This window comes from Cellulophaga sp. 20_2_10, assembly GCF_023476645.1.
In the GTDB taxonomy this organism is placed as follows: Bacteria; Bacteroidota; Bacteroidia; order Flavobacteriales; family Flavobacteriaceae; genus Cellulophaga.
In genome coordinates this window covers 115,344-230,686 of sequence record NZ_JAMCOJ010000004.1, presented here as the reverse complement: position 1 = coordinate 230,686, position 115,343 = coordinate 115,344, and the positions used below count along the sequence as shown (strand labels likewise).

Sequence of the window (115,343 nt, the reverse complement as noted above, 5' to 3'; positions counted from 1 at the left end):
CCTAAAGCATCTTCAGTTTGGTTTAACTGCATAAAAGAATCACCAATACCACCTTTTGCTAAAGCTCCTAAAGTAACATTATCTGTACTAAAGTCTTCTAAATGGTTAATTGCTTCTTTATAATTCTTTAAATTTAAGTAAGCCATACCTGCAGAGTAACTAGCTAAATTAGCTGTTGATGTACCACTGTAATTTTCAATAATACCTAAAAACCCGTATTTACCTTCAGAACCATTTAACGATAAAGTTAATAATGAATCTTTATTTGCTGATGGATTATTTAATGCCTGATCTAAATATTGTTGTGGGTAATAAATTTCATTATTAGCTTGTGCAGTTTTTGGGTTTTGAACAAAATTAACGTAAGCCAAATAACCTAAAACTCCAATAGCAATAACACCAATAACACCTAGAATAGCTTTTTGGTTGTTTGCAACCCACTCTTCAGATTTAGATGCCCCTTCTTCTAAAGTATTAAATACTTCAGCCGTTGTACTATCCTGTTCTTGGATTTCTACTTCTTCTTCTTTAGTCTTTGGTTTGTATCCTCGCTTCTTATATGTAGCCATAGTTGATTTTATTGATCGCGCAAAAATAAAGTTTTTATTGAAATTTAAAACCTTATTTATTCGTTATTTTTCAATAATTTGCGAGTTCTCTTATTTTTTTCAAATAAAACTTGCCAAAAACAGAATGCTTTTAAAGAAATTATCTCTTGTAAACTATAAAAATTTTGACTCTAAAGAATTTGAATTCGATGCAAAAATAAACTGCTTTGTTGGCAGCAATGGCATAGGAAAAACAAATATTTTGGATGCTATTTATCACTTGTCTTTTGGCAAAAGTTACTTTAATCCCATTGCATCACAAAACATAAAACACGGAGAAGATTTTTTTGTTGTAGACGGCCTTTTTTTTAAGGAAGAAAGAGAAGAAAAGATTATTTGCAGCCTAAAAAAAGGTGCTAAAAAAGTAATAAAGCGAAATGGAAAGGCATATGACAAGTTTTCTGATCATATTGGCTTCTTACCTTTGGTTATTATTTCTCCTGCAGATAGAGATTTAATATTAGAAGGTAGTGACACGCGAAGAAAATTTGTAGACGGCGTAATATCGCAATCTAACAAAGTTTATTTACAGACTCTTTTAAAATACAATAAAACACTATTACAGCGCAACTCACTTTTAAAATATTTTGCCGTAAACCATACATTTGATAAAACTACCCTTAGTGTTTACAATGAGCAATTACAAGAATTTGGAACTATAATACACAAAGAACGTGTTGCTTTTTTAGACTCATTTATCCCTATTTTTAAAGAACAATATGCTGCAATTTCTGGTGGTAAAGAAAATGTTACTATAAACTACAATAGCAAACTGTTAGAAAAAGATTTATTACAGTTGTTTGATGAAAACTTAGATAAAGATAGAGCTTTACAATACACTACTGTAGGTACACACAAAGACGACCTATCTTTTGAAATAGATGAATACCCTATTAAAAAATTTGGTAGTCAAGGGCAACAAAAATCCTTTTTAATAGCACTAAAATTAGCTCAATTTAACTTTATAAAGGAACAAGCAAAAACAACTCCAATTCTATTATTAGATGATATTTTTGATAAACTGGACGAAAACAGGGTATCACAAATTGTAACTTTAGTAGATGATGATAATTTTGGACAGATTTTTATAAGCGACACACACGCAGACAGAACAGAAGGTGTTGTAAAAAACATACACCAGAGCTACAAAATTTTTAAGCTATAAACGCATTGCGTTAAATCATTTAAATAAAATCTCGCAGAAAGTAAAATGAAGCATAAAAGAACTCTTTTTTTATGCCTAAATTTGTAGCCCCTAAATTATTTTTACCAAAATAAAATTACAAAAAGATGAAAAAAATAGCTCTTTTAGGTGCTCTACTATTATTTATAGGATGTAACAAAAAAATAGTAAAAAAAGAAGATATACAGTTGCTTAATGGCTATTGGGAAATTAACAAAGTTTATTTTTCTGATGGTAGTAGCAAAGAATACAAGGCTAGCCCAATGGTAGATTTTTTTAAGATTGATAGCCTAAAAGGATTTAGAACAAAAGTACAGCCAAAAATAGGAGGTACTTTTAATTCAAATAAAGATTCAGATAAGGTAGTTATAACTGAAAAAGAAGGTACATTTACCATACATTATACAAACGACCTCACAGAAAGAGAAGAAGAAATTCTAAACCTTAGTAAAGACTCTTTTAGCGTTAAAGATAACGAACAAATTACGTATGTATACATACGTTACCAACCTATAGAATTATAAAAATAATGGCGAAGCGCAAAAAAGAGAACCTGTTATTAGGAGACCTTTTACAAGATTTTATAAAAGAAAACAAGTTAGACCGTGGCATAAATGGTGTAGACGCACGTGCTGCATGGAAAAATTTAATGGGTCCTGGCGTAAACAACTACACCACTTCTGTAGAGTTACGTGCTACCACCCTATTCGTATCTTTAAGTTCTTCTGTTTTAAGAGAAGAATTAAGTCACGGAAATTCTAAAATTATTAAAATGATAAATGAAGATTTAGGTAAAGAGGTTGTAAAAAAGCTAGTTTTACGTTAACTAAATTTTAGTTTAGAGCATAAAAAAACCATCAAGTTTTACTTGATGGTTTTTTATTTTTTATCCGTTTTGAGATCTAGAAAATTTCTCTTCCAGAAAAATGGAAAGCTCCTTCAATAGCAGCATTCTCATCACTATCAGATCCGTGAACTGCATTTTCTCCTATAGAAGTTGCATATAATTTACGAATAGTACCTTCAGCAGCGTCAGCTGGGTTAGTAGCACCAATAAGAGCTCTAAAATCCTCAACAGCGTTGTCTTTTTCTAAGATAGCAGCAACAATAGGACCTCTAGTCATAAATTCTACTAACTCTCCAAAAAATGGACGCTCGTTATGTACAGCATAAAATGCTTCTGCATCTCTTTTGCTTAACTGCGTATATTTCATTGCTACAATTTTAAAACCTGCAGATGTAATTTTTTCTAAAATACCTCCAATGTGACCGTTCTCTACACCGTCTGGCTTAATCATTGTAAAAGTTCTGTTTGTAATCATCTTCTTTTTAATTTTTTGCAAAAATAATGCTTTTAATACAACACGCAACAAATTAACCCAAAAGCTTGTAAAGCTATCGTTAATAGATTGTTACATTTACAGCTATAAGCTAATTAATACTTTTGTCTTAATTGTTCTAATACTTTACCATTATCACCAATCATTTTAAAATTAACTATTTTAGTTTTAAAATTAAAATCTAATACTCCAAAGCTTTTTACAAAAATTACTTCTCCTACTCTATAGGGGTTTTCTTCTCCAGAAAAACCAGTGTATGTATGTGTTAATCCACTACTAGTAAAGTCTATTAATGGATATTCTATACCATTAACATTATCTACAGAGAACTCAGATATATGTCTGTCTCCTGATAAGATCATAGCTCCTTTTGCTTTAGATTCTTTTAATAACCTTTTAAGTTTATCTACTTCATGCGGAAAATTACCCCAACCTTCAAAACCGTGTTTATTAGACAAATATTGCACACTACTTACTAGAATATTAAAGTCTGCATCAGAATTAGTTAACTCTTCTGTTAACCACTTCCACTGCTGCTCTCCCAAAATTGTTCCTTCTCCATATACATTTGGCTGCACACGTCTTTCTTTAGTTGTAGATGGGGTTAAAGCTGTTCTAAAATAACGTGTATCCAATACTAAAACCTTAATTTTTCCTTCAGGTAAGCTATAATTGTGAACTGCATAAACACCTTCTCTTGTTCTTCGTGGGCTATCTTTTGCGACTCCCATAAAGTCTAAAAACTCTTGTTCACTTTCTTTCTTTGCTTTAAACTCTACACCTCCATCATTTAAACCATAATCATGATCGTCCCAAGTACCAATTACAGGTACTGTTTGTCTTAATGTTTTATATCCAGGAACATTATTCTGTGCTTCGTAAACACCTCTTAATTCTTCCATGTCATCTGTATCTGCATAGATATTATCTCCTCCCCAGATCCAGATATTAGGATTCGTTGCTAAAACATCATCCCATAAAGGGTTTACCTCATCATGCTTGTTGCAAGACCCAAAAGCAATAGTAAAATCCGACTCACTTACTGCTACTGGTTTCTGTTCTACAACATCACTTGTTTTACAAGCACTTACTATTACTAGCAACCCTAGTATAAAAATATTCTTCTCCAAAATTTCTTTTTTATAATATTACAGAACAATTTTAAGACTATTTTTTTACATGTTAAAGCATTATAACATCTATTAACCATAACAGAAACCCATACTATTATAAATAGCTACTCTCTATTTTTGAACATTTACTAAAAACACTATCTTTGGTGGTTATGAATAAAGAAGACATTAAAGCAACTAAGTCTTTACTTAGCACGCCTCAAAAAATAGTTATTATACCACACAAAAATCCTGATGGAGATGCAATTGGTTCTACACTAGGACTATGGCATTACCTAAAAAATATAGGTCAGGATGTTATTGTAATTGCTCCTAATAATTTTCCTAAGTTTTTAAAATGGATGCCAGGACAAGAAGAAATTGTCATTTTTGAAGACGATAAAGAACGTGCTCAAAAATACATTACGGATGCTAGCTTAATTTTCACTTTAGATTTTAATCATTTATCTCGAGTAGGTTTTATGCAAGAAAGCCTAGAAGCAGCAGAAGGTACGTTTATTATGATAGATCATCACCAAGCACCGGCAGACTATGCAAAAGTTACATACTCAGATGTTAGTATGAGCTCTACTTGCGAAATGGTATACAATTTTATTGAAGCTATAGATAGTACTTCTAAAATTACCAGTGACATTGCAAACTGTTTGTACACCGGTATTATGACAGATACGGGCTCTTTTAAATACTCTTCTACAACAAGCAGAACGCACCGCGTAGTTGCAGATTTAATAGACAAAGGAGCAGAAAATTTGGACATACACAACAAAGTGTTTGACACCAATTCTCCTAGCCGATTACATATATTAGGTTGTGCCTTAAAGAATATGGTTATTCTAGAAGATTACCATACGGCCTACATCACATTAAGTCAAGAAGAATTAGATCAAAATAACTTTAAAAAAGGAGATACAGAGGGTATTGTTAATTACGGACTTACGTTAGACAATATTATATTTGCTGTTATATTTATTGAAAATAAAGACGAAGGAATTATAAAAATATCATTCAGATCTCAAGGCGATTTTTCTGTAAATGAATTTGCAAGAGCTCATTTTGAAGGTGGCGGTCACGATAATGCTGCTGGTGGTAAAAGCGATTTTTCATTACAGGAAACAACAACTAAATTTGTTGGTTTACTAGATAGTTATAAAGACAAATTAAAAGGATGAAAAAATTAATATACATAGTACTCGTTTTAAGTATTATTAGTTGTGAAGGACCAGAAGCTAGAAGACCAATTAAAGTAAAAACTGGCAGCTACATAAAAGAGTCTATAAAACGCAACAAAGAGCTATTAGCCAATGAGGAAATGCAAATACAACGTATTATAAAAAAAGATACTGTACACAATTATAGTAGTGGTAAAAACGGTTCTTGGTTTTTTTACAATACAAAAAATGATCAAGAAACGTATGTAATACAACCAGACGACTTAGTGACCATGAAATATAGTATACTAAGCCTTACCAACGACACTATTTATAGTTCTAAAGATATTGGCACTGTTACTTATAAAGTAGATAAACAAGATTTATTTTTAGGTTTACGCAGTAGCGTTAAACTTTTAAAAGAAAATGAAACGGCTACGTTTTTATACCCATCTTCTTTAGGATATGGATACCATGGAGACGATAATAAAATAGGAACCAATGTACCTTTAAAAGCAGTAATATCTATAGTAAAGGTGGAAAAGAAAAAAGATAGTATTCTAAATTAAAAATCAATTAAAAAAGTAGAAATGAAAAAAAGTTTTTTAATCTTATTAATGACCATTACTGCAATGGTAAGTTGTAAATCTGGACAATTTGCAGATTTAGATGATGGTTTATATGCCGATATAAAAACCAACAAGGGAGATATGTTGGTAAAATTAGAATACACCTTAGCACCAGTAACAGTTGCTAACTTTGTTTCTCTTGCTGAGGGTAAAAGTCCTTTTGTTAGTGATGAGTATAAAGGAAAAAAATATTACGATGGTATTATTTTTCATAGAGTAATGAAAGATTTTATGATACAAGGTGGTGACCCAACAGGCACAGGTATGGGTAGTCCGGGTTATAAATTTAAAGATGAATTCACAGATTCTTTACGTCATACAAAAAAAGGAATCTTATCTATGGCTAATTCAGGCCCTAAAACAAACGGAAGTCAGTTTTTTATAACTCACGCTCCTACTCCTTTTCTTGATGGTTTAGATCAATTTGGAAATTTAAAAAATTGCGATAACCCAAGAATTGGTTGTCATACTGTTTTTGGAGAAGTCATAAGAGGTATAGAGGTTGTAGACTCTATTGCTGCTGTAAAAGTAGCTGCTAAAAACAGACCTTTAGAAGATGTTATTATCACTACAATAGAAATTGTAAGAAAAGGAAAAGAAGCTAAAAAGTTTGATGCTATTAAAGTGATGACAGCTTATTTTGATGAAGAAAAAGAAGAAGAAAAAAAACAAATAGCTTTAGCTGAAGAAGCTAAAAAAACTGAAGCTGCTTTTGCTGCTGAAACTGCAGAACAAATTAAAAAAGCAGAAACTTTACCATCTGGATTGAAAGTACTAGTACTTAATGAAGGTACTGGTGAAAAACCAAGAATAGGTCAAAAGGTACTGGTTAACTATGCTGGTTGGTTAAGTAATGGTACTTTATTTGATACATCATTAGAAGGTATTGCTACGAAATTTGGGAAGTATGATATTATTTATAAAATGCACGGCAACAACTTAAGTCCTTCTCCTATGGATTACAGCCCAGAAGCTAGATTAGCTGCTGGTTTTAAAGAGGGTTTATTACGCATGAAGGTTGGCGATAAAGTTCGTTTATTTATACCGCCACATTTAGGATACGGTGAGCTAGGTGCTGGACCAATACCTCCAAATTCAGATTTAATTTTTGATGTAGAAATTACTGGCATTCAATAATGGAGCATTTACTTGACAAAAAATCACCATTAAATTAAAGGATCGCATTTGGCGGTTCTTTTAATTTGTAGTACATTTACTACAAATTAATTCTCCCCAAGTAAACCTTTAATTTAATAAAAAACACTATGAAAACAATTGCATTAAAAACAGTATTACTAACATTTTTACTATCCTTTTTGTCCTGTGACAATTCATCTAACGATCTTTTAGATGCTATTAATGATGAAAAGGGAGAAACACAAGAAGAAAGTACAGACGATGAAGAAACCAACAACGGCACTGCTAAAACCGTTGTAGATGCCTACGGACAATTAAGTGTTAGCGGGAGTAAAATTGTAGACAAAAATAACAACCCTATACAATTACGAGGTATGTCTTTATTTTGGAGTCAATGGATGCCACAATACTATACAACCGGTACCGTTTCTTGGCTAAAGAAAGACTGGAACGCTACTATTGTTAGAGCAGCTATGGCGGTAGAAGATAACGACGGTTATCTTAGTAATCCTGAAAGGGAAAAAGCTAAAGTATTTACAGTAATAGATGCAGCCATAGAACAAGGTATTTATGTTATTGTAGATTGGCATAGTCACCACGCCGAAGATCATTTAAACGAGGCTAAAAAATTCTTTGCCGAGGTTGCTCAAAAATATGGTGACAAACCAAATATTATATATGAAATATATAATGAACCTCTAGAGGGAGCTTCTTGGAATACTGTTTTAAAACCTTATCATGAAGCGGTTATAAAAGAAATTAGAAAGTACGATTCTGACAATATTATTGTTTGCGGTACAAGGTCTTGGTCTCAAAAAGTAGACGAAGTTATAGGTAATGCAATAGACGATAAAAATGTTGCCTACACCCTACACTATTATGCTGCTAGTCATAAGCAATATCTTAGAGATGCCGCAAAAAATGCAATAAATAACGATCTTGCTATTTTTGTAACTGAATACGGATCTACTGAATATACGGGAGATGGTTATGTGGACACCGAAGAAACTAAAACTTGGTGGAAATTTCTAGATGATAATAAAATATCATGGTGCAACTGGTCTGTAGCAGACAAGAACGAAAAATCTGCTGCATTAACTCCTGGAGCTAGTGGCGATGGTAATTGGAGCTTAGACCAGCTAACTGAATCTGGAAAATTAGTCCGTACAGAAATGAAAGAGAAGAATCCTAAATTCTAAAAATAAAAAAATAAAATTTACTAAAAAGCCCCATTTGGATGTTTCCAAATGGGGCTTTTATATTACAATTAATGTATTCTTACTCTGGACTATTTTTTAATACTTCCAACGTAAATTTCCAAAACTTTTGTACAGATGATATACTTACACGCTCGTCTGGTGAGTGTGCTCCTTTTATAGTTGGTCCAAAACTAATCATATCCATTTCTGGGTAGTTTTGTCCTAAAATACCACATTCTAAACCTGCGTGGCAAGCCACAACTTTAGCTTTAGCTCCAAACACAGTTTCATACTGTGCACTTAGCACTTTTAATATCGCAGAATCTGGGTTAGGATTCCATCCTGGATACTCACCACTAAAATCTACGGTGAAATCTGCCAATTCAAAAACAGATTTTAATGCGTTAGCTAAATCCATTTTCCCTGAGTTTACAGAAGACCTAGTTAAACACCCTATTTTTATAGCTCCGTCTTTTACGATAACTCTTGCTATGTTATTAGATGTTTCTACCAAATCAGAAATACTAGCACTCATGGCATAAACACCATTATGTGCAGCATAAATACCACGTAACAATTTTTGTTGCGCTTCTGATTGCATTACACTTTCTGGCAAATCTATTTGAGTTAAGCTAATAGTTAAATTAGGCTCTGTAACTTTTAACTCTTCTTTAATTGTAGTAGCCCAAGCTTCAAAATTTTGTAAAAAATCTTCAGTCACTTTTATGGCAACTATAGCATTACTTTCTCTTGGTATTGCATTACGTAAACTACCTCCATCAATCTCAGAAATAGCCAATTCTGTATGTAAACTAGTATTGTACAATACTCTGTTCATTATTTTATTGGCATTACCTAAACCACGGTGTATATCCATACCACTGTGCCCACCACTTAAGCCTTTTACAGTTACTTTATAACCAGTAAAATTAGCTTGTACTGGTTCTAGCTCATAAATTCTTCTTGCAGTAACGTCTATACCTCCTGCGCAACCTATATCAATTTCGTCATCTTCTTCTGTATCTAGGTTTAAAAGAATATCGCCTTTTAAAACGCCTCCTTTTAATCCCATTGCACCTGTCATCCCTGTTTCCTCATCAATAGTAAACAAAGCTTCTAAAGCAGGATGCGGTATGTCTGTACTTTCTAGCAAAGCCATAATAGCCGCAACACCCATACCATTATCTGCACCTAAAGTAGTTCCTTGAGCTCTAACCCAGTCGCCATCTATGTACATTTGTATTCCTTGAGTATCAAAATCAAAAACAGTATCGTTATTTTTTTGATGTACCATATCTAAATGAGACTGCAACGTAACCATCTTTTTATTTTCCAAACCTGGAGTTGCAGGCTTTCTAATAATAACGTTACCAACCTCATCATTTAAAGTTTCTAACTGTAAAGACGCCCCAAAATCTAACATAAACTCTATTACACGTTCTTCTTTTTTAGAAGGTCTTGGCACTGCATTTAAATCTGCAAATTTGTTCCAAATCGCTTTTGGTTCTAACTCTCTTATTGTTTTACTCATCTCATTATTTTTTCTAAGCCCAAAATTACATAATAGAAAATGATTTTATAGCTACTATTGCTTATTTTTGATATGATGAATAACAAATTAAAAAATGCTATTGCCGTATTACTGCCTTTACAAATTATTTTAGTAAAGTGGTTGGCAAACTATCCTGCACTTATTGAAGAATATTACAGCAATGGTATTTACCAGTACACATCTAAATTCTTCCGTTTTATTTTAGGATGGATTCCTTTTTCGGTGGGCGACATATTATACGCCTCTCTTATAACTTTAGCAATTAGATATCTTATTGTAAAACGAAAATATATCAAACAAAAACCACTATTCTTTTTAAGAAACATAGTAGTAGTATTATCTATAGCTTATTTTACGTTTCATTTTAGTTGGGGCTTAAATTACTACAGAGAACCACTTTACAAAACGCTAAAAATAAAAGAAAAACATTCTTTAGATGAACTAGAAACATTTGTTATCGCCTTAATAGCAAAGACAAATACTATTCACGCTACAATAACAAAAGATAGTACAGCAGCTGTAGTAATACCATATACAAAATCTGAAATTTTTAATATAACGACAACAGGATATGTTGAATTACAAAAGAAATATCCTTTATTAGATTACAAAAACTCCAGTTTAAAAACATCTTTATTTAGTAGTGGTTTAAGCTATGCTGGCTATGGCGGTTATTTAAATCCGTTTACAAACGAAGCTCAGGTAAATGGTAAAATACCATTATACAGATTCCCTGTTGTTGCAGGTCATGAAGCCGGACATCAGATTGGATATTCCGCAGAAAACGAAACTAATTTTATTGGTTACTTAGTTACCGCTAACAACCCAGATGTGTATTTTAAATACGCAGCATACTCTTACGCACTTAGTTATTGCTTAAGTGATATTAGATATAACGATCCCGAATTGTTTAATGCTTTATACAGTAAACTAAACGTTGGAGTTAAAAAAAACTACCAAGAACTAAGCACGTTTTGGAATAGTTATGAAAATCCTATGGAGCCTGTTTTAAAATCTGTTTACAGCACTTTTTTAAAAGCGAACAACCAAGCAGACGGAATGAAAAGTTACAGTAGAATTGTTTCCTTACTTGTTGCATACCATCAAGAGAATCCTTTGTAAGCAAAAACCTAATGCTTCTTATGTTGCTAAATGGTCTAAATACATCAATTTTAACATTTTATTATAATTTTCGAATAGTCGTTTCTATATCTTTAGACGGACTAATTTAACTAATCAACTCAAAAAGAAAACCGATATGAGAATACGACTCCTATCGCTTGCCTTATTTTTGGCAAGTGCTACTATGTTTGCACAGGATTACTTTCCTACAAACTCTGGTGTAAAATCTAAAAACAATAATTACACCGCATTTACAAATGCAAAAATCTTTGTTACGCCTACACAGATTGTAGAAAACGGAACACTACTTATTAAAAATGGTAAAGTAGTACAAGTAGGTAAAAGCGTAACTGTTCCTAAAAACTCTATTACAGTAGACTTAAAAGGCAAATCTATTTACCCTTCTTTTATTGATATTTACTCGGATTTTGGAGTAACTAAACCAAAAGCTTCTGGTGGTAGATCTACACAATATGAGGCTGCAAGACACGGCTATTACTGGAACGACCATGTTATGCCAGAAAACAATGCTCTTTCTGTTTTTAAGTTTGATGCTAAAAAAGCCGCTGAATACCAAAAAGCAGGTTTTGGTGTCGTAAACTCCCATATACAAGATGGTATTGCACGCGGTACAGGTATACTTGTTACTTTAAATGATGATGGCACAAATAGCGATCGTATTTTAGATGATAGATCTGCTCAGTATTTTTCTTTAACTAGAAGTGCGGTGAAAAATCAATCGTATCCATCTTCATTAATGGGTTCTTTAGCATTACTAAGACAAATGTATTCAGACGCAAGCTGGTACGCTAACGGAAATAGTGATACTAAAGATTTGTCTTTAGAAGCTTTAAATAAAAACAAAGGTTTGGTTCAGATTTTTGAAGCTGGCGACAAAGGTCACGCTTTAAGAGCAGACAAAATTGGTGACGCTAACAACATACAATACGTAATTTTAGCTGGTGGTAACGAGTACGAAAGTATTGCAGAAATTAAAGCTACCAATGCTACGTACATTGTGCCTATTAATTTCCCAGATGCTTATGACGTTTCTAACCCATACCAAGCTGGCTATGTTTCTTTAGCAGATATGAGAAGTTGGAACCAAGCTCCTTCTAACCCAAAAGTATTAGCAGACAATAATGTGCCTTTTACATTTACTACGCACGATCTTAAATCTCCTGCTGCTTTTAAAGCTAAATTACTAAAAGCTATTGCATATGGTTTACCAAAAGCTAAAGCATTAGAAGCATTAACTACAGCACCTGCACAAATACTAGGGAAATCTAACCAAATAGGATCTTTACAAACTGGTAGCTATGCTAACTTTTTAATTACTTCTGGTGATGTTTTTGAAGAAAGCACTACGTTGTATGAAAACTGGATTCAGGGACAGAAAAACGTCATTACAGATAAAGATGTAAAAGATATTAGCGGTAACTATAGTTTAGCTGTAGATGGTACTACATATAAATTAGAAATTAAAGGAGCTGCAGACAAACCATCTGCTACGCTAAAGCAAGACTCTACAACAGTAAAATCTAAATTTTCTTATAAAGAAGATTGGATAGACCTTTCTTTTGCTACTAATGAAGGAGAAAAGAGATATAGAATGACAGGAGTAGTTGCTCCAAATTCTGATAATATTAGCGGTAAGTTAGTATTACCAAACGGAAACGAATCTTCTTTTGTAGCAACTAAAACAGGAGATGTAGATAAAAAAGAAAAAGATAAAAAAGAAAATAGTACACCCGAGCTATTACCAATTACCTATCCTAATGTTGGCTATGGTTATACTACAGTACCTAAACAAGAAAACATTTTATTTAAAAATGCTACCGTATGGACAAGTGAAGCTGCCGGAATTTTAAAAAATACAGATGTCCTTGTTAAAAAAGGAAAAATTGTAAAAATAGGAACTAATTTAAGTGCAGGTGGTGCAACTGTTGTAGATGCCACAGGAAAACATTTAACTGCTGGTATTATAGATGAACACTCGCATATTGCTGGTTTAAGTATTAATGAAGGTGGTCAAAATTCTTCTGCGGAAGTAAAGATGGAAGATGTCGTGGATAATGAAGATGTAGACATTTACCGTAATCTTGCTGGTGGTGTTACATCTATTCAATTATTACACGGATCTGCAAACCCAATTGGTGGACGTTCTGCCCTATTAAAATTAAAATGGGGACAAAGTGCTGATGAAATGATTTATGATAACTCTCCTAAATATATAAAGTTTGCTTTAGGTGAAAACGTAAAACAGTCTAACTGGGGTAGTCGTTCTCGTTTTCCACAAACAAGAATGGGTGTAGAACAAATGTTTATAGATTATTTTCAGCGTGCTAAAGAGTATGATGAAAAGAAGAAAAGCGGACAACCATTTAGATATGATGAAGAAATGGAAGTTATTGCCGAAATTATTAATGGCGAACGTTTTATTAGTTGTCACTCTTACGTACAATCAGAAATTAACATGCTAATGAAGGTTGCAGAGAAGTTTAACTTTAGAGTAAACACTTTTACACATATTTTAGAAGGTTATAAGGTTGCCGATAAAATGAAAGAACACGGTGCTGGTGCATCTACATTTAGTGACTGGTGGGCTTACAAATACGAAGTTAATGATGCAATACCATACAATGCTGCAATAATGCAAAGTCAAGGTATAACTGTTGCTATTAATAGTGATGATGCAGAAATGTCTAGAAGATTAAACCAAGAAGCTGCAAAGACTGTAAAGTACGGAAATATGACAGAGCTAGAAGCTTGGAAAATGGTGACTATTAATCCTGCTAAATTATTACACCTAGATAATCGCGTAGGTAGTATAAAAGAAGGTAAAGATGCAGATTTAGTTCTTTGGAATAACAATCCTTTATCTATCTATGCAAAAGCAGAAAAGACATTAATAGAAGGTGTTGTTTATTTTGATTTAGAAAAAGACAAACAACAAAGAGAAGCTATTAAAGAAGAAAGAAATAAGCTTATCTCTATGATGTTAGAAGAAAAAGAAGGTGGCAAACCAACGCAAAAGCCTATTATGAAACAAAAACCAAAGTTCCATTGTGACACTATGGATACTGAGTGGTAAACCTAATAGACAACATAAAAATAACAGAAATGAAAAAAATTATATATATACTGCTAGTAGTTTGCTTTACCGCAAATGGTTTTGCACAACAAACACCTGCTAGTCCACAGACAGAAGCAATTACCATAGAAGGTGCTGTTGCACATTTAGGAGATGGTACAGTTATAGAAAATTCTCTTATTATGTTTGAAGGTGGTAAGATTACCTTTATAGGAGATGCAAAAATGAAAATTGCACGTAAAGGGCAAATTATAGATGCTAAAGGAAAACACGTATACCCAGGGTTCATTGCTGCTTGTACTGTTTTAGGTTTGGTAGAAGTAGATGCTGTAAGAGCTAGTGATGACCAAGAAGAAATTGGCGGGATGATACCACACGTTCGAAGTATTATTGCTTACAACTCGGAATCTAAAGTTATTGAAAGTATGCGTCCAAATGGTGTACTTATGGCGCAAATAGCACCTAGAGGTGGTGTTATTCCTGGTACATCTTCTGTTGTACAGTTAGATGCTTGGAACTGGGAAGATGCGGCTGTAAAAACAGATGACGGAATACATTTACACTGGCCAAACAGCTACAGAAGAGGTCGTTGGTGGCTAGGTGAAGACAGAGGTATGCAACCAAATAAAAAATACAAAGAGAATATAACTAGCATTGTAGATTTTATAGTAAATGCAAAGGCCTACAACCAAACAACAGCTAAACCATACCACCAAGAATATGCTGCTATGGAAGGTTTGTTTTCTGGAGACCAGAAATTATATGTTTATGCAGATGGCGAAAAAGAAATTATTGATGCTATTACTACTTTAAAAGAAAACAATATTAAAAATGTTGTTTTGGTAGGAGGTTACAATGCATACAAAATAACAGATTTTCTTAAGAAAAATGATATCCCAGTATTGGTAAGAGCAATGCATAATTTACCAAGTAATAATGATGATGATTACGACTTACCATACAAAATGGCGAAGCTATTAACTGATGGCGGATTATTGGTTGGTATTCAGAACAATGGTGAAGCTAATTTCCAGAACAGAAACTTACCATTTTATGCTGGTCAGGCTGTTGCTTATGGAATGGAAAAAGAAGCCGCTTTACAATTAATTACAAACAATACTGCAAAGATTTTAGGAATTGATAAAACGCACGGCACACTAGCTGTTGGTAAAAGCGCAACTTTATTTATATCTGAAGGTGATGCTTTAGAAATGCGTACTAACAAATTAGATAAAGCCTTTATAGATGGTAGAGATGTATCTTTAGAAACACATCAAACCGAATTATACAAAAGGTATATGGGCAAATACAACAGAGGAGAATAAACTGTTATAACAATCAAAAAAGCCGTCTTAAACAAATGTTTAAGACGGCTTTTTTATACTATTTTTTATAGCTCTCTTATTCTTGCACTTTGCCTTCTACAAAAACTGCCGCTTCAGGCTTAGCAAAAAACGAAGCAGACTTAGCTTCTTTAGTTACCGTAACATTCTCAAAAGGAACTGTATTTCTTAATCCTTTAATAACACCATCTTCAGAAGTGTGCCAGCTAATAGATTTTGGCAATACTAAACCGTTTATGGTTTGCCAATCGTTATAATGTATCCAACTATAGTTATTAGATGTTTCTCCGCTTCTGTAACTAACACTATACCCCAACCAAGCCATTTGCTTTGTTTCTGGGTCAAAGTGTATAAAATATAAATCCTTGTAAGATGCTCCTACTCCAGGATTGTAACTAATACTAACACCGGGATAATTTTTCCCTTCATAAACCACATCTTCAGTTTTACCGTAAACAATACCATCATCTGCCAATACAAAAGGCATAGCATAAAAATAAAACATAAGATTATGATAAAATACAGCATCACCTTTAAAATTACCTTCTGTATCTAATAACCATGTTTTAGCACCATCATGACCAATAGTATAGGCTGCAGTTTCTACTTTATCTTCTCTTGTTTTTAAATTAATTGTATGTGTTTCTTTAGCATCTGGCTTAGGAATATCAAAAGTTAAAGTCTCCATACTTTTCCAAGTGTCTAAACCTCCATGAGCTTTAAAAACCTCTTCTAATTCTTTTGGATAATTAGATGCAAGTACTTCTACTTTTTCTTCGGTGTTTACGTCTTCATTTGTTGTTTCTTTTTTCTCCTGTTTGCAAGAAATAAAGAAAACAGAAAATACTAGTAATGCTAAATACTTCATTTTTTAAATTTTTAGTTTTTAAGTTAACTGCTTATTAAGTTACAATTCGTCGTACTCCAGTAACATAGTTTACAATATTACATTACTTTTGTATGAATGAATACATTTAAGCAAATTACTAGCCTACAGAATCCGTTAATTAAGAAAACTTTAGTACTTAAAGATAAGTCTAGGGATCGAAAAAAAAGCGGTCTTTTTGTCTTAGAAGGAGTAAGAGAGCTACAACTTGCCTTAAAAGGAAACTATAGTATTGATACTTTATTTTTTTGTAAAAGTTTAATATCAGAAGAAACTTTAATCAACCTAACAAAAAATAATACAATAGCAGAGGTTATAGAAGTTACATTAGATGTATACCAAAAAATAGCATATAGAACTACAACAGAAGGTGTTATGGCCCTTGTAAAATCTAAAGAGCACAATCTTGACAGCTTACAGTTTTCTACTAAAAAACCATTAATTTTAGTTGCTGAAGCTCCAGAAAAACCAGGTAATATTGGTGCGCTATTACGTACCGCAGATGCTGCAAATTTAGATGCTGTAATTATAGCCAATCCAAAAACAGACTTATACAACCCTAATATTATACGTTCTAGTGTTGGTTGCGTTTTTACAAATAAAATTGCAACAGGAACTACAACAGAAATAATAGCGTTTTTACAAGAGCATAATATTGCTACATACTGCGCCGCATTAACTGCTTCTAAAACATACACAAAAGTAGATTATACAGAAAGTTCTGCTATTGTAGTTGGTACAGAAGCTACAGGATTATCTAACGAATGGCTAAACAACTCTACCCAAAATATAATTATACCTATGGAGGGACAAATAGATTCTATGAATGTTTCTGTTGCTGCTGCTATAGTCATTTTTGAAGCTAAACGACAAAGAAGTTAGGATTCACTATTTTTACATACCAAACCACCACTAATAACCATTATATGAATATCTTATTTTATGTTATACTGGCTATTATTCTGCTACAATTTGCCATAGACGCGGTAGTAGATTATTTAAATGCTAAAAAATTTAAAGAAGCTGTCCCCAAGGAATTAGATGGTATTTTTAACGAAGAAGAGTATAAAAAATCGCAACGTTACAAAACTGCAAATTATAGATTTGGTCTATTTTCTGGTGCCTTTTCTTTATTTTTAACACTATCCTTTTTAATCTTTGGAGGTTTTGGTTGGGTAGATGGTATTGCACGCAGCATAACAGACAATCCAATTTTAATTGCCATTGTATTTTTTGGTATTATTATGATTGGTAGTAGCGTATTAAATGTACCACTAGCTTATTACAGCACTTTTGTTATAGAAGAAAAGTTTGACTTTAATAAAAGCACAAAAAAATTATTTTTTATAGACCTTTTAAAGAGCTGGGTTTTAACTGCCGTTATTGGCGGCGCATTATTAACCCTTGTAATTTGGTTTTACAACTGGGCAGGCACTAATTTTTGGATATACGCTTGGGTAGCTATTGCTGTTATTTCTGTATTTATGAATATGTTTTACAGCAAACTAATTGTACCTCTTTTTAACAAACAAAAACCCTTAGAGAACGGAACGCTTAAAACTAAGATTGAAGAATATGCTAAGAAAGTTGGTTTTCAATTACAGAACATTTTTATAATTGATGGTTCTAAAAGATCTACAAAAGCAAATGCATATTTCTCTGGTTTTGGAAAACAAAAAAGAATTACATTGTATGACACTCTTGTTAAAGATTTAGATGAAGAGGAGATTATTGCCGTTTTGGCGCATGAGGTTGGCCATTACAAACGCAGACATATTCTGTTTAATTTAGCGGCTTCAATTTTACTAACAGGACTTACATTATACATTTTATCAATCTTTATTAATAACCCAGACATATCTTTGGCTATAGGCGTATCTATACCAAGTTTCCATGCTGCATTAATTGGTTTTGGTATATTATATAGTCCAATATCAGAAATTACTAGCCTAATAATGAATTACTTATCTAGAAAGTTTGAGTACCAAGCAGATGATTACGCAAAAAAAACCTATGCACACACTCCATTAATTACCTCTTTAAAAAAACTATCAAAAACTAGTTTAAGTAACCTTACGCCACACCCTGCGTATGTTTTTATGAATTATTCTCATCCTACTCTACTAGACAGGATTAATAATTTAAAAAAATAATTTTTGTAGCTTATTCTGAAACTTTAATGTAATTTTAGTTCATATGACGGAAGCAGAAATAGAAAAAGAAAATAAAGAAATTACACGCCAGTACAAAGAATTGCTGCGCGTTAGTTATTTAACGCTTTCTGATGAAGATAAAAAACTAATTAGATCTGCGTTCGAGATTGCTGTGGATGCACACAAAGATCAACGCAGAAAATCTGGTGAAGCTTATATTTTTCATCCAATAGCGGTAGCTAGAATTGTAGCTTCAGAGATTGGTTTAGATGCTGTTTCTATTGCCTCTGCACTATTGCATGATGTTGTAGAAGATACCGAATATACTTTAGCAGACATAGAACGTATGTTTGGCGAAACGGTTGCTAAAATTGTAGACGGTTTAACTAAGATTGCTCACCTTAAAAAAGATATGAATGTATCTCAACAGGCAGAGAATTTTAGAAAAATGCTATTAACTTTAAATGATGACGTTAGAGTTATTATTATAAAAATTGCAGACCGTTACCACAATATGCTTACTATGGATTCTATGCCAGAGCACAAGCAGTTAAAAATAGCTTCTGAAACCTTATACATTTATGCCCCTCTTGCGCATAGAATTGGATTGTATAATATTAAAACTGAATTAGAAGATTTAAGTTTAAAATATACAGAGCCTGAAGTTTACAACGACATTCTTGGCAAAATTGAAGAAACAAAAGAAGAGCAACAAGAATATATAGACTCTTTTTCACACACCATACAAGACTCTTTAGACAAAGAAGGTTTAAATTATACCATTAAAGGCAGAATGAAATCTATTTTTTCTATTCGTAGAAAAATGAAAGTTCAGAATGTACCTTTTGATGAGATTTACGACAAGTTTGCTATTCGTATAATTTACAAGTCTGATAAGGCTAATGAAAAGTTTTTGGCTTGGAAAATATATTCTGTAGTTACAGATAATTTTACGCCAAACCCTGTACGTTTAAGAGATTGGATTTCTTCTCCTAAATCTACAGGTTACGAAGCCTTACATATTACGGTCATGGGACCAGATGCCAAATGGGTAGAAGTACAGATACGTAGTGAGCGTATGCACGAAATTGCAGAAAAAGGATATGCCGCTCACTTTAAATACAAACACGGAGAACAAAAAGAGCAAGGTATAGAGATCTGGCTAAATAGACTACAAGAAGCATTAGAGAATGCAAATACCAATGCGGTAGATTTTGTAGAAGAATTTAAATTAAACTTATACTCTAAAGAGATATTTGTTTTTACACCACAGGGAGATTTAAAGTCTATGCCTAAAGGAGCTACTTCTTTGGATTTTGCTTTTCATATACACTCAGAGGTTGGTTTAAAAACAAGAGGTACAAAGGTCAATGGCAAACTAGTGCCATTAAATACCATTTTACATAGTGGTGACCAAGTAGAGGTAATTACATCCGAAAAAAGTAAACCAAACCAAAGTTGGCTAGATTATGCTACTACGGCACGTGCAAGATCTAAAATTAAATCTTCCTTAAGAGAAGAGAAAAAAGAAGTTGCAGAAGATGGTAAAGAAATTTTACGTCGTAAATTAAAATCTCAGAAAATTAGTTTTAATGAAGATACCATTAACAAAATGGTGTACCACTTTAAGTTAAAAACTAGTTTAGATTTATTTTATAGAGTGGCTACTGGTTCTATAGACAATATCCAAATAAAAGATTTTGCATCATCATACAGTAATGCTTTTATTAGTTTTTTTAAAAATAGAATTAGAAGAACTCCTTCTCAAGAAAATATAGATAAGGACGAAATTACAGCAAAATACGATCAGTTAGTTTTTGGTAAAGAAGAAGAAAAACTAAAGTACAAACTATCTCAATGTTGTAACCCAATTCCTGGAGATGACGTGTTTGGTTTTATTAGTGTAACAGAAGGTATAAAAGTACACACTAAAAACTGTCCAAATGCCATATCTTTGCAATCTAATTACGCCTATAGAATTATACAGGCTAAATGGATAGACTCTTCTCAGCAAGAGTTTACGGCAAACGTACAATTAACAGGTATAGACAATATTGGAATTATTAGTGACCTTACAACAATTATTTCTCAACAAATGCACGTGAACATGAGAAGTGTAAACTTTAGTACTGATGGCGGTACTTTCTCAGGGAAAATATCTGTTGTAGTTAAAAATAATTCCATCTTAATTAAGCTTATTAACAATTTAAAGAAAATTAACGGTATAGATAAAGTAGTAAGAATTTAAAATTTACACTACATTTGCAAACCGAAAAGCTGTAGAAATACTATGGGTAGTAACAAAAATCAAGACATTGTAAAGAATGTCTTCACGACTTTTTTAGAAGAAAACGGACACAGAAAAACTCCCGAACGCTACGCTATACTCCAAGAAATTTACGAAAGTGAAGATCATTTTGATATAGAATCTCTCTATATAAAGATGAAAAACAAAAACTATAGAGTAAGTAGAGCAACCTTATACAACACTATTGAACTTTTATTAGGTTGTAAATTGGTACGTAAGCACCAATTTGGAAAAAACCAAGCTCAGTATGAAAAATCGTATTTTGATAGACAACATGATCATGTTATTCTAACAGATACTGGTGAGGTAATGGAGTTTTGTGACCCTAGAATACAGTCTATCAAGAAAACAATAGAAGAAGTGTTTGATATTAAAATAACAAACCATTCACTATACTTCTATGGAGTAAAAAATAAAAAAGAGAACAACTAACCAATTACAACTAATGGCAGTAGATTTACTACTAGGACTCCAATGGGGAGACGAAGGAAAAGGAAAAATTGTTGATGTATTAACTAAAGACTACGACATTATTGCGCGTTTTCAAGGTGGTCCAAATGCTGGACATACTTTAGAATTTGATGGCATTAAACACGTACTTAGAACAATTCCATCAGGAATTTTTCACAAAAAAGCAATGAACGTTATTGGTAACGGTGTTGTAATAGACCCTGTTGTCTTTGTAAAAGAATTAGAAGGTTTAGACCAGTTTAAAATAGACTACAAGGCTAAACTTATTATTTCTAGAAAAGCACATTTAATTTTACCAACGCACCGTTTATTAGATGCCGCATCTGAAGCATCTAAGGGAAAAGCGAAAATTGGTTCTACTTTAAAAGGTATTGGTCCAACTTATATGGACAAAACTGGTAGAAACGGTATGCGTGTTGGCGATTTAGAATTAGATTCGTGGAAAGAGAAATACCGTCATCTTGCAGATAAACATGAAACTATGATTGGTTTCCTAAGTGCAGATGTACAATATAATTTAGAAGAAATGGAAGTAGAATTCTTTGAAGCTGTAGAGCGTTTAAAAGAATTAACCTTTATAGATAGTGAAGAGTACTTAAACCAAGCTATTAAAGATGGTAAAACAATATTAGCAGAAGGTGCGCAAGGATCATTATTAGATATTGATTTTGGGACATACCCATTTGTTACATCATCTAACACTACAGCAGCTGGTGCTTGTACTGGCTTAGGTATTGCACCTAACAAAGTAAAAGAAGTATATGGTATTTTTAAGGCATATACTACACGTGTAGGCTCTGGCCCTTTCCCAACAGAATTGTTTGATGAAGTTGGTGCTAATATGGCTAAGGTTGGTCACGAATTTGGTGCAGTAACTGGTAGACCTCGCCGTTGTGGTTGGTTAGATCTAGTTGCATTAAAATATGCGTGTCAAGTAAATGGTGTTACACAATTAAACATGATGAAAGGTGATGTGCTTTCTGGTTTTGATAACCTACAAGTTTGTACGTCTTACAAGTATAAGGGTAAAACAATAACACATTTACCATACAATATAGAACCAGAAAATGTAACTCCTATATACACAGAGTTTCCTTGTTGGAAAGAAGATTTAACGCAAATGACAGATCCTTCACAGTTTCCAAAAGAACTAAATCAGTATATAGATTTTCTAGAAAAAGAGTTAGAAATTCCTATAAAAATTGTTTCTGTTGGTCCAGACAGAAAACAAACAATTAATAGATAATACAAAAAGCCACATTTTAAAATGTGGCTTTTTTTTTACTTCCTCATAATCTTATAAATGCATAATCTTAATTCTATGCCAATCTGTTATAAGAACAATCAAAAAAAACCTATTTTTGACCAAAATTTAAAACTTGCTAAAATTTAAAATAGTTATAGGTTTATTATTGTTTGTTTTTGGAGTTAACGCACAGGTTAAACCAACTGAAAAAAAACAAATAAACATAGTACATGGTGCTAACTTTACCAAAAATGAAGTGAAGTACCCTGGCGCCTCTATATTTAGTAGAGATAGCGAAAGACAGGTAGAGTTTGAACACCAAGGAGCAACACTTTGGTGTGACGTTGCTGTATTTTATCCTAAAGAAAATAAACTTATTGCTATAGATAATGTTCGTATGCAACAGGGCGACTCCATACAAATGGATAGTGGCAAACTTGAGTATTTTGGAGATATTAAACTTGCTAAAGCATCAAAAAAAGTGGTTTTACAAAGTCCAGACGCTACACTTACTACAGATACTTTATATTTTGATAGAGAAAAACAAGAATCGTACTACAGACATTTTGGTACTATTATAGATACCGCAAATACTATAAAAAGTAGAATTGGTCGTTTTTTTATGACCACTAATAAATACCAATTACAAGATAGTGTTACGGTACAAAATCCAAAATACCACGTGTTATCAGAGCAATTAGATTACTATACAGAGTCAGAACACCTCTATATGTATGGTCCTTCTACCGTTACAGGGAAAGATTACATAATGTATTGTGAACGTGGCTATTACGATACAAAAGTAGAAACTGGTTACGGAATAAAAAATACGCGAATAGATTACAGTAATAAAATTATAGAGGGAGATAGTGTTTACTTTAACAAACGCAAACAATTTGCTTCTGCAACAAACAATATTGTTGTAACAGATACCGTAAACGATGGTGTAATAAGAGCACACTACGCAGAAGTTTACAAAGAAAAAGATTCTGTTTTTGCTACTAAAAGAGCCGTTGCAATTAACGTCATGGACAAAGACTCTTTGTATATGCACGGAGATACTTTAATGATTACAGGAAAACCAGACAATAGAGTTATACGTGCCTTTAGAAATGCTAAATTTTTTAAGACGGACATAAGTGGCAAGTGCGATTCTATTCATTTTGACCAAAAAACTGGAGTAACACAACTTATTACAAATCCCATTATTTGGAATATTGATAACCAAATGACGGGAGATAGCATACATTTAATTAGCGATCTAAAAACTGATAAATTAGATTCGCTTAAAGTTATAAATAATGCTTTTATTATCTCTTTAGACAGTATTAGTCAGACTGGCTACAACCAAGCAAAAGGTAAAAATCTCTTTGGTAAGTTTACTAACAACGAACTAAATATGATAGATCTTGTACAAAATGTAGAGGTAATTTATTATTCTTATAATGATGAAAATGAATTTATAGGGATAGATGAATCTCTTTGTGGTAAGGTAAGTATGCTTATGCAAGAAAATGCTATAGACGTTATTACCTATTACATAAACCCATCTGGCACAACATTTCCTGAAGGTCAAGAACCAGAAAGAGGCGTAAAACTAAAAGGCTTTGTTTGGTATGGCGATCAACGTATTTATACCAAAGAAGATATTTTTGATGAGGACGATAATAATATTGTTCTCCCAATAATAAGAGGTATTACCAATCCTATAGATATAGACGCAGAAGAACAAGAGCGCCATAAAAACCAAGGAGATCCAGTAAATAACCCGCCCAATAATAAAGCAACTAGAAAAAAGAGTTTACCTAAACCTACTCTAGTAAAGCCAGCACCAAAAACAAAACTTAAGCAACAAAAATAGATTACAGGTGAAAAAGGACTTTTTACACTACCAAGCACAAACTAGTCCGCATCCTTTAACTTTACAAGTTTCTAGAGCTAGCGGCAGTTATATTTACGATCAAGACAACAATGCACATTTAGATTTTGTTGCAGGTGTTTCTGCGTGTACTCTAGGGCATTGTCACCCTAAAGTAGTAGATGCAATAACCAAACAAGCCTCAGAATACATGCATGTTATGGTTTATGGCGAATATGTCCAAAAACCAGCTGTTGCATATGCTAAATTATTAGCCTCTTTGCTACCAGAAAACTTAGAAACTACCTACTTGGTTAATTCTGGTACAGAAGCTATAGAGGGAGCGTTAAAACTAGCCAAAAGAGCTACTGGGAGGCATCAAATTATTGCTGCACACAATTCGTATCACGGAAATACAATGGGTAGTATGAGTGTTTCTGGTTCAGAATCGCAAAAAAGCGCATATAGACCTTTGGTACCTGGCACAACATTTATCAATTTTAATTCAGAAAAAGAATTAGATAAAATAACAAAACATACAGCCGCTGTAATTTTAGAAACCATACAAGGAGGTGCAGGTTTTATTGTACCAACAAATAACTATTTAGAAAAAGTAAGAGCGCGTTGTACAGCTGTTGGTGCACTTCTAATTTTAGACGAAATTCAGCCTGGTTTTGGAAGAACAGGAAAATTATTTGCTTTTGAAAATTACAACTGTGTTCCAGATATTTTAGTCATTGGTAAAGGTATGGCCTCTGGTATGCCTGTAGGTGCTTTTGTTGCATCTAACGACTTAATGAAAAACTTACAAAACAACCCTAAACTAGGGCATATCACAACATTTGGAGGCAATCCTGTAATTGCTGCAGCCAGTTTAGCTACCTTACAAGAATTAACTACTAGTAGTCTTATTGATGCTACTTTAGAAAAAGAAAAATTATTTAGAAAGCTACTAAAGCACAAGTATATTACTGAGGTACGAGGTAAAGGTTTAATGCTAGCCATTATGCTAGAAAATGCCGATATTACAAACCATGTTATACTATATTGTGCAAAAAACAGACTAGTATTATTCTGGTTGCTATTTGAACCTAAAGCAGTACGTATTTCTCCTCCCCTAACAATTTCTACGAAAGAAATTATGGCAGGATGCAAGCTAATATTAGACGCTTTAGACAACTACGAGAAATAGGTTGTTAACTATTTTGTTAATAATATACAAACCTACGACCCCAAAAAAGAGACCTAAAACGTTACTTTTATTTTAATCTTATTAAGTAAGAAAGAATTTATATGGCATTTGAAGCTGAAGAAAGACCAGACAGACCAATAGCAAAATTTGAGTCAATGCTAAAGACAGATGATGTCTATTTCTTTGACGCAGAGGATTTTGAAGACATAATTCACCATTATTTAAATAATGGTAAAATGTCATTGGCAAAAAAAGCCATTAAAATTGGTTTAACCCAACACCCAAGTACTATAGAGCTTAAGCTTTTAGAAGTAGAAGTACATGTTTTTGAAAACAATCTTGAGCTTGCAGAAAGTATGCTAGATAGTTTACAGACTATAGACAGTAATAACGAAGAAATATACATACAAAGAGCAAACATTTTCTCTAAAAAAGACGATCATAATACAGCAATTAAACTACTAGAAAAAGCTTTAACTTTATCTGAAGACGCTATAGACATACACTCTTTATTGGGAATGGAGCATCTTTTTATGGATAATTTTGAAGAAGCTAAAAAGCATTTTATTCAATGTGTTTTGTTTGATGAGCAAGATTACGCATCCCTATACAACATCATCTATTGTTTCGATTTTCTAGAAGACTATGATGGTGCCATTGAATTTTTAAATGAATATTTAGAAAAAAACCCATACTGTGAAGTTGCTTGGCATCAATTAGGAAAACAATATTTTGCTAAAAAAATGTATAATGAAGCTATAAATGCATTTGATTTTGCAATTATATCTGATGATACTTTTGTTGGTGCTTATTTTGAAAAAGGAAAAATTCTAGAACGCTTAAAACGTTACAATGAAGCTATAGAAAATTATGAATTTACTATAGAGATTGAAGATCCTTCTGCGTTTGCTTATTTGCGTATTGGTAAATGTCATGAAAAACTTGGCAATACAGAATTAGCAAAGTTAAATTACTATAAAACAGTTCATGAAGATCCTTTATTAGATAAGGGCTGGTTAGCTATTACTAACTTTTACATGAAACAAAAAGACTATTTAAAAGCTAAAGAATACATTACAAAAGCTATTAATATAGAAGAAGAAAACTTATTCTACTGGGAGAAAAACGCCTATATTAATGAAGCTTTAGGTCTAATTGAAGAGGCCGAAATGGCCTACCAAAAAATGGTAGACTTAGGAGATTGCGAATTAAAAACGTGGTTGCTTTGGAGTAGTTTGGTATTAAAAAAAGGAGATCCACATTCTGCGATACAAATACTACAACAAGCCTTAGAGTTCTACCCTAGCAACTCAGATGTTTTATATAAAATAGCAGGTGCTCATATGGTACTAGATCAAACTATTAAGGCAAAAGAATTTTTAGTAAAAGCCCTAAAAGCAAACACTAAAAAAGTTGCAATGTTTAAATTGGAGTTTCCTCAGTTTAAAAATAATGTGTGGATAAACAACATTATTCTAGAATTTGGCAACTCTTCCAAATAAATCTATATTTTTACGTTTTTATTAAAATTATGAAAGAACGTAGCTTATTACAATATTTAATTATTACGCTTAAAGGTTTAGCAATGGGAGCAGCAGATGCTGTACCTGGAGTTTCCGGAGGTACAATTGCTTTTATTTCTGGAATTTATGAAGAGTTAATTGATAGCATTAGCACTATTAATTTATCATTATTTAAGACATTAAAAAACGATGGATTAAAAGCATTTTGGAAACAAGCAAATGGTAATTTTATACTGGCTCTATTGACCGGAATAATTATCAGTTTTATTTCATTTATGCGTTTGGCAAAATACCTAATAGAATACCACCCTGTTTTAATTTGGTCTTTCTTTTTTGGTTTAATTGTAGTGAGTATATACTTTGTTGGCAAACAAATTACAAAATGGAATGCCCTAACTATAGTTGCTTTAATAATTGGGGCAGGTTTAGCGTATTACATTACAAGTTTACCTGCATTGGCAGCTAATTCTAATCCATATTATTTGTTGTTTGCTGGCGCTATAGCTATTTGTGCAATGATCTTACCTGGTATTTCTGGGTCTTTTATTTTAGTAATAATGGGTGCTTATAAAACATTAAGTGATGCATTTCATGATTTTGACTTAAAAAAAATAGCACTTTTTGCAACGGGAGCTTTAATAGGATTATTAAGTTTTAGTAGAATTTTAAAATGGTTGTTTAAAAATTACCACAACACTACTCTTGCTCTTTTAACTGGTTTTATTTTAGGATCTTTAAACAAAGTTTGGCCTTGGAAAAAAACAGTATCTGTTATGATAGATGAAACTGGTGAAATTGTTCCTTTTTCATCAATATCTGACCTTGGTACACTTGCCGTACATCAAAAAAACATAAACAATTTTGAATCTTTTAAAACAGTTACAGAAGAAAGTATTTTACCAATACAATATTCAGCATTAAACCATTATATAGATGCCCAAACTATGATCGCTATTGCACTCATGGTTACCGGTTTTTTAACTATTTTTATACTAGAAAAAGTAGCTACTAAAAATAACTAATCAATGACACATACTAGAACATTTATAGACAAGCTTCTCCTTGTTGTAAAAGGACTATGTATGGGTGCTGCAAATAAAGTACCTGGTGTTTCTGGAGGTATTGTTGCCTTTGTTGGTGGTTTTTACGAGGAATTTATATACTCACTTCAAAAATTTAACTACAAAGCCTTAAAACTACTTTTAAACGGCAGGTTAAAAAGTTTCTACACCTACATTAATGGTACGTTTATTACCCTGCTTATTTTTGGTATGCTTGTAAGCTACTTTAGCGTCTCTAAAGTTTTAGACTATTTTTTAGAACATAATGAGCTTAATGTTTGGGCTTGTTTTTTTGGGATGATTATTGGATCTATTTATTACATAGCTAAAGACTTTGACCTTTGGAATAAGAAAAGCATTTTTGCTGCTATAATTGGTTTAATCGTTGGTATATCTATTAGTTTTTTAAATCCTGCTACCGAAAACGACAATCTTTTTTTTATTTTTTTCTGTGGAATTATTAGTGTTTCTGGTATGACGCTTCCAGGCTTATCTGGCTCTTTTATCTTAATTTTACTTGGGAACTATGTACTCCTTTTAGTAGACTCTGTAAATGCACTTTATGATACTTTCGCCGAGGTTATTAAAGGCGACTTTAGTTTTACAAAAAATACAGAACGCTTAAACATATTAACTATTCTGGGTGTTTTTACAGCTGGTTCTGCGGTTGGCTTGGTTAGTTTATCTCACATTATAAGTTACGTTTTAAAACATTTTAAGCATATAACAACTGCTGTTATTTTGGGCTTTATTACCGGCTCTTTGGGTGTTGTTTGGCCTTGGAAAAAAACAGTTTATAAAGTAGACGGCCTTGGGAATACTTTAATAGACTCTAACGGAAACGAAATTATTAAGAATTATTCTCGCTATTTTCCCGATTTTGTGATTTCTGAAACTTGGTGGGCCGTTTTTTTTGTAGTTATAGGAATAAGTATTTTATTAGGTCTAGATTGGTATGGAAAACACAGAAAAGCAACAGCATAAATATGGTTTAATAGGAAAAGATATAGCGTATTCTTTTTCTAGAAACTACTTTACAAATAAATTTAAAGACCTTGGGTTAACAGACTGTGAGTATGTAAATTTTGACTATCAAAATATCGATGAATTTAAAACTACTTTAGACAGTACACCTAACATAAAAGGTTGTAACGTTACCATACCCTACAAAGAAAGTATTATTTCGTTTTTAACTAGTTTAGATGCTAAAGCAAAAGCTATTGGTGCGGTTAATACTATAAAGTTTACAGCAAACGGTTTGGTGGGTTACAATACAGATGCATACGGATTTAAAAAATCCATAGAACCCCATTTAAAAAAACACCATACTAAAGCGTTAATTCTAGGCACAGGCGGAGCATCTAAAGCTGTAAAATATGTTTTAGAAGAGTTAGGAATTACCTGTACATATGTATCTAGAAAAGCAAAGGGAAACCAATTTACCTATACCGAATTAGATAAAAATATAATTGAAGAGCATACTGTTATTGTAAACTGCACACCATTGGGGACACACCCAAATATTACAGATAAAGCAACGATACCTTATGAGTATTTGGGCAAAGAACATTTATTGTTCGATTTAATTTACAATCCCAATAAAACGGCATTTTTAAGTGCAGGCGAAGCACAAGGCGCTACAATAAGCAACGGGCAGCATATGTTAGAACACCAAGCCGAAGAGTCTTGGAGAATCTGGAACAGTTAGCACGCATCATAAATTTAGAATACCTTAAAATGAATTACTACTCGTTAAACAAAAAAGCACCTAACACTACATTCAAAAATGCAGTAATAAAAGGTTTGGCACCAGATAAAGGACTTTATTTTCCGGAAAGTATTACGCCTTTACCAGAAGATTTCTATAAAAATATAGATAACTTATCTTATCCAGAAATTGCTTTTACAGCTATTAAACAATTTGTTTCACCAGAAATTCCTGAGGATGTTCTTAAAACTATTGTAGAGGAAACCTTGTCATTTGATTTTCCTATTGTTCGGCTAGATAAAAATATATCTACCCTAGAGCTTTTTCACGGTCCAACTATGGCTTTTAAAGATGTTGGCGCACGTTTTATGGCGCGCTGTCTTGGTTATTTTAATGCCAACAATACGAATGAAGTTACCGTTTTAGTTGCTACATCTGGTGATACGGGTGGTGCTGTTGCAAATGGTTTTTTAGGTGTTAAAGGTGTACATGTTGTTATTCTTTACCCTAGCGGAAAAGTAAGTGATATACAAGAAAAACAACTGACTACTTTAGGGGAAAATATTTCTGCATTAGAAGTAGACGGCGTTTTTGACGATTGCCAAGATATGGTAAAACGTGCATTTTTAGATGAAGAACTAACTAGTAAAATGCAGTTAACTTCTGCAAATTCTATTAACGTAGCACGTTGGTTGCCTCAGCTATTTTACTTTATGTTTGCTTATAAACAATTACATAATACCCATAAAAAAATTGTTTTCTCTGTTCCAAGTGGTAATTTTGGTAATATATGTGCTGGTATGGTTGCACAAAAATTAGGATTACCTATTCACCATTTTATAGCATCTAACAACGAGAATAACGTTGTAACCAACTATCTAAAAACAGAAGATTACACTCCTAAACCATCTGTACAAACTATAAGTAATGCTATGGATGTGGGTAACCCAAGTAATTTTATACGTATACAAGAGCTACACAAAAATAACTTTTCAGCCTTAAAAGAAAACTTATCTTCTTTTAGTTTTACTGATGAAGAAACTAAAGATGCATTAGCAACTATTTATAAAGAGCACAACTATGTCGCAGACCCGCACGGGGCTGTTGGCTATTTAGGTTGTAAAGCCTATTTAAATAATAATAATGATGATGTACATTGTGTGTTTTTAGAAACAGCACACCCAACTAAATTTTTAAATGTGGTTGAAGAAGTAATTAAAGAAAAACAACCATTACCAGAACAAATACAGTCGGTTATACATAAAACAAAAGTAGCCACCAAAATTGGCAGCTACAATGAATTAAAGTCTTATTTATTAAAAAAAAATTAAGATTCAATAGTAGAAAATTTATCTAAAGCTTTACCAATTAAGGTATCTCCTTTAATAATTTCAAAAGTGACTTTGTTTGCAACATCATCATTTAGTGTTCTTACTAAGGTTTGCGCAACATCGTTTCTACTAATTTCACCTCTTTTATTTAACTTTTCTTGGAGCTCTATTTCATTATGGGGCTCCTCATTAGTTAAAGATCCAGGACGAACTATACTGTAATTTAATCCGCTCGTTTTTAAGTATTCATCTGCGTTATGCTTTGCTTTTAAATACTCTTGTAATTGTTCTGCTTCTTCAGGTTTATCTGCTCCCATAGAACTTAACATTACAAACTTTTTAATGTTATTTTTTTTAGAGGCATCAATTAATCTCTTTGCTCCTTCTTGGTCTACCTCTATTACTTTTTTTCCTCCAGAACCCGCAGCAAACAATACTTTGTCTACATTTTCTACTTCGTTAAATACCTTATTTATATCGCCCTCTAAATCTCCAAGAACTGTATCTATTTGTTTTGCTTTAAAATATTCTTTTTGCTCTTCTTTTCTAACCATTGCTATAGGGTTAAAATATTGAGATTCTTTTAAAAGGTTCACTATTTGTTTTCCTGTGGTACCATTGGCACCGGCTACTAATATGTTTTCCATCTACTTAGTATAACATTCAACAGCGTCAATTCCTAATATCTTAAGTAGTTTAACGTTAGTTTAATAAAAATTAACAAAGTGTTTAGATGCCTAATTTACCTTTCATTTTCATTCCTAAATCCTATAGTACATCAACCCAAAAACAACTTATTTTAATGTCTTAGCAGATTTATAAAACAAACAATTTTCGATACCTTTGACAAAAAACTAACAATAGTCTAATTATATAAATTGTTTTAATGAAAAATACTGCATTATCATCTACTCACGAAGCTCTTGGCGCTAAAATGGTCCCTTTTGCTGGTTATAATATGCCTGTTTCTTATGCTGGTGTAAACATAGAACACGAAACTGTACGTAAAGGTGTAGGTGTTTTTGATGTATCACATATGGGTGAGTTTCTAATTGAAGGTCCAAATGCTTTAGACTTAATACAGAAAGTTACATCTAATGATGCTTCTAAATTAGTTATTGGTAAAGCTCAGTATAGCTGTTTACCTAATGAAACTGGTGGTATTGTAGATGATCTTATCGTTTACAAACTTAAAGATGAACAATATTTATTAGTAGTAAATGCTTCTAATATTGATAAGGATTGGAACCATATTTCTAAATACAACGAAACTATAAAAGCTGAAATGCGTAATATATCTGAAGGATATTCACTTTTAGCCATTCAAGGTCCTAAGGCTATTGAAGCAATGCAGTCTGTTACTGCTGTAGATTTAGCTGCTATTAAGTTTTATACTTTTGAGGTTGCAGATTTTGCAGGTGTAGAAAATGTTATTATTTCTGCTACTGGTTATACTGGTTCTGGAGGGTTTGAAATTTATTGTAAAAACGAAGACGTTAAACAAGTTTGGGATACCATTTTTAAAGCAGGTGCAGATTTTGATATTGCTCCTATTGGTTTAGCTGCGAGAGATACATTGCGCTTAGAAATGGGCTACTGTTTGTATGGAAACGATATTAGCGACACTACTTCTCCGTTTGAAGCTGGTCTTGGGTGGATTACTAAATTTACGAAGGATTTTGTAAATAGTGACGCTTTAGCTGCACAAAAAGCAAATGGTCCAGAACGTAAATTAATTGCTTTTGAACTTACAGAAAGGGGTATTCCTAGACACGATTATGATATTGTAGATGCCAATGGTACTAAAATAGGTATTGTAACTTCTGGTACTATGTCTCCTTCTTTAAACAAAGGAATTGGCTTAGGCTATGTACCAACTGCGGTTTCTACTGCTGGCTCTGAAATATTTATACAAATTAGAAAAAAAGCAGTTGCTGCAACTGTAGTAAAATTACCTTTTTATAAGGCATAATTTTTATATGATAGATTTCCAAGGCATTATCAACAACATTCATAACCACCTTAGTAAAGAGGAGGCTAAGGGTGTTGTTGCTAGTTATATACCAGAACTATCTAAGCAAAATACACATAGTTTTGGTATTTTTTTACAACAAATAAATGGCGATTCTTATGCTGCTGGTGATGCACATATACCGTTTTCTATACAAAGTATTTCTAAAGTTTTAGCATTGTCTAAAGCTATTGCTTTTGAGGATAACCGTATTTGGCAACGTGTAGACGTAGAACCATCTGGTAACCCATTTAATCATTTATCTCTTTTAGAACTAGAAAACGGTATTCCTAGAAATCCGTTAATAAATTCTGGTGCCTTAGTTGTTGCAGATATTTTAGTTACACATTTAAAAAACCCGAAAGAAGATTTTTTAAACTATGTAAGAACTATTGCTAACGACCAAACTATTAATTACAATACAGATGTTGCTGCATCAGAAAAAAGAACAGGGTATAGAAACTTTGCTGCAGCCAACCTTTTAAAATCGTTTAGTAATCTTAAAAATAATGTAGAGGATGTTTTAGATTTTTATTTTCACCAATGTTCTATAGATATGACTTGTGCACAATTATCTAAGGCGTTTTACTTGTTTGCAAATAGCGGTAAGTGCGTAAATAATGTACAACAAATACCTGTTAGCCAAGCAAAACGTATAAACGCTATTATGCTTACTTGTGGTTTTTATGACGAAGCAGGAGAATTTGCTTTTAGAGTTGGTTTACCTGGAAAAAGTGGTGTTGGTGGTGGTATAGTTGCTCTTTTACCTAATAATTTTATTATTTCTACTTGGGCTCCCGGTCTTAATGCTAAAGGAAATTCTTTACTAGGAATGCAAGCATTAGAACTATTTACGACCCAGACTAAACTCTCTATTTTTTAAGTCGACAAACTGAGTAATGAAAGAGAATAAATCTAAAAATAAAATATTAATTCTAGGAGCTAGCGGTTTTATCGGTAATGCTATTTATAAAGAGCTCTATGCTTTTTATGATACCTATGGTACCTACTGTACTAATGAAAAAGGATTTAAAGATAATGGTCAGTTTTTTTATTATAATGTTGAAGAAACAGATATTTACGAATTACTAGAAATCGTAAAACCAGATTATATTATATCTGCCATTCGTGGTAATTTTGCTGCACAAGTATTGGCGCACCAACATATAATAGAATATGTTACAACACACAAAACTAGGCTGCTATTTTTATCTTCTGCTAATGTTTTTGATGCTTATAGCAAATACCCTTCTTACGAATTAGACAAAACATTGTCTTTAAGTATTTATGGTCGTTTAAAAATTAAGATTGAAAATATGTTGCTTAGGCTACCTAAAAGCAAAGCTATAATTGTACGCTTACCAATGGTTTTTGGCAACAACACTCCCAGAATTAAGGAAATTAAAACGCTATTGCACAACAAAGAACCTATAGAAGTTTTTCCTAATTTGGTTTTTAATGTTACCCATATAGATAAACTTACACAACAATTGCATTACATTATTAACCATAACAAAACTGGAATTTTTCATTTAGGCAGTGAAGATTTGGTTCACCACGAGGATTTTATAAAAGAAATAATCTCTAAAATTGGATTGTATAATCCTGTCTACAAAAGGGTATTTACATCTAATGAAGATAGGTATTTAGCTGTACTGCCAAAAAGCAACAAACTACCAAAGCATTTACGCACCGCATACCAAGACACAATAGATCATCATCTTTTTTCTTAATAATAGATATAACGTTGTTACTTCTTGTAACTTTGTAACACACTAAATTTTATAAAAATGCAAAAATATACAACTGAAGAAGTCACTAGTAAATTAAATAATTTAGACGGTTGGGATTATACTGATGGTGCTTTAGAAACTACATTTGAATTTAAAAACTTTAAAGAAACATTCTGTGTAATGACGCGTATTGCTTTTGAATGTGAAATACAAAATCATCATCCAGATTGGAGTAACGTATACAATACTTTAACCATACGCTTAAGCACGCACGATGCAAATGGCGTTACAGAAAAAGACTTTGTACTAGCCAAAACTATTGAAGAAATAATAGACAGCGAGTAGCTTATAAAAGTAATAGAACCTAGCCATAATGCGCTAGGTTTTTTTATACCTTCCTTTGAGCAAATTTACTTGCTATTACACTTATTATTAAAATTTGTGTTGCGTGAAAAAGCATAATAGGCAACAACACAATTCCAATAGTTGCCATATTGCCAAATATAATTTTAGAAAAAACAGTACCGTGTACTAAAGATTTTTTTGTGCCGCAAAATTGCGCTGTTATTTGATCTTCTATAGTAAACTTTAATTTTTTAGCAATAAATCCTATACTAAAATAAGTAATAGTAAAAAGGACTAATACACCAACTAAAAGAAATACCAAATCTAATACAGAAACAGTACTAAATATATGGTCTGTAAAAGACGATGCAAAACTTTTGTATATTATAAGTAAGATGATGGATTTATCAAACAACGTAATTTTACTACTATGTTTTTGTGCAAATGTACCTAAGTAGCGCTGTAGCACTAAACCAATTACTACTGGTACTATTATTTGTACAATTAACTTGGTGTAAATATCTATAAAATTAAAGCTAGCTTGGTCGTTGGTTACAAATAAACCCATCCATAAGGGTGTAAGTAAAATACCAATTATACCAGAGATACTTGCATTAAAAATAGCCGCAGGCATATTTCCTTTTGCTATGGACACCATAACTACCGAGGAAGACACCGTAGATGGTAAGGCTGCTAAAAAAAAGAAAGCTAGCCAAATAGTCTCTTGCTCTTGGTTTTGTAAAAATGGTCTAACCAATAAAACCAACAGCGGAAATAATATAAAGGTAGATGCTTGTACTACTATGTGTAGTTTCCAGTTTTTTAATCCGGCTTTTAACTTAGACGGACTCAATTTTAATCCATAGAAAAAGAAAATTAATGAGATACCAACACTACTAATTGTATTTATAATTTCCTTTGACCCCCATTGCGGAAAAAAGTACGAGAAAATAATTACACCAATTATAAACAGTACAAACTTATCAATCTTCATAATCAACTTTTATACGTACAATATTAAGCACTTGTTGTTTCATTTTAAAAATAAAATCTCTTAAAATAATCTTATATTTAAGGTAAAACCAATTCAATTTTTTAATTTCATCCTAGAATTATAATATTCTATTTTAACCCATAAAGTAAAACTAATGCATATAGTATCTTGGAATGTAAATGGTGTACGCGCTATTGTAAAAAAGGAGTTTTTTGAATCTGTAAAATCTATGAATCCAGATATTCTTTGCTTGCAAGAAACTAAAGCACAAGACAATGAAGTAACCAAAGCACTTGCTCCTTTAGATAATTTTAATTTAGCCTCTAACTCCGCAGATAAAAAAGGGTATTCTGGTACTGCTACATTAAGTAGCAATAAACCAATTACTACCAAAGCAGATATTGGCATAGAAGAACACGATACAGAAGGCAGAGTACTCTGCACCGAGTATGAGAACTTTTATTTGGTAAATGTTTACGTTCCTAATTCTGGACAAAAATTAGATAGGTTAGCGTACAGAAAACAATGGGATAAAGACTTCTTAAGCTATTTAAAGGAGCTAGAAAAGAAAAAACCTGTTATTGCCTGTGGCGATTTTAACGTGGCCCACACAGCTATAGATTTAAAGAACGATAAAAGCAACTACAATAAAACTGCTGGCTATACGCAAACCGAAATAGATGGTATGGATAATTTTATTGCTGACGGATTTGTAGATTCTTTTAGACTACTACACCCAGATGAAGTTGCCTATACATTTTGGAGTTACCGTTTTAAATCTAGAGAACGAAATACGGGTTGGCGTATAGATTATTTTTTAGTTAGTAAATCTATTGAAGATAAAATAAAAGAAGTAACTATTTTTAGTGATATTATGGGATCTGACCACTGCCCTATTGGTTTAAAAATTGACTTTTAATAAAGAGGTTTTTAATATAAAAAACGCCTGAAGAAACTATTTTCTACAGGCGTTTTTAAATTTTATTTTAGGTGTGCTTATACCCCTAACTCATTTAATAAATCTATCAACTCTTTTTCTGATGGTCTTGGAGCATTGGCTTTCACAATTTTTCCTGTTGGGTCTATTAAAATAAACTTAGGAATAGCTTTTATAACATACGCCTTAGTAAAATCTGAATCAAAAGACTTATCTGCAAATAATTGTATGCCTCCCATAGCTTTATCAATCACCATTTGTTTCCATTTATCATGGTCTCTGTCTGCGTCTACAGAAATACTTACAAACTCTATGTTTTTACCGTGATATTGCTTTTCTACTTTTTGTAAAAAAGGAACCTCGTACAAACAAGGTCCACACCAGGTAGCCCATACATCTATATATACATATTTGCCTTTAAAATCTTCTAAAGAAGTTGTTCCTCCTTTATGATTTTCATAATTTACAAATAATGGGGAAACATTTCCTGGAGCTGTAAGTTGTAACTCTTTATACAAACTTGTAATTGTTTTTTTATCTTCTTCATTTGTAGAAAATTTCATAAAGTCATTATAATATGCAGTCCTGTCAGTAACATATGTTATAGTGCCAGATGCAGCAGCTATTAAAAGAGAATTTCTAATAAAATCATTTTTATTAGTTCCTAAGGCATTAACATAAGCGATGTTATAATCTACACCTTTTTCTTTTTCTGCTTTTTTTGCTAACTCTTGGTAATGCCCACTTACTAAACCATTATATGTTTTTGAGTATTTAAAATCTTCCTCTACATCATATGATATATTTTTTGTGTCCTCCAAAAAGCTATCAGAAACAGTATAGAGAGAATCTTTTCCAAAATACCTATACATTTCTTGATGCTTTAAAAGCATATCTATATAATAATAGTTTAAATCTCTTTTTTCTAATTCTACAAAGTCCTTATTAAAATCTGGATTTTCGTTTAACTTATTAATTAAACTTTCTTTATAATTGACAAGTTTACTTTTATAAGCGTCTTCTGCTAAAGCATAAAACTTTATTCCTTCTTCCCCATAAAAATTAAGACTTTCCTTTGTTTTTAAGTTCAAGAAATTACTCTCTAAAGCTCCCTTACCAACAATAGAAATAGCTTTATCTTCTATACCCTCATCAAAACTTAGGGATAAATTAGCTCCAGGAAACAAATAAATTGGAGTAAGATTACCTTTAACACCTATACTATACCCTCCTGTATCTAACCTAAGTGTATCTACAAAAGACCCATCTTCGTTAATTTTTATTGTTTTTATTGTTTGGTATGCTTTATTTAATTGAAGTTCTTTAGATTTAACATTTTTTACTTTACCATATACAACTGCATAGTCTACAGTTTTCTCTTTTTTTTCTTCGCATGAAGCAAATAAAACAAGAGCACTAATTGCTAATATTATTTTATTCATTCTGAAATTTTATTTTTTAAATCCTAATTTTTCTAACTCATTCCATATTTTTTCTTCAGGAAAAAAACCTTTAGATAAAATAACTCCCTCTGGACTTAAAATTACCAAATGTGGAATTGCCGTTACGTTAAAACTATCTGACACTTTTTTAGTATCCAATAATTGCAACCAAGGCATTTTTTCTTCTGTTACCGCATTCTCCCAAGCCTTTTTATCTGAATCTGTAGATATGCTGATAACTTCTAAATTCTGATCTTTAAACGTCTTATATACATTTTTTAAATTTGGAATTTCTTTACGACAAGGACCACACCAAGATGCCCAAAAATCGATGATAATATATTTACCTTTTAAATCTGTTATTTTAAATTCTTCATTTGTCTCTGTAAGCGGCAATGTAAACATTGGCGCTGTTGCACCTACAGCAGTAGCTAGCTCTGCATTAAGTCTTGCGTTTAATGCTTGTAAATAATAAGAGTCTTTAACTTCTGGAGAAAATCCCTTTTTAATTTTTTTCAAAATATTTGATTCTGCTCCCCAAAATTGCTTTTCTACTAAAGCCGTTAAAACATAACTCTTTGGGTACTTAGCTATAGCATTTAATAAATTAGATGCGTAGTTTACTTTAAAAATAGAATCTTCTTTAGATACATCTTTCTGGTATTGTAACTTAGACATTCTTTGATAGCCCAATTCCTTGTCTAAATTTGAAAATTCTTTTTGATAAGGATTCTCTTTTACAATTAGTTCACCATCTTTTAAAACTATACTTATAGCGCCAGAACCGGTAAATATTTCTTTACTGAAGTATTTACCATCTAAAGAAATATGTAATTTACGTAACACCTTGGCGTCATCTAACACAATAGTTGTGATTGATGAATTTATTTCTTTTTTAATTGTTAACTTTTCTGCTTCTTCTCTTGAGTTGACTTTTTGATATGGATAAATTGTTACTTTACCTTCTTTTGCATCTCCTGTATTTAAAGTAATAACACATTGCTGAGTACTACTTGCCTTTTCTGATGGTTGACTATTGCCACAGCTGTAAAAAAATACAGACAACAATAGTGCTATTACTTTTATTTTCATTCTTATGATTTATTCTATTTAGTTTAAAAAATAGTAGAGACTAGTTAATCTCTTATGTTGTTACCTAAAGCTGGTGTGCCGTTTATATATTTTTGAGCTATTGGCAATGCCCAATTGTTACCATTTGCTTGTAGAGAATATGTTTGCCCGTTTAGGTTTCTAGTAAGCGTAATATTAGCATTATCAAACTCATTGTAACGTTTTAAGTCAAAAAATCGAAGTCCATTTCCTGGTAATTCTATTCTTCTTTCATCCTTTACTATTTGTAAAACTTCATCTTTATCTGTACTTACTAAAGGAGCATATGTACCTGTTTTAAATCTGTTTTCTCTAATTAAGTTTACATCCGCAAGCGCTAAATCTAAATTATTTAAACGCGCATTACACTCTGCTCTGGTTAATAATACTTCTGGCACAGAAAAGCCTGCAGCTCTAGCATAGTTAAAATACGGATAACCTAAAGCATTACCATCATGCGGTATACCAAACAAAAAGGATATTGGCGAAAACATTTTTTTACGAAGATCATCATCTCCATACATAGAAAACAACTCATCACTAGCGACTAATAAACTATATGTATCAGGAGATTTTTTTGCCCACAATAACTGTTTGTCATCTTGCTGTTGATCTAACAAAAGCACATCAAAATAAAAACCATAATCATTATAATTATTTATGGTATTGTAAATCGCTAATGAACTATTTGCTGCATCTAAGGCTTTATCATAATCTGCCATGTATAAATATACCCTTGCTAAAAATGCATAAGCACTAGACTTAGATGGTCTATGTTTATGGTTATTAGATTCTGGTATTTCTGGTAAATTAGGAATAGACTCTTCTAAATCCGTTATTATTAAATTATAGATATCACCAACAGATTGTCTACTTAAATCTGCTCCAATTAAATTAGAATCTAAACGCAAAGGGACACCTGGATTAGAAGCCGCATCTGCACTATAATGTAACCCATATAAGTTTACCAAAGCAAAATAGCTATAAGCCCTTTGTACTTTTGCTTCTGCTAAAATCTGGAACTTCTCTTGGTCAGATCCGTTTTCTGCATCCATAATTTCTTCTACAACTATGTTTGTTGGGTATATTTGTCCATATAACCTAGCCCAATCACTATCTTCATCATTGGGTTGATACAAATCATCATCCCAAGTATAAGCTCTAATAGTTTCTGCTCCAAATTTTGAAGATGTATTGTCATTAATTGTAAAATCGTCTGACATGTAATCTGTGTTTGCATAAGTTTCTCCAAAACCTGGAGATATTTTAGGAAATCCAGATCCACTACCATCCACCTGATCTAGTAGTAACCTATAGTCACTAACATTAGTAGGTATAATTTTTCCTTTTGGCTTAATATCTAGCCACTCTTCTTTATTACAAGCTGTTATTAATACCAATACAAGTATTAATACTGAATATTTTAGTTTCATATATACTGTATTTTAAAAATTAATTGCAAAATTTAAAGTAAAAGTTGGTTGTTGTGGTAAGTATAAACTCTCTGGATCCATATCCCATTTATTAAAGTTTATTAAACCAATATTACGAGCTTGTAAACTAACTCTACAAGCATCTATACCCGTATTCCCTAATATATTAGCGTCTAAATTGTACCCAACAATAATTTCTTTGAATCTAATATGAGAGGCTGAGTCTACAAATTGATCTCCGTTTGCATAATAAGAGTAACCCAAGTTATAAATCTCATTTCTAAGGGTTGGTACTCTTGGTATGCTAGTAGTATTCTCATCTCCTGGGTTTTGCCATCTGTCTTCAAAACCAGCATGAACATTAGCTGTTACAAATGGAACTGAATTTCTATAATCTAATATGTTTCTATTTCTAAAAACGTGCCCTAATTTATAAGTTACTAATGTTCTTACATAAAAGTTTTTATAACTGAAATTATTTACCCAAGAACCATAGTATTTAGGAGTAGTTGTACCACTATATACTAAAGCATCTGTATTAGTTATTGGAGCCTCTGCTAAAGTTCCATTTTCATTTATTCTACCATTAACATCTACCAATTGTCCATTTTCATTAGTTGTTAATGGATCTCCGTTAATATCTAAACCTGCAGATTTATAACTATAAATGTATCTTAAAGGATTGCCTACCAATGGCTGGCCACTTAAGTATGTATTTACTGTTTCTTCTGGTACGTCTACTTTTGTTACCGTATTTTTATTATGGCTAAAACGTAAATTAGTATTGTATTTAAAATTTCCTTTTTGCGCTACATTAAAAAACAAGCTTACATCTACTCCCTCATTCTCCATTTCTCCAACATTTATTGTTGCCGTATTAAAGCCATATACCGATGGGTAAGAAACAGGAGACAATAAATCTGTACTATTTTTTTTATAATACTCTACACTACCACTAACCACGTTATTAAATATTCCAAAATCTAAACCCAAATTAGTAACATGTACTTTTTCTAGTCTTAGTTCTTCATTTTTAACATTAGCTATATATGCAAAATTTGTATTAGTCTTTGGGTTTATAGAGTTCCCAGCTATTAAATATGGTCCTGTAGTACGATCTACATTACCATTAACACCATAAGTACCTCTTAGAGATAACTGATTAAATACAGTACTATTAAAAAAGTCTTCCTTAAATATATTCCACTTACCACCTACAGAATAAAGAGGTTTATTTTTATATTCTTTACTTGCGCCAAATAAATTGGTATCATCTAACCTAATACTACCGGTTAAAGTATATTTGCTTAAATAGGTATATGCACCATTTGCATAGTAAGACACATATCTATCCTCTACCTCACCTACTACAGCAGGGTTTAATAGGGCTCTAGATGAATTTCCACTACCAGTAGTTGGCACTCTTTCTCCAAAGGCTATAGATGCAGATGTTAACGATTGCGAATCAAAACCGTATAATAAGTTACTGTTAGATGAAGATTTATCTTGTCTTAATTCATAACCTGCCAATGCAGTTACTCTATGTTTACCTTCATTAAAACTTTTATCAAAATTAAGCTGAATTCTTCCTTGTCTAGATTTACTAGTATTATTGGCTAGACTATATAAACTACCCTTTGGTACATGGTTTATCAATTCTCCATTTTCTGACCTAGTAAATGTATTTACTAAATCTCTAGCATAATAAGTATCTTCATTAAATAGGTTATTAGTCTCAGAATTAAACCACTCATATTGGTAAGATCCTTTTATAGATAAATAATCTAATAACTTGTACTCTACAGCAGTTTGTATACGCATAGAGGTGTTATTAGTTTCATTATCTTTACTATTAAACTCGCTCATTAGATTGTAATCCCAACTATATGGGTATCCTTCTGCAACTTTTTCTTCTTTAAAATCCTGGGCTAAAGAACGAGGTTGTGCTACTTGATTGCCATTCGCATCTAAAATATTTTGGTATTGGTATAATTCTTCATAATTTCTTGAAGACATACCATTTGCTGTGTTTTTACCAGAGGTAAAGTTAAAATCGTTAGATATGGTAAGCTTTGGTGTAACATTAAACACACCTCTTAAATTTGCTACAAGCTGATCAGAATCGTTGTTCTTATAAAAACCTAAATTTTCATTTTTATTGTAAGACACAGAGCTTCTATAAATACTATTTTCTCCACCACCGCTAATTGCAAAGTTGTATTGAGACCAGTACGTGTCATTCATAAACAAATCTTGAAATTCGTCGCGACTATCTATGCCCTTTAATCTATTTATAATGGCGTCTGCTTCCGATTGCGAAATTTGCCCTTCGTTTAATTTTAAATAGGCTTCTATCCCTGCTCCTAATGCTGGTTGGTTTTGCGCTTGTGGTAATAATGACCATTCATTATCTGCCCTATGTTTTTCAAACTCTAAAAAACTACTTGTAGATGCATATTCTAAATCATTTAAATCACTTTTTGGAGTAATAGCATAATTTGTAGAAAACTCTATAACTGGTTTTTTATTTCTATTTCCTTTTTTAGTAGTTACAACTATAACACCATTTGCTGCTCTAATACCCCATATTGAAGCTGCTGCAGCATCTTTTAATACTGTAATACTTTCTACATCATTAGGGTTAATAGAATTTATAGCATTAACACCTTGAGAAATAGGGAAACCATCTATAACAATTAATGGTTCTGGACTTACATTTAAAGAACCTATACCTCTAATTACAGGACCATCTGCATCATCAAACAAAATACCCGTTAGTTCTCCTTCTATCTTATTTAAGATGCTTTGCGATATTTTTGTATCTAACACTTTGGTATCTACCTTATCAAAAGAACCTGTAGTTCTTTCTTTTGAAATTTTTTGGTAGCCGGTACTTAGTATAACTTCATCTAACTCAGTAGCGTTACGTTCTAATGTAACCTCCATGACAGTCTCATTAGCCACAACTTTTTCTACAGTGTCAAAACCTATAAATGAAAAAACCAAAACATTACCTTTGGCTACACTTATAGTATATTTACCATCAAAATCTGTAGAAACACCTTCAGCTGTTCCTTTAATTAAAATAGTTACACCTAGTAATGGCACACCATTCTCATCTGTTACCTTACCTGTTATTTTTTGCTGACTAAAACCAGATTTAGGACTTATTATTATGGTATTGTTTTTTGTTAATGAGAAATGATACCCTTTTAAGTCAAAAAAGCCACTTAATAATTCATCTGTTTTTATACTTCCTTTTTTAACAGATAGTAAAGGAAAGTCTTTAAATAAATCTTCATGATAAAGAAATGTATAGTTTGTTTGATTCCTAATAATAGAAAAAGCCTCGTCTACAGAAATTACTTTATCTTTCTCTATAAACACTTTTGCGTTCTGAGAAAATACCTCGTTGGACGAGAAACTAAATACGGTTGTACAAAATAGGAACAGAAATATTCTCATAATAAACTTCAAGACACCTGCTCTCTTTCGAAAGTAAATGGAGTTAATAATTTTTATTTTCATAAATTTGAGTGTTAGTTGGTTAAACCATTTGGTTAATTAATTAATAATTTTCTTAAGGGACAGGGTCTTAACTTTCCACGGCATAGACTCTGTTCTTTTACTTTTCACTACTTTTTGTTCTCTCTTTCTTTTTCTAATTTAAGGTTATACTTGTATTATTCATTTCATATGATGTAATAAATCCTGAATTCTTAATAGCTAATAAAATATCTTCTAAAGGCTGGTCTTTACTTAAAACTCCCATAAACTTAGCATTTTTCACTTCCACATTTGTAAATTTAAAATCTACATTATACCAACGAGATAGTACTCTAGTAATCTCTTCTAAGGGTTTACTTTTAAAACTAAAAACCCCATTCTTCCAAGAGGTTACATCGTAAACATCTACGATATTTTTACTATAACTTTTAGTATCAATATTAAAAGCAACTTGTTCATCTGGTTTTAATATATCTTGTGACGCATTTGCAGTAAGAGCTACTTTACCCTCTACCAAAGTGGTATAGACCGTATCCTCATCTGTATAAGCCTTAATATTAAATTCGGTTCCTAACACCTCTACCTCTTGGTACTTAGATAAAACTTTAAATTTACTTCCTAAGTGTTTTGTACTTGGAGACACATCAAAATAAGCCTCGCCATAAACCAATTCTACTTTTCTTACTTTTCCTTCTATAAAACGCTTTGGATATTTTAATTGAGATTGAGAATTTAACCAAACTTCAGTTCCATCAGATAATTTTACAAAATATTGTCCTCCTCTTGGAACAGTTAAATAATTATATTCTATTGCTGTGCTTGGTTTTATATTGTTAGTTGTATAAACTAATTTATTTTTAGACGAACGAGCAGAACCGTTGGCGTAAATACTATCTTTCTGTAAAACTACATCTGTACCATCTTCTAATGTTAAAATAGCTTTTTCGGTTCCCGGAGTAATTATATGTTCTGTTGCAACAACTTCAATAGGTTCATTTTTAGCAACGCTGGTATTGGCTTTAAATAAATAGAAGGACCCTAAACTAGCAAAAACAATAAATACGGCTGCATACTTTAATAAAGTACTATACTTTTTCCTTTTTAAACCCTTATTACTATTTTTAATTAGTTGAAGCAGTTTTTCTTTTTCTTTCTCTGTCTGAAAATCTTTCATACAATAATCAACTATGTAATTTGCTTTAACATAGCTTTTAAATAATTCTTTGTTAGACTCTTCTTTTAATGCATCTAGCAATTCATCTAAATCTTTTTCTGTACTAGATTTAGATAAATACTTAGTTATAATAATTTCTATATTTTCTGATTTTGGCATTATTATGCTCTTTTTAACTAATGACGCAACTATTTAACACTACCCCAACGTTTTTTTATTTTTTTTTTTACATTGCAAGGATTAATATTAAATTTTAACAACATGAAGGTGATTTTTACTGATGAAAAAGAGTTAAAAAAAGAGCTTAAAAATAGCAATGAAAAAGCGCTATCTTATTTAATGGACACCTACCACCAACCCTTATGTCTCTACGTTTACAGCTTTTGTAACGACTCTGATGGCGCCAAAGATATTGTACAAAATATTTTTATTAGACTATGGGAAAAAAGAGAAAAAGTTGAAGCAATTGTTTCTTTAAAAAGATTTTTATACAAGTGCTGTTATAATGAATTTATTAGTCAATATAGAAAAGATAAAAAAATATTAGCTTTTGAAGTTGAACATGTAAATGCACTTGAAGAGTTAATTAAAGAGGAAAATGAAGCCTTATTAAAAAAGCAAATCGAGTTACTAAAAATAGAAATACAAAACTTACCTCCACGATGTAAAAAAACCTTTTTACTTAGTAAACAAGAAGGTCTTTCTAATCTTGAAATTTCTCATAAAATGGACGTTACTATTAAAACTGTAGAAGGGCAAATAACAAAAGCATTTAAAATATTAAGAACTAAATTGGGAGATAAAATAAGTCCCATTTTATTTTTACTTTTTAATTCTAAAAAATTTAATCCAAATATATTTTAAACTTCCTTTTATTAGAATACTGCTCATCTTTTAAATGTCAACTTAAAAACTAATATGTATTTGTATTGGTTGGCAAAAAGATAGCTTTTAAAACTTTACTTTATAGTAAAAGAGGCTTATTTTTGCATTCTATTTTAGACTTCCAAAAAAATGCAAAAGACATTTATTAAAACAGCAAAGATATCCTTAGTTTTAGTTTACCTCGTTATTATTGCTGGCGCAGTCGTTAGAATGACTGGTAGTGGTATGGGATGCCCAGATTGGCCAAAATGCTTTGGACAATATATACCACCAACAGATATTTCAGAACTGCAATGGCAGCCCTTTTCGTTCTTTAAAAAAGGAGAAGTAATTATAGTAGATAAAACATTAGAAGTCGCAAGTGAAGATTTTACATCTACAGCCCAGTTTAGTAAAACTAATTGGCAGACTTATACAAAACACAATTATGCTATTTTTAATGCCACACATACCTGGATAGAGTATATTAATAGACTATTTGGCGCTCTTGCTGGCTTAGCTATATTTTTTCTAGCCCTATTATCTTTAAAGTATTGGAAGAAGAAAAAATCGATAACATTATTGTCTTGGTTTCTTGTTTTTGCAATGGGGTTTCAGGCGTGGTTGGGAGCAACTGTAGTTTACTCACTTTTAAACCCTGTAAAAATTACAGTACATATGGTTATGGCTTTAGTAATTGTGGCGATACTACTCTACATAATTTACAGTATAACAGACAGAACAGTAACGGTACATAAAGACAAAAAAACAAGACAACTTATTTTTGTTGCCTTAGTTTTTACCCTAATACAAATAGTTTTAGGTACACAAGTTAGGCAAATGGTAGATGACCAAGCAGATATAGTAGGTGACGCTGCAAAAAACTTATGGCTAGACAATGTTACCATTACATTCTATATACATCGGTCTTTTTCTATAGTAGTAACCTTATTAAATGTTTTCATTTTTTATAGAATTACAAAACTAAAATTAGGTTTAGCTAAAATAAAATGGGTGTTATCACTGTTATTGTTAGAGATAATCACTGGTGTAGCTATGAATTATATTCACTTTCCGTTTGGAAGTCAAACACTTCACCTTGTTTTAGCCTCTCTCCTATTTGGAGTTCAGTTTTATATGGTTTTAGAACTATTAAATACTGCTAAAAAGAATTAAAACTTTGTAACTTTGCAAACCCGCAATATTTAAAAAATGATTTACAAAATTAGAATTATCCTAGATGCAAAGGATGATGTTTTCCGAGATATTGAAATTGAAGGTAACAAAACACTAGAAGATTTTCACAATGCAGTAACACAAGCGTTTGGATTTTTAGGTAGTGAAATGGCTTCTTTTTATACTTGTGATGAAGAATGGAACCAAGATGAAGAAATTGCTCTTTTTGATATGAGTGAAAGTGGTTCTGATGTTAAACTTATGAATGAAGTCTTCTTAGAAGATATACTTACAGAAAAAACACCTAAATTAATTTACGTGTACGATTTTCTAAGTATGTGGACTTTCTTTGTAGAACTAGCAGACATCGTAGAAAAAGAAGATGGTTTAGCATACCCAAACATTCTATTTAGCTTTGGTGAAATACCAGATAGTCCTCCAGAAAAGAACTTTGAGGCTGAAGGCCCTAAAGATGATGAGTTTGACGATGAATTTGATGAAGATTTAGGCAGTTATGAAGATTTAGATTTTGATGAAAATTGGAACTAAATTTTTAAACGAAAAGCATATTTTTACAACAACTAATATTAAAACAATATACCATTGATAAACTTATATTCTACCCAGATAGAAAGTATTTCTATACACCGTGTTGGTAATAAAAACAAAGGAGAAGGTGCTTTTTTATCTAATCAGCCTTTTACTTTAAATGATGAAACAACTGGTCTTTTAAAAGAGTATTTCTTTAAACCATTTAGAGAAAAAGAAGAAAATTACTTTAAGTTTACTAACGAGGTAGATGTAGAATTTAATGAAATATACAAATTAGCTTCAGAAATTTTTGATGCTCCAGAAAGTTGTCATGCTGTTTCTAAAAAAGTAGCAACACACTTGTTTGAGCAATCTAATCACCCGCATATAAAAAGTGGCGAATTATATGTAACGCATTTAACAGATGTTTTGTTAGATAACAAAAAAGTAGATGCCATTGGTATATTCAAAAGCGAGCTTAAACACGATTTTCTACAGTTAATAGAAGATGGTGAAAATATAGACATTAATATTCTACAAGGAATAAATATTAATAAGCTAGATAAAGGTTGTTTAATTTTTAATTCTCATAAAGAGGAAGGTTACAAAGTTCTATCTGTAGACAGCAACCGTTACGATACTAAATATTGGTTAGAAAACTTTTTAGGGGTTGATGCCTTAGCTGATGAAACATTTTACACTAAAAACTATCTTAAATTCTGTCAGAATTTTGCAAAAGATGTTGTTTTACCTGCTGAAGATAAGCAACAAGAAGTTTTGTTTATGAACAAAGCTGTAAACCATTTTGCAAAAAATGATTCTTTTGAAGAGACAGACTTTTTAAATGAAGTAATGGAAAACCCTGAACTAATACCAGAGTTTAAAAATTACAAAATGGAAAAAGGTCCAAAATTTAGCGTAGAAGACGTATCTAACTTTAATATTGCCAATAAGGCGGTATCTGATGTTCGTAAAAAAATTAAAAATGTTATTAATTTAGATACAAATATTCAGATAAAAATGGATTTTATAAACCCAGAATCTGCAGAGAAGTTTGTAGAAAAAGGTTGGGATGAAGAACGCCAAATGTATTACTATTTAGTATACTTTAATAAAGAAGAAAAAAGCTAAAAACTACTGACTTAGTAACTTTTAGCTTTACATTAATTATAGTTGTAATGGAGAATCGAATTAATCAATTTTAATTCTGTTCTCCATTATTTGTTTCATACTCACATCTTCATAATTACGTTTTACAAAATCTAATGTTAAGTCAAGTACTCTACCCATTTTTCTGCATTTTTTAAATTGCATATCTAAGGTTAGCTCATAAATTTGCTCTCGTAACATTTTTACATTTGCAGCTGTAGATATACTATCTCTTCTACAAATAGCTCTTAGTTTTTTAATTCTATTACCAGAACTTTTAATTCGTTTTGCTACAATAGAACGCTCCTCTAACTTATACTGGTCTACAGAGCTTACTAACAGCTTTTTACGAACTAATTCTACCATTTGAAAGTTTTCTTTAAAAAACTGTGGCCTATACACCTTTAATTTACCTTCAAAACATTGCTGATCAAAATCTATTGCTCGTATGCGGTACACTACGTGATCAAAATCATGCATAGGTACAATTACATAGTTATAAGATCGCATATCACCCAAAAGGCGAATCATACAACGTTCATTAAACTTTACAAACTCTTTGGCTAATTGTGCTTTTTCAGACTCGGTACATTTTGGCAACATATCTTTGATAAAAACATCTCCAGGAATACCAGCGATATGCTCCTCTATTAAAGTGTCTTTATACACTAAAAAGTTAAGATTATACGGAGATAACATATGCTCTAGTTCCAATCCATAAATTCTAGATGCATCCGTCTTTTTTATATAGAAATACGTAAAGTTATCATTCAGAATATTTCGCACTTTAATTCTAAATGGCTTTGAGTTTCCAAAAGTGCAAAAATCCACAGCATCAATATTTAAGTACTGTATAATATTATCTCCACCATCAGAAAGTAAAATAGAATACACTTTTTTTAAGCTTAAATCTATCTCTACTCTATCATATTCAGAGTAATAAACGCGTACCCATAAAGTATCATTATCATCAGAATCGTAAACAACGACAGAACCAGAAAAACGTAACAAATCTTCATAAAAAATAGGGATCTCCATTTTCCTATTATAATGCTCTAAATAAGCATCTAATTGACTACTTACAGGGTAAGCAGGTTTCTTTTTAGACATTAATCTTTCCTCTGACATCAACTTCTAATTTTATTACAAAATAGTCAAATAGTTGAATTAAAAAAGAAAAATATATTTTTTTAAACCCTATTTTAACATATTACAACACTATAACGTGCCTTTACAACATTTATTAAGATAACAAAAAATCTATTTGTTATTTTGTATACACTATAAAATATAAACAATGCCCATATATCAAAAACATTTCAAATTAATCATCATTATATTTGTCTGTTTTTTTAACTATTTTGGATACGCTCAATTAAGTGATTTACATTATCTACCACCTTTAAAACAAGGAGGTAATAACCAAGCTGTAAAAGACCAAGCTGTGTATTTATCTACACCAGAAACTACCGCTTTTACCGTAAACGTATATCAAGGTACTATAGCTGCCCCAATAGCTACTTTATCTGTCTCTAATGGCGCTCCAATTACCTATAATTTAGCTAACGGAGATAATAATATTACTTTAGTTACTAATGCTAATACTGGCGTAGTTTTAAATCAAAGTGGTTTACGTTTTGAATCTCCTGGTGGAGAAAAATTTTATGTCAACTATAGAGGTAGCTCTAGCTCACAGTCCACTTCGCTTACCAGTAAAGGTAGGCAAGCCTTAGGCCGAATTTTTAAGTGGGGCGGAATTCCCAATAGAGGAAAAACAAATAGCTTAACCAATACCTTAGGTATTATGGCTACTGAAAATAATACAGTAGTAACATTATCTGGCTATGACCCAAATAGTGAGTTTAGGCTTGGTGGCAATGCCGGTGGTATTACAGCAGACACTTATCAAATAACTTTAAATAAAAATGAATCTTTTGTTTTTGAAGCGTACGTAAAACAAACTACAGCCAATATAGATGGTTGGTTAGGTGCTACCATTGAGTCTAACAAAGATATAGTTATAAGTAATGGTGGTTTAAACATTGGCGTAAGAGTAGGAAATGCAAGTAGAGATGCTGCTATTGACCAACCTGTACCTGAAAATAGAATAGGAAAAGAATATGTTTTTATTCGCGGTAATGGCTCTAGTGAAACTGAAAAACCAATTATTATTGGTACTCAAAATGGTACCGCCATTTTTGTAAATGGTTCCACTACGCCTATAGCGACCATTAACAATGGAGATTATTTTGAAATTCCAGAAAGTAATTATTCTAGTTCTACTGCAGGTGGAAATATGTTTGTTACAACGTCTAAAGATGCTTATGCCTATCAATTATTAGCAGGTGGATCATCCATAATTACTGTAGGATTAAATTTTGTTGCTCCTGTTAACTGTTTATTACCAGATACGTTAAACAATATCCCAGATATTAAAGATGCCGCCGGTGTTACAATGAACGGTGGTGTTACCATAATAGCATCTACCTCTACTCCAGACGGTAATATTAGCGTAACAGACGGTAATGGCAATGTTGCATTACCAGCATCATCTGCGGTAGCTGGCTCTCCCGATTGGAAAACATTTTATGTTCCTAACTTAACAGGTAATGTTTCTGTACAATCTACAGGTCCTATTGCCGTGGGTTTTTTGGGTTTTAATGGTGCAAGAGGTATTGCTGGGTATTTCTCTGGTTTTGATACTGTACCAGATGTAGATTTACAAGTTTCTGGTGGTGGTTGTTTGCCAGGATCTATAATACAAGTTAAAGATCCTAATTTTGACGCCTACCAATGGTACCAAAATGGTACAATTGTGCCTGGTGCAATATTTTCTAGCTATACACCTAATGAAGCTGGTGACTACTATGTAAGGGTTACAAAAGGTGGTTGTACATATGACTCACAACCAATTGCATCTTATTATTGTTTACCAGATATTGTAGTTAAAAAAACTGCTAATGTAAGTTCCATCTTAGAGGGCGATATTTTTGAGTTTAAAATAACCGTAGAAAGTCTTGGTCTCAATGATGTTACTAATTTAAAAATTACAGATGTTATTCCTGCTGGTTTAACTTTGCTATCTGCCAGTCCTACTGTTGGTAGCTGGTCTGCTCCGCAATGGACAATTGGCAGACTTAAAAAAGGTGAATTAGTTTCTATCATTTTAGAAGTACAAGCAGATGAATTACCTTTTAACTCTACGGTTACTTCTTACACAAATACAGTTACAAACACTCAAAACCAAGTAGATAGTAATACTACAAGTGATGATATGTCTGAGACCGTAACCATAAGTAATAATGAAATTACAGTAACAAAAGTTGCCTTACCAGCAGCAGATGGCTCGTATGATTCTTTAAATGAAGAAATTAGATATTTGCTAGTCGTAACAAATAATGGTCCTAATACGTTAACTAATGTAACTGTTACAGATCCTATTGCAGACGCGGGTAGTATAAGTCCTGCTTCTGTTGCTACATTAGCTCCTTCTAGATCGGTTAAATTTACACTTACACATAGTATAAATAATGCAGAGCTTATGGCGCTCTTAGTAACAAATACTGCAACCGCACAAGGAGAATTGCCAAATGGTTTTGTTATCTCAGATACTTCTGATGACCCTAACGAAAGTGCTAACGTAGATAGTAATGGAGATGGGGAACCAGACGACCCAACAATTGTAATATTGGGCAGACCTAAAACTGTTATTACAAACCGTAGAATTACCCATAGAGTTAAGCTAAACTAATTTCTAGATCGTATATTATAAAAACAATTTGTAAGATTTTGTAACAAATTCTTAGGTAGCTCGTCTTATGACCATAACAATCATAAAAACCAGCTACTCTTGGAAACAATACTTACAGTAAAAAATCTCACTAAAAAATTTGGTTATTTAACCGCTGTAAAAGATTTATCTTTTACTATAGAAAAAGGAAATGTTTATGGCATTTTAGGACCTAATGGTAGTGGTAAATCTACTACACTTGGTATTGTACTAAATGTGGTTAACAAAACTTCTGGAGACTTTAGCTGGTTTGATGGGAGCATAAATACACACCAAGCCTTAAAAAAAGTCGGTGCTATTATAGAGCGACCAAACTTTTACCCCTATATGACAGCTGTACAAAACCTAAAATTGGTTTGTAAAATTAAAGAGGTAGATGAAGCTAAGATTGAAGAAAAACTAGAGTTAGTTGGACTTTTAGACCGTAAAAATAGCAAGTTTAAAACCTACTCATTAGGTATGAAACAGCGATTAGCTATTGCCTCTGCTCTACTTAACGATCCCGAAATACTTATTTTAGATGAACCTACAAATGGTTTAGATCCACAAGGAATTCATCAAATTAGAGAAATTATAAAAATTATTGCAGCACAAGGAACTACAATTCTATTGGCTTCACACCTTTTAGATGAAGTAGAAAAAGTGTGTAGCCACGTTGTTATTTTAAGAAAAGGAGAAAAATTATATTCTGGCCGTGTTGATGAAATGATTGCTAGCTATGGCTTTTTTGAATTAAAAGCTGAAAATAATGAAGCTCTCTTATCATTTTTAAAAATGAATCCAAATTTTAGTTCTTTGGAAGAAGAAAATGGCGTAATTACAGCTAACCTAAAGAACGAATTAAGTGCTACTGAATTAAATAAAGAATTGTATAATAGCGGCATAATCCTATCTCATTTAGTGAAACGTAAAGAAAGCTTAGAAGAACAATTCTTAGAGCTTACTAAAAACGAATCTAACTAATCACATCAACCAAAAAACTAAAAAATTATGTTACGTTTACTACAAATAGAATTTATAAAACTATGGAATAATAAAGCAAGTAAAGTTTTAATACTTTCTTACTTTATACTAATGATACTTATAGCTGGTATATCTATGATAAAGATAGATTTTGGCCCTTTAAAGTTTCATATTGCAGATGTTGGTATTTTTAATTTCCCATACATATGGCACTTTAACACCTTTATGGCTGCCTTTTTAAAACTGTTTTTGGCTATTGTTATTGTCTCTATGATTGCTAATGAATATAGTAACAAAACAATAAAACAAAACCTAATAGACGGCTTATCTAAAAAAGAATTAATACTTTCTAAATTTTTAACAATTGGGGTATTTTCTTTAGCTTCTACTATATTTATATTTCTAATCTCCCTAATACTTGGTTTAATTTACTCGGACTTTAATGAAGTTTCTATTATTTTTTCTGATTTAGAATACCTCCTAGCCTATTTTGTAAAACTAATTGGTTTTTTCTCTTTTTGCTTCTTTGTTGGGGTACTAGTAAAACGATCCGCTTTTGCCTTAGGATTTTTATTTATCTGGTTTATTGGAGCAGAAATTATTCCGTACACATACTTAGCTTCTAAGTACTCTAAAGAAGTTGCAGATTCAGTTTCTAGGTTCTTTCCTTTTGGATCTATGTGGAGTACAATTACAGAACCTTTTAGTAGATTAAGCGTTATAAAATCTGCAGCACAGCAAGTTGGTGAGGATATCTCTAGAGATTATAGTGTACAACCTTTACAATTACTAATTGTATTATGTTGGACCGCTATTTTTATATATTTGTCATACATATTACTAAAAAAGCGAGATTTATAATCTCGCTTTTTTGACAACATATAATGTTATTTTAAACTTAATATTTTTTTAAAGTGAATTATAATACTTCAAAATTTGAATTAAATCTTGTTTTTCTTTAAAGCTTAGTTTATGTTTTTGGGCATATGATTTAATTTTTTTTGAGCTATCACCAAATAGATTTAATATAGATTTTTGACTTCTAGGTAATTCAGTAGCTATATTACTTTTGAAAGATATATACATTTTATCTTTTACTCTTTCAAGAGTAGGTGCACTGTAATTATTATAACCTGAAGTTTTAACTACTTCTTCTTCAAATTTTATTTTTTCATGCACTAATAATGATGCCCCTTCATCTGCTCCATTATACAAAACCACAAAATACCCTGTTCCTTTACCCTTACTATTAAAATAGTCATAAACTTGATAAGTTTTTGATGATTTTAAAAAATTAATAGGAGAATTATAGTTCTTTTTTATATTGTATATTTTTTCCTCATTCTGAATTTCTATTTCATCTCTAAATGCATTGTATCTAGCAGGAAAAGTAGTACTATTTTCTAGCAATTTAGCAGATTTAAAATTTTCATCAATATAACTAGTTCCTTTCAATTCTTCAGGTTCTCCATATATAGATCCAACCTCTGCTAAACTTCCATAAGTGGTTACATTAACATCCCTGTATTGCGAATATCCAAAACTTACACTAATTAATGTTACTATTATTAAAAATCTATTTTTCATTTTATTTCATTTTACAATTTGTAATATTAAAGCTACTTATTTTTAGTTGTAAATCCTAAAAATTAACACTTTAAATCAAAAGTTCTTCCTTTATAGTGTTAAAAAAATGAGATTTATAAGTATATTTAAGTGTTTTAGAGAACGCTTATATGAAACCAACCTTAAAATTACTCGCATTAGCGTTGCTTTTGCCTATGCTGTCTTTTGCGCAAAGTCAAGCTTCTAATTGGTACTTTGGAGATGGTGCAGGTATACGTTTTAACGATAATGGTAGTGTCACTGCTCTTACAGACGGAAAACTAAACACCACCGAAGGTTGCGCTACAATATCTGATGATGATGGTAATTTATTATTTTACACAGACGGCATACGTGTATACACAAAAGACCATGTTCTTATGCAGAATGGTAACGGCTTATACGGCGATCCTTCAAGTTCTCAGTCGGCCTTAATAGTTCCCAACCAGAAAGACACTAATATTTTTTACATTTTTACTGTAGACACAAGTGTTTTTGACGCTGATCCGGACTATGGTTTAAATTATTCTACTGTAGATATGTCTTTAGATGGTGGTAAAGGAGCAGTAACTATCAAAAACACTAAGCTTTTAGATTATTGCTCCGAGAAAATAACAGCGGTACTTAAAGATTGTTTTAATAAATCTGTTTGGGTAATTACTTATGCTAATGAAAACGGAAGCGAAGGTGTTTTTAATACTTTTCACGCTTTTGAGGTTAATGATAGTGGCGTTGTAACTACATCTGTAAAATCTAAAGTAAATAGTTCTGTTTCTGATAAAAGAGGATATTTAAAATTATCCGCAGATGGCAGTAAAATGGCCTCTGCTAATGTTAGCGAAGGTCTATTTTTATATGATTTTGATGCAGATACTGGTTTACTTAGTAATGAACAACGCATAAACATTAGTGCTCCAAATAAAGATCCCTACGGACTAGAATTTTCTCCTAATAACGAGTTACTTTATGTACATACATACAACTCTCAATATGGTTTAGCTGTAGAAAGTTCTAACCTTTTACAATACAATTTAACAGCCGCAAACATCTCTGCCAGTGAAGTTGTCTTAGACGAACAAAACATTTTTAGAGGGGCATTACAACTGGGTGAAAATGGTAAAATATATAGGTCTATAGCCAAATCTTACGATCAAGGTACAAGTTATTTAGGGGTAATTAATAATCCTAACCAAGTAGGTACAGCCGCTGGTTACCAGCATAACGCTATTAGCTTACAAGGTAAATTAGCCACACAAGGCTTACCGCCTTTTATTCAGTCTTTCTTTGCTAAAGAAGATTTAGTAAAAAACACAGATGGTAGCACAAGTGCATCATTAACTATTTGTGAGGCAGATGATTTTACGTTAGAAGTAGACAATCTTCCTGGAGCAACGTATACTTGGTCTTTAAACGGAGTGCCAATAACAAATAATAGTAGTATTTTAAATATTACTAATGCAACTTTAGCAGACGCAGGTAAATATACATTAGAAGTAACTCCTGCGGATCCGTCTGAATGTCCTATTATTGGAGAAGCACAAGTAACCATTAACCCATTACCTGTAATTAGCAATGCAATAGTAACTCAGTGCGATTTAGATGCTTCCTCCACAGATGGCTTTGCTGTTTTTAACCTTGAACAAGCTAGTTTTGATATTTCTAACGGCATTGCAGAGAATACAGTTGCTTTTTATGCCAGTGAAGCAGATAGAGATTCTAATACTCCTATTACCAACCAAATTGGGTTTACAAATACAACTGCTACAAACCAAACTATATACACTAGCGTTACCAATAAAAACGGATGTATTATTTATGCAGAGTTGGTTTTGCAGGTTCAATCTACCACGAGTAGTCTACCAAAAGCATTACCGTATTACGCCTGTGATATGGATTCTTATGATGCTGAGCAAACGGGAATGTTTGACTTAGAATCTATAAAAACAATAGATTATCCAGGTTTAGAGGTAAGTTTTTATACTTCTCTAGAAGATGCATCTTTAGAACTGAACCCTATTTCTGGTGAAGATTATATTTCTACTACTGCTACTGTATTCGCGAGATTAGAGGCAAGCAACCAATGCCAAGGTGTAGAAGAAATTAGCTTAATTGTGCAACCAACTCCTAAAGTTGTTCTTGAGGATGAATATTATTTTTGCACAGACAATCCTATTTTAGAACTTACAGCTGAACCTGGTTTTGACACCTACCAATGGTTTAAAATTGAAGACAATGGTACAGAAACTTCTATATCTAGTTTAGTTAACACAACCATTACCAACATTGGAAACTACAGATTAGAACTTGGTTATAGTCACAATAGCGGCGCGCAAACCTGCACTAACAGCAAAGAGTTTAAGGTTACACCATCTAACATTGCTGTAATAACCAATGTAGAAGTAAAAGACATCAGAAAAAACAACACTATAACTATTTTAGTTAGCGGAGATGGCGATTATGAATATGCCATTACCGATCCATTAGGACCATACCAAGACAGTAATAACTTTACCAATGTACCTGCGGGAATTTTAGAGGTTTTTGTTAGAGATAAAAAAGGTTGTGGCATTACAGAACCTTATGAGGTTTCTGTTATTGGGTATCCAAAACTATTTACTCCTAATGGTGATGCTATTAACGAAACTTGGCAAATTAGCGGTATAAGCAGTACGTTTTTAGCTAAAAGCGATATTTATATTTTTGATAGGTATGGCGTTTTAGTTGCTAAAATAGACCCTAGCTCTGTAGGTTGGAACGGTAACACTAGAGGTGTACCTGCACCTGAGTCTGATTATTGGTTTAGAGCCAAACTTGAAAATGGCAGAGACTTTAATGGTCATTTTTCTTTAAAACGATAAGCTGCGCTAGGGATTGAAACGGCACCACGTATTTGCCTTTTTGCAAAACGGAGTATAGTGTAAAGCCCGCTCGAGTGCCCAAAATACCTGACTTATTTGTATGCTGTTATTGCGGTATTTGTTACTTTTAATCTATGAAATTTAAAGTTGTATCAAAATTTGAGCCTACAGGTGACCAACCCCAAGCAATTAAGGAATTGGTTAAAGGTGTTAATGAGGGAGAAAGACACCAAACTTTACTAGGAGTTACAGGCTCTGGAAAGACATTTACTGTTGCCAATGTAATAGAAGATTTACAAAAACCAACCTTGGTTTTAGCACATAACAAAACGTTAGCAGCCCAATTATACTCGGAGTTTAAGCAGTTTTTTCCAGAAAATGCTGTAGAGTATTTTGTGTCTTATTACGATTACTACCAACCTGAAGCATACATACCAACTACGGGTACTTTTATAGAGAAAGATTTATCTATTAACGAGGATATAGAAAAGTTGCGTTTAAGCGCTACCTCTTCCCTATTATCTGGTCGTAGAGATGTTATTGTTATTGCGTCTGTATCTTGTTTGTACGGTATAGGTAACCCGGTTGAATTTCAGAAAAACGTTATTTCTATAAAAAAAGATCAAGTAATTTCTAGAACTAAATTTTTGCATCAATTAGTACAAAGTTTGTATTCTAGAACTACTGCAGATTTTAGAAATGGTAACTTTAGAGTTAAAGGTGATGTCGTAGATGTTTTTCCTAGTTATGCTGATCACGCTTTTAGAATTCATTTTTTTGGAGATGAAATTGAAGAAATTGAGGCTTTTGACCCTTTGCACAATAAGGTTTTAGAAGTTTATGAAACTTTAAATATTTACCCCGCTAATATGTTCGTTACTTCTCCTGATATTTTGCAAAATGCTATACATAGCATACAAGCAGATATGGTAAAGCAGGTTGAGTATTTTAAAGAAATTGGAAAACATTTAGAAGCCAAACGTTTAGAAGAACGTACTACGTTTGACTTAGAAATGATACGTGAACTTGGCTACTGTTCTGGTATAGAAAACTACTCTAGGTATTTAGATGGTAGAGAACCCGGTACAAGACCGTTCTGCTTATTAGATTACTTTCCAGATGATTATTTAATGGTGATAGATGAAAGTCACGTTACCATACCACAAGTGCACGCAATGTACGGTGGAGACAGAAGTAGAAAAGAAAACTTGGTAGAATATGGTTTTAGACTACCTGCTGCAATGGACAACAGACCATTAAAGTTTGAAGAATTCGAAATGATACAAAACCAGGTAATACACGTAAGTGCTACACCAGCTGATTATGAATTACAATTAAGCGGTGGTGTATACGTAGAACAGGTTATTAGACCTACTGGTTTACTAGACCCCATTATAGAAGTTAGACCAAGTTTAAACCAAATTGATGATTTGGTTGAAGAAATACACTTGCGTATAGAGAAAGACGAACGTACTTTGGTAACTACACTTACCAAACGTATGGCGGAAGAATTGGCTAAATACCTAGATCGTATTAGTGTACGTTGCCGTTACATACATAGTGATGTAGACACCTTGGAGCGCGTAGAAATTATGCAAGATTTACGAAAAGGTTTGTTTGATGTACTTATTGGTGTAAACCTTTTAAGAGAAGGTTTAGATTTACCAGAGGTATCCTTAGTTGCCATTTTAGATGCTGATAAAGAAGGTTTTTTACGTAGTGCACGTTCTTTAACGCAGACCGTTGGTAGAGCTGCTAGAAATTTAAATGGTAGGGCTATTATGTATGCTGATAAAATAACCGCTAGTATGCAAAAAACTATGGACGAAACCAACTACAGAAGAGAGAGGCAAATTGCTTACAATACCAAACACAACCAAAAGCCTATGGCTTTAAATAAAAGTTTAGATAGTGTATTGTCTAAAAATTCGGTTTCTACATATCATTTTGAGAAAGAAGAAATGCGTGCAGCAGAACCAGATATGGCTTATTTGACTACAGACCAAAAAGAAAAAATGATTCGTGAAAAACGAAAAGCTATGGAAATAGCTGCTAAAGACTTAGATTTTATGCAAGCAGCTAAGCTTAGAGATGAAATTAAAGCATTGCAAGAAAAATAAAAAAATGCCCTAAACAATAATGCTTAGGGCACTTTACAAAAAACTAACCAACTTAATCAACCATTGTTTTATGCAAACACATAAAACAAAACCTTAACTTTATTATGCAATATCTAATGACCTTTTTGGTCTAGGTAATGCTTCCTCTTTCTTAGGAAGTGTAAATTTTAGAATTCCATTTTCATATGCAACACTTATACTTTCTTCTTTAATAGTATCTGGCAAACTAAATGTTCTTTTAAAGTCTCTAATTTTAAATTCCTTTAAAGAATATTTTTCTTTTAAATCTGTATTTATTTTTTCACTTGTTACAGACACTGATAAAATATCTTTATCAACCTCTACTTTAAAATCTTCTTTTTTTCTACCAGGAGCTAATAATTCTAACGAGTAATCTTTTTCGTTTTCTTTAATATTAACTGGTGGTATAGTTGGCGTATTAGCTTCTAAACCTCCGTACCAATCTGTATTTAATAACTCGTTTAATAATGATGGGAAAACTGTATTTTTTTTAACTAAACTCATAACTAACAATTTTAAATTTAATATTTATTCTTGTTAGGTTACATTTCAAATGATGTACCATTTATAAAAAGAAGACTTTTTGTCACTTTCACACTAACTATTAATGACAAAATGACATCGCCTTATTTAAATAAGCGACAGAAAGCCATGTATCGCATAAAAAAATGCCATAGCGGTTCTAATCTATTCGTAAAGTAAAGTTTGTAAAGGGAAACTTAATTTAGTTCTGTTGTGCTTTAAAAGCTTCTTCTATAACAGCTAAAGGAACTTCTTTATTAGGGTAATTGTGCATTATAGATAAAACTTGTTGTATAGCCATTGGAGATAGCCCCATACTTAACCCTAATTTGTGTAATTTATTAATTTCTAATATAGATTGTTTATCATCTACATTCATTAGTTTTATTAAATTACATAAATGACTTACTTTTTCTGCTTCTGTACCAGGTTTAATTCGCTCTATTTTTGTCTGAAAGAGAGAGTCTAACACCACAGCATCTACGCCTAAATCCTCTGCTACTTCTAATAAAAAGTCGTACTCAGATTGGACTAAGCCATCTACCTTAGCTAAATCAATCAAATCTAATAATACGCTTAATTTCTTTAAATAATTGGTTTCTACAGACATAGTAAATTTTATAGGCAGCAATATACAGTTTTTCCTAAAAAGCATACAAGTAATTTAATAGAAATGTATAACTGTCACATCTTTATGTATCAATGGTATATTTATAGTAACTTTGTGCAAAATATTTTTATATATGACAAATAATGATACTCTAAAAAAACTAAGGGTAGCGCTTATGCTACGTGATGATGATATTGTAGATATTTTAAAGTTGGTTGATTTTAAAATTACAACAAGTGAACTAGGCGCTTTTTTTAGAAAAGAAGATCATCCAAAATATATGGAGTGCGGAGATCAAATTCTGCGTAACTTTTTAAATGGGCTTGTAATACACTTGCGTGGCTCTAAAGAGAACCCAACTACCCCTGCAGAGGCATTAGCTAAAAAAGGAAAAACAGCTACTGCTCCTAAGAAAAAGATTTATGCTAGCAACAAACCTAAACCTTTATATAAGGATAGAGTTAGAGAAAAACATAAAGACCAAGACCTTAGTAGTGTAAAGTATAAGAATAAGAAGAAGTAATTCTTAAGTATAAAAAAAGGGACAATCTTACGATTGTCCCTTTTTTAGTATCTAATTTTTAGCTTAAGCTAAAACAGCTTTTACTTTATCTGCAGCTTCTTGGAATTCTACAGCAGACTGTACATCTAAACCTGAATTGTCTATTAATTCTTTAGCTATATCTGCGTTAGTTCCTTGTAAACGTACAATAATAGGCACATTTATAGTTCCCATGTTCTTGTAAGCATCTATAACACCTTGAGCAACACGGTCACAACGTACAATACCACCAAAAATGTTTATTAAGATTGCTTTTACAGCAGGATCCTTTAATATAATCTTAAAAGCAGCCTCTACACGTGCAGCATCTGCAGTACCACCAACATCTAAAAAGTTAGCTGGCTCACCACCTGCTTGCTTAATTAAATCCATAGTAGCCATTGCTAAACCAGCACCGTTAACCATACAACCAACGTTACCGTCAAGATCTACATAGTTTAATCCTAATGCACCAGCTTCAACCTCAATTGGGTTTTCTTCACGCAAATCTCTCATTTCTGCGTACTGCTTTCTTCTGTATAATGCATTATCGTCTATAGATACTTTTGCATCTACAGCCATTATTTTATTGTCTGATGTTTTTAACACTGGGTTAATTTCAAACATACTAGAATCACTTTCTACATACGCTTTGTATAAAGAAGCAACAAATTTTGTCATTTCTTTAAAAGCTAATCCAGATAAACCTAGGTTAAACGCAATTTTACGTGCTTGAAAAGCTAATAAACCTGTAGAAGGATCTATTTCTTCTGTATAAATTAAGTGCGGAGTTTTTTCTGCAACTTCTTCAATATCCATACCACCTTCAGTAGAATACATAATCATATTTCTACCAGTAGCTCTGTTCAACAATACAGATACATAAAATTCTGATGTCTCACTTTCGCCAGGATAGTAAACATCTTCTGCTACTAAAACTTGGTGAACTTTTTTACCTTCTGCAGAAGTTTGCGGAGTAACAAGGTTCATCCCTATAATGCTTCCTGCAATTTCTTCAACTTCGTTTAAGTTTTTGGCAAGTTTAACTCCACCACCTTTACCTCTACCACCAGCATGTACTTGTGCTTTTATCACATGCCATCCAGTACCAGTTTCTTCTGTAAGTTGCTTTGCAGCAGCAACAGCTTCTTGTGCATTATGTGCAACTATTCCGCGTTGTATACGTACGCCAAAGCTTGCTAAAATCTCTTTTCCTTGATATTCGTGAAGGTTCATATATAATAGGTATATTTTGTTCTGGTACAAAAATAAGAAACCAAGGTCAATTTCTCTAATTAATTTTAAGTAAGCTTTCTATAATTACAGCCTTTACATCGAATTAAATTTAAAAAATGTTTTATTTGTAACAAATTGTTATTTTTTAATAATATTGTCTTCTATTTTTTGCTGCCTAAAATAACTATCTTAGTTTTGTAAAAAAATTATATACTATGCAGGCATCCGATTTATTGAAGATTGCAAAAACATACGGCGATCCCGTTTATGTTTATGATTCGGAAAAAATAATTTCCCAATACCAAAGACTTACCAACGCGTTTAAAGGCGTAAAAAAGTTACAATTAAACTACGCTGCTAAGGCTTTATCTAATATATCTATATTGCGTTTAATGAATTCTTTAGGTAGTGGTCTAGATACCGTTTCTATTCAAGAAGTAGAATTGGGTTTACTTGCAGGCTTTAAACCGGAGTCTATAATATTTACTCCAAACGGCGTCTCTTTAGAAGAAATAGAAAAGGCTGCTGCTTTAGGTGTACGTATAAACATAGATAACTTATCTGTACTAGAACAATTTGGTGGCAAACACCCAAATGTACCTGTTTGTATTAGAATTAACCCACACGTTATGGCAGGTGGTAATTCTAATATATCTGTAGGTCATATAGATTCTAAATTTGGTATTAGCATTCATCAGATTCCACATTTATTACGAATTGTAGAGCTTACTAAAATGAATATTAACGGTATACACATGCATACTGGTAGTGATATTTTAGATATTGATGTTTTCTTATATGCGTCTGAAATACTTTTTGAAACGGCTAAGAATTTTAAAAATTTAGATTTCATAGATTTTGGTAGTGGTTTTAAGGTTCCTTATAAAGAAGGCGATATTGAAACAAATATTGAAGAATTAGGAAAAAAATTAAGTTCTAAGTTTAACTCGTTTTGTAAAGAATACGGCAAAGAATTAACTCTTGCATTTGAACCTGGTAAGTTTCTTGTGAGTGAATCTGGATTCTTTTTAGCAAAAGTAAACGTAGTAAAACAAACTACATCTACTGTGTTTGCTAGTATAGATTCTGGTTTTAACCACTTAATAAGGCCAATGCTTTACGGATCATCTCATAAAATAATAAATATATCTAACCCTAAAGGAAGAGAACGCTACTACTCTGTTGTTGGTTACATCTGTGAAACAGATACTTTTGCCAGCAACCGCAGAATTAACGAAATATCTGAAGGTGATATTTTAGCTTTTCATAATGCTGGTGCCTATTGTTTTACAATGGCAAGCAACTACAATTCTAGATTTAGACCACCAGAAGTTTTATGGCACAAAGGGGAAGCCATTTTAATACGAGAACGCGAAACTTTTGATGACTTAATAAAAAACCAAGTAGACGTTAAGGACCTTTTTTCTAAAAAGGAAACTAAAAAAGAAAAAGCCACTGTATAAAACAGTGGCTTTTGCCTTTTAAAAGAGGATAAACTTACAAACTATCTTCTAACTTATTTTCTAATTGTTTATTAAAATCGACTTCAAATTTTTCTTTAAAATTAACTTCTAACTCTAAATTTCCTTCTGTATTCTTCTTTACATTTAATTTATTGGTTGTAGATGCTATAGTTAATACATTAACAACTTCTAATGCTTCTTTACCTTCTTTATAACCTCCAATATTTTTTAAACTCTGCATTAAGTTTGAAAAGAACTGCTGCATTTGGAATTTTTCAATTTTAGAATCTTTTACCTCTTCTAAAGCTGTGTTTACTAATGTAACGCCAAATGTATTTTTTAAATACTCCTCAATTTCTTTTTGTCTTCTTTTTAATTCTAAAGGTGTTGGCACCAATTCATCTTTAACTTCAAAATAAGTCCCATCAGTTAAAATATCTACAAAACGTGTAAAGTTAACAATACGTAAACAGTCTATTTGCGCCATTTGCAAATAACTAATTTCTTCTCCAGAAATAAGTACTAGAATATTATTTTCTGTATTTATTTTAATCGGAGTCCCTTCTAAGTAAACACCCGAACTTAAATGTAAAGAAACTACTGCTCTATTTTTTTGATTCTCTACTGCATTATGCTCAATAATTTTATCTAGAATAACTCTTGGAGTTTCTACCAATAAAGACGGAAAAAGTTTTTGTATATTCATTATATTAACTTGTGTTAAACTTGTATTACAATGCAAAATTAAGCTGATTATTCACCGTAAAACACACCATTTTCTGCTAAAACTATTCCCTATAAACAGGGTGTTTAATATTTTAATAAAATAAATACTCTAATTTTTCGTTAGCTTTGTTAAGGTTGATGGACTAAAAACAAAATATCTACTATGAAATTAAAATCTTTACACACCATAAAAATTTGTGCTATACTTTTTTTAGCATTTACTTCTTTTGCAACTAATGCCCAAGAGGTAAAGTGGTTAAGCTGGGAAGAAGCTGTTGAACTAGCAAATACTGATAAAGCACCTAAAAAAATGTTTATAGATGTTTATACCGACTGGTGTGGATGGTGTAAAAAAATGGATGCAGATACATTCCAGAACCCAGAAGTAGCTACATATATGGCTAAAAATTATTATATGGTAAAGCTAGATGGTGAGCGTAAAGAACCTTTAGAATACAAAGGACAAACTTATAAATTTGTTGCCTCAGGAAGAAGTGGCTACCACGAGTTTGCTGCTGCATTAATGCAAGGTAAAATGAGTTACCCAACAACTATTTTCTTAGATGAAAAACAGCAAATGCTTTCTCCTGTTCCGGGATACCAGAAACCGACGCCATTTTTAAAAATAGCAAAGTATTTTGGAGAGGATATACATAAAACCAAAAAATGGGCAGAATACGATACTAAAGCTGAATAACAGATACTTTACAACATAAAAAAGCGCTCTAAATTAATTTAGAACGCTTTTTTTTTACTATAATTTTATACTTTTTAAAAGTTTATTCCAGGGTTTTACCTTGAGTAACAAAAGACAATCCTTGCTGCCCTTTTGTAGATATAAAAACACCTTCAAAAAGTGGAGCACTAGTTTCTTTCGCTATTTTCCAATCAAAAATAAAATTACCACCTGTACCCCCTTCTATATTGTGTTCATCTATAACAATGGCAACACTCTCCATAGGTGCTATATATATTGGCTTTTTGTTATAATTACGAATAGACTTACCCGCTGTATTGTAATATTCCGCTTGCAAAATATACAACGTATCTGTATTACTTGTATTTCGCATATTTATTGTTGCGGTTAAATCATGCGTTGTATGCTCAGACTGACTATATACTTGTGAGTATACAGATAAATATGTTTTACCAAGGTTTAAAGAGTCTGATACTCTATAATCTACGCTTCTTTTATTCCAGTCTACTGTACTTGCAGTAGTAGTTTCTTTTGGCTCTATACAAGAAGCAAAAAAAATAATCAAAACCGATACTAAAAAAACGTTTTTCATCTTCATTTAATTTAAATACTAAGTTACGTAAAATATAGTTTTAGCCTCTATTTTATGCTTTAGTAAAATACTTTTTTCTTAACCAAAAAGATACTCTAACCAAGAGTATTAAAGCAGGAACCTCTACTAATGGCCCAATAACGCCTGCAAAAGCCTGACCAGAATTTAATCCAAAAACTGCAATTGCTACTGCTATTGCCAATTCAAAATTATTACCTGCTGCCGTAAAAGCCACTGCCGTTGTTTTATCATAACTAGCGCCTGATGCTTTTGTTACAAAAAAGCCAATAATAAACATTAGTGTAAAGTAGATTAATAATGGTATTGCAATAATTACAACATCCATAGGAATCTCTACTATTAATTCTCCTTTTAAAGAAAACATTAAAACTATTGTAAAAAGTAAAGCTATTAACGTAAGTGGTGAAATACTTGGTATAAACTTAGTGTTGTACCACTCTTCTCCTTTTATTTTCACAAGAATTAGTCTACTTAAAATTCCCAATAAAAAAGGCAATCCTAAATAAATAGCAACACTCTCTGCAATAGCCCCTACAGATATATCTACAATAGCGCCTTCAAACCCAAAGTAAGGAGGTAAAACAGTAATAAACAGCCACGCATAAAAACTATATGCAAATACCTGAAAAATACTATTTAAAGCTACTAAACCAGCTCCGTACTCACTACTACCCTCTGCTAAATCGTTCCAAACAAGAACCATTGCTATACAACGTGCCAAACCAATTAAAATAAGTCCAACCATATACTCTGGATAATCTTGTAAAAAGAGAATAGCCAAAAAGAACATTAATACAGGTCCAATTATCCAATTTAGAATTAAAGAGATAGATAGTATTTTTGTATTTTTAAAAACCTTTGGTAGTAGTGCATAGTTCACCTTTGCTAACGGAGGATACATCATTATAATTAACCCAATAGCAATAGGAATATTTGTTGTGCCAACGCTAAAAGAATCTATAATTTCAGGGAAATTAGGCATAAAATAACCTATACCCACACCTAAAATCATTGCTATAAAAATCCACAAGGTTAGGTAACTATCTAAAAAACTTAATTTTTTGCCAGCCATTATTTCTTAATATTTGAAAATAAATAAAACATTTCTGAAGCTATTTGCTCACTTCTCTCTTGGTATTTTTCAGCTTGTTGTGGTGTGCCATCAAAAACCTTTGGATCTTCAAAAGTTATAGGAACACGCTTCTCTGCTCCTGCTATAAAAGGACAACCACCATCTGCCTGTGAACACGTCATTATTGCTGCAAATTCTGAGGTTGGATTAAAACCATCATCATACTTTTTAGAAAAACCAATAATTGGATGCGCATTTGCTGCGTATTTAATACTGTACACTGGGTTGTTGGTGTCTGCTAACTTTTCAATTTTAAAACCTGTAGTAGTTAACGTTTTTGCTACCATAGGAAAAAGTGCAGTAGCTTCTGTACCTCCAGAATAACATACCACATTTTTAATCGCAAAATGAGCAGCCATTGTTTGCGCCCAAACTTGAGACAAATGACTTCTTCTAGAGTTGTGCGTACAGATAAAGTTTAAACGTACTTCTTCACCTTTTTCTACTTTAGCTTGCACAAAATCTACCAATGGTTGTAATATTGCTTTACGCTCATCACTAACCACAACGTTTTTTAAATCACCGATAAAGGAACTAATTTCTTCAAAAATCATTATAAAATATTTAATTATTCAAGTCTAACAACATCCAGAATTTGGTTCGCAACTAGTACCAGATGCTTGTATTGTAGACAATTGTAGTTTTTCTTTTTTTTCTGGAATACCACATTTATCTTTTGCCAAACAATCTGTTAATTTAGATGTTAGCAAAAAGTTAGTCCCATCAAAATCTAATCCGTATTTACCAATAGTATCTCCTTGATACTCTACTTCTACCTCTAAGTCTGGAATACCTAAAACCTTTTCAGACAACTCTATGATGTTTACTAATTTCTCAGGATGCAATCTGTGATCATAATCATTTTCATTCCATAACTGAAAATTAACAACTTCTTCATTTCTAACTGTACCACCACAATCAATAAAGTTTTTTGTAACCTTACCTACTTCTGTTACGTGAAAGTGATTAGGCACTAAATCACCATTAGGTAATTGAAATGCAATTTTATCTAAACTGTTTAAATTTGCTTTTACTTCTGATAATTTCATATTAATTTTATTTTAAATTATACTTAACAACAACCGTTGTCTATTTCTAAATCTTGATCTAAAAACTGATTCATTACAGCTTTCATTTTTGTCCAATTTTCTGGATGTATACAGTAACAAACACTAGTACCTTCTACATTACCTTTTATTAAGCCTAATAATTTTAGTTCTTTTAAATGCTGAGAAATGGTTGGTTGCGCCAAACCAATAAGTCCAACTAAATCACCACAAATACAGGTATTAATTTTAAATAAATGTTGAAGAATAGCTACACGCGCAGGATGACTAAAGGCTTTAGCATAAATTGCTATCTGATTTTGGTCTTCTGTAAATATCTCTGTTTTGGCTAAACCCATAACTTCATTTGTTTATTGCAATATTACGATTAATAAGAATACAAATTAAAAATAACACAAAAAAAATGTGGCATAACTTTTAAAGCTATGCCGCATTTATATCCTATAAACTAAAATTTATCTGCTATAATTAGGAGATTCTTTAGTAATAGTAACATCATGAGGGTGACTCTCATTAATACCACTAGCAGTAATTTTTACAAATTTACCTGTCTCCTTTAAAGTATCTATATCCTTAGCCCCACAGTACCCCATACCTGCACGCAAACCACCAACAAACTGGTGAATACTTTCGTATAACTCACCCTTGTAAGGTACGCGACCTACAATACCTTCTGGTACTAATTTTTTAATATCATCTTCTACATCTTGAAAATAACGGTCTTTACTACCTTGCTTCATAGCTTCTACAGACCCCATACCACGGTACGACTTAAATTTTCTTCCTTCGTAAATAATAGTTTCTCCTGGAGATTCTTTTGTACCAGCCAATAAAGAACCTAACATTACAGTATCTGCACCAGCAGCAATTGCTTTAGGTATGTCACCTGTATATCTAATACCACCATCTGCAATTACAGGAACACCACTACCTTTTATAGCTGCGGCAACTTCCAAAACAGCAGAAAACTGAGGAAAACCAACACCTGCAACAACTCTTGTTGTACAAATAGATCCTGGTCCAATACCTACTTTAACCGCATCTGCACCCGCTTCTACTAAATATTTAGCAGCTTCTGCAGTTGCAATATTACCTACTATAACATCTAAACCTGGAAATCTCTTTTTTACCTCCTTCAATACAGTAACCACACCTTTTGTATGTCCGTGAGCTGTATCTATAACAACAGCATCTACACCTGCATTTACTAAAGCTTCTGCACGTTCTACAGCATCTGCAGTAACTCCTAAAGCAGCAGCTACCCTTAATCTACCGTAAGTATCTTTATTTGCAATTGGCTTTAATGTAAGTTTTGTAATATCTCTAAACGTAATTAAACCAACCAACTTGTAGTTCTTATCTACAACTGGTAATTTTTCAATTTTATTTTCTTGTAATATATCCTCTGCTTGCGCTAAAGAAGTACCTTCACTAACAGTTACCAGGTTTTTAGTAGTCATTACCTCAGAGATTGGTCTGTCGTTATTTTTTTCAAAACGAAGATCTCTATTGGTTACAATACCAATTAACTTACCAGCGTCATCTACTATAGGAATACCGCCAATACTAAATTCTTTCATATTAGCCTTTGCATCGCCAACAACGGAATTTAAGGGTAAAGTTACCGGATCTATAATCATACCACTTTCTGCACGCTTTACTTTACGCACTTTAGCAGCTTGTTCTGCTATAGTCATATTCTTATGTAACACGCCAATACCGCCTTCTTGCGCCATAGCAATAGCCATACGAGATTCTGTAACGGTATCCATCGCCGCAGAGACAATTGGTACATTTATAGTTATGTTTCTAGTGAATTTTGCTTTTATACTTACTTCTCTTGGAAGTACTTCTGAAAAAGCGGGAACTAAGAGTACGTCGTCGTAAGTTAGACCTTCTCCTACAATTTTATTTAGGTGAGCTTGCATAGCAATTAGAGATTAATTGCGTGCAAATATACAATTTATAAATCTAAACAGCCTTATTTTTACCAATAAGAGTTTTTACAATGTTTTCTTAACGTTTCGGTAGCATACGCATACCTGTCTTTAGGATTAGTTAAGTCTCCTTTAAATCTAATAGTATTAGGAACAACCAAACCATATAGGAATTTTCCTTTTGCTATACGCTCTAACCTTTTTAAGGTTTTAATATTCATTTCTGCATAAATGTTCTCTATCCATAAGTACTGCTCCTTGTACAAAATATCTTTATCCCAAGCAAGACTCTCTGCCTTGGTTAAAGTTTTAGATCTTGTATACAATTTAAGCATACTTGGAAAAGCTGAATTAAATACTTTTTTACTACCTTTTTTAGACAATAAAACAACATCTTTTCTCGCCACTATATTGTAAGGAAAACGAGTGGTTAAACTTAATTTTGAAGATATAAAGTGTGCCATTCTTGGCCAAACAACTTTATGTCCTTTTTCTTCTACAGACAACGCATACCATTTATAAAAATCTCTTCTTTCTACTATAGTTTGATATTCTAAAAATAAATTATTTTCTAGGTTGAAGCTATTTGCCTCTTGCCAAACAGAAGTATTCTTTAATCTATCTTGAGTTAACCAATCTTGTGGAGCAAATGTTGTTTTTCCTGTCTGTTGTTCATATTCTTTTAGGTTCTTCCATTCCGCAGCAGAGCCTTCAAAAAAAAATAAAAAAAGAGTAAGGGTGAAAAAGTAGCGCATAGTAGTATAAATCTACTAAACTATACGGTAAAATCTATATTGTAGTTTCCTTTTTAAATAATTGTAATAAAACAACCAATACGGATATAGTAAAAGTAAGTGTCATTAACATACCAGAAACCATAACAACGTATTTCATCCAAAGCATACCAGACCAGAGTATATAAATGCCTCCAAAGGTTAGAATTACGGATAAAAAGGGTTCTACTGTTAAAAACAACTTTAGTTTTTTAGGAAGCTTTGTAAGCCATACCAAACCACCCAATAAGAAAAAAATAAAGGACATAGACAGTATATGTGTATGGACAGTAGTAAGCATTTCTCGTTTGCTTTTCTTAAACTTCATTACCTCTGCATCTTCGTCCTGCTCATTTCCTAAGTAGCTTTCTTCTATACCTTCTGGGGTAGACTCTGTAGTTTCATTAATAAACAGCAGCCCAGTATAAAAACCAATAGATAAAATAACCACAAAGGCTCCTATAAATAGTTTTATTTCTGATGGAAAAGTACGTAGTAATCCGTTGTAGGTCATTATAAAAATTAAAATTTTACTTGTAATGTAGCGTAATAATTTCTGTTTGAAGAAGGTATAATACCCGGTCCTGGATACCCTGTTGCTCTTCTTGTAAAATATTCATTATCTAATACATTATTAATTCCTGTTTCTAACTTTAAAAACTTGTAGGTGTATGATAAAGAAACATCTAAAACATTGTACTCTGGTAAAACACCATTAACACCACTTAAACTAGCTTCTCTAGAGTTGGTAGCATCTGTAAACTGCTCTGTTAAACTTGTGTATTGTATGCTAGATAATACGTTTTTATACCCAAATTTTATACCTGTTTTAAAATTAAAATCTGGTACAAACTCTACACTTTTACCTTTAATTCCGTTTTGTTCTGACTTTGTATATTCAGAATTTATTATAGATGAATTAATAAAGTAGTTAAAACTAAAATTACTATTCATTTTCAAAATTTTTTTCAAATTAAAATCTACTAAAGACTCTACTCCTACAATACGTGCATCACCCACATTGGTTCTTTCTTGCACTACACTACCATCATCTAATGCCTTTGTTACTAGCCCTATTCTATCATTATATAAAAGACCAAAAACACCAGCATCATAAGAGATATAGTTTTTATAATTGCCTCTAAAACCAAGATCTAAGGTATATCCTTTTTCATCAGACAAATCTCCTATTCTAAAAGAAGGATTCACAATATTTAAATCTGAAAATGTTACCGACCTATAGTTTTGAGATGCATTACCGTAAATTTCTACGTAGCTATTTAGCTTATAACTAGAACCAAGACCAAATAATACAAAAGAACGTGTATTACTGTCACTACTTTCTACTGTTTCATTTAAAATAACATTACCTGCAGCATCAGTATTTATATTTTTAAAGAAGCCATCACTTTCTGTTTTTATATATTCTACACGCACACCTGGTGTAACAGACCAATTATCTTTTATATAAAGTATATTTTCAGCAAAAAAAGCAACATTTAAATTTGGGTTTTTATAATTTGACTGTGATGGATAATTGGGATAATCACTTATTGCTGATGAAAAATTAGCACCACTACCATTTGTTCCGGGCCCTTGTACAGATGTATTATTTGCTTTATAAAATTTAGCTCCTACCAAGTAGGTTGCCTTTTTACCAAATAAACTGTATTTGTTTAAAAACTTAGTTTCAAACCCAAAGTTTTTAAAGTCACCAGTTATTAAATCTCTTTCTTCGTTTGTATCTACTTGGTCTACTCTATTGGTTCTAAAACCTAACGCATCTCTAGATGCATTTAATCCAAAAAAGCTAAACGACAAACTTGCATTCTCTGTAAACTTATGTTTTAGCTGTATGTTATACAATAACCAATTTACAGCAAACCAGTTTCTTGCTCTATTACTTTGGTATGGGTTTACGGCAAACATAGCATCTGTTAAACCACCTGCTTGCTGAGCTAAATAGTCTAAATACGTTATTTCTGCTTCTAATTTAGTTTTAGCATTTAACTGATATCCTAAATGTAAAAATGCATTTTTAGAGTTAAAGTGTGAGTTTGGCCTAAAACCGTCTCCTTCTTTAAAGTTAAAACTTGCGTAATAACTAACCTTATTTTTGGTTCCGTTTACGCTAGTATAATTTGTATATAAATTGTTGCTACCTATAGTATTTCTGGTTAAAACTTCTATTTCTTTAGTCGGATTTGGCTTTTTAGTGATAAAATTAACCAGTCCGCCAAACTGCGTTCCGTACTGTAAAGAAGCAGCACCTCTTATAATCTGAATTTCTTCTAAAGCCTCTGCTGGTGGTGTATAATAACTCTCTGGATATCCTAGAACATCTGCACTAATATCATACCCATTTTGTCTTGTATTAAAGTTAGATGTTCTATTAGGATCTAATCCTCTACCTCCAATGTTTAATTGCAAACCTGCGTCATCATTCTGAAAAATATTTAAACCAACAACTTGGCTATATATTTGCCTAGCATTGTTAGATGCTAAATTTGCTACAGACTCACTTACCAAAACAACCTCTGTTTTTTTACCTGCATATATGGATGTACCTACAACATCTTCTAACCGCTTTAAATTAAAAATCTGGGCTTTTCTTGCTACAACTTCAACTTCAGTTAATTCTATTTCTACTGCAGATAGTTGTTTGTTTAATACTATATCACCTGCCAAATTTACTATTTCCTCTTCTATGTTATATTCATAAGAAAAAAATACAATTTCTAATTGTTTCTCGTATGTAGTAAATTCATAGTAACCCTTATCATTAGTCACAGAAAGCTTACCCTTGGCTTTGTTATAAATTTCTACACCATTTATAGGTATGTTATTTTCTTTAGATGTAACGGTTCCTGAAACTTTATACTGAGCATAAAGAGATGCGTTACAAAATATAAGTAGTACTACTATTTTAAAATCCTTTAATTTCATCGTTAAATGGTAAAATCCACGTTTTGTGTTTTAATAAATCTTTTTCTTTATATAAATCTACCTTAGGATTTATATACGGTCTGCTTAATCTGCCATTAAATGCAACATAACTCTCTACAAAAACCTGAATGTTTTTATGGTTTTGTTTTTTAAAATGATCTCCCAAATAATGTGCATATTGCACAATAAAATCTGGCTGAGTGCTCATTTGTTTTTCCTGAAAAGGAGTTAAAAAGTCTGCATTTTTTACATAAAATTGCTTTTTAGTTTTACTATCTACAATTTTAAAATTAGCGTAACCCATTTTCTCCATAAGCATTACACGCCAAGAAAAACGGTATCCTTCCTCTGTCCAAAAAAGTTCTCCAGGATATAGTAAATACCTAAATGGCAGTAATAACTGAATGGTAAAAAACACAGCTAAAACTCCTAATGTTAATCTCTTTTTATTAATAGAGAATACATTTTGGTCTTTTACAATAGCTATATTTTTATCTATAGCAATAGGTAACTTAGAAATAATTTTTCTTAAGTAGTTGATAATTTTGATGTGAAAGTTATCACTAAAAAAGATAAGACTACTTACAATCATTATATACGGGAACATCCCAATTGGAAACAATATTCTTGTAAACAAATGAAAAACAACAACAGCAACAAAGGCTAGGATTCTTGTTCTTTTATAAAGCAGTAAAAAGGGAATAAAAAGATCATACAACATTCCTGACCAACTCATAAAATAGTGCATCCATTCTTGTTGCAACAAAGAATTACCTATAAAAGGAATATCATACTTAGAGGGCAGCCATATTTTTAGAGGCATAGCTCTAAAAAGCCAATCTGAATTGATTTTTGCTAAACCTGCATAAAAGTATACTATGGCTAACAAAAGTTTAATACTGTCTATAGTATAACTAGGAACGTATTTAAATGCTTTTTTCCTAACCAAAGCATCTACAGAAAAATATGCATTTGCAGGTATAAAAAACATTAAAAAACTTAAAACACTAACAAAATAATAATGATTTAAGTAACTAGTTTTATCCATTAATTCTATATAAGTAAAGCTTATAAAGAATAAAAAAACTGCTAATCTATATTTATATCCAATAACTATTAAAATTGCCGATATAGCACAAATTACAAAGAGAATATAGGTATAATTGCCTAAAGGTTTAACCCACTCAAAATTATAATATGTGAAGTGAAATTTAGGTTGAATGTAAAGGTCATAAATCCACCCTTTTGACCAAAACCTAACAATACTTTGAAGCATTAATAACCCAAAACATATCCTAAACACCACCAACGGAGCAGCGTGACTAATTTTATTTAAATATGTTTTAAAATTACTTACCATATAAACACAAAAAAAGATTCTCTAAACACTTTAGAGAATCTTTAATTATTAATTTTTTATTGCGTTAATCTCCGTCAGCATCAGTATAGTCTACGCTTACGCTAAAAGCTTGCAACATATCTACTTTTATTAAAACAACAACCTTTTGTAAAGTATCATAAGCTTCAGTCATTTTAACATTATCTGTTTCTACTTGTTTAGAAAGACTTGCATTTAAATTTAGAGTAGTAGCATTAGCCGTGTCTATACCTGTATTTATTATGGTTTTTAAATCTTCACCCTTTGTAATATTATTTAAATAATCTAAGTAATCTGAAAAACCTAAACCAGATGTAGTTGCATTATATGCATTACCGTTAAAAAAGTCTTTAACACTACTTAAAGCTTCTACTAACAATTCTTTTGAAACATCATTATTATAAAACGCCTCTACTTTAGTTGGTAACGGATCCGTAGAAAAAACACCTGCTGGAATACCTACTTTATTAGCTCTTAATCCTTTTTCAAAATAGAAAACAAAATCATTTGCTAGCTTGTTAAATGAGCTTGTTGCTGTATTTTCTGTGCTTGCAACAAAAGTATCTCTAAACCCATTTTTCCAGTCGTTTAATACAGTATCGGTTAATGTATTCATTTGGTTAACCAAGTCAGATAAATAAGTCTTATATCCAGCTCCAGACGTTGTATTTGTATATTTTGCTACTATCTCTGCGTCTGTATCTGCTACCCCATTTAATAAATAGTCTAGAGCAGGAAAACCAACTGCATCATTATTATTAGGGTGAGTTAAATCATAAGTTCCAGAAGCAACATTGCTTTCTATATCCTCTACCGTAGTTGGGTAGATGTTCATTTGAAAACCATAGTTAATTTCTTCCGCTTTACCTATATTGAATAACTCTACAGATTGCCAAACCTTGTATGCAGATAACCATTTTTCTCTTAATGTAACTAAGTTTGCTTCTGATGGTGTAGCTACAAACTTATTTTTTTCAACTTCAAAATCATCCAGTTTAGAAGATAAATCTTCATAAGCAGGAATAATAATATTATCAGCAACATTTACTAATAAATCACCTCTTTTAAAGTCATCTTTTCCTCCTGCTGGCAAATCAGACCCATCATCTGATGAGCTACTACAAGCATTAAATACTAATGCTACTAATAAAATAAATACTACTTTCTTCATTTTCCTTAATTTTATTTATTCTAAATAAAAGGCAAAAATAAAAAAAAGTAGTCATAAAATAACTATTTATAACTACTTTTTTAAAATCAGCTGTTTAGCTATACATACTTCTAATTTGCAGCTTGTTCTTTAGTAAAACCATACGCAGCAGAAATTTCATCAGAAATCATATCTAATGTAGCCGGCGTAACATCCCAAAAACCATTATCAGCCATTAAAGTATCCATAAAGCCATCAATTTTTTCAGAAGATAAAATTGGAGAATCTGTAATAATGTCTCTTGTAAAACGCAAACTATTAACAAATCCAAAAGCTTCAGATAAACCGTGAAAAGCAGATGCTTTATCATTTACAAGATTCTCTTTTCCAGATTGAAGATAATGAACTCCACGAATAGCTATTACTTTAGAAATATTTTCTCTAATAATTTCTACTTGTTTATCTCTAAGTGTATAATCTTTTGCCACAATTGCAGCTCTACCTAATTTAAATGCTTTGTAAACATCATTAGCAATTCCTGCAAAATCTGAATCCTCTTCAACTTTACCTAAATATTCATTTAAAAAACTATCCTTTCCTAATTCTGGAGTAGCAGGAGTGTCTTCATTACCGTATAAATACCCATAAGCTTCATCCCACTTATGCTCCATATTTGTATAGTTTTTACCATCTACCAATGTACCTGCATCATTATCTGCTTTATTTGTTGCTTCATCTAAAACAGCAGTACTTAAATAGTTGTTTAACATTTGGTCTACCATTAAACCACCTATAATAGATTTTGCAATTGCTTGGTTATATTCTAAACCTTTTCCGTTTACATATCTTGTAGAACCACCACCTGCTTGTTGTATTTTACCAGCACTACCTGCAACAGCATCTACATCCCAATTAGGAAAAACATCTGTAACTTGTTCACTAATCCATAAATCTAACTGCTCCTTTATTGCTATAGAAGCTGTAGCGTTTGCTGAAAAATAGTCTGCAGATGCAGCTACTTTACTACGAATACTTTTTCCTGAACTATTTAAATCTGCATCAGAAAAATCTGCCGCACCCTCTTCATGAGCAAACATTGCATCTAACTCAGCTTCTGTTTTACTGTTGTCTTTAAGAGCAGATATAAACTCTTGCCCCATTTGAATTCTAGTAGTTTGACCACCAAAATCTACAGAACTCTGTCCATTATTTTCAAAAACGTAAGTAGCAGGTGCTACTACGTTTTTTTCTCCTGATGTATCATCTCCATTATCATCTGAAGAACAAGATGTAAAAATTGCACTTGCTACAAATAAACCAACGAAAACTCTATTTAACTTCATATTAAAAATGTTTAATTATTTTTTTTTACAAATATCTTTAATAGATCTTTATAAAACAATATTTATTTAGAATAAATAAAAATAAAGTATTTTTAACAAAAAAATCTCAGTAATAAAATCAATCAAAAAATTAATTAATGAAACTTAGAAAATAACTCTGTAGCTTTATTGTACGCTGCCTCAAAGACCATCCAATTCACATTGGTATCTACTTTTTCTGCAGTAAAATAAGAGAGCATTTTTTCTGTTGGCATATTACCCGTTAAATCGTCTTTTGCCATAGGACAACCTCCAAAACCTTGTATTGCACCATCAAACCTAACACAACCTGCATTGTAAGCAGCAGCAATTTTCTCTTGCCATTTGGTTGGTGTTGTGTGTAAATGTGCTCCAAATTTTATGTCTGGGTATTTAGGAATTAAATTAGAGAATAAATAATCTATAACATCTGGTGTAGATGAGCCAACTGTGTCTGACAATGAGATAATACTAACTCCCATATTAGACAATTTCTCTGTCCACTCACCTACGATCTCTACATTCCAAGGATCACCATAAGGATTACCAAATCCCATAGAAATATAGGTGACGACCTCTTTATCTGCCCTATTGGCAATATCTAAAATCTCTTTTAGTGTTTCTACAGATTGTGCAATTGTTTTATGCGTATTACGCATTTGAAAATTTTCTGAAATAGAAAATGGGTATCCTAAATAGTTTATTTCTTTGTGCTTACTAGCATCTTGTGCACCGCGTACATTTGCAACTATGGACAATAATTTACTTTGAGTTCTAGATAAGTCTAAGCTTGCTAAAACCTCTGCCGTATCTACCATTTGCGGTATTGCCTTGGGTGACACAAAACTACCAAAGTCTATGGTGTCAAAACCACAATCTAGTAAAGACTGTATGTATTTTACCTTTAACTCTGTTGGAATAAAAGATTTTATTCCTTGCATAGCATCTCTAGGGCACTCCGTTATTTTAACTGTAGCAGACATAAATTAATTGTTGACTTCTCCAAAATTACTATTATTTATCCGATAAAAGGATATAAATTCCTAACCCTATAAAAACAACAATTTGTAGCCATTTAAAAATGAAGCCAACTTTTTCATTTTTAGTAATGTAACTAGATATAGAACCTGCCAAAACTGCTATTAGCCCAAAAATTACGAAAGAGACAAACATAAATAGAAAGCCTAAAGTATAAAACTGAATAACCGTACTAATACTATCGCTAAATAAAAAACCAGGGAAAAAGGCCAAAAAGAACAATGCCACTTTAGGGTTTAATACATTCATTATAAAACCTTGTCTAAAAAGTGCAGACACACTCTTTTTAGGTGCATTACCATTAGATACTATAAGGCTAGCATCACTCTTATAAACTTTATATGCAATAAAAAAAAGATACAGTGCTCCAAAAATTTTTATGCCTAAAAACAGATTATCATTAGCTTTAATTATAGCAGATACACCAAAAGCCAAAAGCGTAGTATGCACCAAGCAGCCCGTCATTAGACCTGCGACAGTAGCTAGACCAGATTTTTTACCATTTACCAAACTCTGTGTTAACACATAAACGTTATCTGGTCCAGGAAAAAAAGCTAGTAATGCCGTTGCAGAAATAAAGGCTATAAGTATATCGTAATTCAATTTTAAAAATTTTTAAGAATGAAAAATACAAATTTTAAAGAACTACCCCTTCTAATTTTTATATCTTTCAGTAAAATTAGTCCGTAATGAAAAATTTATTAATCCTTGTTTTTATTAGTCTTAGTATAACTTGTTATGCTAACAAGCCAAAAGACAACATAGACTCTACTGTACCAAACAAAATTTTAATGCAAAAACAAGATAGCGTCCTAAGACACGTAGTTATTTTTAAATTTAAACCAGATGCTACAAAAGAACAAATAGCCGCTGTAGAAAAAGCATTTAGTGCATTACCTTCTAAAATTCCGCAAATAATGAGTTATGAGTGGGGATTAAATAATAGTCCAGAAGGTCTAAGTAAAGGTTTTACACATTGCTTTTTTGTTACATTTAAAAATGAAAAAGACAGAGCTACTTATTTACCTCACCCAGATCATAAAGCTTTTGGCTCTTTATTAAACCCTATTTTAGAAGACGTTTTTGTTTTAGATTATTGGTCTAATTAACTCCTAGCCAAAATAGCTTTATTTATTCTTTTTACAAGTCCAGGTCCTTCATAAATAAAACCTGTCCAAATTTGTATTAAGTCAGCTCCTGCATCTAATTTTTCTAAAGCATCTTTTTCAGAATGTATACCTCCTACTCCAATAATAGGAAATGCTTTATTGCTTTTTTCTGATAAAAAACGAATAACTTCTGTACTTCTGTTTGCAAGTGGCTTACCACTTAAACCGCCATTTTCTTTAGTAACACTTTCTGGAGATTTTAAATTGTTACGTTCTATTGTTGTATTTGTTGCTATAACACCATCAATCTTTGTAATTGCAACTATATCTATAATATCTGTTAACTGATCGTCTGTTAAGTCTGGAGCAATTTTTAACAGTATAGGCTTAGCTTTTACGCCTTTTTGAGTAACGTATTTTTTGTTTTCAGTAACAAGTGCATTAAGCAGATTTGTTAACGGTTCTTTATCTTGTAACTCTCTTAAACCAGGGGTGTTTGGAGAACTTACATTTACAACAAAATAATCTACGTGAGCGTATAACGCTTCAAAACAAATTAAATAGTCTTCTACAGCACCATCATTAGGTGTAATCTTGTTTTTACCAATGTTACCACCAATTAAAACATTGTGTTGTGCCTTTAAACGTTCTACAGCTTCTAAAACACCACCATTATTAAAACCCATACGATTAACAATAGCACTATCTGCTTTTAATCTAAACAATCTTTTTTTAGGATTTCCAGATTGTGGTTTAGGTGTTAAAGTTCCTATCTCTATAAAACCAAATCCAAAATTAGAAAGTTCTTTAAAAATCTTAGCATCTTTATCAAAACCAGCAGCTAAACCTACAGGGTTTTTAAACTTTATTCCAAAAACTTCTTTCTCTAAACGTTTATCCTCTATCATGTACATAGCTCTAAACAAACCTCCAAAACCTATTTTAGAAAAAAACTTGATCAAGGAAAAAGATAAATGGTGCACCTTTTCTGGATCCATTGAGAAAAATAAGGGCCTAATAATTACTTTGTACATAGATTTTTAAACTTTTGGCAAAAATACAAACTACTGAGAAGTAGAACTATTTTAACATTGCTTTTTATTAACAGTTTTTATAATTTTTATAACTAAAATACAGTGCTCAAAATCTATTTAAAAAACGAAATAAACTGTATTTTTGAGTAAAAATTAAACTCATGCAAGATATTCTAGATAGATTTTTAAGTTATGTTAAGATTGATACGCAAAGCGATGCCAGTTCTAACACTACTCCAAGCACAACTAAACAATGGGATTTAGCTAACAAATTAGTTACAGAGCTTAAGGAAATAGGAATGCAAGATGTTACTATAGACGAAAATGCCTATATAATGGCCACTTTACCGAGCAATGTAGATAAAGAGGTACCTACAATTGGCTTTGTTGCGCATTTTGATACGACTCCAGATTTTTCTGGAACAAACGTAAACCCACAAATAATTAGAAATTACGACGGTAAGGATATTGTTTTAAATGCTGAAAAAAACATTATTCTATCTCCTGATTATTTTGAAGATTTAATACAATACAAAGGTCAGACTCTTGTTACCACAGACGGCACTACTCTTTTAGGAGCAGATGATAAAGCTGGAATTACAGAAATAATGACAGCTATGGAATATTTAGTTGCACATCCAGAAGTAAAACACGGTAAAATTAGAGTTGGTTTTACACCAGATGAAGAAATTGGACGTGGCGCACACAAGTTTGATGTTGAAAAATTTGGTGCAGAATGGGCATATACTATGGATGGAAGTCAAATTGGCGAGTTAGAGTATGAAAACTTTAATGCTGCAGGTGCCAAAATTAAAATTCAAGGTAAAAGTGTACATCCTGGCTACGCTAAAGGTAAAATGATAAATGCCATAGGTATTGCTCAAGAAATTATGGCGGCCTTACCTAAAAACGAAGTTCCAGAACAAACATCTGGCAGAGAAGGTTTTTATCATATACATACTATTACAGGTGAAATTGAAAATGCCGAATTAGGTTTAATAATCCGTGACCACGATAGAAGCTCTTTTGAGGATCGCAAAAAAGCTTTAGAAACAATCATTTTTAAGCTAAACGAAAAATACAACAACTGTATAGAGATTTCTATTAAAGACCAATACTTTAATATGAAAGAAAAAGTTATGCCTGTTTACCACATTGTAGAAACGGCAAAAGAAGCTATGGAAGCATTAAATATTGTACCTATTATAAAACCTATTCGTGGGGGTACAGATGGTTCACAATTAAGCTATATGGGATTGCCTTGCCCTAATATTTTTGCTGGCGGACATAATTTTCACGGTAAGTACGAGTATGTTCCCGTAGAGAGTATGGAAAAAGCCGTAGAAGTAATTGTGAAAATTTGCGAACTTACAGCTACTAAATAGTTTAGAATAGGGAGTGCCTCTATATGCTGTTGGTAACAAAAATGTAGCAGTAATTTTAGCTTAGAAGCATCCTTTTTATTTTTTTTACTATGCTATGTTTTTAAAGGACTCTAAAAAAAGTGTTGCAAAAACCCGTAAGAAGGTAAAATCAAAATATAAGTATAAAAAAAGCTACTCTATTTAGAGTAGCTTTTTTATATTTTAAGTAATCTAAAAGATCTATTGTAAACCTTTTAAACTCTTTTCTAAAGTTTCAATTTTAGCCTCAGCATCTGACTGCTTATTACGTTCTATTTCAATCACTTTATCTGGTGCATTGCTCACAAAACGCTCGTTACTTAATTTCTTTTGTACAGAAATTAAAAATCCTTTAGTATACTTTAATTCCTCTTCTATTTTTTTAATCTCAGCTTCTATATCAATAGCGCCAACCATAGGAATAAAATATTCATTAGATTTTACTCTAAAAGAAAGTGCGCCATCTACAGCCGCATCTGTGTAAGAAATTGAAGAAACATTAGTAAGCTTAGAGATAATTACATCCCAATCTTTAGAAACATTCTCTGCATCTAATACAGATAACTCTAAAGCTTCTTTCATTGGAATATTTTTCTTTTTTCTTATTGTTCTAATACCAGAAACAACTTCAGCAGCAAAATTAAAATTAGAAATAATAGTTTCATCTATCTTTTTTGGTACTGGCCATTGCGCCACAACCAAAGCTTGCTCTGGAGTACGATCTGCAATATGCTGCCAAATCTCTTCAGTTAAGAAAGGCATAAATGGATGCAATAATTTTAAATTCTCTTCAAAAACAGAAATTAAAGCATTGTATGTTGTTCTATCTATTGGTTGTTGGTATGCAGGTTTTACTATTTCTAGCAACCAAGAACTATAATCGTCCCAAACCAATTTATAAATAGACATTAAAGCGTCAGAAATACGATATTTACTAAAATGATCTTCAATCTCTGCTACTGTTATATTAAACTTAGCATTATACCATTCTAATCCAATTTTTGAAGCTTCTGGTTGTGGTAAGTCTTGAACTTCCCAACCTTTTATCAATCTAAAGCCATTCCATATCTTATTCGCAAAGTTTTTTCCTTGCTGACAAAGCGCTTCATCAAACATTAAATCGTTACCAGCAGCAGAACTTAATAAAAGCCCTACTCTAACACCATCTGCCCCGTACTCTTCAATTAACTTTAAAGCATCAGGAGAGTTCCCTAGAGATTTAGACATTTTACGTCTTTGCTTATCTCTAACTAAACCTGTTAAATAAACATTCTCAAAAGGTTTTTGATCTTTATACTCGTACCCAGCAACTATCATACGGGCTACCCAAAAAAATAAAATATCTGGACCTGTAACTAAATCATTTGTTGGGTAGTAATATTTAATTTCTTCGTTTTCTGGCTCTAGAATACCATTAAATACACTCATTGGCCATAACCAAGAAGAGAACCAAGTATCCAATGCATCTTCATCTTGACGAAGGTCTTCTATTTTTAAGGTCGCATTCCCTGATTTTTCTTGAGCTAACTTTAAAGCCTCATCTTTATTTTCTGCTACTACAAAATCGTCTGCACCATCCCCAAAATAATAAGCTGGTATTTGTTGTCCCCACCATAATTGACGAGAAATATTCCAATCACGAATATTCTCCATCCAGTGACGGTATGTATTTTCAAATTTTTTAGGGAATAATTTAACCTCTGCGTTTTCACCTAAAACGGCTTCTATAGCGGGCTTAGCTAATTCTTCCATTTTTAAAAACCACTGATCTGATAATCTTGGTTCTATAACAGCTTTTGTACGTTCTGATGTACCAACCTTATTTAAATGTTGTTCCGTTTTAATTAAAAATCCTTTTTCCTCTAACTCTTTAGAAATCTCTTTACGTACAACAAACCTATCTTTACCTTCATAATGCAAACCAAAACTATTTAAAGTTGCATCTGCATTAAATATATCTATTACCTCTAAGTTATGCTTGTCTCCAAGGTTTTTATCGTTTACATCATGTGCTGGTGTAACTTTTAAACATCCAGTACCAAATTCTAAATCTACATACTCATCTTCTATAATAGGTATAACTCTATTTACAATTGGCACTATTGCTTTTTTACCTTTTAAATGAGTAAAACGCTCATCGTTAGGATTAATACAAATTGCCGTATCACCAAAAATAGTCTCAGGACGTGTAGTTGCAATAGTTAACGTATCATTAGAACCTTCAATTTTATAATTAATATAATAAAGGTTTCCTTGTTTTTCTTCGTGTATTACTTCTTCATCAGACAATGTAGTTTGTGCCTCTGGATCCCAGTTTACCATACGGTAGCCCCTGTATATTTTTCCTTTATTATAAAGGTCTACAAATACTTTTATTACAGACTGTGACATATGGTCGTCCATAGTAAAGGAAGTACGCTCCCAGTCACAAGAACATCCTAATTTTTTTAGTTGGTCTAAGATAACACCACCGTACTCATCTGTCCAATCCCAAGCGTGTTTTAAAAACTCTTCTCTAGATAAGTCCGCTTTATTAATACCTTGCTCTTTTAACTTAGCAACAACTTTTGCCTCGGTAGCAATAGACGCATGGTCTGTACCAGGAACCCAACAAGCATTTTTTCCTTGCAAACGAGCTCTACGTATTAAAACATCTTGTATTGTATTATTTAACATATGGCCCATATGTAGAATACCCGTAACATTTGGTGGAGGTATAACTATAGTATATGGTTCTCTATGATCTGGCGTAGAATGAAAATAATTATGCTTTAACCAATAGTCATACCATTGGTTTTCAGATTTTTGTGAGTCGTATTTTGATGCTAGTTCCATTCTTTGGTATAGTTTTTGAATTACTCTTAACGTTGAGTATTTAATTTTAATAGTAAAGGCCGCAAATTTAAAGAAAATAAAGGATTTTAACTGTGTTTAAATACGAAACAAAAATAAGCAACGTTATTACATAACAAAAGAATTTTTAAAGGTTGAATTGTAAATAGTATATTTGACCTTAATTAAAACCCAAAATGATGAAAAAAATAGTATTAGTATTATTTGTAGGCCTACTTGCATTTAACCTAAGTGCACAAGAAAAGAAAGCCAAAATTGAATTTAAAACAGAAACGGTAGATTACGGTAAAGTTGAGCGTGGTGGAAACGGTGTTAGAGTTTTTGAATTTACAAATACTGGTAATGCACCCTTAATTATTAGCAAAGTAAATTCTAGCTGTGGGTGTACTATTCCTAAAAAACCGAAAGATCCTATTATGCCTGGTAAAACTGGTGTAATTGAAGTAAAGTATGACACAAAAAGACCTGCTGGTCCTATTAGAAAAGCTATAACTGTTATTTCTAACGCGGATACACCAACTAAGGTTTTAAAAATAAAAGGAGAGTTAGTAGAACCTAAAGCGGTTGCACAATAACTAACAATACTTAATAGTACAAAAAAAAGACACTCTAACCGAGTGTCTTTTTTTATTTAAATAATTTTGTAATTCTTAAGTTAAAGAGCAATCTTTCTCCTCTGCGCTCTATAAGTATACTAACTTTTTTACCCGGTAAATCGTCTACCATATACGTTAGCTCTTGCAATTTATATTTATGTGCTTCTTTTTTATTAACTGCCAAAATAACATCTCCAACTTCTAACCCTGCATTTTTCGCAGGACTATCTTGTCTTAAGTCTGACACTATAATTTGCGGAACCAAACTAATTACAACCTCGTTATCAAATTGTATAGATACACCAGAGGCAAGCCCATTCCTATCTACACTTTTTACCGTTTTATCCTGATTTAATTTATTTTGTTTTACATAACGTACTCCTCCGTGCTGCAAAGCCATACCGCTAGTCCTAAACCAAAAAGGCTTTTTATAGTTCGAATTTTTTTTGAAAGATATTTTTTTGTTTGGATAATCTATTACCCAATTAAAACGCTTTAACACTTCGCCACCAATGGTACCATTACGCTCTCCGTTTTTAGCTAAGTAACGCACAGAAATACTATCTGGAAATGCTGTTTTTGTGTTTTCTATAATACAACTTCCTAATTTTAAATGATCTATTTTGGTTCTTTTACCATAAATATCTCCACTTAACCCTTTTCCTAAAAAGTCACCAAAATATTTATGCGGTACTGCAATGCCTTTTATTTTATTTTCGAAAAGCCAAACCGCATCACTACTACCAGTATCTATAAGCAATTTTACAGGCACACTAGTATCTTTTAACAATGCTGAAGCATTTAAATAAGCTTTTTTTCGTTCTAATTGCAAAGGAAGCGATTCTAATCTCTTATTTTTTTTATACTTGTATCTTAACGGGTTACATATTTTCAAGTAACTATTTGTGTAATTAATCTCTACAATATAATTTCTAAAAAAGTCGTACCCTACAATTCCGTGTATAGGCACTCCTAGTTTTGGCGAAAAATTTAAACTTTTATCTAGCACCACATATATTTGCTGTTTGCTGTTTGCTGTTTTTAAAAGATTTTAGTTCAAATAAATTACCTTTAGAGCTAAGTGCTTTTATTGGCTCTCCTCCACCCAAACCTTTAATAGTTATTTCTGATACATTTTTAATATCTACAGAATCATGGTCAGCAATATTAAAAAGAATTGGTTTACTAACTCCGGTATCTAGAATAAATGAAAGCTCTACTCCGTTAACCTTTGCTGGAATAACAATAAGGTTATTAATTAGTTTAAATTTAATTTTTTCATAGTTTTCCCCCTCTGGCAACTCAAAAGTTTGCGCTCCAGATAAAAACGGAAAAAACACACATAAAATTAAGATCCTTAGCGCCATAAGTACTGTTTTATAACCCTTCTTGACTTAAAATACAAAAAAAAATGTTAAAGACCTTATTTTCAACCTTAAAATAGATGAAAATTAAGCATTATGATGTTGTTTTATATGCTTGTATTTCTCATTTTTGCCAAAAATATTTTTTTATGCCGTCAATTTCAACAAAAGGGCTAGCAATGCCAGAATCACCAATTCGCAAATTGGTGCCATTTGCAGAAAATGCAAAAAAAAGAGGAATAGAGGTTATTCACTTAAACATTGGACAACCAGATATTAAAACACCTCAAGTTGCTCTAGATGCAGTAAAAAATAACACACTAGATGTTATTGCATATAGTAGAACTGAAGGATCTGAAACTTATAGAGAAAAAATAGCAGCTTATTATAAAAAGCAAAATATAGAAGTTACTGCTCAAGACATTATTGTAACTACTGGAGGCTCTGAAGCATTGGCTTTTGTAATGGGTAGTATTGCAGATGCAGAAGACGAAATTATTATACCAGAACCATTTTACGCGAACTATAATGGTTTTGCCACAGCAGCTGGTGTAAACGTAGTTCCTGTTGTTTCTAAAATAGAAGACAACTTTGCTTTACCTGCAATTGAGGAATTTGAAAAATTAATTACACCTAAAACTAAGGCTATTTTAATTTGCAATCCAGGTAATCCTACTGGTTATTTATATAGCAAAGAAGAAATTAAAAAATTAGCTGCAATTGTAAAAAAACACAATCTATTTTTAATTGCTGATGAAGTATACAGAGAGTTTACTTATGATGGCAAAGAGCACTACTCTATTTTACAAGAAGAAGGCTTAGATGAAAATGCTATTATAGTAGATTCTGTTTCTAAAAGATACAGTATGTGTGGTGCTCGTATTGGATGTTTAGTTTCTAAAAATAAAGAACTTGTAAAAACAGCTCTTAAATTTGCTCAGGCAAGATTATCGCCACCGACATATGCACAAATTGCAAGTGAAGCAGCTTTAGAAACACCACAAAGCTACTTTACAGCTGTTATTGAAGAATACGTAGAACGTAGAAATATACTAATAGCTGAATTAGAAAAAGTAGAAGGTGTGCGCGTTGCTAAACCACAAGGGGCTTTTTATTGCATAGCAGAATTACCTGTTAAAGATGCAGATCATTTTGCTCAATGGTTACTAGAAGATTTTAATGTAAATAATGAAACAGTTATGGTTGCTCCTGCTGCTGGCTTTTACGCTACTAAAGGCTTAGGTAAAAATCAAATTAGAATTGCATATGTCTTAGATAAAGAGCGACTAAAAAGAGCTGTACAAATAATTAAAGAAGCATTAACTGTATACAAAGGTTAATGAAAATAAAAGAAAACATATCATTAAAAGAGTACAACACCTTTGGCATAGATGCTAAGGCAACATATTTTTGTGAAGTAACTTCTATTAACGAACTTAAAGAAGCTGTTAGTTTAACCAACTACCCTACTAAGTTTATTATTAGTGGAGGCAGTAATATGTTACTAACTAAAGATATAGATGCTTTAGTAATTCGTATTGCTCTTAAAGGTATAGAAGTTACCAAAGAAGATGATAACAATGTTTGGCTAAAAGTAATGGCTGGTGAAAATTGGCACCAGCTAGTACTTTGGTGTATAGAGCATAATTATGGGGGATTAGAAAATATGTCTCTTATTCCAGGTAATACAGGAACTGCTCCTATACAAAATATTGGTGCTTACGGTGTAGAGCTAAAAGATAACTTTGAAAGTTGCCAAGCTTTACATATCTCTAGCGGAGAATTACACAACTTTACAAAAGAGGATTGTAATTTTGGCTACAGAGATTCTTTTTTTAAAAATGATGGTAAAGGCAAGTACATAATTACTTCTGTAGTTTTAAAATTGTCAAGAAAAGATCATCAGTTAAAAATATCTTATGGCGCTATAGAAGCCGAACTTTTAAACAATAAAATTACAAAACCTACTATTAAAGATGTTTCTAATGCCGTTATAGCAATTAGAAAAAGTAAGCTGCCAGATCCTGCTGAATTAGGAAACAGCGGTAGCTTCTTTAAGAACCCAATAGTAGACAAATTTATTTTTGATAACTTTATCCAAAATAATCCTGAAGCCCCATTTTACAAATTGACAGACGATACTTACAAAATACCTGCCGGCTGGTTAATAGAACAATGCGGATTTAAAGGAAAAAGATATGACGATGCTGGCGTGCACAAAAACCAAGCACTAGTATTAGTTAACTACGGAAAAGCAACAGGAAAAGAAATTTTAAATCTATCAAAAAAGATACAAGAAGCTGTATTAGAGAAGTTTAAGATTAAGATTGATGCTGAAGTTAATATCATAAAATAACCCCTGAAACTAAAAAGCCACAGGGGTTATACCAAACCAAACTAACCAAAAATAAGTGGCAGTAACCAGCTGCCTACTTAAGTTGTAAATATTTTTATTATCGCAATCAATTTTGTAATCTTGCGTTTAACTATATACGTTGCATAATGTATATTTGGATGCCGCATTGTAAAAAAAATTACAAAAATTAGCGCAACACAACTATATGAGTACACTACTTGAAAAACATATTGTAGAGTTACTACAAGACCGAGATGAAAAAGCAATATCTTTATTGTACGATCATTACGGTGATACTTTATTTGGGGTTGCCAATAAAGTTGTTAGAAACGAAGAGCTAGCACAGGACGTGCTACAAGAAAGTTTTGTTAAAATCTGGAAAAAAGCAGATTCTTACGACTCTTCTAAGGCGAAGCTATTTACCTGGTTATTTAGAATAACACGTAATACTGCTATAGATAAACTTAGAAGTGTAAACACAAAATCAGATAAGGAGATCCAAATAGATGTTTCAGACGTATATAATTTAGGCATAGAAAGCACTAAGCCAGAATTAATGGATGTTAAGGACAACTTAAATAAGTTAGAACCTAAATATCAAATAGTACTGGAAGCCTTATTTTTTGAAGGGATGACCCAACAAGAGGCTAGTGAAGAGCTAAACATTCCTTTAGGTACAATAAAGTCTAGATTAAAAATAGGGCTTAGAGAACTAAAGAAAATTTACGGCTCTACGGCATTAACTTTATTTATAATATTTTTGTTATGACAGATAAAATAAAAAAATTCTTAGAGTCAGACCTACTAGAAAAATATCTTTTAGGAACTACATCTACAGAAGAGACACTTAAAGTAGAGCGCTACATAGCTATACACCCTGAGGTTAATAAAACCTACATTGAATTACAAGATAACTTAGAAATTTTTGCTAAGTTACACGCTATGGAGACTCCAGACGGATTAAAAAACAAAATCCTAAACAGAGTTAAAGCAGAGAAAAAATCGCACAGCAAGTTCTATAGGTATATAGCCGTTGCTTGTTCGTTGGCTTTTCTTTTTGCTGCAGCTTCATTCTTCTTTTGGAATCAAAATAAATCTTTAAAAGAAGAAAATACTATTGTTAACAATAAGATGAAGACTATTGAAGACAATATGAGACAACAGTTAGAGGATGTTAGGAACCAATTTATTGTTCTTAACAATCCAAAAACAAAAAGGTACAATGTAAAAGGAAATACAAAGGCAAAAGAATTAAAAGCTGTTGCTTACATAAATCCTGTAAAAAAATTATCGTATATAAATGTTAAAAACATACCTAATTTACCAGAAGACAAATGCTTACAAATGTGGGCAGAAGTAGATGGTAAAATGATAAACATTGGTATCATTAAAGACATAAGTGATAAAGACAAATTACTGGCATTGCCATACGGGGATAATGCAGTAGGTTATATAACAATAGAACCTAAAGGTGGCAACAAAACACCAACAGTAGAAAATATTGTAGCTAATATATCATATGCAAACTAACGTTAAAGTATATACATATAAAAGCTATAATTAGTATCTTTGCCTAAAATTTAGTTATGAAATTAGTTTTAATAACCATAGGCTTATTAAGTCTAGGTTTTGCTGGAATTGCAATTAAAATATGGGCGAAGAAAGATGGCAAATTTGCAGGGACGTGTGCTAGCCAAAGTCCATTTTTAAATCAAGATGGACAAGCTTGCGGTATGTGCGGCAAACTCCCTGCGGAGCAAGATTGCAAAAAGGAGGCATCAACAGAAATACAATAGGCAAATGCAAATTTGCCTTTTTTTATGAAAATTACTGAAGAAGAACTTGTTCCAAATTTACTAAAAGCCAAGGCGGGTAACCAAATTGCTTTTAGCAACCTCTTAGATACATTTTGGAATGATGTTTACGGTTTCTTACTTGTTAGAACAGAAAACGAAAATGACGCAGAAGACCTAACTATACAGACTTTCTCTAAAGCTTTTGATAAAATAGACACCTATGATATGAGCTACAAGTTTAAAACTTGGCTTATAACAATTGCTAAAAATCTTCATGTTGATTTATTTAGAAAACGAAAAAAAAGTGTTCTAGAAAATATGAATTACGGCAATGGCGATGCTATAAAAGTATTAGATGATGCACCCACAATTGAAGATCAACTTATAATAGATCAAAACTTAGCTAATCTACTACACGATATTAAGAAGCTAAAACCCGCTTATCAAAGAATTATAAACCTTCGTTACTTTAACGAACTGAGTTATGCAGACATAGCAACAGAACTTAACGAGCCTATGAACAGCGTTAAGGTAAAGCTTCTAAGAGCAAAAAAGTTACTTGCAGAAATTATAAAAACAAAAGGTAAATCTTGACCTCTACTCTATTATAACTAACACTATTTTGTTCGTATATTTGCACAAAATATTTTTATGAGTACTACTACTGCAGAAAACGTACACCCACCTAAAGGAAAACCAAAATGGTTACGAGTTAAGCTACCTACTGGTAAAAAGTATACACAGTTAAGAGGCTTAGTAGATAAATACAGCCTAAACACTATCTGTACTTCTGGTAGCTGCCCTAATATGGGAGAATGTTGGGGAGAAGGAACTGCTACTTTTATGATCTTAGGTAACGTATGTACAAGATCATGTGGTTTTTGTGGTGTTAAAACAGGCAGACCTGAAGATGTAGATTGGGAGGAACCAGAAAAAGTTGCACGTTCTATTAAGATTATGAGCATTAAACATGCTGTAATTACTTCTGTAGATAGAGATGACTTAAAAGATATGGGTTCTATTATATGGGCAGAAACTGTTAAGGCCATAAGAAGAATGAACCCCGAAACGACTTTAGAAACACTTATTCCAGATTTTCAAGGAATGGGTACACATCTAGATCGTATTTTAGAGGTTGCTCCTGAGGTTATTTCTCACAACATGGAAACCGTAAAAAGACTAACTAGAGAAGTACGTATACAAGCTAAATACGAAAGAAGTTTAGATGTTTTACGTTACTTAAAAGACAATGGCGCCAGAAGAACTAAATCTGGAATTATGCTAGGTCTAGGAGAGCAAGAAGACGAAGTTATAAAGGTTATGGAAGATCTTAGAAGTGCCAACGTAGACGTTGTAACTATTGGTCAATACCTACAACCCTCTAAAAAACATCTTCCTGTTAAGGAATTTATTTTACCAGCACAATTTAAAAAGTATGAGGAATTAGGATTAGAAATGGGCTTTAGACACGTAGAAAGTGGCGCACTAGTTCGTTCATCATACAAAGCGCATAAACATATTAACTAAAACAGTTAAAGTTTACCTGCATACATATTAATTTATTTAAGGATTATTTTTTCGTATTAAAATGAAAAAAATAAATATAGGCATCAACGGTTTTGGTAGAATTGGTCGTACCCTTTTTAGACTACTACAACAACACCCACACATAAATGTAGTTGCTATTAATGATTTAGCAAATGCACAAACATTAGCACATCTATTAAAGTATGATAGTATTCACGGTGTTTTTAAAGAAGAGATTTCTAGTACAGAAAGTACAATTATAGTAAATGGCCATGTCATTGCTTTAACTAATGCTAGTTCTCCTAAAGATATTCCTTGGAGTAAAAACAATGTAGATCTAGTAGTAGAATCTTCAGGTAAGTTTAAAACTACTGATGATTTAAATTATCATATAAAAAACGGAGCAAAAAAAGTTATTTTATCTGTTCCGCCAGTAGACAATTCTATAAAAATGATAGTTTACGGTATTAATCATTCAGATATTACTAAGGATGATACTATTATATCTAATGCTTCTTGCACTACCAACAATGCTGCACCAATGGTTAAAGTTATACACGATTTGTGTGGTATAGAGCAAGCGTATATTACTACAATACACTCGTACACCACAGATCAAAGTTTACATGACCAACCACATAGAGATTTACGCAGAGCAAGAGCTGCTGGGCAATCTATAATACCCACAACCACAGGAGCCGCTAGAGCTTTAACCAAAATATTTCCAGATTTAGCAAATGTTATTGGAGGTTGTGGCATACGTGTACCTGTAGCAAATGGATCTTTAACAGATATTACTTTTAACGTGAAAAAAGAAACTTCCATTGCTGAAATTAATAATGCTTTTAAAGATTATTCTGCGAATAGTTTAAAAGAAATTATGCATTACACCGAAGATCCTATTGTTTCTATAGATGTAAACAATAGTTCTTATTCCTGTACGTTTGATTCTCAGATGACTTCTGTTATTGGTAAAATGGTAAAAGTTATTGGTTGGTATGATAATGAAACTGGTTATAGCAGTAGAATTATTGACCTTATAAACTTATTGATTAATAAAAAATATATTTGAAAAGTAAACGCACAAAAGTAGCACACAAAACTCTGCTTGTAACTATCCTTAGTTTCTTGCTGTTTACTTACGTCCATTCTCAAGACTCACCTGTTGCATTAAAAGATTTAGATTACCATTTTTCTGTAGCTCGAAAATATAAAAATCAGGATAATATAGTACAAGCTTTACAAGCTATACAAAAAGCTACTGAATATGCAGAAAAAAACGAGGATGAAAAAGGGCTAATAGATTGTTTTCACCATTATGCTTTTTTATACTTAAAACTTAATAATGTTGATAGATCTAGATTTTACTGGGAACGCACCAAAGTACTATTAAGGAATATTGCATATCCATATGGCTCTAGTGAAAGTAAATATTTAGAAGCCATATACCTTTATTTAGATAAAAATAATTTTCAGGCTGAAGAAAAATTATCAGAAGCTAAAAGATTAAGTAATGACCGTAATTTACTTAATCGTATTGCTTTAACGCAAGCAAATATCAACTTTCAAAAAACCAACTTTTTAAAGGCATCTAGATATTATAATGCTTTAATTGTAAATTCTGATATTTACGAGAAAGACTATTTCTCTACACAAGGTTACCTAGGTCTTGCTAAAATTAACTCCTTAGATAATCCTGAAGATTGTATAAAATATTGTCTAGAGGCATTACCTCTTGCTAAAAAGAGTGGATTTATAAAAGAACTTTTAGAGGCTAATACCTTATTAAGCTCGGCTTATGAAGATATAGGAGATTACAGTGCTTCACTTAAAGCCAATAAAGATTTAATTTACATAAAAGACTCTCTTTATGGCGTTATTAATGTTAAAGCGAAAGAAAGAACCGCTAACGACATACATATAGAAGGCTTAGAAGAAGATGTAAAAAGTTTGGTTAAAAAAAACTTAGAGCAAGAACAATCTATAACAAGATCTGAAAGCACAAACATTGTTGCTTTTGCCATCTTGGTTATTATTTCTTTACTAGCTGTATCTTTATACAGAAACAACCAGATAAAAATAAAAACCAATAATTTACTACAAAAAACAAATACAGAATTAGAGATTGCAAAAGACAAAGCAGTCAAGGCTATGGAAGCTAAAACTAATTTCTTATCTACCGTTAGTCACGAACTACGGACACCTTTATATGCTGTAACTGGTTTAACTAATTTGTTATTAGAAGAAAACCCTACTCCGAACCAAAAAGATCATTTAAAGTCTTTAAAATTTTCCGGAGACTACCTTTTAAACTTTATAAACGATATTCTTCAGGTTAATAAAATTGATGCTCAAAAACTAGAAACACTACAAATAGAATTCAACCTAAAAAAAACAATAAGAGATGTTATAGATTCACTTCAACAAAGTGCTAAATCTAACAACACCACTTTAACTCTAGCATACGACAAAAATATGTCTAGAGCTCATTTAGGAGACCCTATAAAAATATCTCAGATACTTATAAATCTTATTGGTAACGCTATAAAATTTACTAAAAATGGCTCTGTTGTAGTTACCGTAAAAGAAGTAAAAAGAGTTGAGGACATTTGTACTATATACTTTGAAGTAAAAGATACAGGTATTGGCATTTCTGAAGAATTACAAGAAAATATTTTTGATAGTTTTGAACAAGGCTCTATACAAATTAACAGAGAATACGGTGGCACAGGGCTTGGTCTTACCATTGTAAAAAATCTTTTAGGCTTATTTGGTAGTGATATAAATTTAGAAAGTAAAAAAGGTGTTGGCTCTGCTTTTAGTTTTGAAATAAAGTTGGTCTGTAAAGATCAGAATATAGACAACCCAGAAGAAGAATACACACCAAGAGAATTTATTTTTGAAGGTTTACACTTGCTTATTGTAGAAGACAATAAAATAAACCAAGTAATTACCAAGAAAATGCTTTCTAAAAAAGGAATGACAAGTGATATTGCCAATAACGGTACAGAAGGTGTAGAGCTTACCAAAATCAACAATTACGATGCTATTTTAATGGATATACATATGCCAGGTATTAGTGGCGTAGAAGCCACAATAGAGATTCGTAAATTTAATACAGAAATACCTATTATAGCATTAACAGCAATTTCCTTAGATGACAGCGTAGAGAATTTCTATGCCGCTGGGTGTGACGATATTGTAACCAAACCGTTTAAACCTGAGTATTTCTACCAAAAAATAGGAGAAAATATTTTCAACAAAAAAACTACTGAATAACAGCCTTTACAGCTGTTAATAAAGTTTCTTTCTCATTATTTAGTAATTTATGTTGCACCTCTATATAACATAGGTTAGAAAACTTATCTTCTAACCTAACAAAATCCTTCTCTGTGGTTAAAACAAATTCTTTAGCTGCAAAGCTCTTTATCTCTGCTTCGGTAAAAAAATGATGATCGCTATACGCTAAATGATCAAATACTATATTTTGTTCTTTTAAAAATGCTATAAGCGGATCTGGATTTGCAATACCCGTAACAAGCGTTACTTTTTTTCCTTTTAAGCTAGACAAAGACAAAGGAGTTTTATATCCTTTCAATTCCAGATTATAGCTTAACGAAGCAAAAAATAATTTTTGATTTTCATTTGGCTTTAGCTTAGCCTTTATTCTATTACGTTTTGTTTCATTAATACCTTCAGGGCATTTGGTCACAATAATTATGTTTGCTCGTTTAGCCTGGTTTTTTGCATCTCGTAAATTACCTGTTGGCAAATACCAATCGTCTACATACAAATTAGAATACGCCGTTAATAAAATATTAAACGTTGGTTTTACTTTTCTATGCTGATAGGCATCATCTAACAAAATAACATCTGACTTAACCTCTTGTTCTATTGCAGCAATACCTCTTCTTCTATCTCCATCCACAACCATAGTTATAGCCGGGTATTTTTTATAAATCTGATAAGGCTCATCTCCTAACTCCTCCACCGTTGTATTTGTGTCTGCTAGTAACAACCCTTTAGATTTACGACCATATCCCCTACTTAAAACCGCAATTTTATATTGTTGCTCTAATCCAGAAATTAAAAGCTCTATCATTGGTGTTTTTCCTGTACCGCCAGCACTTAGGTTTCCAACACAAATAGTTGTAGTTTTAAAAGATTTAGAAGATAAGATACCTATTTTAAATAAATAATTGCGCAAGTAAACTACCAAAGCGTAAACTAAGGAAAAAGGAAATGCTATTTTTCTGAGGAGTTGCATAAGAACGAAAGTAAATATTTTATCTTTGAAAACCATTAAAGCTACCAAAAATGACTGTAAAAGAAATTACAAACATTATAGAGGATTTTGCGCCGCTAAATTACGCAGAAGATTTTGATAATGTAGGCCTATTAGTTGGCGATGCAACCGCAGAAGTTACAGGCGTACTTGCAACACTAGATACATTAGAAAATGTTGTAGATGAAGCTATTGCAAAAAACTGTAACCTAATCTTAAGTTTTCATCCTATTATATTTTCTGGTTTAAAAAAAATTACGGGCAGAAATTACGTAGAGCGTGTTGTTCTAAAAGCTATTAAAAACGATATTGCTATCTATAGTATGCACACCGCCCTAGACAATAGTAACAAAGGTGTAAACGCAAAAATTTGTGAAGTTTTAGGTCTTACAAATACTAAAATTTTAATTCCTCAAAAAGGAACCATAAAAAAATTGACTACCTACGCACCTAAAAATGAAGCCGAAAAATTAAAAGAAGCCTTATTTATAGCCGGGGCAGGTACTATTGGCAACTATAGCAATTGCAGTTTTACCACAAGCGGCTTAGGAAGTTTTAATCCTAATACTAATGCCAACCCTACAATTGGAAAAATAGGAGAAACAAAAACAGAAGAAGAGACCCAAATAAATGTAACTTTTGAAAAAGCCAAAGAGCGTGCTATTTTAAAAGCTCTTTTTAAAAATCATTCTTATGAAGAGGTTGCATATGAAATTACAACCCTAGAAAACACAAACCAAAATATAGGTATGGGAATGGTTGGCGAACTAGAAAACGCCTTAAATGAAGTCGATTTTTTACAAGAAGTAAAGAATAAGATGAATGTAGCGTGTATTAGACACTCTAATTTACTAAATAAAAAAATAAAAAAAGTTGCAGTTTTGGGAGGTAGCGGTTCTTTTGCTATAAATGCCGCAAAGGCTGTAGGTGCTGATATTTTTATAACTGCAGACCTTAAATACCATCAATTTTACGAGGCAGAAAGCAAGTTAATTTTAGCAGATATAGGACACTTTGAAACAGAGCAGTTTACAAAAAATCTTTTAGTAGAGATTCTTACGAAAAAAATTCCTAATTTTGCAGTCTCTTTATCGGAGAGCATTACAAATCCTATCAAGTATTTTTAAAATATGGCAAAAAAGAAAGAAACAACGGTAGAAGAAAAATTAAGAGCAATATATGATTTGCAATTAATTGATTCTAGAGTCGATGAGATAAGAAACGTTAGGGGTGAACTCCCGTTGGAAGTAGAAGATTTGGAAGATGAAGTTTTAGGACTTAAAACTAGATTGGACAAATTAAAAACTGATGTAGAAACAGTTAATTTTGAGATAACAGCGAAGAAAAATTTAATTGAAGAAGCTAAAGGCTTAATTAAAAAATACGCTGAACAACAAAAGAATGTAAGAAACAGTCGTGAATTTAATTCTTTATCTAAAGAAGTTGAATTTCAGGAATTGGAAATACAATTAGCTGAGAAAAACATTAAAGAATTTAAAGCGCAAATAGAGCAAAAGAAACAAGTAATTTCTAGCACTAAAGAGCGTTTATCTGCTAAAGACACTCATTTAAAGCACAAAAAAGGTGAATTAAATGAAATCTTAGCTGAAACAGAAAAAGAAGAGAAAGCATTGCTAAAGAAATCTGAAGAATTTGAAAATCAGATTGAAGAACGTTTAGTAAAAGCTTACAAAAGAATTAGAACCAATGTAAAAAATGGTTTAGCTGTTGTGCCAATCGAAAGAGGTGCTTCTGGAGGTTCTTTCTTTACAATACCACCACAGGTACAAGTAGAGATTGCTGCTCGTAAAAAAATTATTACAGATGAACACAGTGGTAGAATATTAGTAGATCCTGTTTTAGCTGAAGAAGAAAACGAAAGAATGTTAAAAATGTTTTCTAAATTATAGAAACTCATTTTTTAAAAATATAAAAAAGACCGCTCTAAAGGCGGTCTTTTTTTATGTACACTACTTGCCAATTAAAACATTAACTGTACCTATTACACTCTTACGCCTAAGATTACTAACTCTCACTTAAACCAAAGTTTATTAAAGAGCCAGAATACGACTCTTTAAATAAAACCAAATCTTAGTCTAGTCCAAGACTAAGATAAAGCAATAGTTTATTTATCAAACTACTAGCAATGCCCCTATTTGCTAAAGCTGTTTAAACCCCTATTAGTTCAATAGAAATACAAACTTGTGCAACAAAAAAACCACCTACATAATGTAGATGGCTTTATATTTTTCTAATGATTACTAGAAGTTAGTCTAGTTTCCATTTTCTTAATCTATTTTCTTCTTCTAATGCTTTTAAATCTGCTTTAGAAATTACTTTTAAATAAGAAGGGTCTTGCTCTATGGCATGTCCTAACTTTTCTATAATAGAGTCAAAAGATTCGTCATCATAATTTATATCTAGTGGTTCTTTAATAACCATAGACTGTAATATTCCTTTTTTCTTAATACGCAATCCTTTTTTATCAAAAGAGCGTCTAAAACCATCTATTACAACTGGCACAACAATAGGCCTGTATTTTTTAATAATATGCGCTGTACCCTTACGTAAAGGCTTCCACGGCGTTGTTGTTCCTTGTGGAAAAGTAATAACCCACCCGTCATCTAAAGCAGTACCAATATTAGAGATATCACTCATTTTTACTTGTCTCTTTACATCTTGTCCATCTGCCCGCCACGTACGTTGTATACTTATAGAACCTGCATAAGCCAAAATCTTAGTTAAAAGACTCTTTTTCATTGTCTCTGCTGCAGCCACATAATACATATTAAGCTTAGGATTCCAAATGTAACCTATGTTCTTAATACTATCTTCTCTACCACTTAAACTGGCATTAAAAACGTGAAACATAGCAACCACATCTGCAAAATATGTTTGGTGGTTAGACACAAAAAGCACCCCTTTGTCTGGCAAATCTCTAAGTATTTGCGATCCTTCTATTTCTAATTTATTAAACCCTTTGTATCTACGGTGCGTTATAAGTGCCGCTAAACGTATTAACCATTTTTTTAAAAATAGTATATGTCCAAAAGGATTCTTTTTAAATAAACCCATAATTATTATTGTGTTGCCAAATCTACAAATTTATACTACTATAACAATTGTTTTAATAGTTCTTTCAATTCACTCATAATCATAGCTGTTGCACCCCAAACCACGTAACCATTTAATTTAAAGGCTGGTACATCTATATTATCTGCATAAGATGTAGATAATTTTTGAGTACTTATTTTACTATCGTCCATAAAATCTAGCAAAGAAACCTCTACTAAATGCGCTACTTCTGATTCTTGAATTATAAAAGGAGCCGGATTAGGATATAATCCAACATACGGTTGCACTTCAAAATTACTTGGTGGTATATAAATAGAAGATAATTTACCCATTACTTCTACTCTATTCTGTGGCACGCCTACTTCTTCAAAAGTTTCGCGCAAAGCCGTATCTAACAAATTTTTATCCTCTTTTTCTACTTTACCTCCAGGAAAACCTATTTGGTTAGAGTGTACACCCTTATACGTTTTACGTAGCATTAAAAGCAAATTAGTATTATTTTGCTCTGTTGGATAAAAAAGAGCCATTACACCTGCCTTTTTAGCTGTTTTCCTCTCATTTTTCATTCTACTTAGCTCATCTAACCGAATAGATGGTGCCATTTTATTATGAGATTCTTCACCCAATAAAGGAAGATTTTCTATTTTTGAAATTCGCTTGGTAAAATCATCAAAATTCATGAATTCAAAGATACTATCTTACACTATAATATTACTATTAATTTTAACAGTTAGTTGTAATAACGCTTCAAAAAAGCAGGAAAATGTACAAGAAACTGAAATCAAAAAAGACACTGTCACTATTGATAGTACTAAAATTACAAAAAAAGAACCGGAATTTAAGCTAACAGAAGAAAATGCAATTCCGTTTTTCTTTGAGTACAATAAAACGCTAACAGAAAACAAAGTAAAGATTACAACAAACTTAGGTAGCTTTACATTAGAACTGTTTGAGAACGTACCATACCATAGAGCCAACTTTATATACCTAACCAAAAAAGGATATTTTAACGACACCTATTTCCATAGAGTCGTAAAGAACTTTATTATACAAGGTGGTAATGCCGACAATATTAAGACAAGCAAAAAAAGAAGTAAAATTGGGCGATATTTATTGCCGCCAGACACAAAAAAAGGACACAAACACCATAGGGGAGTAATATCTATGCCTAGTAGCGAAAATGACAATCCACATAAATTAGCATCACCATACGAGTTTTTTATTGTGGTAACTAAACCTGGCTCTTACCATTTAGATGGTGATTATACGCCGTTTGGGCGCGTCATACAAGGTATGGATGTTGTAGATATAATTAACAGCCAACCCGTAGACGAAGGTGATTGGCCTAAACAGAACATATTTATTATTAAAGCCGAAGTTGTAAAATAATTAACTTTTAGCTTAGGTACAACTATTCCTTAGTATCGTCAGTCGCTATACTATGATAAATAGTAGGCAATGCAATTTTAAATTTAACAGCTAATAAACGCACCGTAATTACCACTAGAATACAGATAACCTGTATGTAGGTCGGTTTTATTGGTAGTTTTAGCAACAAAAAATAACTAGCAGCTCCTATTATACAGGCTGTAGCGTATACTTCTTTTCTAAATATCACAGGAATTTCGTTACATAAAATATCTCTTATAACACCTCCAAAACAGGCCGTAATAGTACCAATTACAACACACATTACAGGTATAAGATTTGCGTCTAAACCTTTTTCTACTCCAGCTAAAGTATACAAGCCAATACCAATGGTATCAAACATAAATAAAGATGTACGCAAATATTTTAACTGCTTTCTAAAAATTATAGCAAGTACTACTGTAATTAAAATAGTATAAAGGTAAATAGGTTGTAACAACCAAGTAACAGGGGTATTACCTAACAACAAATCTCTTAAAGTACCACCACCAACTGCAGTTACAAAAGCAACAATAAAAACACCAAACGGGTCTAATTTTTTATCTAAAGCAACCAAAACACCAGAAATAGCAAATGCTATAGTTCCTAAAATATCAATGACTAAATAAAACATAAACTTATAATTCTTGCGTGTAAAAGATATAATCTTTAATAACGATACCTACAAACTCCAAAGGTTTTTTGTCTGTAGTAATATTTGTAACTTCCTTTATTTTTTCTGATAAAGAAACAATAACATTATGGTCTCCATTTTTTCTAGCAGAACTATATAACTCTTTAATAGTTTGCATTTCTGCATCTTTAAACACAGTTACTTGTGGGTAGCTTGGCCTATAATTTTCAGGTAAATTTGCAACCATTGTGTCTTCTAATTTTATTTTTTTCTTTTCAGTAATTACCGTCGTACCTGCCGCTATATCTCCCAATCGTTGCCCGTTACCCCTTAACAATATTGTAAGTACTGCAACACCTCCTGTAGATAGGGCTACATCTACAATACGCATTATCCATCGTATAAAATAACTAGAGAAATTTGGAGTAGAACCATCTATTTTAACCACTCTAATAGACATTATTCTCTTACCTACAGTTGCTCCATTCATAAAGGTTTCTAATATTAAATAATAAAAGAAAGATGGCAACATAACAATTAAGTACAAATGCCAAGCATCTTCAAAAACTATGTTCATATAAACTAAAAGAAAAAACATAAGTAATGAATAAATAAAAATAACAATGCTGTCTATGATAAAGGCAAGCATTCTATCACCCAAATGTGCAGCATTCTGATGAATACTAATATTTTGAGCAGTTTCTATTTGAATTTCATTCATATTTTAGTTTCTTTGGTACAAATCTTAAAAGCTAATGCGCGAAGCTGCCTTTGTAAAGCAAAATAAAGACAAATGGACTACTTTTGAAAGTGTCCTGGCAAAGAAAACGGAAATTGACCCAAACAAATTGTCTGATTTGTATATCGAAATTACCGATCACCTTAGCTATGCCAAGACTTTCTACCCTGGCAGTAACACTGCATTTTTTTTAAATTCTTTAGCTTCAGAAGCACATCAAAAGATATATAAGACCAAAAAGGAGCCAAAAAACAGAATTATCACCTTTTGGAAAACAGAATTTCCTACATTATTTTACCATAATCGTCGAGAATTGCTAATTGCCTTCCTTGTTTTTGCATTTTTTACGCTAGTTGGAGTTTTCTCTGCAGCCAATGACGGTGATTTTGTTCGATCTTTTTTAGGAGATGGTTATGTAAATATGACTTTAGAAAACATAGCTAATGATGACCCTATGGCTGTGTATAAACAGCAAGGAGAATTTCAAATGTTTTTAGGTATAACTATAAATAACGTAAAAGTAGCCATGATGGCTTTTATATATGGAATTTTGCTGGGTATTGGTTCTTTATTTATAATGATGCAGAATGGTATTATGTTAGGCAGTTTTCAGTATATGTTTTATGAAAAAGGCTTACTTTGGGAGTCTGCTAGAACAATATGGATACACGGAACCATTGAGATATCTGTTATAGTCATAGCGGGTTGTGCAGGACTTGTACTAGCAAAGGGTATTCTTTTTCCTGGTACTTACACAAGAATAGAATCTTTTAAAAGAGGAACCGTTAATGGGCTTAAAATAATGCTTTCTACAGTACCTTTTTTTATTATAGCTGGCTTTTTAGAAGGCTTTGTTACAAGACATACAGAAATGCCAGATTGGCTTGCAATTGTAATAATTACAACGTCATTAGCATTAATTTTATTTTATTACGTTATTTACCCATATTTATTACACAAAAAAAATACACATGCAGAACAGTAATTATGTTGAGTTTAAAAAGAAAAGAGATCTAGGTGAAATCTTAGGAGATACTTTTGCTTTTTTAAGAAGCCAATTAAAACCATTTGTTACTACTTTCTTTAAAATTGCAGGACCGTACTTGATTGTGTTTTTATTGTGCAATGCATTCTACACACACTCTGTAAGTAATATAATTAACTTTAATTTAGAAAGCTCTGATCAAGTTTCTAGTGCTCTATTAATAGGGTTATCTGCTTTGCTCTTTATTATATCTATGGGAGTTGCTTACGCTATGGCACAATCTGTAACGCTGCACTATATAAAAAGTTATGTAGAAAATAATGGTACTACTAATTTTGACCAAATAAAGTCTGAAGTTTACGGTACCTTTTGGAAGTTTATTGGACTTTCTTTTTTAGTAGGTATCTGTTTAATCATTGGACTAATACCTTGCGGCTTAGGATCAATATATCTTTATGTTCCTCTAAGTATTTCTTTTAGTATACTTATTTTCAATAAAAGAAGTGTTGGTGATGCCTTTAGTGATGGTTTTACTTTGGTTAAAGACTACTGGTGGATAACCTTTGCAACACTATTAGTTGTAGGTATTGTTGTACTTGTAGCAGGTTATGCTTTTAGTGTTCCTTCTGCTATATATATGTATTTTAAAATGGGAGTATTTTCCGCAGAAATAGATCCTAGTACTATGGGAGAGGCCTTAATAGACCCCATAGGAATTGTTATAAATATGATAAGTATTTTATTTCAATACCTGCTAAGTATTATAACAGTTGTTGCTGGTGCTCTTATTTATTTTGATTTAAATGAAAGAAAAAATTTAACAGGAACCTTAGAGCGTATTAAGAGTTTAGGTAATACTACTGACTATTAATATGAATAAACTTCTTTTCTCTTTATTTATTTGCATTACGTTTTCGCTAACAGCGTATAGTTTTCAAGACTCTACAGCCGTTCAGTATGATGATGCACCTTTGTATGTAAAAAAGATTACGAAAGAAGATTTACAAAAATATAAAGAAGACCCTAAGTACGACTATACATTAGAGAAAGCTGATAACTCTTGGTGGGAAAATTTAAAAACTTGGGTATATTCTTTTATGCTACGTTTTTTTCAATGGCTATTTGGCGGTACAAAAGCAGTAGGGTTTTTAGCTGCTTTTTTACAATTTATACCCTATGTACTTCTTGCTTTTTTAATTTTTATTTTGATAATGTTATTCCTTAAAACAAATATGCGAGGTATTAACTTAGCTAAAAAAAACCTAAGCGATGTTACATTATCAGAAGAAGAGCATATCATTAAAAATGAGGATATACAACAACTAATAAAGAATGCTCTAGAAGATAAAAATTATAGACTAGCCGTTAGGTATTACTATCTATATATTTTAAAAATAATGAGCGAGAAAGAGCTTATAGATTGGCAATTGCAAAAAACAAATGACGATTACCAAAAAGAATTAAGTCAATCTAAATACGCAATACCTTTTGTTACCATCACAAGATTGTACGACTATGTTTGGTATGGGGATTTTACCATAGACGAAACTAAATACAATAAGGCTGCAGAAGAATTTATTAAACTACAAAACAGCATAACCAAATCGTGATAAAAAAGGGAGGTACATATATAATTGTAATAGTAATCACTTTAGTTGTTTACTTTGCTCTGGAGTACAGCAAACCCAAGCAGGTTAACTGGTTTCCTTCTTTTGCCACGCACCACAAAATAGCGTACGGCACAAAAGTACTTAATGATCTAATGGAGAAAAGGTTTGAAGACAAGATGACTTCTGTATACCAACCTCCTTATACTTATTTAAAAGATAACGACACCATTACTGGCACATATTTTCTAGTTAACAATAGTTTAGAATTAGATAAAAATGAGGTTAATGAATTGCTAAACTGGACTGCAAAAGGCAATACACTTTTCCTTGCTGGTTCTTCTTTTAGCACATCTCTAAAAAATGAATTAGGCTTTAAAACTAAAACATTATATAGTGATGACATTCAGCATGAATTCTATATGCAATTGGTTAATCCTACTTTAAAAGCAGAAAAACCCATTATGTTTAGTAAAAAAAGCGACGTAAGTTATTTTTCAGAAATAGATACGCTAAATACTACAGTCCTGGGTGTTATAGATAATTTTGAAACTATATCTATTAAAAATGCAAACGTAATTAAACAAGATTACGGTAAAGGAAAAATTATACTTAGCACCTTCCCCACTGCATTTACAAATTATTTTATTTTACAAAATAGCAACAATACAGATTACACCGCAGCCTTATTATCTTACATAGATAGTACCGAGAATATCTATGTAGACAATCACCATAAAGCAGGTAAAAAATTCTACACATCTCCAATGCGTGTTTTTTTAAGTGCTAAAGAATTAAAATGGGCATATTACATTGCTGTAATTGGTGCGCTACTTTATGTATTTTTCGAAGGAAAAAGAAAACAACGTGCAATACCAATCGTTGCTCCTTTAAAAAATCAAACCTTAGCTTTTACAAGGACTATTGCAGATATGTACTTTAAAAGAAATAGACAAAAAGAGATTATAGAACATAAAATTAACTTTTTCTTAGATTATGTACGTTCTAAATTCCATGTAAATACTCTAGAACAAAACGATGATTTTTACAATACAATCTCAGCCAGAAGTTTTCATACAAAAGAAGAAACAAGAGCGTTATTTTCTCTTTTAAGTCAACTTTTACAACAACATACAGTTACTAATGAAGAACTTTTATCATTAGACAAAAAAATAGAAAAATTTAAAGCAAAAGCAAATGGAAGCAAATAACGATATCAACTTTGACAGCAGAATACCTTTAGAAGATTTAAAAAATGCTGTACTAAATATTAAACAAGAATTAGCTAAAGTAATTATTGGTCAAGACCGTTTTATAGAGCTATTAATTGTTTCTCTTTTGGTAGACGGACACGTTTTAATAGAAGGTGTTCCTGGTATTGCAAAAACAGTTACTGCCAAATTATTTGCCAAAACTTTAAAAACTGAATTTAGTCGTATACAATTTACGCCAGATTTAATGCCAAGTGATATTTTGGGAACTTCAATTTTTAATGTTAAAACATCTGAATTTGAATATAAACGAGGTCCTATTTTCTCTAATATTATTTTAATTGATGAAATAAATAGAGCTCCAGCCAAAACCCAAGCAGCTTTGTTTGAGATTATGGAGGAGACCCAAGTTACAATGGATGGTACTACCTATAAAATGGAAGCACCCTTTATGGTTTTAGCTACACAAAACCCAATTGAGCAAGAAGGTACGTATGCATTACCAGAGGCTCAGTTAGACCGTTTCTTATTTAAAATTAAAGTAGAATACCCTAGTTTAGAAGACGAAATAAAAATATTAACTACACATCATCAGCGTAAAGGTATAAAAGCAGATACCTTAATAAAAGATATTTTAACGCCAGCCAAGTTAAAAGAATACAAGCAAAATATACAAGAGGTAATTGTAGAAGAAAAAATTATCCGTTACGTTGCAGAGATTATTACAAAAACACGTAATCACCCGCATTTATATTTAGGTGGCTCTCCAAGAGCATCGCTGGCTACATTAAACGCTGCTAAAGCATTTGCAGCCATAAATGGAAGAGATTTTGTTACTCCGGAAGACGTTAAAAAAGCACTAGAACCTGTATTAAACCACAGAGTAATTTTAACTCCAGAACGCGAAATGGAAGGTATGACAACGGAAAGCGTTGTACATATGATTATGGAATCTGTAGAAATCCCTAGATAATACATGCGTTTTTTAAAATCGTTTTACATACACAACACCTTTTTTTGGTATTTAGCCATCTTAGCAGCAATGTTTATGACATCTTACTGGAATAAGTGGCTGTACCCAATTGCGTGGCTTTGTACAATGATTTTAATTGCTTTATTTCTATTAGATATTTACTTGCTATATACTACAAAAAATGGAATAAAGGCTTCTAGATCTTTACCTCAAAAATTATCAAATAGCGACCATAACCCAATAGTTATGGAGTTTAAGAGTGCTTACACTTTTAAAACAGGTATTTCTGTGGTAGAAGAATTACCTATTCAATTTCAAAAAAGAGATTTTAATTACAATACAACATTAAAAAAAGGAGTCCCTAAGTTATTTGAATACACTGTACGGCCCGTAGAACGTGGCGAATACTATTTTGGAAATCTAAACATTTATGCCTCTTCTTCACTGCGCATAGTAAAAAGGAAGTTTTTATTTCAGAAAAACCAAATGGTTCCTGTGTACCCTTCCATCATACAAATGCAGAAATACGATTTTTTAGCTATTAGCAATAAATTATCTGAATTTGGAATGAAAAAGATTAGACGTATAGGTAATACGCAAGAATTTGAGCAAATTAAAGAATACGTACAGGGAGATGATTTTAGGACCATTAACTGGAAAGCCACTGCTAAAAGCAGTCACTTAATGGTAAATCAGTACCAGGATGAAAAATCGCAGCCAATCTATTCCATTATAGATACAGGACGCGTAATGAAAATGCCTTTTAACGGTTTAAAACTTTTGGATTATGCCATTAATAGTACACTTGCCTTTTCTAATGTAGCTCTAAAAAAGAATGACAAAACAGGGATGATATCCTTTTCTAAAAACATAGAAACATTTTTACCTGCAGTACAGAAACCAACCTATTTAAACTCCATTTTAGAGAAACTTTACAACATTTCAACAGAATATACAGATTCTGACTTTGGCTTGCTCTACGCCCATATAAAAAGAAAAGTAAACCATAGAAGTTTACTATTGTTGTATACCAATTTTGAACATATAACTGCCATGCGCAGGCAATTACCATTTTTACTAGCCATTGCCAAAAAACACGTTTTGGTTGTTATCTTTTTTGAAAACACAGAATTAGAAAGTTTAGTTAATTCTAATACAGAAGACCTACAAGGTATTTACCATAAAACTATTGCAGAAAAATTTTCACTGGAAAAAAAATTAATGCAAAAAGAATTACAACAATACGGCATACAAACGATACTTACAAAGCCAGAAGAGCTTACAATTAACACTATAAACAAGTACCTAGAAATAAAAGCAAGAGGTCTTTTATAAAAGCCATAAGCTTTTTTTTGTGTCTTTATTTAAGAAATAGACTTATGCACCAATGAATACTTGCCACAACTGCAGAAATTTAATAAAATACTACATCAAAACTGAGTTTACTTTTTTAAGGTTGTTAAAAATAAAAAAGTATACATAGCCCTTACTATAAGGTAGATAATACCCTTTTAAGATTAAACTATCTTAAATACTTACTTTCTTTATTCATAGTAATAATAGTTCTCAAAAGAATTTTAAAAAAATTCTTACAATATTACAGTAATACAATTAAAATTATTTAATTTTCCCTATATTAAATATTTTAAACCCCAAATATAACTTATGCTGAAGTCTAACTACAAAAAAATATACAGTGGCAATCAATTTGATGTTCTAGCAATTGTAGAAAAATTACACGCTATACACATAGAAGCTATTGTAAAAGATGAAACCGAGTCTGGAAGATTAGCAGGTTTTGGCAGCGCTATTCCTGGAATACAAGATGTATACGTACACAATGACGAGGCGCAAAAAGCTAAAGAGCTTGTTGATACTCACCTTAAAAACTCTTAGTACAAACGTGTTATTTAATTCATTGTTACATAGATAAACCTCTCTTTAGCAAGAAAATAATATAAAAATACAGACCACACCTTACAAAATTTATTTACTTTTAGTGTAGGTGTTTATATACATATGAAAGCTTCCCCAAAAATAATTGAATTGAGGTTTACTAAAACCTTAATTCTTATCATAATTGCTATATGCATTTTACCATTTATTCTTCAGTTATTTGGAGTTAATTTTGGAAGCATAAACCTGGACTTTAGTACTAACGGAGAAAATGTAAATTTAGATCACAATTTACAGGACTTAATTTTAAATAACCTAAGAGGGACTTTTACCCATTTAATTTTAGAATGGACTGCAATATGTATTGGCATTGCAACTGCAATACTTGCTTTTATACAATACAGAATTACAAATAATCCCACCACACCTATTATTGGAGGAGCATTATTATGTGCTAGTTTTATTGATGGATTTCATGCACTTGCTGCTGTTAAAATAATTAATTCGGCTACAGAAAATGAAAATATATTACCGTTTACTTGGGCATTATCTAGAATATTTAACTGTGTTATTTTAATTATAGGAGTTAGTATAATTCTATTACAGAAAAAAAGAATGCTTCCCAAAAATGGAAGGCGTTTTGTTTTAATTGTATCCTTATTTATGGGGTCCATTGCGTATTTAACAGTTCATTTTACTGCAATTAGTAAATCATTGCCAACCACTATAGTACACAACAGTTTTATTACAAGACCGTACGATATAATTCCGCTGATATTATTCTTCTTTCTCGCTGTTTACTTACTGCCAAAATTTAACAAAAAAGAAAACAACGTATTTTCTAGTGCGTTATTATGGAGCATGATCCCGGCTATAGCAACACAGATGTATATGGCTTTTGGGTCGGAACATTTACATGATTCCAATTTCAATATTGCACATACACTAAAAGCAATATCATATGCCATACCATTTATAGGTATTACGTTAGATTACATTTCTACTCACAAAAAAGAACAAATACGAATTACGGCATTAAAAAATGCCCATTACGCAGTTAGTCAAAAAAACAAAGAATTAGAACAATTTGCTTTTATCGCATCTCATGATTTACAAGAGCCATTGCGTACCGTGATGAATTTTACACAATTATTTAAAGAAGAATATAGTGACAAGCTAGACCAAAATGGTATTACTTATTTAAATTTCATAAGACAAGCCTCTACAAGAATGAGCTTACTTATTAAAGCTGTTTTTGACTATTCTAAAATTGGTGCAAAACATGAAGTAACCCAAATAAAAACTAATAAACTACTTAAAAATGTTATTGCAGAAATGCACCATGTTATAGCTGAGAGCAACGCTGAAATACATTTTAAAAAGTTACCTAAAATAAAAGGTCAAAAGACCGAATTACGAATTCTATTTCAGAATTTAATAGCCAATGCTATTAAATTTCAAAAAGAGGGAACAACTCCAAAAATAGAAATAAAAGGAAAAGATATTGGTGATTTTTGGGAATTTAGTATAAAAGACAACGGAATTGGTATAGAAAAAAAACATCAAGATAAAATATTTTCTATGTTTCAACGCTTACATACTAAAGACGTCTATGAAGGAATAGGAATAGGACTTACACATTGCTTAAAAATTGTGTTAATGCATGAAGGCAAAATAGGGGTATTTTCTGAACCTAATAAAGGAAGCGAATTTAAGTTCACTATTAAAAAATAAGAATGAGTATTAAGCTAAAAAGTATATTGCTGATTGATGATGACGATGCAACTAATTTTTTGCATAAAATGGTAATCAATAAACTTAATTGTACAGAAGAAATTGTTATTAAAACAAATGGAGAGGAAGGTATAGATTACTTAAAAACAGAGGTAGATGGTAAATACCCACAGCCAAATCTAATTTTACTAGACATTAATATGCCTATTATGAATGGATGGGAATTTCTACAGGAATATAAAAAGTTACAACAAAACCAAAAGGCAGAGACAGTTGTGGTAATGCTTACTACTTCTCTTAACCCAGATGATAAAGAAAGAGCATTAGGCTTAACAGTTATTAATGATTTTAAAAGCAAACCTTTAACCACTGTTGGATTAAAAGATATTTTAGATAACTTTTTTCTATTTTCTAATAAGAGCTAGCTGTTAAAATTAAAGTACCTTTATCACCATGCAAATTTCTTTTACAGATCAAATGGGTAGACAGGTGGACTGCCCTAAAAGACCATTACGTATTATATCACTAGTTCCGTCACAAACAGAACTCCTAGTAGACTTAGGATTAGAAGAGTACATAGTAGGTGTCACTAAATTCTGCATACATCCCAAGCACTTGCGCATGTCTAAAAAAGTCGTTGGTGGTACTAAAAAAATATCCTTAGCTAAAATAGAAGCTGTTAAACCAGATATTATTTTATGCAACAAAGAAGAAAATACAAAAGAAATTGTAGAAAGTCTTGAAAAACTATATCCTGTCCACGTATCAGACATTAATGATTTAGAAGACTCACTAGAGCTAATAATGCAATACGGTACAATTTTCAATAAATTATTTAGCGCAACTAAAATTGTTAGCACTATAAGAAACGAAGCACATTCATTTAAAGATTTTATAAAAGATAAAGCGACTAAAAAAGTAGCTTACTTAATTTGGAAAGACCCATATATGGCTGCTGGTCAAGGAACTTTTATAGACCATATATTAACCCTAAATAAATATGAAAATGTTTTTAAGGGCAATATAAGATACCCCGAAGCAACTTTAGAAGAGATTAAAGGGCTTAATCCTGATCTTTTATTATTATCATCAGAACCCTTTCCTTTTAAAAGAGAACATATAGATGAGATTAAAAAAATAATGCCATCTACAACTGTTGAGTTAGTAGATGGCGAATACTTTTCTTGGTATGGCAGCAGATTATTAGATGCCTTTATTTATTTTAAATCTTTACATTACTAATTATAAATTTACCGCTGCATTTTTGGCTAATTGAAACTCAGCCATTATTTCTTTAACAATATCTGCTGCTGGCATTATTTTATGAATTATAGCAGCTACTTGACCTATCTCTAGTTCACCATCTACCATATCACCTTCGAACATACCACGCTTAGCTCTTGCTCTTCCTAAAAGAGTTTTTAAATCGTCAGGAGTTGCACAATCTTTGTAGGCTTGTTGTACATCCTCAAAAAACTTATTTTTTAATAAACGTACAGGTGCAAGTTCTTTAAGAGTTAATTGTGTATCGCCTTCTTGCGCAGCCACTACCCTTTCTTTAAACAATTGATGAGAAGATGCCTCCTCGCTAGCCACAAAACGACTACCAATCTGTACACCATCTGCGCCTAAAATCATAGCCGCCAACATTGCTTTACCCGTTGCAATACCACCAGCTGCAATTAAAGGAACTTGTAATTGCTCTTTGACTGCGGGTATTAATGTTAAAGTTGTAGTCTCATCTCTACCGTTATGTCCACCTGCCTCAAAACCTTCTGCAACAACAGCATCTACACCTGCTGCTTCAGATTTTAATGCAAATTTTAAACTACTAACAACGTGTACTACCGTAATTCCGTTTTCTTTTAAAAAACCTGTCCACGTTTTAGGATTACCAGCAGAGGTAAATACTATTTTTACACCTAACTCTACAATTATATTCATAATCTCTTCCACGTTAGGGTACAACATTGGTACATTAACAGCAAAAGGTTTAGATGTAGCTTCTTTACATTTAATAATATGCGCTCTTAAAACATCAGGATACATAGAACCTGCACCAATTATTCCTAATCCGCCTGCATTAGATACTGCAGACGCCAGTTTCCAACCACTAGCCCAAATCATTCCGGCCTGTATCATTGGATATTCTATTTTAAATAATGATGTTATTCTATTTTGCATATTTTTATTTTATCAAACTTAAAAAATTATTAAGATATAACTCCAGAACCAATAAGCTCATCACCTATGTGCCAAGAAACAAATTGGCCTTCTGCCATAGCAGATTGTTTTTCTTCAAAATCTACATATAAACCAGCATCAACCTTATGCAATGTTGCTTTTTGCAATGTTTGTCTATAGCGTATACGTGCCATAACCGGCATTGTTTTTCCTACCTCTAAAGCCATATCTTTACGAACCCAATGCAACTCTTCATTAGTTACAAAAAGTGTTCTACGATACAATCCTGGATGATCTTTTCCTTGACCTGTATAAATTACATTATCATGTACATCTGTTTCTATGACAAACAATGGTTCCTTTGTACCTCCAACAGCCAATCCTTTACGTTGTCCTT

General features: G+C 32.0%; 107 protein-coding genes (2 of these 107 cut by a window edge). 64 read left to right on the top strand and 43 right to left on the bottom strand.

All coding sequences use genetic code 11. The features are described 5' to 3' along the window. Window positions 1-569: the 5' portion of a tetratricopeptide repeat protein gene (locus M4I21_RS09755; protein ID WP_249558947.1), read on the bottom strand. 193 nt of this gene lie to the left of the window's left edge; the window shows 569 of its 762 coding nt (coding positions 1-569); the start codon lies at window positions 567-569; its stop codon lies off the left edge, out of view. Between the two features lie 124 nt (window positions 570-693). On the opposite strand from M4I21_RS09755, the gene recF reads away from it, so the two are divergent. The 3 genes from recF to M4I21_RS09740 all read left to right on the top strand — a co-directional run bounded on the left by recF (window position 694) and on the right by M4I21_RS09740 (window position 2,617). Beyond that, complete coding sequence (gene recF, locus M4I21_RS09750; protein ID WP_249558946.1) at window positions 694-1,773, top strand: DNA replication/repair protein RecF; 1,080 nt, start codon at window positions 694-696, stop codon at window positions 1,771-1,773. 125 nt (window positions 1,774-1,898) lie between these two features. Further along, window positions 1,899-2,315: a lipocalin family protein gene (locus M4I21_RS09745; RefSeq protein WP_249558945.1), complete on the top strand. Its 417-nt coding sequence runs from the start codon at window positions 1,899-1,901 to the stop codon at window positions 2,313-2,315. Window positions 2,316-2,320: 5 nt separating this feature from the next. After that, entirely contained in the window at window positions 2,321-2,617 is a 297-nt protein-coding gene (locus M4I21_RS09740) for a DciA family protein (protein ID WP_249558944.1), read from the top strand. Between the two features lie 76 nt (window positions 2,618-2,693). Here the strand turns inward: M4I21_RS09740 and M4I21_RS09735 are convergent, their stop codons facing one another. After that, window positions 2,694-3,113 carry a nucleoside-diphosphate kinase gene (locus M4I21_RS09735; protein WP_072302681.1) on the bottom strand — a complete coding sequence of 140 codons (420 nt, stop codon included), beginning with the start codon at window positions 3,111-3,113 and terminating at the stop codon, window positions 2,694-2,696. A 113-nt stretch (window positions 3,114-3,226) separates the two neighbouring features. Then, on the bottom strand, window positions 3,227-4,261 hold the full coding sequence (locus tag M4I21_RS09730) for an alkaline phosphatase D family protein (protein ID WP_249558942.1): 1,035 nt from the start codon (window positions 4,259-4,261) through the stop codon (window positions 3,227-3,229). A 155-nt stretch (window positions 4,262-4,416) separates the two neighbouring features. Between M4I21_RS09730 and M4I21_RS09725 the strand changes: the two genes are divergently transcribed. The 4 genes from M4I21_RS09725 (at window position 4,417) to M4I21_RS09710 (ending at window position 8,377) form a co-directional block, all read left to right on the top strand. Continuing rightward, a complete protein-coding gene (locus M4I21_RS09725) occupies window positions 4,417-5,433 on the top strand; it encodes a DHH family phosphoesterase (RefSeq protein ID WP_249558941.1) in 1,017 nt (338 codons plus the stop codon). Continuing rightward, window positions 5,430-5,981 carry a gliding motility-associated peptidyl-prolyl isomerase GldI gene (gene gldI / locus M4I21_RS09720; protein WP_249558940.1) on the top strand — a complete coding sequence of 184 codons (552 nt, stop codon included), beginning with the start codon at window positions 5,430-5,432 and terminating at the stop codon, window positions 5,979-5,981. Before M4I21_RS09725 ends, gldI begins: the two co-directional genes overlap by 4 nt. Window positions 5,982-6,002: 21 nt before the next feature. After that, complete coding sequence (locus M4I21_RS09715; protein WP_249558939.1) at window positions 6,003-7,178, top strand: peptidylprolyl isomerase; 1,176 nt, start codon at window positions 6,003-6,005, stop codon at window positions 7,176-7,178. Between the two features lie 128 nt (window positions 7,179-7,306). Next, window positions 7,307-8,377 carry a glycoside hydrolase family 5 protein gene (locus M4I21_RS09710; RefSeq protein WP_249558938.1) on the top strand — a complete coding sequence of 357 codons (1,071 nt, stop codon included), beginning with the start codon at window positions 7,307-7,309 and terminating at the stop codon, window positions 8,375-8,377. A gap of 79 nt (window positions 8,378-8,456) precedes the next feature. Here the strand turns inward: M4I21_RS09710 and M4I21_RS09705 are convergent, their stop codons facing one another. Then, window positions 8,457-9,908 carry an aminoacyl-histidine dipeptidase gene (locus M4I21_RS09705; protein ID WP_249558937.1) on the bottom strand — a complete coding sequence of 484 codons (1,452 nt, stop codon included), beginning with the start codon at window positions 9,906-9,908 and terminating at the stop codon, window positions 8,457-8,459. Between the two features lie 72 nt (window positions 9,909-9,980). On the opposite strand from M4I21_RS09705, the gene M4I21_RS09700 reads away from it, so the two are divergent. The 3 genes from M4I21_RS09700 to M4I21_RS09690 all read left to right on the top strand — a co-directional run bounded on the left by M4I21_RS09700 (window position 9,981) and on the right by M4I21_RS09690 (window position 15,470). Beyond that, window positions 9,981-11,051 carry a DUF3810 domain-containing protein gene (locus M4I21_RS09700; protein ID WP_249558935.1) on the top strand — a complete coding sequence of 357 codons (1,071 nt, stop codon included), beginning with the start codon at window positions 9,981-9,983 and terminating at the stop codon, window positions 11,049-11,051. A 136-nt stretch (window positions 11,052-11,187) separates the two neighbouring features. Further along, the gene (locus tag M4I21_RS09695; protein ID WP_249558934.1) at window positions 11,188-14,145 is read left to right on the top strand and encodes an amidohydrolase family protein; all 2,958 of its coding nucleotides are present in this window, start codon (window positions 11,188-11,190) and stop codon (window positions 14,143-14,145) included. A 29-nt stretch (window positions 14,146-14,174) separates the two neighbouring features. Next, on the top strand, window positions 14,175-15,470 hold the full coding sequence (locus M4I21_RS09690; protein ID WP_249558933.1) for an amidohydrolase family protein: 1,296 nt from the start codon (window positions 14,175-14,177) through the stop codon (window positions 15,468-15,470). Window positions 15,471-15,546: 76 nt separating this feature from the next. Here M4I21_RS09690 and M4I21_RS09685 read toward each other — a convergent pair whose 3' ends face one another. Next, window positions 15,547-16,356, bottom strand: coding sequence for a DUF6503 family protein (locus tag M4I21_RS09685; protein ID WP_249558932.1), 810 nt, complete (start codon window positions 16,354-16,356; stop codon window positions 15,547-15,549). Window positions 16,357-16,452: 96 nt separating this feature from the next. Here M4I21_RS09685 and M4I21_RS09680 point away from each other — a divergent pair, with 96 nt between their 5' ends. The 12 genes from M4I21_RS09680 (at window position 16,453) to thrC (ending at window position 31,225) form a co-directional block, all read left to right on the top strand. Next, window positions 16,453-17,256, top strand: coding sequence for a TrmH family RNA methyltransferase (locus M4I21_RS09680; protein ID WP_249558931.1), 804 nt, complete (start codon window positions 16,453-16,455; stop codon window positions 17,254-17,256). Between the two features lie 44 nt (window positions 17,257-17,300). Further along, a complete protein-coding gene (locus M4I21_RS09675; RefSeq protein ID WP_249558930.1) occupies window positions 17,301-18,527 on the top strand; it encodes a M48 family metallopeptidase in 1,227 nt (408 codons plus the stop codon). Window positions 18,528-18,570: 43 nt separating this feature from the next. Further along, window positions 18,571-20,775 (top strand): RelA/SpoT family protein, encoded by a 2,205-nt coding sequence (locus M4I21_RS09670; protein ID WP_249558928.1) that lies wholly within the window; start codon window positions 18,571-18,573, stop codon window positions 20,773-20,775. Between the two features lie 42 nt (window positions 20,776-20,817). Then, window positions 20,818-21,267: a Fur family transcriptional regulator gene (locus M4I21_RS09665; protein WP_249558927.1), complete on the top strand. Its 450-nt coding sequence runs from the start codon at window positions 20,818-20,820 to the stop codon at window positions 21,265-21,267. A gap of 13 nt (window positions 21,268-21,280) precedes the next feature. Then, window positions 21,281-22,552, top strand: a complete 1,272-nt coding sequence (locus tag M4I21_RS09660; protein ID WP_249558926.1) for an adenylosuccinate synthase — start codon at window positions 21,281-21,283, stop codon at window positions 22,550-22,552. Between the two features lie 133 nt (window positions 22,553-22,685). After that, window positions 22,686-24,413, top strand: coding sequence for an OstA-like protein (locus tag M4I21_RS09655; RefSeq protein ID WP_249558925.1), 1,728 nt, complete (start codon window positions 22,686-22,688; stop codon window positions 24,411-24,413). 7 nt (window positions 24,414-24,420) lie between these two features. Then, the gene (locus tag M4I21_RS09650; RefSeq protein ID WP_249558923.1) at window positions 24,421-25,602 is read left to right on the top strand and encodes an aspartate aminotransferase family protein; all 1,182 of its coding nucleotides are present in this window, start codon (window positions 24,421-24,423) and stop codon (window positions 25,600-25,602) included. Window positions 25,603-25,703: 101 nt separating this feature from the next. After that, entirely contained in the window at window positions 25,704-27,104 is a 1,401-nt protein-coding gene (locus M4I21_RS09645; protein WP_249558922.1) for a tetratricopeptide repeat protein, read from the top strand. Between the two features lie 29 nt (window positions 27,105-27,133). Further along, window positions 27,134-28,147, top strand: coding sequence for a DUF368 domain-containing protein (locus M4I21_RS09640; protein WP_249558921.1), 1,014 nt, complete (start codon window positions 27,134-27,136; stop codon window positions 28,145-28,147). A 3-nt stretch (window positions 28,148-28,150) separates the two neighbouring features. After that, window positions 28,151-29,170: a DUF368 domain-containing protein gene (locus M4I21_RS09635; protein WP_249558920.1), complete on the top strand. Its 1,020-nt coding sequence runs from the start codon at window positions 28,151-28,153 to the stop codon at window positions 29,168-29,170. Continuing rightward, a complete protein-coding gene (locus tag M4I21_RS09630; protein WP_249558919.1) occupies window positions 29,142-29,894 on the top strand; it encodes a shikimate dehydrogenase family protein in 753 nt (250 codons plus the stop codon). Before M4I21_RS09635 ends, M4I21_RS09630 begins: the two co-directional genes overlap by 29 nt. Window positions 29,895-29,923: 29 nt before the next feature. Beyond that, window positions 29,924-31,225: a threonine synthase gene (gene thrC, locus M4I21_RS09625; protein ID WP_249558918.1), complete on the top strand. Its 1,302-nt coding sequence runs from the start codon at window positions 29,924-29,926 to the stop codon at window positions 31,223-31,225. Here thrC and M4I21_RS09620 read toward each other — a convergent pair. Beyond that, the gene (locus tag M4I21_RS09620) at window positions 31,222-31,872 is read right to left on the bottom strand and encodes an SDR family oxidoreductase (RefSeq protein ID WP_249558917.1); all 651 of its coding nucleotides are present in this window, start codon (window positions 31,870-31,872) and stop codon (window positions 31,222-31,224) included. The two genes, thrC and M4I21_RS09620, sit on opposite strands and share 4 nt — an antisense overlap. A gap of 239 nt (window positions 31,873-32,111) precedes the next feature. Here M4I21_RS09620 and gcvT point away from each other — a divergent pair, with 239 nt between their 5' ends. Genes gcvT through M4I21_RS09600 form a run of 4 tightly spaced genes read left to right on the top strand, consistent with a single transcriptional unit; the run spans window position 32,112 to window position 35,314 of the window. Further along, window positions 32,112-33,197: a glycine cleavage system aminomethyltransferase GcvT gene (gcvT, locus tag M4I21_RS09615; protein ID WP_249558915.1), complete on the top strand. Its 1,086-nt coding sequence runs from the start codon at window positions 32,112-32,114 to the stop codon at window positions 33,195-33,197. A gap of 7 nt (window positions 33,198-33,204) precedes the next feature. Further along, entirely contained in the window at window positions 33,205-34,119 is a 915-nt protein-coding gene (locus M4I21_RS09610) for a glutaminase (RefSeq protein WP_249558914.1), read from the top strand. 16 nt (window positions 34,120-34,135) lie between these two features. Beyond that, window positions 34,136-34,969 carry a sugar nucleotide-binding protein gene (locus M4I21_RS09605; RefSeq protein WP_249558913.1) on the top strand — a complete coding sequence of 278 codons (834 nt, stop codon included), beginning with the start codon at window positions 34,136-34,138 and terminating at the stop codon, window positions 34,967-34,969. A gap of 57 nt (window positions 34,970-35,026) precedes the next feature. Then, complete coding sequence (locus M4I21_RS09600) at window positions 35,027-35,314, top strand: 4a-hydroxytetrahydrobiopterin dehydratase (RefSeq protein ID WP_249558912.1); 288 nt, start codon at window positions 35,027-35,029, stop codon at window positions 35,312-35,314. Window positions 35,315-35,357: 43 nt separating this feature from the next. On the opposite strand, the gene M4I21_RS09595 is transcribed toward M4I21_RS09600, so the two are convergent. Next, window positions 35,358-36,308, bottom strand: coding sequence for a bile acid:sodium symporter family protein (locus M4I21_RS09595; RefSeq protein WP_249558911.1), 951 nt, complete (start codon window positions 36,306-36,308; stop codon window positions 35,358-35,360). A 154-nt stretch (window positions 36,309-36,462) separates the two neighbouring features. On the opposite strand from M4I21_RS09595, the gene M4I21_RS09590 reads away from it, so the two are divergent. Further along, window positions 36,463-37,227 (top strand): exodeoxyribonuclease III, encoded by a 765-nt coding sequence (locus M4I21_RS09590; protein WP_249558910.1) that lies wholly within the window; start codon window positions 36,463-36,465, stop codon window positions 37,225-37,227. A 77-nt stretch (window positions 37,228-37,304) separates the two neighbouring features. Here the strand turns inward: M4I21_RS09590 and M4I21_RS09585 are convergent, their stop codons facing one another. From M4I21_RS09585 to M4I21_RS09565, 5 genes are all read right to left on the bottom strand, one after another. Continuing rightward, window positions 37,305-38,687 (bottom strand): TlpA family protein disulfide reductase, encoded by a 1,383-nt coding sequence (locus M4I21_RS09585; RefSeq protein WP_249558909.1) that lies wholly within the window; start codon window positions 38,685-38,687, stop codon window positions 37,305-37,307. Between the two features lie 9 nt (window positions 38,688-38,696). Then, the gene (locus M4I21_RS09580) at window positions 38,697-39,779 is read right to left on the bottom strand and encodes a TlpA family protein disulfide reductase (RefSeq protein ID WP_249558908.1); all 1,083 of its coding nucleotides are present in this window, start codon (window positions 39,777-39,779) and stop codon (window positions 38,697-38,699) included. 44 nt (window positions 39,780-39,823) lie between these two features. Further along, window positions 39,824-41,230: a RagB/SusD family nutrient uptake outer membrane protein gene (locus M4I21_RS09575; protein WP_249558907.1), complete on the bottom strand. Its 1,407-nt coding sequence runs from the start codon at window positions 41,228-41,230 to the stop codon at window positions 39,824-39,826. 12 nt (window positions 41,231-41,242) lie between these two features. Then, complete coding sequence (locus tag M4I21_RS09570) at window positions 41,243-44,758, bottom strand: SusC/RagA family TonB-linked outer membrane protein (protein WP_249558906.1); 3,516 nt, start codon at window positions 44,756-44,758, stop codon at window positions 41,243-41,245. A 133-nt stretch (window positions 44,759-44,891) separates the two neighbouring features. Further along, a complete protein-coding gene (locus tag M4I21_RS09565; RefSeq protein WP_249558905.1) occupies window positions 44,892-46,070 on the bottom strand; it encodes a FecR family protein in 1,179 nt (392 codons plus the stop codon). 102 nt (window positions 46,071-46,172) lie between these two features. Between M4I21_RS09565 and M4I21_RS09560 the strand changes: the two genes are divergently transcribed. From M4I21_RS09560 to M4I21_RS09545, 4 genes are all read left to right on the top strand, one after another. Then, window positions 46,173-46,775: an RNA polymerase sigma factor gene (locus M4I21_RS09560; RefSeq protein ID WP_249558904.1), complete on the top strand. Its 603-nt coding sequence runs from the start codon at window positions 46,173-46,175 to the stop codon at window positions 46,773-46,775. Window positions 46,776-46,925: 150 nt separating this feature from the next. Continuing rightward, on the top strand, window positions 46,926-47,951 hold the full coding sequence (locus tag M4I21_RS09555) for a COX15/CtaA family protein (RefSeq protein WP_249558903.1): 1,026 nt from the start codon (window positions 46,926-46,928) through the stop codon (window positions 47,949-47,951). Window positions 47,952-47,987: 36 nt separating this feature from the next. Next, window positions 47,988-48,500: an IS1096 element passenger TnpR family protein gene (locus tag M4I21_RS09550; RefSeq protein WP_249558902.1), complete on the top strand. Its 513-nt coding sequence runs from the start codon at window positions 47,988-47,990 to the stop codon at window positions 48,498-48,500. 54 nt (window positions 48,501-48,554) lie between these two features. After that, window positions 48,555-49,613 carry a nucleoid-associated protein gene (locus M4I21_RS09545; protein WP_249558901.1) on the top strand — a complete coding sequence of 353 codons (1,059 nt, stop codon included), beginning with the start codon at window positions 48,555-48,557 and terminating at the stop codon, window positions 49,611-49,613. 60 nt (window positions 49,614-49,673) lie between these two features. Here the strand turns inward: M4I21_RS09545 and M4I21_RS09540 are convergent, their stop codons facing one another. After that, a complete protein-coding gene (locus M4I21_RS09540; RefSeq protein ID WP_249558900.1) occupies window positions 49,674-50,759 on the bottom strand; it encodes a hypothetical protein in 1,086 nt (361 codons plus the stop codon). A gap of 169 nt (window positions 50,760-50,928) precedes the next feature. Between M4I21_RS09540 and M4I21_RS09535 the strand changes: the two genes are divergently transcribed. The 3 genes from M4I21_RS09535 (at window position 50,929) to M4I21_RS09525 (ending at window position 55,245) form a co-directional block, all read left to right on the top strand. Beyond that, window positions 50,929-53,382 carry a DUF11 domain-containing protein gene (locus M4I21_RS09535; protein WP_249558899.1) on the top strand — a complete coding sequence of 818 codons (2,454 nt, stop codon included), beginning with the start codon at window positions 50,929-50,931 and terminating at the stop codon, window positions 53,380-53,382. A 99-nt stretch (window positions 53,383-53,481) separates the two neighbouring features. After that, window positions 53,482-54,384, top strand: a complete 903-nt coding sequence (locus M4I21_RS09530) for an ABC transporter ATP-binding protein (RefSeq protein ID WP_249558898.1) — start codon at window positions 53,482-53,484, stop codon at window positions 54,382-54,384. Between the two features lie 27 nt (window positions 54,385-54,411). Further along, a complete protein-coding gene (locus tag M4I21_RS09525) occupies window positions 54,412-55,245 on the top strand; it encodes an ABC transporter permease (RefSeq protein WP_249558897.1) in 834 nt (277 codons plus the stop codon). Between the two features lie 48 nt (window positions 55,246-55,293). On the opposite strand, the gene M4I21_RS09520 is transcribed toward M4I21_RS09525, so the two are convergent. Further along, window positions 55,294-55,971 (bottom strand): hypothetical protein, encoded by a 678-nt coding sequence (locus M4I21_RS09520; protein ID WP_249558896.1) that lies wholly within the window; start codon window positions 55,969-55,971, stop codon window positions 55,294-55,296. 149 nt (window positions 55,972-56,120) lie between these two features. On the opposite strand from M4I21_RS09520, the gene M4I21_RS09515 reads away from it, so the two are divergent. Next, window positions 56,121-58,847 (top strand): T9SS type B sorting domain-containing protein, encoded by a 2,727-nt coding sequence (locus M4I21_RS09515; RefSeq protein WP_249558895.1) that lies wholly within the window; start codon window positions 56,121-56,123, stop codon window positions 58,845-58,847. Window positions 58,848-58,981: 134 nt separating this feature from the next. Continuing rightward, window positions 58,982-60,967, top strand: coding sequence for an excinuclease ABC subunit UvrB (gene uvrB / locus M4I21_RS09510; RefSeq protein ID WP_249558894.1), 1,986 nt, complete (start codon window positions 58,982-58,984; stop codon window positions 60,965-60,967). Between the two features lie 102 nt (window positions 60,968-61,069). On the opposite strand, the gene M4I21_RS09505 is transcribed toward uvrB, so the two are convergent. Continuing rightward, on the bottom strand, window positions 61,070-61,492 hold the full coding sequence (locus M4I21_RS09505; protein WP_249558893.1) for an Hsp20/alpha crystallin family protein: 423 nt from the start codon (window positions 61,490-61,492) through the stop codon (window positions 61,070-61,072). Between the two features lie 220 nt (window positions 61,493-61,712). Continuing rightward, on the bottom strand, window positions 61,713-62,120 hold the full coding sequence (locus M4I21_RS09500; RefSeq protein WP_249558892.1) for a TerB family tellurite resistance protein: 408 nt from the start codon (window positions 62,118-62,120) through the stop codon (window positions 61,713-61,715). Between the two features lie 133 nt (window positions 62,121-62,253). Between M4I21_RS09500 and M4I21_RS09495 the strand changes: the two genes are divergently transcribed. Beyond that, window positions 62,254-62,643: a DUF1456 family protein gene (locus M4I21_RS09495; protein ID WP_249558891.1), complete on the top strand. Its 390-nt coding sequence runs from the start codon at window positions 62,254-62,256 to the stop codon at window positions 62,641-62,643. Between the two features lie 63 nt (window positions 62,644-62,706). On the opposite strand, the gene sucC is transcribed toward M4I21_RS09495, so the two are convergent. Then, a complete protein-coding gene (sucC, locus tag M4I21_RS09490; RefSeq protein WP_249558890.1) occupies window positions 62,707-63,897 on the bottom strand; it encodes an ADP-forming succinate--CoA ligase subunit beta in 1,191 nt (396 codons plus the stop codon). A gap of 215 nt (window positions 63,898-64,112) precedes the next feature. Between sucC and lysA the strand changes: the two genes are divergently transcribed. Continuing rightward, complete coding sequence (gene lysA / locus M4I21_RS09485; protein WP_072302727.1) at window positions 64,113-65,360, top strand: diaminopimelate decarboxylase; 1,248 nt, start codon at window positions 64,113-64,115, stop codon at window positions 65,358-65,360. Window positions 65,361-65,394: 34 nt separating this feature from the next. Here the strand turns inward: lysA and M4I21_RS09480 are convergent, their stop codons facing one another. After that, window positions 65,395-66,066 (bottom strand): hypothetical protein, encoded by a 672-nt coding sequence (locus tag M4I21_RS09480; RefSeq protein ID WP_249558889.1) that lies wholly within the window; start codon window positions 66,064-66,066, stop codon window positions 65,395-65,397. Between the two features lie 183 nt (window positions 66,067-66,249). Between M4I21_RS09480 and M4I21_RS09475 the strand changes: the two genes are divergently transcribed. Further along, window positions 66,250-66,783, top strand: coding sequence for a thioredoxin family protein (locus M4I21_RS09475; RefSeq protein WP_249558888.1), 534 nt, complete (start codon window positions 66,250-66,252; stop codon window positions 66,781-66,783). An 82-nt stretch (window positions 66,784-66,865) separates the two neighbouring features. Here the strand turns inward: M4I21_RS09475 and M4I21_RS09470 are convergent, their stop codons facing one another. The 14 genes from M4I21_RS09470 to M4I21_RS09405 form a co-directional block, all read right to left on the bottom strand. Continuing rightward, window positions 66,866-67,375 (bottom strand): DUF3124 domain-containing protein, encoded by a 510-nt coding sequence (locus tag M4I21_RS09470; RefSeq protein WP_249558887.1) that lies wholly within the window; start codon window positions 67,373-67,375, stop codon window positions 66,866-66,868. 52 nt (window positions 67,376-67,427) lie between these two features. Continuing rightward, on the bottom strand, window positions 67,428-68,468 hold the full coding sequence (arsB, locus tag M4I21_RS09465; RefSeq protein WP_249558886.1) for an ACR3 family arsenite efflux transporter: 1,041 nt from the start codon (window positions 68,466-68,468) through the stop codon (window positions 67,428-67,430). Then, a complete protein-coding gene (locus tag M4I21_RS09460) occupies window positions 68,468-69,082 on the bottom strand; it encodes an arsenate-mycothiol transferase ArsC (RefSeq protein WP_249558885.1) in 615 nt (204 codons plus the stop codon). Before M4I21_RS09460 ends, arsB begins: the two co-directional genes overlap by 1 nt. Before the next feature lie 24 nt (window positions 69,083-69,106). Next, window positions 69,107-69,577 (bottom strand): DUF6428 family protein, encoded by a 471-nt coding sequence (locus M4I21_RS09455; RefSeq protein ID WP_249558884.1) that lies wholly within the window; start codon window positions 69,575-69,577, stop codon window positions 69,107-69,109. 23 nt (window positions 69,578-69,600) lie between these two features. Next, window positions 69,601-69,933 (bottom strand): ArsR/SmtB family transcription factor, encoded by a 333-nt coding sequence (locus M4I21_RS09450; RefSeq protein WP_249558883.1) that lies wholly within the window; start codon window positions 69,931-69,933, stop codon window positions 69,601-69,603. Between the two features lie 117 nt (window positions 69,934-70,050). Continuing rightward, window positions 70,051-71,523, bottom strand: coding sequence for an IMP dehydrogenase (gene guaB / locus M4I21_RS09445; RefSeq protein WP_249558881.1), 1,473 nt, complete (start codon window positions 71,521-71,523; stop codon window positions 70,051-70,053). A 59-nt stretch (window positions 71,524-71,582) separates the two neighbouring features. Further along, entirely contained in the window at window positions 71,583-72,287 is a 705-nt protein-coding gene (locus tag M4I21_RS09440) for an Insecticidal toxin complex protein (RefSeq protein WP_249558879.1), read from the bottom strand. A 34-nt stretch (window positions 72,288-72,321) separates the two neighbouring features. Continuing rightward, the gene (locus M4I21_RS09435; RefSeq protein ID WP_249558878.1) at window positions 72,322-72,819 is read right to left on the bottom strand and encodes an Aq_1264-related membrane protein; all 498 of its coding nucleotides are present in this window, start codon (window positions 72,817-72,819) and stop codon (window positions 72,322-72,324) included. Between the two features lie 8 nt (window positions 72,820-72,827). Further along, window positions 72,828-75,251, bottom strand: coding sequence for a TonB-dependent receptor domain-containing protein (locus M4I21_RS09430; RefSeq protein WP_249558877.1), 2,424 nt, complete (start codon window positions 75,249-75,251; stop codon window positions 72,828-72,830). Beyond that, entirely contained in the window at window positions 75,232-76,611 is a 1,380-nt protein-coding gene (locus tag M4I21_RS09425; protein WP_249558876.1) for an HTTM domain-containing protein, read from the bottom strand. Before M4I21_RS09425 ends, M4I21_RS09430 begins: the two co-directional genes overlap by 20 nt. A gap of 64 nt (window positions 76,612-76,675) precedes the next feature. Continuing rightward, entirely contained in the window at window positions 76,676-77,800 is a 1,125-nt protein-coding gene (locus tag M4I21_RS09420; RefSeq protein ID WP_249558875.1) for an imelysin family protein, read from the bottom strand. Between the two features lie 110 nt (window positions 77,801-77,910). Then, the gene (locus tag M4I21_RS09415) at window positions 77,911-79,122 is read right to left on the bottom strand and encodes a DUF4856 domain-containing protein (RefSeq protein ID WP_249558874.1); all 1,212 of its coding nucleotides are present in this window, start codon (window positions 79,120-79,122) and stop codon (window positions 77,911-77,913) included. Window positions 79,123-79,256: 134 nt separating this feature from the next. After that, a complete protein-coding gene (locus M4I21_RS09410) occupies window positions 79,257-80,123 on the bottom strand; it encodes a hydroxymethylglutaryl-CoA lyase (protein ID WP_249558873.1) in 867 nt (288 codons plus the stop codon). Window positions 80,124-80,154: 31 nt separating this feature from the next. Beyond that, a complete protein-coding gene (locus M4I21_RS09405; RefSeq protein ID WP_249558872.1) occupies window positions 80,155-80,781 on the bottom strand; it encodes a LysE family translocator in 627 nt (208 codons plus the stop codon). Between the two features lie 86 nt (window positions 80,782-80,867). On the opposite strand from M4I21_RS09405, the gene M4I21_RS09400 reads away from it, so the two are divergent. Continuing rightward, window positions 80,868-81,287 (top strand): Dabb family protein, encoded by a 420-nt coding sequence (locus tag M4I21_RS09400; protein ID WP_249558871.1) that lies wholly within the window; start codon window positions 80,868-80,870, stop codon window positions 81,285-81,287. Here M4I21_RS09400 and M4I21_RS09395 read toward each other — a convergent pair. After that, window positions 81,284-82,321, bottom strand: a complete 1,038-nt coding sequence (locus M4I21_RS09395) for a quinone-dependent dihydroorotate dehydrogenase (RefSeq protein WP_249558869.1) — start codon at window positions 82,319-82,321, stop codon at window positions 81,284-81,286. The genes M4I21_RS09400 and M4I21_RS09395 overlap by 4 nt on opposite strands. A 161-nt stretch (window positions 82,322-82,482) precedes the next feature. Between M4I21_RS09395 and pepT the strand changes: the two genes are divergently transcribed. Continuing rightward, window positions 82,483-83,706: a peptidase T gene (gene pepT, locus M4I21_RS09390; protein ID WP_249558868.1), complete on the top strand. Its 1,224-nt coding sequence runs from the start codon at window positions 82,483-82,485 to the stop codon at window positions 83,704-83,706. Between the two features lie 219 nt (window positions 83,707-83,925). Here pepT and M4I21_RS09385 read toward each other — a convergent pair whose 3' ends face one another. Further along, window positions 83,926-86,559 carry a valine--tRNA ligase gene (locus M4I21_RS09385; protein WP_249558866.1) on the bottom strand — a complete coding sequence of 878 codons (2,634 nt, stop codon included), beginning with the start codon at window positions 86,557-86,559 and terminating at the stop codon, window positions 83,926-83,928. A 194-nt stretch (window positions 86,560-86,753) separates the two neighbouring features. Here M4I21_RS09385 and M4I21_RS09380 point away from each other — a divergent pair, with 194 nt between their 5' ends. Then, entirely contained in the window at window positions 86,754-87,152 is a 399-nt protein-coding gene (locus M4I21_RS09380) for a DUF1573 domain-containing protein (protein ID WP_502798716.1), read from the top strand. Between the two features lie 52 nt (window positions 87,153-87,204). On the opposite strand, the gene M4I21_RS18650 is transcribed toward M4I21_RS09380, so the two are convergent. Together M4I21_RS18650 and M4I21_RS09370 are read right to left on the bottom strand one after the other, a co-directional pair. Continuing rightward, a complete protein-coding gene (locus tag M4I21_RS18650; protein WP_249558865.1) occupies window positions 87,205-88,185 on the bottom strand; it encodes a PDZ domain-containing protein in 981 nt (326 codons plus the stop codon). After that, entirely contained in the window at window positions 88,172-88,540 is a 369-nt protein-coding gene (locus tag M4I21_RS09370; RefSeq protein WP_249558864.1) for an aspartyl protease family protein, read from the bottom strand. The genes M4I21_RS18650 and M4I21_RS09370 overlap by 14 nt, the downstream gene beginning before the upstream one ends. A gap of 146 nt (window positions 88,541-88,686) precedes the next feature. On the opposite strand from M4I21_RS09370, the gene M4I21_RS09365 reads away from it, so the two are divergent. The 9 genes from M4I21_RS09365 (at window position 88,687) to M4I21_RS09325 (ending at window position 97,495) form a co-directional block, all read left to right on the top strand. Then, window positions 88,687-89,877: a pyridoxal phosphate-dependent aminotransferase gene (locus M4I21_RS09365; RefSeq protein WP_249558863.1), complete on the top strand. Its 1,191-nt coding sequence runs from the start codon at window positions 88,687-88,689 to the stop codon at window positions 89,875-89,877. Beyond that, a complete protein-coding gene (murB, locus tag M4I21_RS09360) occupies window positions 89,877-90,893 on the top strand; it encodes a UDP-N-acetylmuramate dehydrogenase (protein ID WP_249558862.1) in 1,017 nt (338 codons plus the stop codon). The genes M4I21_RS09365 and murB overlap by 1 nt, the downstream gene beginning before the upstream one ends. Window positions 90,894-91,098: 205 nt before the next feature. Then, a complete protein-coding gene (locus tag M4I21_RS09355; RefSeq protein ID WP_249558861.1) occupies window positions 91,099-91,662 on the top strand; it encodes an RNA polymerase sigma factor in 564 nt (187 codons plus the stop codon). Continuing rightward, window positions 91,659-92,423 carry an anti-sigma factor gene (locus M4I21_RS09350; protein WP_249558860.1) on the top strand — a complete coding sequence of 255 codons (765 nt, stop codon included), beginning with the start codon at window positions 91,659-91,661 and terminating at the stop codon, window positions 92,421-92,423. Before M4I21_RS09355 ends, M4I21_RS09350 begins: the two co-directional genes overlap by 4 nt. Window positions 92,424-92,479: 56 nt before the next feature. Next, complete coding sequence (locus M4I21_RS09345; protein WP_072302752.1) at window positions 92,480-92,689, top strand: membrane or secreted protein; 210 nt, start codon at window positions 92,480-92,482, stop codon at window positions 92,687-92,689. Window positions 92,690-92,713: 24 nt separating this feature from the next. Beyond that, complete coding sequence (locus M4I21_RS09340) at window positions 92,714-93,283, top strand: RNA polymerase sigma factor (protein WP_249558859.1); 570 nt, start codon at window positions 92,714-92,716, stop codon at window positions 93,281-93,283. 57 nt (window positions 93,284-93,340) lie between these two features. Beyond that, window positions 93,341-94,216, top strand: a complete 876-nt coding sequence (gene lipA / locus M4I21_RS09335) for a lipoyl synthase (protein ID WP_249558858.1) — start codon at window positions 93,341-93,343, stop codon at window positions 94,214-94,216. Window positions 94,217-94,277: 61 nt separating this feature from the next. Continuing rightward, on the top strand, window positions 94,278-95,288 hold the full coding sequence (gap, locus tag M4I21_RS09330; RefSeq protein WP_249558857.1) for a type I glyceraldehyde-3-phosphate dehydrogenase: 1,011 nt from the start codon (window positions 94,278-94,280) through the stop codon (window positions 95,286-95,288). Continuing rightward, window positions 95,285-97,495, top strand: a complete 2,211-nt coding sequence (locus M4I21_RS09325) for a tetratricopeptide repeat-containing hybrid sensor histidine kinase/response regulator (RefSeq protein ID WP_249558856.1) — start codon at window positions 95,285-95,287, stop codon at window positions 97,493-97,495. Before gap ends, M4I21_RS09325 begins: the two co-directional genes overlap by 4 nt. Here the strand turns inward: M4I21_RS09325 and lpxK are convergent. Further along, window positions 97,485-98,483, bottom strand: a complete 999-nt coding sequence (gene lpxK, locus M4I21_RS09320; protein ID WP_249558855.1) for a tetraacyldisaccharide 4'-kinase — start codon at window positions 98,481-98,483, stop codon at window positions 97,485-97,487. The genes M4I21_RS09325 and lpxK overlap by 11 nt on opposite strands. Before the next feature lie 50 nt (window positions 98,484-98,533). Here lpxK and M4I21_RS09315 point away from each other — a divergent pair, with 50 nt between their 5' ends. Further along, on the top strand, window positions 98,534-99,628 hold the full coding sequence (locus M4I21_RS09315) for a Nif3-like dinuclear metal center hexameric protein (protein WP_249558854.1): 1,095 nt from the start codon (window positions 98,534-98,536) through the stop codon (window positions 99,626-99,628). 3 nt (window positions 99,629-99,631) lie between these two features. Beyond that, window positions 99,632-100,411, top strand: a complete 780-nt coding sequence (locus tag M4I21_RS09310; protein WP_249558853.1) for a zinc ribbon domain-containing protein — start codon at window positions 99,632-99,634, stop codon at window positions 100,409-100,411. Window positions 100,412-100,769: 358 nt separating this feature from the next. Here M4I21_RS09310 and M4I21_RS09305 read toward each other — a convergent pair whose 3' ends face one another. Together M4I21_RS09305 and M4I21_RS09300 are read right to left on the bottom strand one after the other, a co-directional pair. Continuing rightward, window positions 100,770-101,576: a lysophospholipid acyltransferase family protein gene (locus tag M4I21_RS09305; protein WP_249558852.1), complete on the bottom strand. Its 807-nt coding sequence runs from the start codon at window positions 101,574-101,576 to the stop codon at window positions 100,770-100,772. Window positions 101,577-101,614: 38 nt separating this feature from the next. Beyond that, window positions 101,615-102,256 carry an NUDIX hydrolase gene (locus M4I21_RS09300; protein ID WP_249558851.1) on the bottom strand — a complete coding sequence of 214 codons (642 nt, stop codon included), beginning with the start codon at window positions 102,254-102,256 and terminating at the stop codon, window positions 101,615-101,617. Here M4I21_RS09300 and M4I21_RS09295 point away from each other — a divergent pair. Continuing rightward, window positions 102,255-102,965 carry a peptidylprolyl isomerase gene (locus M4I21_RS09295; RefSeq protein WP_249558850.1) on the top strand — a complete coding sequence of 237 codons (711 nt, stop codon included), beginning with the start codon at window positions 102,255-102,257 and terminating at the stop codon, window positions 102,963-102,965. The two genes, M4I21_RS09300 and M4I21_RS09295, sit on opposite strands and share 2 nt — an antisense overlap. A gap of 22 nt (window positions 102,966-102,987) precedes the next feature. On the opposite strand, the gene M4I21_RS09290 is transcribed toward M4I21_RS09295, so the two are convergent. Beyond that, entirely contained in the window at window positions 102,988-103,617 is a 630-nt protein-coding gene (locus M4I21_RS09290) for a trimeric intracellular cation channel family protein (RefSeq protein ID WP_249558849.1), read from the bottom strand. A 4-nt stretch (window positions 103,618-103,621) separates the two neighbouring features. Beyond that, window positions 103,622-104,338: an RDD family protein gene (locus tag M4I21_RS09285; RefSeq protein WP_249558848.1), complete on the bottom strand. Its 717-nt coding sequence runs from the start codon at window positions 104,336-104,338 to the stop codon at window positions 103,622-103,624. A gap of 34 nt (window positions 104,339-104,372) precedes the next feature. Between M4I21_RS09285 and M4I21_RS09280 the strand changes: the two genes are divergently transcribed. The 10 genes from M4I21_RS09280 (at window position 104,373) to M4I21_RS09235 (ending at window position 114,004) form a co-directional block, all read left to right on the top strand. Next, window positions 104,373-105,341: a stage II sporulation protein M gene (locus M4I21_RS09280; RefSeq protein WP_249558847.1), complete on the top strand. Its 969-nt coding sequence runs from the start codon at window positions 104,373-104,375 to the stop codon at window positions 105,339-105,341. Further along, window positions 105,328-106,212, top strand: coding sequence for a hypothetical protein (locus M4I21_RS09275; RefSeq protein WP_249558846.1), 885 nt, complete (start codon window positions 105,328-105,330; stop codon window positions 106,210-106,212). The genes M4I21_RS09280 and M4I21_RS09275 overlap by 14 nt, the downstream gene beginning before the upstream one ends. A gap of 1 nt (window position 106,213) precedes the next feature. Then, complete coding sequence (locus tag M4I21_RS09270) at window positions 106,214-106,951, top strand: DUF4129 domain-containing protein (RefSeq protein WP_249558844.1); 738 nt, start codon at window positions 106,214-106,216, stop codon at window positions 106,949-106,951. Next, window positions 106,948-108,159, top strand: coding sequence for a DUF4350 domain-containing protein (locus M4I21_RS09265; protein WP_249558843.1), 1,212 nt, complete (start codon window positions 106,948-106,950; stop codon window positions 108,157-108,159). The genes M4I21_RS09270 and M4I21_RS09265 overlap by 4 nt, the downstream gene beginning before the upstream one ends. Then, window positions 108,146-109,132: an AAA family ATPase gene (locus tag M4I21_RS09260; RefSeq protein WP_249558842.1), complete on the top strand. Its 987-nt coding sequence runs from the start codon at window positions 108,146-108,148 to the stop codon at window positions 109,130-109,132. The genes M4I21_RS09265 and M4I21_RS09260 overlap by 14 nt, the downstream gene beginning before the upstream one ends. Window positions 109,133-109,135: 3 nt before the next feature. Next, window positions 109,136-110,467, top strand: a complete 1,332-nt coding sequence (locus M4I21_RS09255) for a DUF58 domain-containing protein (RefSeq protein ID WP_249558840.1) — start codon at window positions 109,136-109,138, stop codon at window positions 110,465-110,467. A gap of 330 nt (window positions 110,468-110,797) precedes the next feature. Continuing rightward, entirely contained in the window at window positions 110,798-111,028 is a 231-nt protein-coding gene (locus tag M4I21_RS09250) for a putative signal transducing protein (RefSeq protein ID WP_249558839.1), read from the top strand. 150 nt (window positions 111,029-111,178) lie between these two features. Further along, window positions 111,179-112,762 carry an ATP-binding protein gene (locus tag M4I21_RS09245; RefSeq protein WP_249558838.1) on the top strand — a complete coding sequence of 528 codons (1,584 nt, stop codon included), beginning with the start codon at window positions 111,179-111,181 and terminating at the stop codon, window positions 112,760-112,762. Between the two features lie 2 nt (window positions 112,763-112,764). Further along, on the top strand, window positions 112,765-113,187 hold the full coding sequence (locus M4I21_RS09240; protein WP_249558837.1) for a response regulator: 423 nt from the start codon (window positions 112,765-112,767) through the stop codon (window positions 113,185-113,187). A 28-nt stretch (window positions 113,188-113,215) separates the two neighbouring features. Next, window positions 113,216-114,004 carry an ABC transporter substrate-binding protein gene (locus tag M4I21_RS09235; RefSeq protein WP_249558836.1) on the top strand — a complete coding sequence of 263 codons (789 nt, stop codon included), beginning with the start codon at window positions 113,216-113,218 and terminating at the stop codon, window positions 114,002-114,004. Here the strand turns inward: M4I21_RS09235 and M4I21_RS09230 are convergent, their stop codons facing one another. Together M4I21_RS09230 and mnmA are read right to left on the bottom strand one after the other, a co-directional pair. Further along, window positions 114,005-114,946, bottom strand: a complete 942-nt coding sequence (locus tag M4I21_RS09230) for an NAD(P)H-dependent flavin oxidoreductase (protein ID WP_249558835.1) — start codon at window positions 114,944-114,946, stop codon at window positions 114,005-114,007. A 29-nt stretch (window positions 114,947-114,975) separates the two neighbouring features. Further along, on the bottom strand, window positions 114,976-115,343 hold the final stretch of the coding sequence (gene mnmA, locus M4I21_RS09225) for a tRNA 2-thiouridine(34) synthase MnmA (protein WP_249558834.1). It continues 823 nt past the right edge of the window; only the last 368 of its 1,191 coding nucleotides appear in the window; its start codon lies off the right edge, out of view; its stop codon occupies window positions 114,976-114,978.

What these genes read in the sequence shown, in the direction of transcription:
- M4I21_RS09560 (WP_249558904.1), top strand. Translation starts at nt 46,173, where the DNA reads ATGAAGGTGATTTTTACTGATGAAAAAGAGTTAAAAAAAGAGCTTAAA.
- M4I21_RS09460 (WP_249558885.1), bottom strand. Translation starts at nt 69,082, where the DNA reads ATGATTTTTGAAGAAATTAGTTCCTTTATCGGTGATTTAAAAAACGTT.
- M4I21_RS09305 (WP_249558852.1), bottom strand. Translation starts at nt 101,576, where the DNA reads ATGGGTTTATTTAAAAAGAATCCTTTTGGACATATACTATTTTTAAAA.
- lysA (WP_072302727.1), top strand. Translation starts at nt 64,113, where the DNA reads ATGCAGGCATCCGATTTATTGAAGATTGCAAAAACATACGGCGATCCC.
- M4I21_RS09610 (WP_249558914.1), top strand. Translation starts at nt 33,205, where the DNA reads ATGATAGATTTCCAAGGCATTATCAACAACATTCATAACCACCTTAGT.
- M4I21_RS09740 (WP_249558944.1), top strand. Translation starts at nt 2,321, where the DNA reads ATGGCGAAGCGCAAAAAAGAGAACCTGTTATTAGGAGACCTTTTACAA.
- M4I21_RS09675 (WP_249558930.1), top strand. Translation starts at nt 17,301, where the DNA reads ATGAATATCTTATTTTATGTTATACTGGCTATTATTCTGCTACAATTT.
- M4I21_RS09555 (WP_249558903.1), top strand. Translation starts at nt 46,926, where the DNA reads ATGCAAAAGACATTTATTAAAACAGCAAAGATATCCTTAGTTTTAGTT.
- M4I21_RS09480 (WP_249558889.1), bottom strand. Translation starts at nt 66,066, where the DNA reads ATGAATATACAAAAACTTTTTCCGTCTTTATTGGTAGAAACTCCAAGA.
- M4I21_RS09410 (WP_249558873.1), bottom strand. Translation starts at nt 80,123, where the DNA reads ATGTCTGCTACAGTTAAAATAACGGAGTGCCCTAGAGATGCTATGCAA.
- gcvT (WP_249558915.1), top strand. Translation starts at nt 32,112, where the DNA reads ATGAAAAATACTGCATTATCATCTACTCACGAAGCTCTTGGCGCTAAA.
- M4I21_RS09440 (WP_249558879.1), bottom strand. Translation starts at nt 72,287, where the DNA reads ATGCGCTACTTTTTCACCCTTACTCTTTTTTTATTTTTTTTTGAAGGC.
- M4I21_RS09660 (WP_249558926.1), top strand. Translation starts at nt 21,281, where the DNA reads ATGGCAGTAGATTTACTACTAGGACTCCAATGGGGAGACGAAGGAAAA.
- M4I21_RS09295 (WP_249558850.1), top strand. Translation starts at nt 102,255, where the DNA reads ATGAATTCAAAGATACTATCTTACACTATAATATTACTATTAATTTTA.
- M4I21_RS09470 (WP_249558887.1), bottom strand. Translation starts at nt 67,375, where the DNA reads ATGAAAAACGTTTTTTTAGTATCGGTTTTGATTATTTTTTTTGCTTCT.
- M4I21_RS09570 (WP_249558906.1), bottom strand. Translation starts at nt 44,758, where the DNA reads ATGAAAATAAAAATTATTAACTCCATTTACTTTCGAAAGAGAGCAGGT.
- M4I21_RS09525 (WP_249558897.1), top strand. Translation starts at nt 54,412, where the DNA reads ATGTTACGTTTACTACAAATAGAATTTATAAAACTATGGAATAATAAA.
- M4I21_RS09275 (WP_249558846.1), top strand. Translation starts at nt 105,328, where the DNA reads ATGCAGAACAGTAATTATGTTGAGTTTAAAAAGAAAAGAGATCTAGGT.
- M4I21_RS09695 (WP_249558934.1), top strand. Translation starts at nt 11,188, where the DNA reads ATGAGAATACGACTCCTATCGCTTGCCTTATTTTTGGCAAGTGCTACT.
- M4I21_RS09355 (WP_249558861.1), top strand. Translation starts at nt 91,099, where the DNA reads ATGAGTACACTACTTGAAAAACATATTGTAGAGTTACTACAAGACCGA.
- M4I21_RS09300 (WP_249558851.1), bottom strand. Translation starts at nt 102,256, where the DNA reads ATGAATTTTGATGATTTTACCAAGCGAATTTCAAAAATAGAAAATCTT.
- M4I21_RS09400 (WP_249558871.1), top strand. Translation starts at nt 80,868, where the DNA reads ATGAAAAATTTATTAATCCTTGTTTTTATTAGTCTTAGTATAACTTGT.
- M4I21_RS09595 (WP_249558911.1), bottom strand. Translation starts at nt 36,308, where the DNA reads ATGAAGATTGATAAGTTTGTACTGTTTATAATTGGTGTAATTATTTTC.
- M4I21_RS09585 (WP_249558909.1), bottom strand. Translation starts at nt 38,687, where the DNA reads ATGAATAAAATAATATTAGCAATTAGTGCTCTTGTTTTATTTGCTTCA.
- M4I21_RS09240 (WP_249558837.1), top strand. Translation starts at nt 112,765, where the DNA reads ATGAGTATTAAGCTAAAAAGTATATTGCTGATTGATGATGACGATGCA.
- M4I21_RS09590 (WP_249558910.1), top strand. Translation starts at nt 36,463, where the DNA reads ATGCATATAGTATCTTGGAATGTAAATGGTGTACGCGCTATTGTAAAA.
- M4I21_RS09365 (WP_249558863.1), top strand. Translation starts at nt 88,687, where the DNA reads ATGCCGTCAATTTCAACAAAAGGGCTAGCAATGCCAGAATCACCAATT.
- M4I21_RS09745 (WP_249558945.1), top strand. Translation starts at nt 1,899, where the DNA reads ATGAAAAAAATAGCTCTTTTAGGTGCTCTACTATTATTTATAGGATGT.
- M4I21_RS09435 (WP_249558878.1), bottom strand. Translation starts at nt 72,819, where the DNA reads ATGACCTACAACGGATTACTACGTACTTTTCCATCAGAAATAAAACTA.
- M4I21_RS09535 (WP_249558899.1), top strand. Translation starts at nt 50,929, where the DNA reads ATGCCCATATATCAAAAACATTTCAAATTAATCATCATTATATTTGTC.
- M4I21_RS09285 (WP_249558848.1), bottom strand. Translation starts at nt 104,338, where the DNA reads ATGAATGAAATTCAAATAGAAACTGCTCAAAATATTAGTATTCATCAG.
- M4I21_RS09280 (WP_249558847.1), top strand. Translation starts at nt 104,373, where the DNA reads ATGCGCGAAGCTGCCTTTGTAAAGCAAAATAAAGACAAATGGACTACT.
- M4I21_RS09735 (WP_072302681.1), bottom strand. Translation starts at nt 3,113, where the DNA reads ATGATTACAAACAGAACTTTTACAATGATTAAGCCAGACGGTGTAGAG.
- M4I21_RS09340 (WP_249558859.1), top strand. Translation starts at nt 92,714, where the DNA reads ATGAAAATTACTGAAGAAGAACTTGTTCCAAATTTACTAAAAGCCAAG.
- M4I21_RS09345 (WP_072302752.1), top strand. Translation starts at nt 92,480, where the DNA reads ATGAAATTAGTTTTAATAACCATAGGCTTATTAAGTCTAGGTTTTGCT.
- M4I21_RS09565 (WP_249558905.1), bottom strand. Translation starts at nt 46,070, where the DNA reads ATGCCAAAATCAGAAAATATAGAAATTATTATAACTAAGTATTTATCT.
- M4I21_RS09635 (WP_249558920.1), top strand. Translation starts at nt 28,151, where the DNA reads ATGACACATACTAGAACATTTATAGACAAGCTTCTCCTTGTTGTAAAA.
- guaB (WP_249558881.1), bottom strand. Translation starts at nt 71,523, where the DNA reads ATGCAAGCTCACCTAAATAAAATTGTAGGAGAAGGTCTAACTTACGAC.
- M4I21_RS09640 (WP_249558921.1), top strand. Translation starts at nt 27,134, where the DNA reads ATGAAAGAACGTAGCTTATTACAATATTTAATTATTACGCTTAAAGGT.
- M4I21_RS09550 (WP_249558902.1), top strand. Translation starts at nt 47,988, where the DNA reads ATGATTTACAAAATTAGAATTATCCTAGATGCAAAGGATGATGTTTTC.
- M4I21_RS09475 (WP_249558888.1), top strand. Translation starts at nt 66,250, where the DNA reads ATGAAATTAAAATCTTTACACACCATAAAAATTTGTGCTATACTTTTT.
- M4I21_RS09580 (WP_249558908.1), bottom strand. Translation starts at nt 39,779, where the DNA reads ATGAAAATAAAAGTAATAGCACTATTGTTGTCTGTATTTTTTTACAGC.
- M4I21_RS09515 (WP_249558895.1), top strand. Translation starts at nt 56,121, where the DNA reads ATGAAACCAACCTTAAAATTACTCGCATTAGCGTTGCTTTTGCCTATG.
- M4I21_RS09350 (WP_249558860.1), top strand. Translation starts at nt 91,659, where the DNA reads ATGACAGATAAAATAAAAAAATTCTTAGAGTCAGACCTACTAGAAAAA.
- M4I21_RS09455 (WP_249558884.1), bottom strand. Translation starts at nt 69,577, where the DNA reads ATGAAATTATCAGAAGTAAAAGCAAATTTAAACAGTTTAGATAAAATT.
- M4I21_RS09520 (WP_249558896.1), bottom strand. Translation starts at nt 55,971, where the DNA reads ATGAAAAATAGATTTTTAATAATAGTAACATTAATTAGTGTAAGTTTT.
- M4I21_RS09255 (WP_249558840.1), top strand. Translation starts at nt 109,136, where the DNA reads ATGCGTTTTTTAAAATCGTTTTACATACACAACACCTTTTTTTGGTAT.
- sucC (WP_249558890.1), bottom strand. Translation starts at nt 63,897, where the DNA reads ATGAACCTTCACGAATATCAAGGAAAAGAGATTTTAGCAAGCTTTGGC.
- M4I21_RS09385 (WP_249558866.1), bottom strand. Translation starts at nt 86,559, where the DNA reads ATGGAACTAGCATCAAAATACGACTCACAAAAATCTGAAAACCAATGG.
- M4I21_RS09500 (WP_249558892.1), bottom strand. Translation starts at nt 62,120, where the DNA reads ATGTCTGTAGAAACCAATTATTTAAAGAAATTAAGCGTATTATTAGAT.
- pepT (WP_249558868.1), top strand. Translation starts at nt 82,483, where the DNA reads ATGCAAGATATTCTAGATAGATTTTTAAGTTATGTTAAGATTGATACG.
- recF (WP_249558946.1), top strand. Translation starts at nt 694, where the DNA reads ATGCTTTTAAAGAAATTATCTCTTGTAAACTATAAAAATTTTGACTCT.
- M4I21_RS09605 (WP_249558913.1), top strand. Translation starts at nt 34,136, where the DNA reads ATGAAAGAGAATAAATCTAAAAATAAAATATTAATTCTAGGAGCTAGC.
- M4I21_RS09420 (WP_249558875.1), bottom strand. Translation starts at nt 77,800, where the DNA reads ATGAAGAAAGTAGTATTTATTTTATTAGTAGCATTAGTATTTAATGCT.
- gldI (WP_249558940.1), top strand. Translation starts at nt 5,430, where the DNA reads ATGAAAAAATTAATATACATAGTACTCGTTTTAAGTATTATTAGTTGT.
- M4I21_RS09680 (WP_249558931.1), top strand. Translation starts at nt 16,453, where the DNA reads ATGAATACATTTAAGCAAATTACTAGCCTACAGAATCCGTTAATTAAG.
- M4I21_RS09600 (WP_249558912.1), top strand. Translation starts at nt 35,027, where the DNA reads ATGCAAAAATATACAACTGAAGAAGTCACTAGTAAATTAAATAATTTA.
- lpxK (WP_249558855.1), bottom strand. Translation starts at nt 98,483, where the DNA reads ATGCAACTCCTCAGAAAAATAGCATTTCCTTTTTCCTTAGTTTACGCT.
- M4I21_RS09230 (WP_249558835.1), bottom strand. Translation starts at nt 114,946, where the DNA reads ATGCAAAATAGAATAACATCATTATTTAAAATAGAATATCCAATGATA.
- M4I21_RS09315 (WP_249558854.1), top strand. Translation starts at nt 98,534, where the DNA reads ATGACTGTAAAAGAAATTACAAACATTATAGAGGATTTTGCGCCGCTA.
- M4I21_RS09370 (WP_249558864.1), bottom strand. Translation starts at nt 88,540, where the DNA reads ATGGCGCTAAGGATCTTAATTTTATGTGTGTTTTTTCCGTTTTTATCT.
- M4I21_RS09395 (WP_249558869.1), bottom strand. Translation starts at nt 82,321, where the DNA reads ATGTACAAAGTAATTATTAGGCCCTTATTTTTCTCAATGGATCCAGAA.
- M4I21_RS09495 (WP_249558891.1), top strand. Translation starts at nt 62,254, where the DNA reads ATGACAAATAATGATACTCTAAAAAAACTAAGGGTAGCGCTTATGCTA.
- murB (WP_249558862.1), top strand. Translation starts at nt 89,877, where the DNA reads ATGAAAATAAAAGAAAACATATCATTAAAAGAGTACAACACCTTTGGC.
- M4I21_RS09690 (WP_249558933.1), top strand. Translation starts at nt 14,175, where the DNA reads ATGAAAAAAATTATATATATACTGCTAGTAGTTTGCTTTACCGCAAAT.
- thrC (WP_249558918.1), top strand. Translation starts at nt 29,924, where the DNA reads ATGAATTACTACTCGTTAAACAAAAAAGCACCTAACACTACATTCAAA.
- M4I21_RS09540 (WP_249558900.1), bottom strand. Translation starts at nt 50,759, where the DNA reads ATGTCAGAGGAAAGATTAATGTCTAAAAAGAAACCTGCTTACCCTGTA.
- M4I21_RS09415 (WP_249558874.1), bottom strand. Translation starts at nt 79,122, where the DNA reads ATGAAGTTAAATAGAGTTTTCGTTGGTTTATTTGTAGCAAGTGCAATT.
- M4I21_RS09670 (WP_249558928.1), top strand. Translation starts at nt 18,571, where the DNA reads ATGACGGAAGCAGAAATAGAAAAAGAAAATAAAGAAATTACACGCCAG.
- M4I21_RS09310 (WP_249558853.1), top strand. Translation starts at nt 99,632, where the DNA reads ATGGCAAAAAAGAAAGAAACAACGGTAGAAGAAAAATTAAGAGCAATA.
- M4I21_RS09270 (WP_249558844.1), top strand. Translation starts at nt 106,214, where the DNA reads ATGAATAAACTTCTTTTCTCTTTATTTATTTGCATTACGTTTTCGCTA.
- M4I21_RS09250 (WP_249558839.1), top strand. Translation starts at nt 110,798, where the DNA reads ATGCTGAAGTCTAACTACAAAAAAATATACAGTGGCAATCAATTTGAT.
- M4I21_RS09380 (WP_502798716.1), top strand. Translation starts at nt 86,754, where the DNA reads ATGATGAAAAAAATAGTATTAGTATTATTTGTAGGCCTACTTGCATTT.
- M4I21_RS09725 (WP_249558941.1), top strand. Translation starts at nt 4,417, where the DNA reads ATGAATAAAGAAGACATTAAAGCAACTAAGTCTTTACTTAGCACGCCT.
- M4I21_RS09505 (WP_249558893.1), bottom strand. Translation starts at nt 61,492, where the DNA reads ATGAGTTTAGTTAAAAAAAATACAGTTTTCCCATCATTATTAAACGAG.
- M4I21_RS09630 (WP_249558919.1), top strand. Translation starts at nt 29,142, where the DNA reads ATGGAAAACACAGAAAAGCAACAGCATAAATATGGTTTAATAGGAAAA.
- uvrB (WP_249558894.1), top strand. Translation starts at nt 58,982, where the DNA reads ATGAAATTTAAAGTTGTATCAAAATTTGAGCCTACAGGTGACCAACCC.
- M4I21_RS09685 (WP_249558932.1), bottom strand. Translation starts at nt 16,356, where the DNA reads ATGAAGTATTTAGCATTACTAGTATTTTCTGTTTTCTTTATTTCTTGC.
- M4I21_RS09645 (WP_249558922.1), top strand. Translation starts at nt 25,704, where the DNA reads ATGGCATTTGAAGCTGAAGAAAGACCAGACAGACCAATAGCAAAATTT.
- M4I21_RS09715 (WP_249558939.1), top strand. Translation starts at nt 6,003, where the DNA reads ATGAAAAAAAGTTTTTTAATCTTATTAATGACCATTACTGCAATGGTA.
- lipA (WP_249558858.1), top strand. Translation starts at nt 93,341, where the DNA reads ATGAGTACTACTACTGCAGAAAACGTACACCCACCTAAAGGAAAACCA.
- M4I21_RS09235 (WP_249558836.1), top strand. Translation starts at nt 113,216, where the DNA reads ATGCAAATTTCTTTTACAGATCAAATGGGTAGACAGGTGGACTGCCCT.
- M4I21_RS09290 (WP_249558849.1), bottom strand. Translation starts at nt 103,617, where the DNA reads ATGTTTTATTTAGTCATTGATATTTTAGGAACTATAGCATTTGCTATT.
- M4I21_RS09705 (WP_249558937.1), bottom strand. Translation starts at nt 9,908, where the DNA reads ATGAGTAAAACAATAAGAGAGTTAGAACCAAAAGCGATTTGGAACAAA.
- gap (WP_249558857.1), top strand. Translation starts at nt 94,278, where the DNA reads ATGAAAAAAATAAATATAGGCATCAACGGTTTTGGTAGAATTGGTCGT.
- arsB (WP_249558886.1), bottom strand. Translation starts at nt 68,468, where the DNA reads ATGGCTGGCAAAAAATTAAGTTTTTTAGATAGTTACCTAACCTTGTGG.
- M4I21_RS09450 (WP_249558883.1), bottom strand. Translation starts at nt 69,933, where the DNA reads ATGGGTTTAGCCAAAACAGAGATATTTACAGAAGACCAAAATCAGATA.
- M4I21_RS09620 (WP_249558917.1), bottom strand. Translation starts at nt 31,872, where the DNA reads ATGGAAAACATATTAGTAGCCGGTGCCAATGGTACCACAGGAAAACAA.
- M4I21_RS09665 (WP_249558927.1), top strand. Translation starts at nt 20,818, where the DNA reads ATGGGTAGTAACAAAAATCAAGACATTGTAAAGAATGTCTTCACGACT.
- M4I21_RS09430 (WP_249558877.1), bottom strand. Translation starts at nt 75,251, where the DNA reads ATGAAATTAAAGGATTTTAAAATAGTAGTACTACTTATATTTTGTAAC.
- M4I21_RS09575 (WP_249558907.1), bottom strand. Translation starts at nt 41,230, where the DNA reads ATGAAACTAAAATATTCAGTATTAATACTTGTATTGGTATTAATAACA.
- M4I21_RS09260 (WP_249558842.1), top strand. Translation starts at nt 108,146, where the DNA reads ATGGAAGCAAATAACGATATCAACTTTGACAGCAGAATACCTTTAGAA.
- M4I21_RS09710 (WP_249558938.1), top strand. Translation starts at nt 7,307, where the DNA reads ATGAAAACAATTGCATTAAAAACAGTATTACTAACATTTTTACTATCC.
- M4I21_RS09425 (WP_249558876.1), bottom strand. Translation starts at nt 76,611, where the DNA reads ATGGTAAGTAATTTTAAAACATATTTAAATAAAATTAGTCACGCTGCT.
- M4I21_RS09700 (WP_249558935.1), top strand. Translation starts at nt 9,981, where the DNA reads ATGATGAATAACAAATTAAAAAATGCTATTGCCGTATTACTGCCTTTA.